A 115,343-nucleotide genomic window follows, 5' to 3' on the forward strand; every position below is an offset into this window, starting at 1 on the left:
TTCGCCGTTCTCGACCATCACTGCAACAACGATTTTCGGGTTGTCGGCCGGGGCGAAGCCGACGAACAAGGCGTGGTCGCGATGACGTTCCTGCACCTTGGTGCGGTCGTATTTCTCGCCCTGCTTGATGGCCACCACCTGGGCCGTACCACTCTTGCCGGCGATCCGGTACTGCGCACCGATGGCGGCCTTGCGCGCCGTACCGCGCGCGCCGTGCATCACTTCCTGCATGCCGTGGTTGACGCGCTCCCAGTTGGCCGGATCGCGCAGCACGATGTTCGGCATCGGGTTTTCATCCACAGGCGCCTTGCCTTCAATGGTTCTGGCCAGATGCGGACGGTTCCACACCCCCTTGTTGGCCACCAGCGCGGTCGCCTGGGCCAGTTGCAACGGCGTTGCCTGCATGTAGCCCTGACCGATCCCGAGGATCAGCGTCTCGCCGGGGAACCACGCTTGCCGGCGCGTGGCGCGCTTCCATTCACGGGAAGGCATCAGGCCGGGAGATTCTTCGAACATGTCCAGCGAGACCTTCTGCCCGATACCGAACTTGTTCATATAGGCAGCGAGCCGATCAATGCCCACCTTGTGCGCCAGATCGTAGAAGTACGTGTCATTTGAACGCATGATCGCCGTGTCCAGATCAACCCAACCGTCGCCGGTGCGGTTCCAGTTGCGGTACTTGTGATCGTAATTGGGCAGTTGGTAATAGCCTGGATCGAATACCCGCGAGCCAGGCGTCACCGCACCGGTATCCAGCCCGGCAATCGCCACCGCAGGCTTGATGGTCGACCCCGGCGGGTAAAGTCCTCGCAGGATGCGGTTGAACAGCGGCCGGTCGATGGAATCGCGCAGCTCGGCATAGGCCTTGAAGCTGATGCCGGTGACAAACAGGTTCGGATCGAAGCTCGGCGCACTGACCATCGCCAGCACTTCACCGGTAGCCGGATCCAGTGCGACGACCGCGCCACGACGACCGCCCAGCGCGGCTTCGGCAGCCTCCTGAAGGTTGATGTCCAGGCTCAGGACGATGTCCTTGCCGGGGATCGGGTCGGTGCGCTTGAGCACACGCAGTACGCGACCACGGGCGTTGGTCTCGACCTCTTCGTAGCCGACCTGACCATGCAGCTCGGGCTCATAAAAGCGCTCGATACCGGTCTTGCCGATGTGGTGCGTGCCGCTGTAATTGATCGGGTCGAGGCTCTTGAGCTCTTTCTCGTTGATCCGTCCCATGTAGCCGACCGAGTGGGCAAAGTGCGGCCCTTGCGGATAATGCCTGACCAGTTGCGCAACCACTTCGACGCCCGGCAGGCGGAACTGGTTGACGGCGATCAGGGCGATCTGCTCTTCGCTCAGCTCGAACAGGATGGGCACCGGCTCGAACGGCCTACGCCCCTGCTTCATGCGCTTTTCGAAGATGATGCGATCGTCAGGGGTGAGCTGCAGGATCTCGACAATGGTGTCGAGCACGCTGGACCACTCGCCTGCGCGTTCACGGGTCATGCTGAGACTGAAACTGGGCCGGTTATCGGCGACCACAACGCCATTGCGGTCGTAGATCAGCCCACGGCTGGGCGGAATCGGCTGAACGTGAACGCGGTTGTTTTCCGAAAGCGTGGAGTGATACTCGTACTGGATGACCTGCAGGTAATACAACCGGGCAATCAGCACGCACACCAGCAACACCACCGCCATGGCACCGAACACGACCCTGCCGCGCACCAGGCGTGCGTCCTTTTCGTGGTCTTTGAGGCGGATCGGTTGAGACATTTAGGCCGTATTCACAGTAAAGACGATGCTACTTGTGATAAGGGTGCCCGGACAGGACCGTCCAGGCGCGATACATCTGCTCGCCGATCAGGATGCGCACCAACGGGTGCGGCAGGGTCAGCGGCGACAGAGACCAGCGTTGTTCACTGCGGGCACAGACTTCAGGTGCCAGCCCCTCGGGGCCGCCGACCATCAGGTTGACCGTGCGTGCATCGAGACGCCAGCGATCGAGTTCGACCGCCAACTGTTCGGTGCTCCACCGTTTGCCATGCACTTCCAGCGTGACAATCCGCTCGCCCGGCTGCACTTTTGCCAGCATCGCCTCGCCTTCCTGACGGATAAAGCGTGCGACGTCGGCGTTTTTGCCTCGGGTATTGAGCGGAATTTCCACCAGTTCCAGCGCAAGCTCGGAGGGCATCCGCTTGGCATACTCGTGCCAACCTTCTTCCACCCACTTGGGCATGCGCGAACCCACAGCGATCAGACGCAGACGCACATCAAAGCCTTATTCGTTGCCTGGTGTGTGGTGCGCAGCGCTGGCAGCACGGCTTTGCTCTGCACCCTGCCACAAGCGCTCAAGGTCGTAGAACTGGCGTGCGGCAGCGGTCATCACGTGGACGATCACATCACCAAGGTCCAGCAGGACCCAGTCGCTGTCACCCTTGCCTTCTTCGCTCAGGGACTTCAGGCCGGCAGCCTTGACCTTGTCACGGACGTTATCGACCAGTGCGTTCAACTGACGGTTGGACGTACCGGTGCAGATCAGCATGTAGTCGGCGATGCTGGTCTTGTCGCGCACGTCGATGGTCAGGATGTCGGCACCCTTGACCTCTTCAAGGGCTGCAATCGCAACATTGATGACTTCTTCACTGCTCATTTTTTGCTTTGTCATATAAAACTCATTCAGCTCGTATGTGTGGGACCGTCCAGACGCTTGTCGATCAAAGCAGTTTCAGGACGACCCATCAGTGTTCGGCGCGCGGTAAAGTCCGCGTGCATCGATATAGGCCAGTACCGCGTCTGGCACCAGAAAACGTACCGACTTACCGCTGGCCAGCAGTTGACGGATCTGGGTGGCAGACACCGATAAAGGCGTCTGCCAGACGAATGTAATCTGTCCACCCGGCCCTTTCAGGGCCTTGGGATCGCTGACTGCGCGGGCCGCCAGCAGATTGCGCATGGCATCCGGCGACTCGCTGTCCGCATCCGGGCGTTGCAGCACCACGATATGGCAGTGCTCCAGCAGTTCTTCCCATCTGTGCCAGGTCGGCAGCCCGCAAAAGGCATCCCAACCGAGCAACAGGAACAACTGGTCCTGAGGCGCCAGTTCGGCGCGCATCGATTCCAGTGTGTCGAGGGTGTACGACGGTTTGTCACGCTTCAGTTCACGGTCATCCACCGTCAGGGGCGACACACCCGCAACGGCGCTTTGAACCATCGCCAGACGATCCTCTGCGGTGACGCTCGGCATGTCACGATGCGGAGGCCTGGCGCTGGGCGTCAGGCGCAACTCATCGAGTTCCAGCAATTCGGCCACTTCGAGCGCACCGCGCAAATGACCGATATGAACCGGGTCGAACGTGCCCCCAAGCATGCCGATACGTCTGGGCAGCGCGGTCATGGGGCTATTCAAGTCAGGCTTGTCCGCGCAATTGGCCGTCACCGATCACGATGTACTTCTCGCAGGTCAGACCTTCAAGACCGACAGGACCGCGGGCGTGCAGCTTATCAGTAGAAATGCCGATCTCGGCACCCAGGCCGTATTCGAACCCGTCAGCGAAGCAGGTCGGCGCGTTGACCATGACCGAACTGGAATCGACCTCGGCCATGAATCGGCGCACCTGACTCTGGTGGTCCGAGACGATGGCGTCGCTGTGATGCGAGCCGTAGTGGTTGATGTGCTCGATGGCTTCATCCAGACCGGAGACGACGCGAATCGACAGAATCGCCGCCAGGTACTCGGTGTGCCAGTCGTCCTCGGTGGCCGGGATCACGTCGATCAAGTCACGGGTACGCTCGCAACCGCGCAACTCGACGCCCTTCTCGCGAAACTGCGCGGCCATCGACGGCAGAAAGTCGGCGGCAATGGTCTGATCGACCAGCAGGGTTTCCATCGCGCCGCAGATCCCGTAACGGTAGGTCTTGGCGTTGAAGGCGATCTTCTGCGCCTTGGCCAGATCGGCGTGGGCGCTGACATACACATGGCAGATGCCATCCAGATGCTTGATGACCGGCACACGCGCGTCGCGACTGACGCGTTCGATCAAACCCTTGCCGCCGCGCGGTACGATGACGTCCACGTACTCGGGCATGGTGATCAGCGCGCCAACCGCCGCACGGTCGGTGGTTTCGACCACCTGCACGACAGCAGCGGGCAGCCCGGCCTCGGCCAGACCGCGTTCGATGCAGGCCGCGATGGCGCGATTGGAATGAATGGCTTCGGAACCACCGCGAAGGATGGTTGCGTTTCCGGACTTCAGACACAGACTGGCAGCATCGATGGTCACGTTCGGACGTGACTCGTAGATGATTCCGACAACACCCAGCGGCACGCGCATCTTGCCGACCTGAATACCCGAAGGCCGATAGCTCATGTCGCGGATCGCACCGACCGGGTCTGCAAGCGCTGCAACCTGACGCAAGCCGATGATCATGCTGTCGATCCGGGCGGGGGTCAGCGCCAGACGCTCGAGCATGGCCGGCTCGAGCCCGTTCGCCTGACCATTGGCCAGGTCCAGCGCATTGGCGGCAGAAAGCTCGGCGCGGGCTTCGTCCAGAGCGGCGGCAGTGGCCTGCAGGGCGCGGTTCTTCTGCGCAGTGCTGGCACGACCGATCACTCGCGAAGCTTCGCGGGCGGCGCGACCCAGGCGGGTCATGTAGTCAAGAACGGACTCAGTCATTGGTCTCAGAGGTCTTGGCAAAGAGGAAAGCGGCTGATTATAGCTGTCGTGCCGTCCGAACGACAGCGCAGACAGGCGGATGGTCGATATCAGTGCGCAGATTTTTCGCCACAGCGACGGGTGTTACCGGCGGCAATGCGCAGACAGGCATCACGCACGGGCCTAACGACATGTCATGCGTCGGTCACGTTCAGAAACAACAAAGTGCCTAATCCAGACACATTCAGCTGCAATTAAAGTTGCGCTTGTTATCATCGGGCTCTTTCCCAATGTACCCGTCTGATTATGCCCACAGCCCTACCCGACCACTTCTTTCACCGCGATGCCCAGTTGCTGGCGCGCGATCTGCTGGGCAAGGTCATCCGTCACAAGGCAGGCGATCTGTGGCTGGCCGCGCGGATCATCGAAACCGAGGCTTACTACTGCGCCGAAAAGGGCAGTCATGCCTCGCTGGGCTATACCGAGAAACGCAAGGCGCTGTTTCTCGACGGCGGCCACATCTATATGTACTACGCGCGCGGCGGAGATTCGTTGAATTTCAGCGCCGAAGGGCCGGGCAATGCCGTACTGATCAAGTCGGCATTTCCCTGGACCGACGCGACCAGCGACGAAAACGCGTTGGCGCAGATGCAGTTGAACAACCCCGACGCCAGCGGTGCGATGCGCCCGGCGCAACGACTGTGCGCTGGCCAGACGCTGCTGTGCAAGGCGCTCGGCCTGAAAGTCCCAGTGTGGGACGCCAAGCGCTTCGACCCGCAGAGGTTACTGGTCGAGGACGTCGGTCAGACACCCGAACGCGTTATCCAGACCACCCGACTGGGCATTCCTGCCGGTCGCGATGAGCACCTGATGTATCGCTTCGTGGATGCCGGTTACGCCCGTTTCTGTACACGGAACCCTCTCAGACGCGGTCAGGTCGAAGGCCGCGACTACCTATTTCTCGATCAAGGAAACTGACCGATGGGCGATCTGCTCAATGGAATGACCGGCTGGCTGACCGCAAATCCTTCCTGGGTAGCTGTCGCAATCTTTTTGGTGGCCTTCACTGAATGCGTCGCGATCGTCGGGATCGTCGTGCCGGGCACGGTCATAATGTTTGCCATCGCCGCCTTGGCGGGCAGCGGCATACTGCCGTTGAGCGAAGTGCTATTACTGGGTTTTCTCGGCGGGCTGCTGGGTGACGCGGTGTCGTACTTCATAGGCCGGCGCTTTCATCAGAATATCCGTCAGTTGCCCGGCTTGCGCACGCACCCGGAGTGGATGGAAGGTGCGGAAAAATACTTCCACCGTTACGGCATCGCCAGTTTGCTGGTCGGACGTTTCATCGGTCCGTTGCGCCCGATGCTGCCGATGATCGCCGGTATGTGCGACATGCCGCTGCCGCGCTTCGTGGCGGTCAGCGTGCTGGCGGCGGCCGGCTGGTCGATTGCCTACCTGATGCCGGGCTGGGCAGCCGGCGCGGCCATTCGCCTGCCACTGCCGGAAGGCTTCTGGCCCGAGGCGGCCGTGGTCGGCGGCAGCCTGGCCGTGCTGTTCGGGTTGAGCATCCAGAGCAGTATTCGCCAGAAACGCTACGCAACCCGACTGATCTCCGCGCTCAGCCTGGTGCTGGTCGCGGCGCTGTTCTTCGGCTTTCCCTTGCTGGCCGACTTCGACAACGGCCTGATGACGCTCATCCAGGAACACCGCAGCGAAGCCACGCAGCACATCGTGGTCTTCGTCACCAGCATCGGCGATTTCAGGGCGCAGTTGCTGGCCGCCAGCCTGCTGATCATCGTGCTGGCGGTTGCCAGGCAATGGCGCCACGCAGCCTTTGCCCTGACCGCCACACTGGGCACCGCGATCGCCAACGGCGTCCTGAAAACGTTTTTCGCCCGCGCTCGCCCGGAGGTGCTGTTAGAGCCGCTGACGACGTACAGCATGCCCAGCGGCCACAGCTCGGCAGCCTTTGCGCTGTTCATGACCCTGGCAGTGCTGGCCGGACGCGGCCAACCCGTGCGCCTGCGCCTGACCTGGATGCTGGTCGCCGGTATTCCGGCCCTGGCAATCGCGCTGTCGAGGGTTTATCTGGGCGTGCACTGGCCCACCGACATTCTCGCGGGCATGCTTCTGGCGTTCTGCGTCTGTGCCGCCAGCCTGGCGTTCATCCAACGCAAGGACTCCCTGCCGGCCATGTCGGTGCGCGTCTGGTGGCTCGTTGTGCCAGCCATGACCGCACTGCTGGGTATCTTCGCCGTTCGTGCCCTGTCGCATGGGGTGCTGCGTTACCAGTATTGATCGACAGCACTGATCGCGCCCGCCCATGACGGGTGCGACACTTCTCAAATCTGGCACCTTGCCAGTGCTCTTTCGGGGCGTTGACTACACTCTCCAGTGACAGATGAGTGTGCAACGGCGTGATCGAAGGAGTGTTGATGTCTCCACTGGATGGTTATACGGCGATGCCCTCCCGGCAGCGCGGCGCAATCGGCCTGATGGCCGCGCTGACCATGGGCCTGGCGTTGCTGTGCACGCTGACCGTTATCGACAGCGGCAGGCTGTATCTGGAAAAGCGCTCGTTGCAGCGGGTTGCGGACATTGCCGCACTGGAAGCGGCGGGCCGTAGAGGAACGTGCAGCGGCACAGCGGCCACGGCGCCCGATTTCGCCAATCAGAGCGCCACTCGCAACGGTTTCACCCCCAATACCGATGGCCGCACCCTGGTGACTCGTTGCGGAACACTCACGGTGGACGTCGCGGGACCGCGCGTATTTGTCGCTGATTCGACGCAGGCGCTGGCTATCCAGGTGGTCGCGGCTCATCCGGTGCCGCGCAGCATTGCAGCCGGTATTGGCGCACTGTTCGAAAAAACGCCCTCCCCACCCAACGTCACGATCAGCGCCACCGCGGTTGCCGCCAGTGCCGCGCCGCTGGCGGCACTGACCATTCGCAGTGCGGCAGTCACCGTGGACAGCACCGGTGCCGCCCTCCTCAACCCGGTGGTCGGCAGCCTGTTGGGGGGCTCGTTGAACCTGAGTGTTGCCAACTGGCAAGGCATCGCCGACACCAACCTGAGCCTGCTGAGCTACCTGAACAGGCTGAAAACCGACCTCAGCCTGACGGCCGTGGGCTACAACGATGTACTCAACACCTCGGTATCGGTCAGTCAGTTGCTGCAGAGCGCAATCAATATCATCAGTCCGAACGCCACGCTGGGCGGTGCCGCCGCCATTCAGGGCCTGCAAGCCTTGAAGCTGGCCGCGGGAACGACCACCGTGCTGCTGGGGGATCTACTGTCGGTGCAGAGCGGCACGGACCTCGCCGCGCTGAATACCAATCTGCGGTTGATGGATCTGGTTCAGGGCCTCGCGCAACTGGCCAACGAAAAGACCGGTGTTCTGACCGCGACCCAGATCAATGTCGCCGGGCTGGCGCAGGTCACCACACGCATTCAGGTGATCGAGCCGCCTCAGTTGTCGGCCATCGGCGACCCGAGCAAAATCGACCCGCTCAACCCTCGAAACGGTGCAAACCGGATTTACGTGCGTACGGCACAAATGCGCGCGCTGGTGTCGATCAACCTGCCGGTGCTCGGCACGATAACCTCGCTGGCCAATACCGCAGGTTCGGTGATCGGCAGCCTCACGCCGATCCTCAACAGCGCATTGGGCCTGAATATTGCCGGGCTGGGGACCTCGGCCACCTGCGCGCTGGGACTGAACAGTTGCATGGTGACCGACTTCAAGTTTCTGACAGACAGCTCGTCAAACTCGGGCCCGAGAATCGACATGAGCCTGTCAATGGCCAGCGCCGACAGCTACGTCACCGGTTTTACCTGCACCAGCAACGCCAGCAAAACCCTCAACGTCAAGACCGACGCAGCGCTGCTCAGTGCCAAGATCGGCTGGATCGACAGTGCATCGGCCTTCCCCGCCAGCACTGATCCGGCGGCAATCACCGCACTGCCTCTGCCTGTCATCGATATCGGCACCAAAACCTGCCAGAAGATCGCTGGGCTGCTGGGCAATTGCACCGCCCGCACGCCTTTCGGGGGTGGCGGCATCGGCCTGACCTTCGACAATGTCAGCCAGTCGGCACTGGGCAGCTCGACGGTGACCAGTACGACGTTCAGCTCGCCCAACCTGCCGGAGATCAACAGCGCCCCGTATTACCTGACAGGCGTTGCGCACACCAAGCCGAGCACCTTGCTCAACGGCACGGCGTCAAGCGTCAAAGTGAATGTGTATAAACCGGCGACCAGCAATGTGCTGGGCAACGTCATCACCGGCGCGGCCACCACGCTGAGCAGCCTGACCCTGGCGCTGGACGCGATTGTCGATGACACCCTGACACGCTTGCTGACGTCGGTTGTCGACCCCCTGTTCGAACCGCTGGGCGTGAGCATGGGGGCTACCGACGTCGGCACCAACCTGAGTTGCAACCTGGGTCAGGCGACACTGGTCATTTAGCTGCCGGTCTGATCGGCGTTGAAGATCGGCAGCTCGATCTGGAATCGAGCACCCTCGCCGACGTTGGCGACGCTGAGCTGGCCGCCCATCTGGTCAACGATGCCATAACTGACGGACAAGCCCAGACCGGTGCCGACCCCCACCGGTTTGGTGGTGAAAAACGGCTCGAAAATGCGCTCCAGCAACCGCGGGTCAATGCCCCCGCCATTGTCCTGAACCGCCAGGCGGATGATGTTTTCATCGCGTTCTGCCTCGACGCTGATCCACGGCTGGAAATCGCGGTCCTTTTCCCGACGCGACAACAAGGCATCACGGGCATTGACCATCAGGTTGATCAACACCTGCTCAAGTTGATCGACATGGCCACGAACCTGCACCGCGTCGATCATCGCGCCGACCCGTAACTGCACGGCCTTGCCTTTCATGCCTTCAGCCAGCATCGAGATCGTGCCTTCCACCGCCTGGGCCGGATCGAACAACTGCTCCTCTACCTCAGAGCGGCGACCGAATACCCGCATATGATCGACCACCCGGGCGGCACGCTGCACCTGGGTGTCGATGCGATTGAGTTTTTCGGTGAGGTATTCGATGTCCACATCACCCCGGCCCAGACGCTTGAGAACGTTGACCACGGCCATGCGCATGACGTTGAGCGGCTGATTGATCTCGTGGGCCAGACCGGTGGACATCTCGCCAAGCGTTGCCATCTTCGCGCTCTGATTCAACTGCATGCGCGAGCGACGGACATCGGTGTTGTCACGGCCTACCGCCTGCACTTCGACCAGTTTGCCGTGTTCATCGAATACTCCCCGGTCGGCCCATATCCACCAGGCATACTCGCGTCCCGGCAGCTCGATGCAGATTTCTTCGGTACTCACCGGCGCCTCCGGAGTCAATTGACCGATACGCCGGATGAACGCCTCGCGCTGCTCGGCCGACAGCCAGTCGCCCAGGTTGATCCCGGTCAGTTGCTCGGGTGTGCACTCCATATAATTGGCCAGCGGCCGGTTGCCGAAACTCAACACCAGATCCGGCGTGTAGCGGCAGATCATGGCCGGCGAATCCTCGACCAGAATGCGGTAACGCTCCTCGCTGCGTCGTATATGCTCGGCGGCCAGGGTGGCCTCGGTCACGTCCAGCCACAGCCCCACCGCCTCCACCGGCATGCCAAGGTCGTCACGCAGCAATCGCGCCTCGTCCAGCAGCCAGTGGTATTGACCGTTCCGGTTGCGCAATCTGAACCGGCGACTGACGAATCCTTCGCGCAGCAGTTGGCGGTTACGCTCGAACCAGATGTCGTGATCTTCGGGATGGATGTATCCCGCCAGTTGCCCATCGACGCAATCGGCCAGCGTCCAGCCCAGCAAAGGCGTGAGGCTGTCGCTGAAAAAGGTTGGCTCCAGATTGCCGCGATCGTAACGCTGCACGTAAATCACCGCTGGCGAACTGGCAATCAGGTTATCCAGCCGGGCATGGGCGGCAGCGGCCTCGGTTTCCTGACTCTTGATATCGCTGACATCCAGCATGAACCCCAGCACACGCTGAACCTGCCCTCGGATCAACGCCTGCCCCTGGATACGAAACCAGAGGGTTTCCTGGGCGGGATCGCTTTGCGCCAGACGCACACAGAGCAACAGCGGTGTGCCCTTGTCGCGTAACTGCGCGAGGCGACTGGACAGTTCCTGTCGATCGGCGGGATGAATCAGCGCCAGCCAGTCCTGACGCGACAGGCTCTCGACCTGGTCGCCCAGACGCAGACTGCGAGCCAACTGCGGCGCCAGCAAAACCTCGTCACGATCAGGCACCAACTCCCACCATCCGGTGCCCAGCAGGTCCTGAAGCACTGCCAGGCGTTCGACATGGTGACGGTTGGTCTGCTCGGACAGGCGAAAAAGCACCGGCCCGGCCAAGGCCGAGCACAGGTTCAGCCACTCTCGCTCACCAAGGTCCGGAGCCTGCTGCTGCGCGTTATAAAATCCGAACATCAGCCAGGCCTTGGCAACGTTATCGCGACTGTGGGGGATCAGAAAACCGTCAGCGTTGCCGAAAGCACTTTGCAGCGCCCCCTGATCGACACCGCCGTCAAACCTCAGCTGTCGCGTAGCGTCGGCGTTGAATCGATCCAGCGCGGAGCCCAACCGCTGCCCGACCTGCCACAACTCGGGCGCCGTATGGGCGCTGTACTGACAATACACGCGCCAGCCAACACCGCCGACCTCGGGCAACACCAGCGCTACACAGGGGATGCGCCACAGCTGCGCGAGTTCCTCCAGTTGCTCGCTCACCACCGCAGTCAGGCGGTCGACGCTGCACCCTCGCACACGCTCGGCCATTTGCCCGGCGAACCGCAGGCACTGCTGACGGCTGCGTGCGGCACTGGCCTCCTCCATCAGGTCGCTGATATCCAGCAATTGCAAGAGCCAGCCCTTGCCATGCGCCTGCACCCAGCCTCGGGCGTGCAAGGTGTGTGCGTCGGCACTCTTGAAGTCCAGGTCGAGCATGTGCCCCAGCCAGTCACGCGGCACGCCTTCGATGACCAGCGCGCTATTGGGTAACAGCAGACTCATCAATCGCTGGGCAGCCGGCAGTGGCGCAGCCATGTCCAGGCGGGCAAGCAAGTGCGGGCTGATGCTTTGGATGCGGCCCTCGTCATCCAGCAGCAGATAGAGGTCCGCACCGATCGGACCGGGCTCGCTCGATACGGGCAAGGGCTGCGGCACTTGTGTTGCTTCACCACGGCCCAGCCAACGGCTCAAACGATTCTTTTCAAGGGACAAGTTGCAGACTCGCTTGTGCAGTCAGGTTGCTCGGCAAGCGCGGGACCTCCCCGATACCAGGGAGGGTCAGCAAGGGCAGAACCTGAGCCAGTCGGGCCTTGGGGTACTGGATGGTCACTGTCAGAATGCCTGCGCTGTAAGTCACGCTGGTGTAGCTGACATTGAAGCCCAGCGCTGGAGGTATCCACGACAACTGGTTCATGACCACACTCTGGGCCTGACTCTTCAACACCTCGTTATAGCCAGTAACTGTCGGACTGAGGGCAACACTTCTGCGCACCGCTTCACTGGCGGCGGCATTGAATGACTGGACCATGAGCAACGGCAGGCTATAACTCACCATGCCGTAGAACACGGCAAAGAAGATAACGAACACCGCAGAGAATTCAATAGCAGCAGCCCCGTGTTGACGGCGGGGCAAGGTATGTTGCGGAACTGTTTTCATATCGACGTCTACCCTGACATGTACTGCATCAACACAGCATAGATTCTTTCCCGATAACAGGATGTCTTCGGCGTGATGAAATTATTTTTCCTACTGATATGGTTTGCAATTTGCGCCGAACAGGATGCGCGTTGCAAGCAGATTTCCAACGGGCTGACACTCGGCGCAGCAGCGCTGGCTATTATCTACCTGGCTTTGACCGGTATGACCTGGCTCGGCTCGCCTGCGCTGGAGGCCTTGCTGGCCGTGACCCTGGCATGGGCGCTGACATTGCCAGGCTATGCCCTCGGCAAGTTGGGCGCCGCAGACGTCAAACTGATGACGGCATTGGCGCTGGCCTCAAACAGTGCTTACCTGCTGTGTACGTTTATTGGCGCCGGCCTCACCATGGCAGCCTGGCTTATCGTCGGAAAGAGTAGCTGGCCTCATACGCAGCAATGGGTTGCGCAACGCTACCGGTATATGAACCCCGGCACGCCAGATAAATATCCTTTTTCACCTTTTTTATTCGCAGGTTTACTCCTGAGCACAGCACTGCTCCATTAGTCGAATAACGGCACGGGAATATTTTAATGCTATGTACATAGTCAGGAAGTACGACTACGGTTAAGTCATGGCTATGGCGTACTGTCAGCAATACCCGCACCGATTGAATGACGCCGAATCATGGTTTGCTGAATGGATCGGGGCGCCGTCGAAGGCCCCCCAATAGCATGGAGTCGCCTGTGGATAATTACCCGCTCACGAAAGTTCTGGTGGTCGATGACCAGCCCCTTATCGTTGAGGAGCTCTGCGAGTTTCTGGAGAGCAGCGGCTATGAGTGTGTGCGTTGCTATTCAAGCCTGGAAGCCATCGAGCGTTTCAGTGCTGACGGCACCATCGGCATCGTACTCTGCGATCTGGAAATGCCCGGCATGAACGGGATCGAGATGGTCGAAGCGATGAAGATGACCGGCGGCAAGACGCATCTGTTCGAGGCCATCATGCTGACCGGCGAGGCCGAGAAAAAAGACGTCATCAAGGCGCTTCGGGCCGGCATCGCTGATTACTACCAGAAGCCGGTCGATCTGGAAGAGTTGCTCGAAGGTGTGCAGTTGCAGGTCCAGGCGCTGAACGAGCGGCAGAAAAACCGTCAGCAGCTGGGCCTGCTCAACGAAAAGCTTCAGTTTTTGGCCGCGTCCATTGATGATCTTTATCAGAACCTGGACAGCGTCCAGAACAGGCCTCAGCCCGAACGAAAAGCGCGTGACGGTGTGGCGCGTGAGGTGCAGATGCCGGTGGCTCTGGCCAAGCTGTCACCTCGCCAGCTTGACGTAGCGCGCCTGGTCAGCACCGGACTGACCAATTATCAGATCGCCTGCGAACTGGGGATTACTGAAAACACGGTGAAACTCTATGTGTCGCAAGTGCTGCGCCTGACGCACATGCATAACCGCACGCAGCTGGCATTGGCATTTTCACCGGGCAAATCGGCGGAGCGGCAAAGACTGATCGAAAGCCAGGGCTGAATGGAACTCAGGCTTCGATCTCGCTCAGCACGACGTGAAAAGGCACATCGACCAGCACCGAATACACTTGATTGCGGCCTGCGTGCTTGGCGCAGTACAACGCCGCATCGGCCTGGGACGCAAGGCTCAGGCTGTCGTCATTGGCACCGAGCGAAACCACCCCGGCGCTGAAGGTGCAGAACAGGTCGACGGGCTGCGCCGGGTAATGGATCTCGGCAAAGCGCTGGCGGATGTCATCCAGCACCCTATGAGCGCTTTGAATGTCGGTGTCCGGCATGACAATGGCAAATTCCTCACCGCCGTAACGACCGATGAAGTCGGTTTTGCGCAGGCGTTGCTTGAGAAACAGCGCAAGGCTCTTGATGACACGATCCCCCATCGGGTGACCGTGGCTGTCATTGACCCTCTTGAAGTGGTCGATATCAAGCATGGCAAAGCACAGCGGCTTGCCTTCACGTCGCGAACGAAAGCAGCAATCTTCCAGCAGTTGCAAAATGTGCGTGTGATTGTAAAGCCCGGTCAGGCTGTCGCGGACCATGCGCGCCTTGAGGTTGCGGGCCCTCGCGGCACGGTTGCGCACAGTGGTGATGAGATGACGGGGTTTGATCGGCTTGGTCAGGAAGTCGTCGCCGCCTTCGCTCATGGCATCGAGCTGCTTGTCCTGATCGTCTTCAGCCGACAGATAAATGATCGGCACACTGACGTAACGGTCGTTATGGCGAATGACCTTGGCCAGCTCCGTGCCGGTACACCCCGGCATGTACATGTCGAGGATGATCAGGTCCGGCTGAAACTCGGCCAGCTCGGACATTGCCTGAATCGGGTCGAGCAACACCCGCGTAACGATTCCGGCAGCGTTCAGAACACGCTCGGTGTGCAGCGCCTGCGCGCGGGAATCGTCGATGATCAGCACTTTATAGGGCTCGTATTGAGCCACGCAGGTCAGGACTTCAATTTTTTCCAGCAGACTCGACGCTTCCAGCGCGCCGGTCAGAAACTCCTCGCCACCGGCCCTGACTGCGGCCAGGCGGGTGGGCGTATCGGTTTCATTGAGGCTGAAAAACAACAGCGGAAGTTTCTGCTCCAGCCCTTCCTGAGCCTGGGAGGCCAGTTCGAGCCCCTTGCCGGGCCCGCTGAAATCGACATCCATGACAATCGCCGCCGGATGCCGCTGGGCCATCGCCCGCTGAAACTCGCCGACATTGTGCAGCGACAGCGCCGCCAGCCCGAAAAACTCCAGCTGCTTGGCCAGACGCTCGGCCCGCTCGTGATCATGAAGCACCACATAGACGGGCTTGCGCAACGGTGGCAGCGTCGTTTGCTCAAAACGGTCGCCGTGTCGCAGCCCGGTTCGGGAAAGGCGTTGCATCAGACGATTGAGATCGGTGATGACCCGGCTGTTGAGGCGACCGCGATTGGCTTCCACCGCATCGAGCGCCTGGCTGATCTCCTGCGCCAGCGCGCTATGTTCGGCCTGCTCGAAGCGTTCGGCAAAGCGCGAAAGACGCAGCGTGGACTCCTTGAGCTCGGCCATATCGCCAATCGACCACTCGGCCTTCTGCAGACGTTGCCACGTCTCCAGAATCTGGCGCGCCTGGTGAATGACCCTCTGGGCAAAGTGGTGCTTCAGGCGGTCTCGGCTAGGGTCTTCGGGGTCGGTCATATTCAGACTACTGTGGTTTTGCTGAGCGATACGGCTGATGGCGCTATGCTAGCACCTCCGTTACAACAGAACAGTGTCGCAAGTCACTTATTTGACAACAGTTTGATGGCGCATAGCCATTATGCAAAATCAATCGGTGCATAGACTGCGCCTATCAACGTTACAGTTCAAATCTCAAGATAATGTCTGCCAGCCGCACCTTGAGGTAAGGTTGCGGTCGAACGCCTCGTGAAGCATTCAACTCAAGATCGAAAGGACCCTACCATGCTGGATTGGAAGAACCGCGCAGGCAGCGCGGGTGCGCGCACCGCAGACACTTCATCGACCAAACGCCGCGGTTACCTGGGTAACCTGTTCTATAGTCGCGCGCTGGGCGCCCTGATCTTGATCTACCTGCTGGTGGCACTGGCAGTCGGCTGGTACTGGAGCAAGGAACCTGCGCTGTTCCCGGTACAGCAAAACGCCCAGGCTGCCGCCGAGCGTGAAGGCAAACAGATGGTCATCGGTTACACGACGGTTGAAACGCTCAAGACCGTGGCGGGCACGTTGCTTAACAAGCCCGGTGGCTACCTGTCCAACGACCGCATGCCACCGGGCCTGTGGCTGGACAACATCCCGAGCTGGGAATACGGCGTGCTGGTTCAGGTGCGTGACCTGAGCCGTGCGCTGCGCAAGGACTTCGCGCGTTCCCAGTCGCAATCGGCTGAAGATGGCGACCTGGCGCGTGCCGAGCCGTTGTTCAACTTCAATAATCGCAGCTGGGTCCTGCCTTCCAGCGAATCGCAGTACGCCGAGGGGATCAACTCCCTGAGCCGCTACCAGGCACGTCTGTCCGATCCGAACCAGAAAGGCGCGCTGTTCTATGCCCGCGCCGACAACCTGAACAACTGGCTGGGCGATGTCGGCACCCGTCTGGGCTCGCTGTCGCAGCGCCTGTCGGCCAGCGTTGGCAGGGTCAAACTCAACAGCACGCTGAAAACCGAAGCTGCTGTTTCGGTCAAGCCCGGTGAAGTACCGCAGGTCGATGAGGAAATCGTCGAAACGCCATGGCTGGAAATCGACAACGTGTTCTACGAAGCACGTGGTCAGGCCTGGGCGCTCTCGCACCTGCTGCGCGCCATCGAGGTTGATTTTGCCGACGTACTGGCGAAAAAGAACGCGACGGTCAGCGTGCGCCAGATCATTCGTGAACTGGAGGCCTCGCAAGAGCCAATGTGGAGCCCGATGATTCTCAACGGCAGCCCGTTCGGCGTGTTCGCCAACCACTCGCTGGTCATGGCCAACTACATTTCGCGTGCTAACGCCGCAGTCATTGACCTGCGCCAGCTGCTGAATCAAGGCTGATGTCCATACCTGCCAACGAGGCCGCGCATCGCGCCGCCTCGGATGCCGAGCAGATCGCCTGGGTCGACGAACAGGATCGGCTGCTCGGTTCACTGGTCCGCGCCGACCTGCGTGAACGCGGGCTGATTGGACGCGGCACTTATATCCTGCTGTTCAACAGTCTGGGTGAGCTGTGTGTGCACCGACGCACGCTGAGCAAGGCGATCTATCCCGGCTACTGGGATGTAGCCGCAGGCGGAATGGTCCAGGCGGATGAAAGCTATGCGGAGTCTGCTGCGCGCGAGCTGGAAGAAGAACTGGGGGTCAGTGGCGTGCCGCTGCAGGCCCACGAACAGTTTTTCTTCGATCAGCCGGGCAACCGGCTCTGGTGTGCAGTGTTTTCAGCCGTGTGGGACGGCCCTTTGAAACTGCAACCTGAAGAGGTGCTGGAAGCGCGCTTCATGCCCGTCGTCGAAGTTCTGCAACAGGCTGAGCACAATCCCTGGTGCCCCGACTCCCTGGCGGCGCTGAAACGCTACCTGAAACAGATAGAGAACGAGCAGTAAGCGAGTGTTCAGAAATTGGCGCATTCAGCCCCTTAGCAACCGGCCGGTTTGCCGTTACACTGCGCGACCTTTTCAAACTGAACCGGCCCTGCCGTTTCAGTAGCGCTGCCCCTGCCAGAGTGGGGCTTCGCGGTCGATGGCTCATACGAGCCCGACCCATCTTCAGTCCTCAACAAGAGGATTTTTGCGTGGCTAAAAAAGCCGCTTCTCTCGCTGCCCTCGGTGGCCTGGTATTTTCAACCGACGCAGGGCGCCACTGCCCCGATTGTCGTCAACCCGTTGCCGAGTGCACCTGCAAACAGACGGCCATCCCCGAAGGTGACGGCATTGCCCGTGTACGTCGTGAAAGCAAGGGCCGTGGCGGCAAGACGGTTACCACCATCAGCGGCGTCCCGCTGGCCGAAGAGCCGCTCAAAGAGCTGGCCAAGGCCCTCAAGCAGCGCTGCGGCACAGGCGGATCGCTCAAGGAAGGCGTGATCGAGATTCAAGGCGATCACGTCGAACTGCTGTTGGCCGAGCTGATCAAAAAAGGCTTCAAGGCTAAAAAGTCCGGCGGCTGAACCCGCGAATCAAATCGTCATTTCCACTCATTACAATGCGCGCAGCTGGCTACTGGCTGGCGCTACGACTTCTTTATAGGGGACTTCGATGTCCGTACGACGCACACGCAAAGACGATGGCAGCCAATGGACCGTTGCGGACAGCCGCAGCGTTTATGGCATTCGCCATTGGGGCGCGGGTTATTTTGCAATCAACGAAGCGGGGCGCGTTGAAGTCCGTCCCAACGGGCCGGACAGCTCGCCCATCGACCTTTACGAACAGGTCGACAACCTGCGCAAGAGCGGCCTCTCGCTGCCTTTGCTGGTGCGTTTCCCGGACATCCTGCAAGACCGCGTGCGTCAGCTGACCGGCGCGTTCGACAGCAACATTGCGCGCCTGGAATACCAGAGCAAATACACCGCGCTGTACCCGATCAAGGTCAACCAGCAGGAAGCGGTGGTGGAAAACATCATCGCCACGCAGAACGTCTCCATCGGCCTGGAAGCGGGCTCCAAGCCTGAACTGATGGCTGTGCTGGCACTGGCGCCGAAAGGCGGCACCATCGTCTGCAACGGTTACAAGGACCGTGAGTTCATCCGTCTGGCGCTGATGGGCCAGAAGCTGGGCCACAACGTGTTCATCGTCATCGAGAAAGAATCCGAAGTCGAACTGGTGATCGAAGAAGCCGCCGAGCTGAAGGTCGCCCCCCAGGTCGGCCTGCGTGTGCGTCTGTCTTCCCTGGCATCGAGCAAATGGGCGGATACCGGTGGCGAAAAATCCAAGTTCGGCCTGTCGGCAGCGCAATTGCTGTCGGTGGTCGAGCGTTTCCGCATGGCCGGCCTGGATCAGGGCATCCGCCTGCTGCACTTCCACATGGGCTCGCAGATCGCCAACCTGGCCGACTATCAGCATGGTTTCAAGGAAGCGATCCGTTACTACGGCGAACTGCGCAAGCTCGGCCTGCCGGTGGACTACATCGATGTCGGTGGTGGTCTGGGTGTCGATTACGACGGTACGCACTCGCGCAACGCCAGCTCGATCAACTATGACATGGACGACTACGCAGGCGTCGTGGTCGGCATGCTCAAGGAATTCTGCGACGCGCAAAGCCTGCCGCACCCGCATATTTTCTCGGAAAGCGGCCGCTCGCTGACCGCCCACCACGCCATGCTGGTGGTTCAGGTGACCGACGTCGAAAAACACAACGACGAAGTCCCGGAAATCGCCGACAAGGCCAGCCTGCCGGAAACCGTGCAATGGCTGGTCGACCTGCTGGGTCCGACCGACATCGAGATGGTCACCGAAACCTACTGGCGCGCCACGCACTACATGAGCGACATCGCGGCCCAGTACGCCGACGGCAAGATCAGCCTGTCGGAAAAGGCACTGGGCGAGCAATGCTACTTCGCCGTCTGCCGCCGTCTGTACAACTCGCTGAAAGCCCGTCAACGCTCCCATCGTCAGGTGCTGGACGAGCTCAACGACAAGCTGGCCGACAAGTACATCTGCAACTTCTCGGTGTTCCAGAGCCTGCCGGACACCTGGGCCATTGGCCAGGTACTGCCGATTCTGCCCCTGCACCGCCTGAACGAAGAGCCGGTGCGCCGCGCCGTGCTTCAGGACCTGACCTGCGATTCGGACGGCAAGATCAAGCAGTACGTCGATGAGCAGAGCATCGAGACCAGCATGCCGGTGCATTCGCTGAATGAAGGCGAAGACTATCTGCTGGGTATCTTCCTGGTGGGTGCCTACCAGGAAATTCTCGGCGACATGCACAACCTGTTCGGTGATACCGACTCGGTGAACATCTACCAGAACCCGGACGGCAGCGTTTACCACGCCGGCATCGAAACCCACGACACCATCGAAGACATGCTGCGCTACGTGCACCTGTCGCCGGAAGAACTGATGACCCATTACCGGGACAAGGTCGCCAGCGCCAAGATCACCCCACGCGAGCGCACCTACTTCCTCGATGCCTTGCGCCTGGGGCTGACCCGCTCGTCCTACCTGTCGTCCTGATCCTTGCGCGGAGCCAGATCTGACTGCTTATCATGCCAATGCTCCGCATTGGCATGCAGAGGCGTGCGTAACCATCGCCGCCCATGCTCCGCGCTCATACAGCCCACCCACTCGACGTAATCCCCCACCGACACCTGCTGTAGGCAACGTCCTGTTCTACCTGCAGACCTCTACCCTGCCCGGCTTCTGCGCGAGAATCCGCGGTCGCATTCCCGGTAGAGAAACCCTCCATGCCCGACCCCGCCAGCGCGCCGTTCTTTCATCTGGAGATTGCAAGCCTGCAGCGCCGTTTCACCGTCGTATCGTTCAGCGCAACCGAAGCGATCAGCCAGCCGTATACCATTGAGCTGGAAATCCTCGGCGACGGTTTCGATCTGGACCTCACCAGGCTGATGTACCAGCCTGCCTGGCTGAGCTGCGGTGGCGAGCAGGGTTTTCCGGGGCAGAGTTTTCAAGGGCAGGGCTTTCACGGTCAGATCCACGGCGCGACACGCAAGCATTACCACCCCGGCCCGGCCTGCTACACGCTGCTGATGGGGCCTCGACTGGCCTGCCTCGGGCTGCGCCACCACTCGCGTATCTTTCAACACATGACTGCCACGCGGATCATTGCCCAGGTGCTGGAAGAACATGGTTTGAGGAACACCTTCCGCTTTGACCTGCAGACAGAATGCATCGAGCGCGAAAGCTGCGTGCAGTACCAGGAATCCGACCTGCAACTGGTCCAGCGGCTGTGTGCAGAAGAAGGCATTCACTACCATTTCGTCCACTCACGTCGCCGCCACCAGTTGGTATTTGGCACCATCCCTTGGGAAGCCGGGTTCACAGCACCTGCCCCGGCACCGCGTCCCTGCATTGCGCCTCTGCAGCGTGGCTGGATCATCGGTCGCGACGGCGAACCGGCAAGGACCGATGCGTCAGGCCGGTTGCACGTGCGCCTCGAATGGGACTGGCAACACCCGGAAGGCCCCCATGCTGGCTGCTGGCTGCATCTGGCTGCGGGGCTGGATGTCGAATGTCGGGGTGGGATGTCGGTGATAGTGAGCTTTTGCGCAGACGATAAACGCCCGCCGCAGATCAGTGGCTGCCTGTCAGCGCTGGCAGATGACGGCTGCCACAGGCGTGATCAAGCACCCGCCGATAACGTTGAGATGCACCTTGACTGGCAGGCGATCACCGGGCCAGACCGACGACTGCAACTGGCGAACGGGACCCGCATAGAACTGGCTGAAGGCAGCACACTGATCGTCGACGCCGGGCCGAGCAAGGTACAGATCGACGACAGCGGTCTCACGCTGAGCAGCCCGCGCATCAGCTTCGCCAACAAAGCGGATGGCAAATCGAGTGATCCACACGCCATTGAATGACGTAGCAGCAACTGTGCGGCACTGGGATGAAGCGTGATGGTCTCAGGCATATCCGACTCACCTTCCAGAGCCCCTCCGCCATGATCCGAGTGATTTTCCTGACACTGATGACCGGTGCCGTACTGGCAGCCTTGTCCGGTTGCTCGCCTTTGAAGCTGCTCAATACGTTGAACCCCAGCGGGCCTGTCGATCATGTCTACAACCTGGCGTACGGGCCGGATCCACGCAATACGCTGGATATCTACACGCCCAAGGCGAAACCGGCCAAGGCACCGGTCGTGGTGTTTTTCTATGGTGGCAGCTGGAACAGCGGCTCGAAGGCCGATTACGCGTTCGTCGGCGAAGCGCTGGCTGCGCGAGGCATGGTGGTGGTTATCGCCGACTACAGGCTGTATCCACAGGTACGTTACCCCAGCTTTCTGGAAGACTCGGCCAAGGCGCTGGCCTGGGCGCACAAACATGCGAACACCTACGGTGGCGACCCGAGCCGCCTGTACGTGATGGGCCACAGCGCGGGTGCCTACAACGCCGCAATGCTCGCGCTTGACCCGCGCTGGCTGGCTCGTGAAGGCTTGTCCCCCTCCATCCTCAGCGGCTGGATCGGACTGGCCGGGCCTTACGACTTCCTGCCCATCGAGAACCCGGACGTGAAGCCGGTGTTCTTCTTCCCGAATTCACCGCCAGACTCGCAACCCATCAACCACGTCACGTCCAGCGCGCCACCGGCATTGCTGATGGCCTCGAACACCGACTCGCTGGTCAACCCAAAGCGCAACACCGGCGGCCTGGCCAGGTCGCTGCGTGAAGCCGGCGTGCCGGTGCGAGACTTGTATTTCTCGCGCACCAATCACGGCACGCTGGTCGGCGCATTTGCCAGATTGCTGAGCGGTCTGGCCCCTGTGATCGATGAGGTGGACATGTTCGTCAGCCACACCCCGCAAATGGCGTCGGACAAGAACGGAACCGGGCAGAAGGCTCAGTGAACGAACCAGCCGTCGCTGCGCGTCAGCCGCCAGGCAATGAACCCAAGGCTCAGGCCGCGCAGCAGGGTAAAGGCCAGGAACGTCAGCCATAGGGCGTGGTTGCCGTGGCTGGCAGCCAGATAAGCCAACGGCGCGATGCCCGCTGCGCTGAACAGCATCGCGTTGCGCATTTCCCGCGCACGGGTAGCACCGATGAACAGGCCGTCCAGCAGGTAGCTCCAGACGGCCAGCAACGGCATCAGTGCCAGATACGGCAGATACGTCATCGCGGTGGCGCGTACTTCCGGGATATCGGTCTGCAGGCTGACGAAGCCATGCCCAGCCACCAGAAAGAACAGCGCAAACACCATGCTGGAAATCAATGACCAGCCTCCCGCAACCACCAGGGAGCGTCGCAACGTATCCCGGTCCCGCGCGCCGATGGCATGGCCACACAGCGCTTCTACCGCATGCGCCAGCCCATCCAGGGCATGGGCAGTCAACAGCAGGCCGTTGAGCAACAAGGCATTGGCAGCAACCGTCGCATCCCCCAAACGAGCGCCCTGCACGGTGATCAGGAACATCACCGATTGCAGCGCGAGTGTGCGCAAAAAGATGTCCCGGTTGACCGCCAGCAGGGGCCGCCAGTTACTCCATAGCCGCAAGGCCGACCAGACGATCCGGCCCGGCCAGGCGCGCAAGGTGTTACGTGCCAGCAGCAGACCGAGCACCACGCCAGTCCACTCCGCGAGTACCGACGCACGCGCCGAACCGATCACGCCCCAGTCCAGCCCGATGACGAACCACAGATTGAGAACGATGTTGACCGCATTGGTCAGCAACAGAATGGCCAGTGGCGCCCGCGCGTTCTGCGCGCCAAGAAACCAGCCGACCAGCGCATAACTGGCCAGCGCCGCAGGCAGGCCGAACAGTCGGGTGTGGAAGAAATCCAGTGTCATTTGCTGCAAATCGGCAGACGGCTGCATCATCGTCAGCGCCAGATGGCTGAAAGGCAAGGCGATCACACCCAGCAATACCGCCAGCCCGACGGCCAGCAGCAACCCCTGCAACAGAATGCGGCGCAACGCTGCGCTATCACTGCGCCCTGCCGCCTGTGCGGCAAAACCGGTGGTGCCCATGCGCAGAAAGCCCATCGCCCAGGCGAGAAAGGTATACAGCGTAGAGCCCACCGCCACAGCGCCCAGCTGATGGGCGTGGGGCAAATGACCGATCACCGCGCTGTCGACCAGCGCCACCAGCGGCACGGAAATATTCGACAGAATCATCGGCGTCGCAAGCGCCCAGACACGACGATGGGTTGAGCGATGACGCCAGTCAGTGAACAACGTAGACATGAGAACTCCCGGCAAGGCGGGCATTGTAGCCAGATCAAACGCAGGGTGTCCCAGCGTTTCGATACGTCCGGAAACGGCACTCATGCCTCGAAAGCGGCAGCGTTATCATTCAGCACGCTCCACTGTAGCGTGAGGAACGATAGTCAACTGTCTAACTTTTTGGGGTCAGTCCACAGCGTGTGAATGCATTTCGTGACGCTCTGCGTCACCCGCTGCATGCCAACGCGCAATGGCACGATAGTCAGTCCGCTCGATATGTGACCTTACTGGTCAATCTGACAGTAATACTTGTCATCACGACTGTTATATAGTCGCATCCTCTCTACCGTTGCCGATGAGTGCCCCCATGTTAAACAAAGGATTGTTTCTGGCTTGCGCGCTTGCGCTGTTGAGCGCCTGTGATTCTTCTTCCACGGATAAACCCGCGCCCGCCACGGCCCCCACGACCCAGGCAACGGTCAACGACAAAAAGCCCAAACCCGCAGTCGACCTAGCCGCGCTGAGCAAGCGCTACGCAGGCCGCGAACTGACGGTCATCGACGTGTCGGAAATCCAGGTCGACGGCGCAAGCACCCTGTCGGTGAGCTTCTCGGTCCCGCTCGACCCCGAACAGAAATTCGACGAAAAACTTCACCTGGTGGACAGCAAGAACGGCAAGGTCGACGGTGCCTGGGAACTGTCGGATAACCTCATGGAATTGCGCCTGCGCCACCTGGAGCCGCAGCGCAAACTGGTCCTGACCGTCGATGCCGGTCTGCTGGCCGTCAACAAGGCCAAACTTGCCGCCGAATACATCAGCCGCCTGGAAACCCGCGACTTGCAGCCCTCGGTCGGTTTCGCCAGCCGTGGCAGCCTGTTGCCGACCCGTCTGGCCGAGGGCCTGCCGGTGATCGCGCTGAACGTCGACAAGGTGGATGTCGAGTTCTTCCGCATCAAACCCGACTCGATGCCGAATTTCCTCGCCCAGTGGGACGGCGCGTCGAGCCTGTCCAGCTACAGCTCCGAAGAACTGCTGCCCATGGCCGAACTGGTCTACAGCGGCCGCTTCGACCTCAAGCCCGCGCGCAACACCCGTGAAACCCTGCTGCTGCCGATTGCCGGTATCAAGCCCCTGCAACAGCCAGGTGTTTATCTGGCGGTGATGCGCGCCTCGGGCACCTACAGCTACTCGCAGCCGGCCACCCTGTTGACGCTCAGTGACATCGGCCTGTCGGTGCACCGTTACAGCAACCGTCTGGACGTCTTCACTCAAGCGCTCGAGGGTGGCAAGGCGCTGAGTGATATCAGCGTCGATGTGTATGACGACAACGGCAAGGTCGTCGCCCAGGGCAAGACCGACAGCGACGGCCACGCGCAACTGCCATTGCCGGCCAAGGCTGCCGTGGTACTGGCGCACAAGGACGAACAGACCAGCATGCTGCGCCTCAACAGCTCGGCACTGGACCTGGCCGAGTTCGATATCTCCGGCCCGCAGGCTCACCCGCTGCAGTTCTTCATCTTCGGCCCGCGCGACCTGTATCGCCCCGGCGAAACCGTGCTGCTCAACGGCCTGCTGCGCGACAGCGACGGCAACACCGTCAAGCCGCAGCCCATCACCGTCGAAGTGCGCCGTCCCGATGATCAGGTCAGCCGCAAATTTGTCTGGGAAGCCGACAGCAACGGTTTCTACCAGTATCAATTGCCGCTTGCCGACGAAGCGCCCACCGGACGCTGGCAACTGATGTTCAACCTGGGTGACGGCAAACCGCAGCTCTACGAGTTCAAGGTCGAGGACTTCCTGCCCGAGCGTCTGGCGCTGGAACTCAAGGGCAGCGACACGCCGGTGGCGCCTGCTGACAACCCGCAATTCGATATCACTGGCCGCTACCTGTACGGCGCCCCCGCTTCGGGCAATACGCTGACCGGTCAGGTCTATGTCCGCCCGCTGCGCGAGGCGGTGCCGAAGCTGCCGGGTTATCAGTTCGGCTCGATCACCGAGGAAGACCTCAAGCATGATCTGGAGCTTGAGCCCGTCACCCTCGATGCCGAAGGTCATTCGACGCTCGCCGTGCAAAGCGAGTGGGCGCAGGCCAAATCGCCGCTGCAACTGATTCTGCAAGCCAGCCTGCAAGAGTCTGGCGGGCGGCCGATCACCCGTCGTCTGGTGCAGCCGATCTGGCCTGCCGAACACCTGCCCGGCGTGCGTGCACTGTTCGGCAGCAGCACGGGTGGTGATGACTACGACAACGAGGCCAAGGGCGAAGCGCAGACCAACGGCGACGGCCCGGCCGATTTTGAAATAGTCATGGCCGACGCGGCGGGCAACAAGCTGGGCGCTGACAACGTGAAAGTCCGGCTGATCCGCGAGCGTCGCGATTACTACTGGAACTACTCGGCCGACGACGGCTGGAGTTACCACTTCAACGAGAAATTCCTCAACCTCAACGAAGAAACCGTCAGCATCACCAAGGACGCCACCGCCAAGGTCAGCTTCCCGGTCGAATGGGGTCCTTACCGTGTCGAGGTGGAAGACCCGTCCACCGGAATGGTCAGCAGCCTGCGCTTCTGGGCCGGTTATCGCTGGCAGGACAACACTGACGGCGGCGCGGTCAGACCGGATCAGGTCAAGCTGGCGCTGGACAAACCGGCCTACAACGATGGCGACACCGCGAAAGTCACTGTCACCCCGCCGGCTGCGGGCAAGGGTTATCTGTTGGTCGAGTCCAGCGAAGGTCCGCTGTGGTGGCAGGAAATCGACGTGCCTGCCGAAGGCAAATCGTATGACATCCCGCTGGACAAAAAATGGGCACGCCACGACCTGTACGTCACCGCTCTGGTGATACGTCCCGGTGAACGCAAGGCCAATGTCACACCCAAGCGCGCCGTGGGTGTGCTGCACCTGCCGCTGGACCGGGCGCAGCGCAAGCTGGCGCTGACGGTCACCGCGCCGGAGAAAATGCGCCCCAGACAACCCCTGACCCTCAAGGTCGCCGCCAAAAATGCTGACGGCAGCGTCCCCAAACAAGTCCACGTGCTGGTATCGGCGGTGGACGTCGGCATCCTCAACATCACCAGCTACGCGACGCCCGATCCGTTTGCCAGCCTGTTTGGCCGCAAGCAGTACGGAGCCGACCAACTGGACATCTACGGTCAGCTGATCGAAGCCGGTCAGGGGCGCCTGGCAAGCATGGCGTTCGGTGGCGATGCACTGGCGAAGGGCGGCAAACGTCCGGACACCAGCGTCACCATCGTGGCGTTGCAAAGTGCGCCGGTGACGCTCAATGACGCCGGTGAAGGTGAAGTCAGCGTCGATATCCCGGACTTCAACGGCGAGCTGCGCGTAATGGCTCAAGCCTGGACCGACGACCGCTACGGTATGGCCGAGGCGAAAACCGTGGTTGCCGCGCCGATCATCGCCGAACTGTCGACGCCGCGCTTTCTTGCCGGTGGCGACCAGACCAGCGTGGCGCTGGACGTCTCCAACCTGTCGGGCAAGGCACAGAAGCTGGACGTGAAAATCAGCGCTGAGGGCCAGTTGAGCATTCCGGGCGGCGACCAGAGCAAGCCCCTGCAGCTCAAGGAAGGCCAGCGCGTCACCCTGAAGGTTCCGGTGCTGGCGCAAGGCGGCCTGGGTCAGGGCAAGATCAAGGTGCTGGTCGAAGGTCTGGACCTGCCGGGCGAAAACCTGCCGGCCTTCACACGCGAATGGACCGTCGGCGTACGCCCGGCCTACCCGGCAATGCTCAAGCATTATCGCGCCACGCTCAATGATCAGCCCTGGAGCCTGCCGGAGGGCGCGCTGGAAGCGTTCGAACCGGCCGGTCGTGAGGCGCTGCTGTCGTTGTCGAGCCGTCCGCCCTTGAACCTCGGCGAACAGATTCGCGCATTGAAAGCCTACCCCTACGGCTGCCTGGAACAGACCGCCAGCGGTCTGTACCCGTCGCTGTATGCCGATGCCACAACCCTCAAACGCCTGGGCCTGACCGGCGAAACGGATGCCGAACGCAAGCGCAAGGTCGAGATCGGCATCGAGCGGCTGCTGGGCATGCAACGTTACAACGGCAGTTTTGGCCTGTGGGGCTCGGACAGCGACGAGGAATACTGGCTGACGGCGTATGTCACAGACTTCCTGCTGCGCGCCCGCGATCAGGGCTTTGCCGTGCCGCCGGATGCGCTGAAGAAAGCCAGTGAACGCCTGCTGCGTTATCTGCAGGATGCCGGCCAGATTCAGGTCAATTACAGCCAGAACGCCGAACATACGCGCTTCGCCGTGCAAGCCTATGCCGGGCTGGTGCTGTCGCGCAGTCAGCAGGCACCGCTCGCCGCCTTGCGCAGCCTGTTCGACCGCCGCAGTGACGCCCGCTCCGGCCTGCCATTGGTGCAAGTGGCAGTCGCGCTGGAGAAGATGGGCGACAAACCCCGCGCCGACCAGGCCCTGATGGCGGGTCTGGCCGCCAGCCGCAAGAATGAATGGCTGGCCGACTACGGCAGTTCGCTGCGTGATCAGGCGTTGATACTGGCATTGCTGGAAGAAAACGACCTCGCCAAAGACAAGCGTGATGAGCGCCTATTCGCCTTGGCGGATGAGGTGGCGGCCAATCGTTACCTGTCGACCCAGGAAAGCAATTCACTGTTCATGGCTGGCCGTAACCTGCTGGGCAAACCGGAAAAAGACTGGACCGCCAGCATTGTCAGCGGCACTCAAAACCGCGAACTGAGCAACCGGCAGCCGGGCCTCAAGCTGGACGGTTCGCTGCTGGCCTCGCCGCTTTCGGTGCACAACCAGAGCGTCGAAGCGCTTTACCAGCAACTGACCGTCTCCGGTTATCCCACCCAGGCGCCTGTAGCGGGTGGCGAAAACCTGAGCATTCGCCGCGAGTACCTGAACCTGAGCGGCGCACCGCTGAACATCGGCGCCTTGAAAACCGGGCAACTGGTGCTGGTGCACTTGGAAATCGGTGCCAAACAGCGCGTCCCGGATGCGCTGGTGGTGGACCTGCTGCCTGCAGGCCTGGAGCTGGAAAACCAGAACCTGGCGCAAAGCGCGGCAAGCCTGGAAGACGCCAGCGAGGAGGTGAAAACCATCCGCGAATCGATGGAAAACGCCGGGATCAAGCATCAGGAATATCGTGGCGACCGCTACGTGGCAGCCCTGGACATCGACGGCAGCAGCACTGTGCACCTGCTCTATCTGGCGCGAGCCGTCACCCCGGGCACCTACCGCATACCGCCGCCGCAGGTCGAATCCATGTACCGCCCGAACTGGCAAGCCCTGGGCGAAGCGCCAGCGCAGATGGTGGTGAAGGGAAAATGATCGCCAATTGATTGGAATGCATGACAGTGGAAGCAAGCTTGCTCACAAAGGGGCCGACGCACCACATATCCAGTAGGAGCGACCGGGGCGGCGATCCGCATTGTTCGCGAAAGGACCGGTACAGGCTTCGGAAACAGCGTGCCCGAACCATCGTCTTCGCGAGCAAGCGAAGCGTCGCCCGGCTCGCTCCCACAAAGGCCTCACTGCATCGACAGCAATGGTGGTTCTTCGGTGTATCTACGTGGGAGCGAGCTTGCTCGCGAAGGCGTCGCCCCGTTCACCCACCATGGCGGCAGGCTAGCCTTCAACGCATCAATGAATGATCCAGCTCAGCAACCAGAGGCCCAACGCCAGCCAGATGATGCCAAGGATGATCGAAGCGCGCATGAAGGCGCGGACCGCCGAGTACAGCAGCATCAGGCCGATGACCAGTGCGATGATGCTGATCAGCGAGGTGTCCATGCCCAGCGTGCGGGACAAGCCATCGACAAAATTTCCCCCAGCATGGGTAAACCCGTTGAACAACCACGCCAGACCGTCGACAAAGAAGCGAATGATCGCGCCGATGGCCTGCCCGAGCCATTCAAAAAAGCCTTCTACCTGCATATGTACGTCCTGATTGGGGTCGTGAAGAAAATGGTCTGTCCGCTTTGGCTGTCGCAATGCGTGTCAGGTTCCGTGGATCATAAAGGCTCTTTGCGTTGAAACCTGAATTTCTTCTGCGCCTGCCGCGAACATTCAAGTGGCTGGCGGGCGCGATCATGCTGCTGATCGCCCTCCTCTGGCTGGCCGACCGACTTTGGCCGCTGCCACTGCCCAGAGACGATCTGGCTCGCGTCGTCCTGGCCGAGGACGGCACGCCACTGTGGCGCTTTGCCGACGCCAATGGCGTGTGGCGCTACCCGGTCAGCAACGAGCAGGTCTCGCCCTACTACCTCGAAGCCCTGCTGACCTACGAAGACCGCTGGTTCTACAGCCATCCCGGGGTTAATCCGCTGGCGCTGTTACGCGCCACCTGGCAAAACCTCAGCGGTGCCCGTGTAGTCTCGGGTGGCAGCACGCTGTCGATGCAAGTGGCGCGGTTGCTCGATCCGCATTCACGCACGCTATCCGGCAAGTTTCGTCAGCTGTGGCGTACGCTGCAGCTTGAGTGGCACCTGTCCAAGGATCAGATCCTCAGTCTGTACCTCAATCGCGCCCCGTTCGGCGGCACACTGCAAGGCGTCGCAGCCGCCAGTTGGGCCTATCTGGGCAAGTCGCCGCAGAACCTGACCCGCGCCGAGGCAGCATTGCTGGCGGTGCTGCCACAGGCGCCAAGCCGCCTGCGTCCTGATCGCCACCCGCAGCGGGCGCAGCAGGCCCGCGACAAGGTGCTGAGGCGCCTGGCAGAGTTTCAGGTGTGGCCGCAAGCAAGCGTGAACGAAGCACTGGAAGAGCCTTTGTGGCTGGCACCGCGACAGGAACCGAGCCTGGCGCCGTTGCTGGCCCGACGCCTGAATCGCCCCAACAGCCCGCCACTGATCCGCACCACGCTGGACGCCTCACTGCAACGGCGCATGGAAGACCTGCTGATGGGCTGGCGCGCACGACTCCCGGAGCGAACGTCGGCAGCGATTCTGGTGGTCGAGGCGGAAAACATGGCCGTGCGCGCGTACGTCGGCTCGGTGGACATCAACGACGCCAAGCGTTTCGGCCATGTGGACATGGTCACTGCCCTGCGTTCGCCGGGCTCGACGCTCAAGCCGTTCCTGTACGGCATGGCCATGGACGCCGGGCTGATCCACTCCGAATCCCTGATGCAAGATGTACCGCGGCGCTATGGCGACTATCGACCAGGCAACTTTTCGAGCGGTTTCGGCGGGCCGGTGGCGGCCAGTTCGGCGCTGTCGATGTCGCTCAACCTGCCTGCCGTGCAATTGCTCGAGGTCTACGGGCCGAAGCGCTTCGCCGCCGAACTGCGCAATGGCGGCGTCCCCCTGACCCTGCCGCCGCTGGCCGAGCCGAGTCTGGCACTGATTCTTGGCGGCGCAGGCAGTCGGCTAGAGGACTTGGTGACAGGCTACAGCGCCTTCGCGCGCGGCGGGCGCAGTGCCGATGTTCGACTGCAACCGCAGGACCGACTGCGTGAACGGCGGATGATGTCACCGGGCGCTGCGTGGATCATTCGACGCATTCTCAGTGGCCAGTCGCGCCCGGACATCGACCCGCGCGCCGAGCTGGTACAGCGCCCGCAACTGGCCTGGAAAACCGGCACCAGCTATGGCTTCCGCGATGCCTGGGCGATTGGCGTCGGGCCGCGTTTCCTGGTCGGTGTCTGGATCGGTCGGCCGGATGGCACACCGGTGCCAGGGCAGTTCGGGCTGGCTTCGGCGGCGCCGCTGATGCTTCAGGTGCACGATGTGCTGGTCAATCGCGACAGTCAGCGCGGGATCGCCGCACCGGTGCAACCCGTGCCGCAGAACGTCGGTGTGGCCGCCATCTGCTGGCCGCTGGGTCAACCGATGAGCAAAAGCGACCCCAATTGCCGTCGCCAACGTTTCGCCTGGACGCTTGACGGCACCACGCCGCCCACCCTGCAAGCGGCCGACCAACCGCTCGGGCTGGGTTTGCAGGAACGTGTCTGGGTCAATGCCAAGGGGCTACGCGTCGCGGCCAATTGCCCGGACGCCCGAGCGCAGGACATCGCGCTGTGGCCTGCGCCTCTTGAGCCCTGGCTGCCCAGAGCAGAGCGGCGTGATGCACGCCTGCCGCTCGCTGACCCGGATTGCCCACCGCAGAACCTGAACCTGGCGCCCCCGCTGAGCATTGTCGGCGTGCGCGAAGGCGACAACCTGCGCCTGCCTACCGCCAGTCGTCAGGCTTTACGCCTCACGCTCTCGGCGCTCGGCGGCAGTGGCCATCGCTGGTGGTTTATCGATGGCAAACCTCTGGCAGACACCGACACCCGGCAAGACTTCACCCCCACCCTGAGTAAACCGGGGCGTTATCAGTTAAGCGTGCTGGACGAGAGCGGCCAGACGGCGCGGGTTGAATTCAGCGTGGTGGAGTGAACGCAGACGGGTGTGACGCAGAGCGTCACGAAAGGCGTTCCCACGCTGGAGCGTGAGGAACGCTAGCCCTTTAACTATCGTACCCATGCTCCAGCGTGATCATGCTGCAGGGCGCGATGCCTGTCGTCACTGAACCTGGAAAACCTTCGGCTCGGGAAACAGGTTGTTGAGGGTTTCCAGCAAACGGACGTGATAGATCGGTTTGCGGAACAGGTCGAGCACATGCAGGCGCAGCAAATCGCTGACGTCATCCATGTCGGCATGGCCGGAGGTGACGATAACGGGCAAATGCTGGCGTGAGGTGTGATCGCGCAGGTGGCGAATCAGCTGAATGCCGCTTTCCTCGGGCATACGCAGGTCAGTGATTACCAGCGCGATATCCGGATGAATGGTCAACTGGTGCAGGGCCATCTTGACGGAAGACGCCGTGAAACAGCAGAACCCCTCACCTTCGAGCAGTTCTGCCAATTCCTCGTTTGCGTCCTCTTCGTCATCAACCAGAAGCAGTTGTTGGCGGATGGGGTGGACAGCCATGTGGTTATCTCAACAGGGTGAACTCATAGCGCAATCATAGACTACCCCGCCGCAGGTGTGGAGGCCCCAGGCGTTGTACCCGTCGTGGTACCCGTCAAGGCAGTCTGAATTTTTGTGAAAATCGCCCCCACACTTGTGCTGATCGTTGGAACAAAAGCAATCAACGCCACGGCAACCATCGCCGCTACCAAAGCGTATTCAATACCTGACGCCGCTTCACGATCCCTCAAAAAACAACTGATCCGGGTATAGGCGCCTACATAAATCTTGGTCAGGAACATCTCATTTCTCCTTGCGCCTCCGAGACGCGAACATGCATGACACATGCGAAACTGTGTGCACCTCCAGCATTGTCTGCAATCCATAAACCTACAATCGCAACAAAGCATTAACCGGAAAGTTATAACCCCTGCACATGCCCCAAAACAAAGGCTTCAAACGGAGTCTCGTCAGCAAAAAACCCTTACACACCAAAGCATAATGGCGCTTTTGAATGAATGAGCTAATGTCACTAAAAGCCGTTATGCCGTTCACCGTTGCTTGGTTTAAAAGTTGATGCACCGGTTCGAGAATGTCCTGCGATGACAAAGGGAAACTTGCCATGAGCAGTCGTGTCACCATGGTGCTCGCTGTAGTGTTTTTGCTGGGTGCGTTAATCGCTGGGTATCTGGGAATTATTGTCGGCAGACCAACCGAAGTGTCTGTTGATGCCCCACAATCGGCACCACCTGTAACCACCGAACAAACCACCCCGCCCGCTCCGACTCCGCCCGTCGAGGATGCTGTGCGTCACAACGTTGTGGTGCTGGCACGGGATGTTCCTGCCTACACCGCAATCACGGCCGATGACCTGACCATCGAGCGCCTCAAGGTCGCGCCACCCGGGAGCTTTGAAGCCATCGACAAGATTGTCGGGCGCAGCAGCTGGCGCACGCTGACCGCCGGGAGCTGGCTCACCGAGAGCAGCTTCGACACAGGCGGCACCCTGGCGCGGATGATTCGGCCACATGAGCGGGCCCTGGCGTTGCAGGTCGATGAAGTGACGGGCGCCTCCGGACAACTCAGCCCCGGCGACTACGTGGATGTACTGCTTTACCTGCCTGAGGACGTGAGCAATCCGAATCGGTCGAGCCAGGTTGTGGTACCTGCCCTGCGCATTCTCGGCGTTGGCGCGCTGCTCGGTCCGGACCGCAACGGCAAGCCGGTGCAGGACATCAATGCTGACGAACGCCTCAAACAGGAGCAGCAGCGGATCAACGCGCGAACCGTCACGGTCGCGGTGCCGCAAGCCTTGGTGGCGCGCCTGATGCTGGCGTCGCAAAGCGGTGTGCTGCGTCTGGCCGTGCGCAGCGCCGACGAGGGCAACCTGCAGGATTACTGGGCAAACGACGCCGGCGGCCCAGAGGCTGCCGAGCGACTCGATTCAGCCAACCGCCAACTGGTCAGCTTCAGACAGCTGAGCCTAGGGCCGGCCAGCGCGCCAACAGCAGGCGCAACCCCGCGTACGTCTCCCGCTGTCGAGGTCATACGCGGTAACCAGATCACGCAACAAACTCCCTGATTGAGCAAGGATTGCATTTGATGAGCTGTTGTTCCGTGCCAGTTATAAAACCCAGTTTGCTGGCGTTAGTCATCGCAGCACTGTGCGCGCCAGGCGCGTGGGCCGCTTCGGGCAGTTGTGCCGGCCTAGCCGCGATGCCGGCGGCCGTGGAAATCGACCAAGGCATTCAACAGGAGGTCCGCTCTGCGGTACCCATCACCCGCATCGCCGTGGGTGATCCGAAAATCGCCGATGTGCATGTCAACGGCACCGACGGTTTTCTGTTGACTGGCGTCGCGCAGGGGACGACCAGCCTGATGGTCTGGACGGCCTGCGCAAGTGCGCCGCGCCAGAGCATGGTCTTCGTGCGTGGCCGGGCGACGACAGCCATGGTCGAAAGTGTCACTGCGCCGTCTGCCGATGCGCAGTTACCCAGTCAGGTGCAGACCGACATTCGCTTTATCGAAGTCAGCCGCACCAAGCTCAAGGAAGCCAGTACCTCGATCTTCGGCAAGGGCTCGAACAACTTTCTGTTCGGCGCGCCCGGCACAGTGCCGGGTGTCAACGTCACGCCCGGCACCGTCAGCGGTACAAGGCCAAACATTCCGCTGAACAACAGCAATTTCAATATCGTCTGGGGCGGTGGCAGCAGCAAGGTGCTGGGCATGATCAACGCCATGGAAAACAGCGGCTACGCCTACACCCTGGCACGCCCCAGCCTGGTCGCCCTCAACGGGCAAAGCGCGAGCTTTCTGGCCGGCGGCGAATTCCCGGTGCCGGTGCCCAATGGTGAAGGCAACGGCATCTCCATCGAGTACAAGGAGTTCGGTGTGCGCCTGACCCTGACCCCGACTGTCGTCGGCCGGGACCGGATTCTGCTGAAGGTCGCGCCGGAAGTCAGCGAACTGGATTTCTCGGCCGGTATCACCATCGCCGGGACCACTGTGCCGGCACTCAACATCCGCCGTACCGACACCAGCATTGCGCTTGCCGACGGGGAGAGTTTCGTGGTCAGCGGCCTGATCAGTTCCAGCAACAGCGGCTCGGTGGACAAGTTTCCCGGCCTCGGCGACATCCCGATTCTCGGTGCATTTTTCCGCAGCTCGCAAATCCAGCGCGACGAGCGCGAACTGCTGATGATCGTCACCCCGCATCTGGTCCAGCCACTGGCCGCCAACGCCCGCCTGCCGTCACTGCCAGGCGAGGGGCTGCGCACCTATGACCCGAGCTTCCCGCGTCTGTATTTTCTGGAAAACGGCGATTTCGACCGCCGCGACGGATTATCCAAATGAGCCAGAGCCTGAGCCAGACCTTCCTGGCAATCACCCGTAACAATACCGACCTGGAGTGGCTGCAAAGTGCTCTGGGTTCGCTGGGTCAGGTGGTCAGTGCCGGTACGGGCAGCCTCGACGACCTCCTGGCGCTGGTGGACGTGACGTTTGCCAGCGTGGTGTTCGTCGGGCTCGACCGTGAGCATTTGATGACTCAGAGCGCCCTGATCGAAAGTGCGCTGGAAGCCAAGCCGATGCTGGCCATCGTTGCGCTCGGCGATGGCATGGACAACCAGTTGGTGCTTAACGCCATGCGCGCCGGGGCCAGGGACTTCGTTGCCTACGGGTCCCGCTCCAGTGAGGTCGCCGGCCTGGTCAGACGTCTGAGCAAGCGCCTTCCCGCTGTGACGCCCAACCCGAACATGAGCGGCCTGTCGGTGCTGTACGGTGTGCAAAGCGATGACGACGGGGCCTTGATCGCGACGCACCTGGCGATGGTCGTGCACAAGACCGGCCAGCGCACGCTGCTGCTGGACCTCGGCCTGCCACGCGGCGACAGCCTGTTGATGCTCGGTCTTGAATCGACCTTCAGCTTCGGTGACGCCCTGCGCCATTTGCGCAGGCTCGATGCAACGCTGATCGACAGCGCCTTCACCACCAGCGAAAGCGGCCTGCGCATTCTGGCCTACAGCGAAGCCGACGATCATCTGGAACAGTCCAGCGCCGCCGAGCTTTATATGCTGCTCAGCGCACTGCGCCAGCATTTTCAGCATGTGGTCGTGAACCTGGTGGGGCAGCCGGACAGCGAGGCCTTGCGCTCGCTGGTCAGCCATTGCGATCAGTTGCTGTGGTACACCGACCAGAGCGTGCTGGGCTGTCGACGCAACCTGACGGTGCTCAACAACTGGCGCGAAAAAGGCATGAAAATGCAGCACGCCAGCCTGCTGGTCGATCGCTATCAGCGCTCGGTTGCACCCAATTCCGAAACCGTGAGCAAAACCTTCGGCCTGCCGGTGCTGGCGGTACTGCCGCTTGCCCCGGAGCTGCGCCTCAACGCCAAGAATCAGGGCGTGACGCTGTTCGAACTGGCCTCACGCGACGCTCTGTGCTCCGGGCTGCGGCGGCTTGGCGAGCATTTGGCACGGCATGCCGAGGCACGCGAGAAACCCGATCAGGGCTGGCTCGCTCGACTGTGGGGGAACCGGTAATGGCGGAGAAACTGTTTGGCGTCTCATCGCGCACGCAAGGCAAGCCTGACGAGGGGCAAGGCCTGAAACTGGTGCTGCACCGTTACATCATCGATGGCATGGAGGAAAGCGGCAAAAGTCTGCTCGAAGGCTCAAGGCCAGCCTTGGCGCAATTCGTCATCGACAAGGTGGCCGAATACGTCGCACGGCTGCGGCTGGCCATCTCGCGTTACGAAATGGAGCGCCTGGCTGAAGAGCTGGTCGATGAACTGACCGGCTTCGGCCCGCTGGAAGTGCTGCTGCGCGACACTTCGGTGACGGAAATTCTGGTCAACGGGCCAGGCAAGGTATTTGTCGAGCGCGATGGCGTGCTGCACCACACCGACCTGCGCTTTATCGATTCGCACCATGTCGAGCGCGTGATGCAGCGCATCCTGGCACCACTCGGGCGCCGCCTGGACGAATCCTCACCGATGGTCGATGCGCGTCTGCCCGATGGCAGCCGGGTCAACGCGATCATTCCGCCCATCGCGCTGGACGGCCCGTGTCTGTCGATCCGGAAGTTTCGCAAGGACATGCTCAAGAGCGCTGACCTGGTGGCCATGCAGACCATCGATCAGTCGATTTTCGAATTCTTCCAGGAGGCCGTCGGCAAACGCTGCAACATTCTGGTCAGCGGCGGCACCGGCACGGGCAAGACCACCATGCTCAATGTGCTGAGCCAGTTGATCGACAGCAATCAGCGCTTGGTCACCATAGAGGACGTCGCCGAGTTGCAGCTCAGTCACCCGCATGTGGTGCGCCTGGAAACCCGCCCGCCCAACGCCGAAGGGCATGGCGAGGTGCGCGCCAGCGACCTGATCCGCAACTCGCTGCGGATGCGCCCGGACCGCATCATCCTCGGCGAGATCCGCGGTGTCGAAGTGCTGGACGTGTTGACGGCGATGAACACCGGCCACGACGGTTCGATGAGTACCGTGCACGCCAACAATGCACAGGATGCCCTGCTGCGCCTGGAAACGCTGGTGGGCCTGACCGGGCGGCTGATCCCGGAAAAGACCCTGCGCCAGATGGTCTGCGCGGCACTGGATGTGATTATCCAACTGACGCGTCTGCCTGACGGGCGCCGCTGTGTCAGTGAAGTGGTGGAAGTGGTCGGCATACGCGATGACATCTATGTCACCAATACCCTGTTCCGCGTTGATCGTCGCACCGGGGTCGGCTTCATGCGCGAAGCGGCCCACGCTGCCGGCGACAAGCTGCGGCCTGGCTACTGACATGACCAGGGAGTCGGCATGAGTGCGTCACTGGTACTGGGCCTGATCTCCGTGATGCTGCTGATGGCGTCCATTCGCATGTTCTATCTGGCGCTCAACCAGGGTGCCAGTGAGCGGGTCAGGCAGCGGCTGATGGCCGGGCAAGTGCAACCTGTGGTCGAAAAGACCGGCTGGACCTACCTGGATCGGGCCTTTTTGCGCGCTGGGCTGGGACAGCCGACCAAGCGCGCGGGCCTGGCCTTGACGCTGTATGCGCTGCTGATACTGATCGGCTACGCAATGGCGGGGGGCGTCGGCGCGATCAGCGTCATGCTGGCGGTGCCTTTGACACTGCGCCTGTTCGTTTCATGGCGCTATGAGGTGCGCGTGCGCCGCATGATCCAGCAACTGCCGCAATTGCTCGACCATACCGTGCGCAGCCTCAAGTCCGGCAGAACCCTGGCCGACGCGGTACTGCACGGCATCGATGCCACGGACCAGCCGCTCAAGGACGGCATGAGCCGGATCGAGCGTAACGTACAGCTGGGCGTCAGCCTGCCGGATGCGGCGAGGGATTTTGCCGAACTGTATGAGCGCGACGAGTTTCACCTGTTCGCCATCGGCTTGCGGGTCAATCACCGTTATGGCGGCAATGCCAGCGAACTGATGGAAAACCTGATCAAGCTGATTCGCGATCGGGAACAGGCCGGTCGTCAATTGCGCGCCATGACCGGCGAAACCCGCATGACTGCGTTGGTGCTGGCCCTGCTGCCGATCACCATGGCCGGTTACTTTCTGGCGGTGAACCCCAGTTATCTGCTGCATATGTGGGACGACGACAGCGGCAAGATCATGCTGAGCATGGCCTTCGCGCTGCAGGTCACGGGCTGCGTGGTGCTGTGGCGCATGTTGAGGAGCATTTGAGATGGAACTGGTATTCGCTGCCATGATGCTTGCCGCTGCAGCATTTCTGCTGTTGTCCGGCGTAGCCCGTCAACGCCGCAATGAACGTCTGGTGGCCAGGCGCTTGAGGGGCCAGGTGATCCGCGAAAGCCGCATCGGCAGCCTGTTGCGCTTGCTCGGCGATACCCGCATAGGCCAACGCAGCATCAGCCTGGATTCGGAAACCCAGATACTGCTCAACCGCATCGGCTGGCGGCGCGCCAGCAAACGTTCGTTGTTCGCGGCCTGCCAGGTCGGCGTTCCGGTCGGCCTGATGGTCATGGTCATCCTCGGCCAACTGCTGTTTTTCAAAGGCGTCCAGCAACCGCTCATCGCGCCGATCTTTGCCTTGGGAGTCGGTTATCTGCTGCCCAAGCGGATTCTGGCGGCCGCAGCTCGGCGCCGTCAGAAACAAGTGGTGGTGGAAATCTCTACCTTTATCCCGCTGCTGCGCATCCTGTTCGAGTCCGGTATGGCGGTCGAGCAGGCCCTTCGGGTGCTCAGCAACGAAGGCAAGGACCTGTTGCCGGTGCTGTCCGAGGAAATCCGCGTAGTGCTGGTGCGCGTCGACTCCGGCCTGGAGCTGGGCGAGGAACTGAGAAAAACCGCTGCCCTGCTGGCTGTCGACGAGTTGAGCGACACCTGCGTGATCCTCAATCAACTGATTCATCAGGGCGGCGGCGCGTTGAAGTCTCTGCTCATGCTCAAGCAACTGATCGACGACCGACGCCTGACCCGTCTGCAGGAATACATTTCCAAACTCTCGGCAAAGATGTCGGTGGTCATGATGGTGTTTCTGTTCCCCGCCCTGCTGATTGTTCTGGCCGGGCCAGGCTTCATGGCAATAAGCCGCGCACTGGGCAGTTGACCCGGTGTTACCCGTGGACGAAAGGACGCATTGCAATGAAACCAGTGATCGTACTACTCGGGCTGTTGTTGCTGGGCGGATGCGCCAGTGATGGTCGCCCCCTCTGGACGCAGGCCACGGCTCAGCCAGGCCAGTGCCCCAAGCTGACCTCGGATCAGGAGTTCTCCCTGAATCTGGCTCAGAACATGGCCGATGAAGGCCGCCTGCATGCCAGCCTTGCCAATCTGGAAAGCCTGCCCGACAGCCTGGGCGAGGTTCGCCTGCGCAAGGCCCGGGTGTTGCGGCTTTTGGGCAGCAACGAGGCCGAGCCTCTGTACCGCAGCCTGCTGGGCACCTGCCGGGCAGCCGAGGGTGAGCATGGCCTAGGGCAACTGGCCGCAGCGCGTGGTGACAACACGCTGGCACAGCAACACCTGCTGATGGCCAGCAAACTGCAACCGACCGATGAAAAGATCCGTAATGACCTGGGCGTCGTCTACCTCAATCAGTTGAAACTGGAACAGGCACGCTTTCAGTTCCTGACGGCCATGGAGCTCAAACAATCGGACTCGCTGGCGGCGGTGAACCTGGCCACGCTGCTGATCTATCAGAATAACTGGACGCAAGCCGCCGAACTGGCGTCGCGGGCCGGGCTGACGCCTGAGCAGGTGACCGATGCCCAGGCGCGTGCCGAGCAATTGCGGAAGCCCCCTGCCGCCCCTCGAGCATCTGCACGGCCCATTGCGAGCCTGACAGGACAAAATGATCGTCAGTCCCAGGAGGTACGACCATGAAGCGCCTCATACTCACCGGATGTGTACTGCTGTTGAGCGCAGGTGATGCCTGGGCAGACAACAATGAAACTGCGGCCTCTGAAACCAGACAGACCGAGACCTGGCTGCAGCTTCAAGCCAGCGGCAAGGCCGCTTCGCCGACGCCGCAGGTCAATACCGCGGCAGAACGTGACCTCAGCCTGCAACGCTGGCTGGACACGTATAAGTACAAGATCCCGGATTTTTACGACCAGGAAGCGGGTGGCAGCTTTTCCTCGGGCAAGAAATAATTCCGGCACGTCGTGGGCCTGCTGACACCCACACTTACAACCTGCCCTCGGCACGCCGCCGGGCACTCCGTTATCATGCGCAGACTTTCGAGATTCGAGACTGCCATGCGCCGTTTGTTATGCCTGCTGTTATTGATCCTGGCCCTACCCGCCTCCGGCGCCGGTCTGCTGGACAGCCGACCTTCATCCACGCTGGGCGGCGGCTCGCTGGATAACAGCAAGGACTTCCTGCCAGTGCGTCAGGCCTTTCAGTTGAGCCTGATCGAAACGACGCAGGAGTCGATCAAGCTGAGGCTGGTCGCCACCGATGGCTACTACCTGTATCGCCACCGCTTTCAGTTCCGCACCGAGCCTGCCGACATCGGCCTTGGCGAAGCGCAACTGCCCAAGGGCGAGCAGAAACACGACGAGTATTTTGGCGATGTCGAGGTCTATCACGGCATTCTCGATATCGACCTGCCACGCAAACCCGGCGAACAGCGCCCCTTCACCCTCGCCGTCACGTACCAGGGCTGCGCCGACAAGGGCTTGTGCTATCCACCTGAAACCGAGCGTTTGAGCATTGGCGACGTAGCCGCCAGCCCGAGCGACCAGGCGTCTGCCAGCGCAGCCACAGCGGCCGCCTGGAGCTGGAAAGAACTGGCGCTGTTTTTTCTCGCAGGCGTAGGCCTGACCTTCACACCGTGTGTACTGCCGATGTTGCCGATTCTGTCCGGCGTGGTGCTGCGCGGCCAGGTTGGCGGGTTGCGCGGGCTGAGCCTGTCTCTGGCTTACGTACTGCCGATGGCGGCGTGCTTTGCCCTGCTGGGCGCGCTGATGGGTGTGTTCGGTGCAGGCCTTAACCTGCAGGCGCGCTTGCAATCGGCCTGGGTACTGGTGCCGTTCTCGGCATTCTTCGTGATCTTCGCCATTGCCATGTTCGGCGCTTTCGAACTGCGCCTGCCGCAGTCCATCAGCTCTCGTCTGGACCGTATCGCCGGCAAGACCCAGGGCGGTTCATTGTGGGGTGCAGCGGTGCTGGGCGTGGTCTCCAGCCTGTTGGTGTCACCTTGCGTATCGGCGCCTCTGGCCGGTGCGCTGTTGTATATCAGCGCCAGCGGCGATGCACTCGGCGGCGCTCTGAAACTGTTCGCGCTGGGCCTGGGCATGGGCGCGCCGCTGTTGCTGATCGCAACCGGTGGTGCCACATGGCTGCCGAAAAGCGGCCCTTGGCTGGTGACGGTTAAAAACGCCATCGGTGTGCTGCTGCTGGGGCTGGCCATCGGTCTGCTGAGCCGCGTACTGCCAGGGCAAGTCACGCTGTTGCTGGTGGGTCTGTTGTCGGCCGGTGTCGCACTGTTTCTCGGCACCCTGGAATTCAATGTCAAAACCACACGGCAGAAACTCGCCCAACTGCTGGGGCTGGCGCTGCTGGTCTATGCGCTGGCGTGCTGGTACGGCGCGCTGTCCGGGCACACCGACCCCATGCGCCCGCTGGGCCGCGAGTACGCCACGGCGAATAACGGAGCGGTAGCTCCGGCCGCCTCACAGTGGCAGACGATCACCACCTCCGCCGAACTGGACCGTGTGATGCACGAAGCCCGGCGCGAGGGCAAACCGCTGGTGCTCGACTGGTATGCCGACTGGTGCATCAGTTGCAAGGTCATCGAACACGAAGTCCTGCCTGACCCGGGTGTGGTCGCCCGCTTGTCGGGTTACAAGCAGGTGCGTTTCGACATGACCGACAGCAACGCAGAGCAACGCGCCCTGCTTGACCGGTACAAGCTGTTTGGCCCGCCAGCGCTGCTTTTCTTCGATAAAAACGGCGAAGAACAGCAAACTGTACGGGTCGTCGGCGAAATCGACGCGGCAGGCCTTATCGAGCGTCTGAACAGCGCCAATGACCAAAACTGATCCCTGAGTCATAAACTTTGCGCGAATATCGCTCATTGTGCTGGCTACTGTTGTTAACTGGACAGTCCACTGCCCTTCCGGCATAGTCGCCGGGCGTAAACCGCTCGCAGACAATAAAAGGAACACGCAATGGCGACTATCCTGGTCCTACACGGGCCCAACCTGAACCTGCTGGGCACTCGGGAACCCGGGGTCTACGGCACTATCACCCTGCCTCAGATCAATCAGGACCTGGAGCAGCGCGCTCGCGATGCCGGTCACCATCTGATGTATCTGCAAAGCAACGCCGAGTACGAACTGATCGACCGCATTCACGCCGCTCGCGGTGAGGGTGTGGATTTTATTTTGATCAATCCGGCTGCTTTTACGCACACCAGCGTTGCAATACGTGACGCGCTGATGGGAGTGAGCATCCCATTCATCGAAGTGCATTTATCGAACGTGCACAAACGCGAACCTTTCCGCCATCACTCCTACTTTTCAGATGTCGCTGTAGGAGTGATCTGCGGCCTTGGCGCCAGCGGTTACCGACTGGCCCTGGAAGCCGCCCTGGAACAACTGGCCGCCAGTGCCAAGCCATGATGAGTCCAGCCTGAAGCTGACCATATGGCTTGAGCCGGCCGACACATTGCCCTTACAGAACCTTGGGAGTTGATTAATGGATATTCGCAAAGTCAAGAAACTGATCGAATTGCTGGAAGAGTCCGGCATCGACGAGCTGGAAATCCGTGAAGGCGAGGAATCCGTACGGATCAGCCGCCACAGCAAGACTCCGGCACAGCCTTACTACGCACCGGCTCCGGTTGCTGCACCTGCAGCCGCTCCGGCTCCGGCAGCAGCACCGGTTGCGGCCGCTGCAGAAGCGCCATCGGCTCCGAAACTGAACGGCTTTGTAGTCAAGTCGCCAATGGTCGGTACGTTCTACCGTACCCCGGCGCCTACTTCGCCTGCATTCGTTGAAGTCGGCCAGACCGTCAAGAAAGGCGACACCATCTGCATCGTCGAAGCGATGAAAATGATGAACCACATCCAGGCAGAAGCCAGCGGTGTGATCGAATCCATCCTGGTAGAAAACGGTCAGCCGGTTGAGTTTGACCAGCCGCTGTTCACAATCGTTTGACCCGGGGAGAGCCTGCGATGTTGGAAAAAGTTCTGATCGCCAACCGCGGCGAAATTGCCTTGCGCATCTTGCGTGCCTGTAAAGAACTGGGCATCAAGACCGTCGCTGTACACTCCACCGCAGATCGCGAGCTGATGCACCTGGGCCTGGCAGACGAAACCGTCTGCATCGGTCCGGCACCGGCCAATCTGTCCTACCTGAACATTCCGGCGATCATTTCGGCTGCCGAAGTGACCGGCGCCACGGCGATCCACCCGGGTTACGGGTTTCTCGCCGAGAACGCCGACTTCGCCGAACAGGTCGAAAAATCGGGCTTCGCTTTCATTGGCCCCAAAGCAGACACCATTCGCCTGATGGGCGACAAGGTTTCCGCCAAGGACGCCATGAAGCTGGCCAATGTGCCGACCGTTCCCGGTTCCGACGGCCCGCTGCCGGAAGACGAGGCAACCGCTCTGCGCATCGGTCGTGAAGTCGGTTACCCAGTGATCATCAAGGCCGCCGGTGGCGGTGGTGGTCGCGGCATGCGTGTGGTTCATCGCGAAGAAGACCTGATCGAAGCTGCGTCCCAGACCCGCGCCGAAGCAGCGGCCTGGTTCAGCAACCCGATGGTCTACCTGGAAAAATACCTGACCAACCCACGTCACGTGGAAGTCCAGGTAATTTCCGACGGTCAGGGCCAGGCCATTCACCTGGGCGATCGCGACTGCTCGCTGCAGCGCCGTCACCAGAAGGTTCTGGAAGAAGCGCCGGCACCGTTCATCGACGAAAAGGCGCGCGAGGATGTCCTGGCCGCCTGCGTCAAGGCGTGTATCGATATCGGCTATCGTGGTGCGGGTACTTTCGAGTTCCTGTACGAAAACGGTCGTTTCTACTTCATCGAAATGAACACCCGTGTTCAGGTGGAGCACCCGGTTTCGGAAATGGTCACCGGCATCGACATCGTCAAGGAGATGCTCAGCATCGCCGCCGGCAACAAACTGTCGTACACCCAGGATGACGTGGTCATCAAGGGTCATGCGCTGGAATGCCGGATCAACGCCGAAGACCCTAAGACCTTCGTGCCAAGCCCTGGTCTGGTCAAGCACTTCCACGCACCGGGCGGCAACGGTGTACGGGTCGATTCGCACCTGTACAGTGGCTACAAGGTACCGTCCAACTATGACTCGCTGATCGGTAAAGTGATCACTTGGGGCGCGACCCGCGAAGAAGCCATGGCACGCATGCGCAATGCCCTGGACGAAATCGTGGTCGACGGGATCAAGACCAACATCCCGCTGCACCGCGACCTGACCCGCGATGAAGGCTTCTGCGAAGGCGGAATCAACATCCACTACCTGGAGCACAAACTGGCCAATCAATAAGCCAGTCTGCTTCACCACGACAAAGCCGCAGTGATGCGGCTTTGTTGTTTGCAGCGCATAGCAGTAAACTTGCCCGCTTCCTGCGGCCGCACCGGCTGTAAAAGCCGCACTTATTTCCAAATCGAAGGTAATCCGCCATGCCTTGGCTGCAAGTCCGTCTCGCCATCAGCCCAGAACAAGCCGAAACCTACGAAGACGCCCTTCTTGAAGTCGGCGCCGTGTCCGTGACCTTCATGGACGCCGAAGACCAGCCGATTTTCGAACCCGAACTCAATACCACGCCGCTGTGGGCGCACACCCACCTGCTCGCACTGTTCGAAGCCGACACCAATGCTGAAATGGCCCTGGCACACCTGAGCCTGCTGACCGGCGAAGAGTTACCCGAGCACAGCGCCGAAGTCATCGAAGATCAGGACTGGGAACGCAGCTGGATGGATAACTTCCAGCCGATGTGTTTCGGCAAGCGCCTGTGGATCGTGCCGAGCTGGCATGCCGCACCACAGCCGGACGCCGTGAACCTGTTGCTCGATCCGGGCCTGGCGTTCGGCACCGGGACCCACCCGACCACCGCGCTGTGCCTCGAGTGGCTGGACGGCCAGGACCTCGAAGGCTGCAACGTGCTGGATTTCGGCTGCGGCTCGGGCATTCTGGCCATCGCCGCACTGCTGCTGGGTGCCGAACAGGCCGTTGGTACCGATATCGACGTGCAGGCACTGGAAGCCTCTCGAGACAATGCCGGACGCAACAATATCGCGGCCGAACGCTTCCCGCTGTACCTGCCCGAGGATCTGCCGCCCCAGAAGGCCGACGTGCTGGTCGCCAACATTCTGGCTGGCCCGCTGGTTTCCCTGGCGCCGCAACTGGCAACCCTGATCAGGACCGGCGGACGCCTGGCACTGTCAGGCATTCTTGCCGAACAGGGTGAGGAAGTCGCGGCAGCCTATGCTGAAAGTTTTGATCTGGACCCGATCGCAAACCGAGATGGCTGGGTACGCATCACGGGTCGCCGCCGTTAATCGCCGCTTCAACCGGACAGCCGCATGACCGACAGTTTCGTCACCCAGTGCCCGCACTGCCAGACCAGTTTCAGAGTCAGTCACGCTCAACTGAGCGTGGCCCGTGGCGTGGTGCGGTGCGGAGCCTGCCTGCAGGTGTTCAACGCAGCGCGGCAGTTGCTCGAGCAGCGCGCCAGCGATGACGCCGAAAAAGAGACCCTGCCCGCCTCGCCGGTGATCGCGGCCCTGCCCGGACCGGAGGCCCTGCCGACGCCGGAGCCGGAGCCGGAAAAGACGCCCGAAGAGGACGATCCCTGGCAGGTCAGCGAGCTGGATCTGGACAATCTCAATCTGGACGAAGAACTGGCCCGCCTCGAACAACGCGAGACCCGCAGGCCTGACACCTTCGCCCGCCCTGTAAGCGATATCGGCAACGACGATGTGAGCCTGACGGCGAAGCGTGACAGTCGGCAGAGCGACGAGGCGGCATGGGTCGATACGCTGCATAACGACGATGTCGAGCAACTGCCCGAGCTGCATGCAGAAGTCATCCCGGACACCGACTCTGTAGACGCTCCGGAGCCGCTGGAGGATGACTCGCGTACCGAGCCGTCGCTGTCACTGGACAAGCATCTGGACGATGACGAGCCCCCGATGCCCGTCATCATCCAGCGCAAAGCTCCGCCTGCCGAAAAAGTCGAGCGCTGGTCTGCGGTGGATGACGATGATGAAGACGACGACCATGAGCCGGAGCCAGAACCGCGGGGCAAGCGCAGTCGCAACGAACCGGCAGTGCGCGACCAGACACTTCTTGACCTGACTGACGACCCTTTGCAACTGGACTGGCAACGGCCCAAACCACGCTGGGGGCGACGCCTGGCCTGGGGTCTGTTGATCGTACTGGCGCTGGCGGGCCTGGCAGGACAATACGTCTGGTACCACTTCGATCAGCTGGCACGCCAGGACCAGTATCGTCCGTGGTTTCAGCAGATTTGCCCGCAGGTCGGCTGCAAGGTGCCGAGCAAGGTCGACATTTCCCAGCTCAAGAGCAGCAACCTGGTCGTGCGCAGCCACCCGGAGTTTCAGGGGGCTCTGGTGGTGGACGCGATCATCTACAACCGCGCCTCGTTTTCCCAGCCGTTTCCCCTGCTGGAACTGCGTTTTTCCGATACCGGCGGTCAGTTGATTGCCAGTCGTCGGTTCAAGCCCAGTGAATACCTGAGCGGCGAAATGGCCGGCAAGGAAGAGATGCCACCCCAGACGCCGATCCATATCGCGCTGGATATCCTTGATCCAGGTGCCAAGGCCGTGAACTACAGCCTGAACTTCCGCTCGCCGGAATGACTCGTCCGGCGCGACAGCGTCGGCCGAGACTGCTTTTTTACACGCTACTTTCACCAAAGAACGCTGCATGATCGCAGAAATTCAGCAACAAAATACCCTCTGACCGGACTCATCGAACTTAGGCAAGAGCTGTTCAGATTTTATCCAATTCAGCCTTTATCCAGTCATCGAGAGCGGGTATCATGCCAACCCTTTTTCAAACTCTCGGTTCGATCTGACGGTGGCGCATGCGGCTGGCGGGATGAGCCGTTGCAGACCGGGTGAAACGGTTTTTTACACGGCCTGCGGATGATTTGGCCTCCACAACAGGTAAGGCTATGTCGGCAGTACGCATCGGCCCATATACAGTGCAAAACGGCTTGATCCTCGCCCCGATGGCGGGCGTCACCGACCAGCCTTTCCGTCAGCTGTGCCGAAGACTCGGTGCCGGCCTGGTGGTGTCGGAGATGGTCACCAGTGACATGAGCCTGTGGAACAGCCGCAAATCGCGTCTGCGCATGATCCACGAAGGTGATCCCGAGCCGCGCTCGGTACAGATCGCCGGTGGTGATCCGCAGATGCTGGCGGACGCAGCACGTGCCAATGTCGAACTGGGCGCCCAGATCATCGACATCAACATGGGTTGCCCGGCCAAGAAAGTCTGTAACAAGGCGGCTGGCTCGGCGCTGTTGAAGGATGAGCAACTGGTCAACGACATCCTGCAGGCCGTCGTGGCTGCAGTCGATGTACCGGTCACGCTGAAGATCCGCACCGGATGGGATCGCGACAACCGAAATGGCCTGACAGTGGCGAAAATCGCCGAGCAGGCAGGCATTCAGGCACTGGCAGTGCACGGGCGAACCCGTGCCGACCTGTACACCGGCGAGGCCGAATACGACACCATTGCCCAGATCAAACAGGCCGTGTCGATACCGGTCTTTGCCAATGGCGACATCGATTCACCGGAAAAGGCCCGGCACGTGCTGAAGGCCACCGGAGCAGACGGATTACTGATTGGCAGGGCCGCACAGGGGCGTCCCTGGATTTTTCGCGAGATAGAACACTTCCTGCGGACCGGAGAGACACTCCCGGCGCCGCAGTCGAGTGAAGTGGAACGCATTCTGCTTGAGCATCTGGCAGCGCTCCACGTTTTCTATGGAGACGTGATGGGCGTGCGCATTGCACGCAAACACGTCAGCTGGTATCTCGCAACCCTGCCGGGCGCCAGAGAGTTTCGCGCCCACTTCAATCGTTTGGAAGATACGGAAGCACAGTGCGCCAACGTCCGGGAGTTCTTCAGCCAAGGCTGCAAGGGCCCGGATAACGAGAATGATAAAGAGGTGGCCGCATGACGATGATGACCGAGACTTTAGTGAGTGGAACAACACCCGTGAGCGACAACGTCAATTTGAAACAGCACCTCAACACGCCGAGCGAAGAGGGTCAGACCCTGCGCGGAAGTGTCGAGAAGGCGCTGCACAATTATTTCGCCCACCTCGAAGGCGCATCCGTCACTGACGTCTACAACCTGGTGTTGTCGGAAGTCGAGGCTCCGCTTCTGGAAAGCGTGATGAACTACGTCAAGGGCAACCAGACGAAGGCCTCCGAGCTGCTGGGACTGAATCGCGGCACGCTGCGCAAGAAACTCAAACAGTACGATCTGCTTTAAAGCATTCAAAACAGAAAAGGCGACCTTGCACCGCGGTCGCTTTTTTTTGCTGACTTCTTTTGCTTTTGATGGAAATCGAGATGACCGACCAGACTACCCGCCTGCCGATCCGCCGCGCCCTGATCAGCGTATCCGACAAGACAGGAATCCTTGAGTTTGCCCGCGAGCTTGAAGCGCTGGGCGTCGAGATTCTTTCCACTGGCGGTACGTTCAAGCTGCTCAAGGACAACGGCGTCGCGGCAGTCGAAGTGGCCGACTACACCGGCTTCGCTGAAATGATGGATGGCCGGGTCAAGACCCTGCACCCCATGATCCATGGCGGGATTCTGGGTCGTCGCGGCATAGACGACGCCATCATGACCGAGCACGGCATCAAGCCGATCGATCTGGTTGCGGTCAATCTGTACCCGTTTGAAGCCACTGTCTCCAAACCAGGCTGCGACCTGCCGACCGCCATCGAAAACATCGACATTGGCGGCCCGACCATGGTCCGTTCCGCAGCGAAGAACCACAAGGACGTCGCCATCGTGGTCAATGCCAGCGATTACGGCCAGGTTCTGGAAAGCCTCAAGGCCGGTGGCCTGACCTACGCCCAGCGCTTCGACCTGATGCTCAAGGCGTTCGAGCACACCGCCGCCTACGACGGCATGATCGCCAACTACCTGGGCGGCGTCGACCAGACTGCCGAAACCCTGAGTACCGAAGGCCGCAGCCAGTTCCCGCGCACCTTCAACACCCAGTTCGTCAAGGCTCAGGAAATGCGCTACGGCGAGAACCCGCACCAGAGTGCGGCGTTCTACGTCGAAGCCAAACCTGCCGAGGTCGGCATCGCCACCGCCACCCAGCTGCAAGGCAAGGAGCTGTCGTTCAACAACGTGGCCGATACCGATGCCGCACTGGAATGCGTCAAGAGCTTCGTCAAACCGGCCTGCGTGATCGTCAAGCACGCCAACCCGTGCGGTGTCGCGGTCTGCCCGGACGATGAAGGCGGCATTCGCCAGGCTTACGAACTGGCCTATGCCACCGACTCCGAGTCGGCATTTGGCGGCATCATCGCCTTCAACCGCGAGCTGGACGCTGCAACCGCCAAGGCCATCGTCGAGCGCCAGTTCGTCGAAGTGATCATCGCCCCGAGCGTCAGCGCCGAAGCCCGCGCCATCGTCGCGAGCAAAGCCAACGTTCGCCTGCTGACCAGCGGCCAGTGGAGCGAGCGCCTGCCTGCCTGGGACTACAAACGCGTCAATGGCGGCCTGCTGGTACAGAGCCGTGACATCGGCATGATCACCGAGGCCGACCTCAAGGTCGTCACCCAGCGTGCGCCTACAGAACAGGAAATGCATGACCTGATCTTCGCCTGGAAAGTCGCCAAGTACGTCAAGTCCAACGCCATCGTCTACGCCCGCAACCGCCAGACCGTCGGCGTCGGCGCTGGCCAGATGAGCCGTGTGAACTCGGCGCGTATCGCGGCCATCAAGGCTGAGCATGCCGGGCTGCAGGTTCAGGGCGCCGTGATGGCCTCCGATGCCTTCTTCCCGTTCCGTGACGGCATCGATAACGCGGCCAAGGTCGGCATCACCGCTGTCATCCAGCCAGGCGGCTCGATGCGTGACAACGAAGTGATCGCTGCAGCAGACGAAGCCGGCATCGCGATGGTGTTCACCGGCATGCGTCACTTCCGGCACTAATCAGAAAAACGGCCGCACTGGCGCAGGCGTCTGCTGCGTCATTGCGGCCTCGTACGGCGGGTTGGGTCGCCCCAGGCACACCGCGTACTCCAGAATCAGCGTCATCGAGGTTTTTGAAATGAATGTTTTGATCATTGGCAGCGGCGGTCGTGAACACGCCCTGGCATGGAAAGTCGCTCAGGACCCACGCGTGCAGAAGGTGTTTGTCGCACCGGGCAATGCGGGCACGGCGATCGAGGCCAAATGCGAAAACGTGGCCATCGACGTTCTGGCACTGGAGCAACTGGCGGATTTCGCTGAAAAGAACGTTGCGCTGACCATCGTCGGCCCGGAAGTACCGTTGGTTGCAGGCGTCGTCGACCTGTTCCGCAGCCGAGGCCTGGACTGCTTCGGCCCGACCGCTGGCGCTGCCCAGCTTGAAGGCTCCAAGGCGTTTACCAAGGACTTCCTGGCGCGTCACAAGATTCCTACTGCCGACTACCAGAACTTTACCGAGATCGAGCCTGCCCTGGCCTATCTGCGTGAGAAAGGCGCGCCGATTGTCATCAAGGCCGACGGCCTGGCCGCGGGCAAGGGCGTGATCGTCGCCATGACCCTGGCAGAAGCCGAAGACGCCGTACGTGACATGCTGGCTGGCAACGCCTTTGGCGACGCCGGTTCGCGCGTTGTCATCGAAGAGTTTCTCGATGGCGAAGAGGCCAGCTTCATTGTCATGGTCGACGGCAAGAATGTACTGCCCATGGCCACCAGCCAGGACCATAAGCGCGTCGGCGACGGCGACAGCGGGCCGAACACCGGCGGGATGGGTGCCTACTCCCCTGCCCCGGTGGTCACCGCCGAGGTTCATCAACGTGTCATGGACCTGGTTATCTGGCCGACCGTCAGGGGTATGGCCGATGAAGGTAACGTTTACACCGGCTTCCTCTATGCTGGTTTGATGATCGATAAAGCAGGTAACCCGAAAGTCATCGAGTTCAACTGCCGCTTCGGCGACCCGGAGACCCAGCCGGTCATGCTGCGCCTGCAATCGAGCCTGGTACTGCTGGTCGAGGCTGCGCTGGCGCAAGCGCTGGACAAGATCGAAGCACAGTGGGACCCACGCCCCAGCCTGGGTATCGTGCTGGCCGCAGGCGGTTATCCTGGCGACTACGCCAAAGGCGCGGTCATCGAGGGTCTGGACGCAGCGGCACAGCTCGAAGGCAAGATATTCCATGCAGGCACGGCCTTGCAGGATGAGCGTGTCGTGACCAGCGGTGGTCGTGTACTGTGTGCCACAGCGCTGGGTGACAGCGTCGGCAACGCGCAGGAAAATGCCTATGCGCTGGCCGCAAAAGTCGACTGGCAAGGGTGTTTCTACCGCAAGGACATTGGCTACCGTGCCATTGCCCGCGAGCGTGGCGAAGACCAGGAATAATCGATCGGACCAGCCTCTTCAAGCAGAGGCTGGCCGGTTGCTCCGGTATTCGCGGTTTTACCAGGTATTCACTCACGAAGGGATTTCATTGTGCGCTGGCTCAGGATTGCCATAGCCTCAACCGTCGGACTGCTGACCCTGCTGTTCATGCTTTCGGCGCAGGCCGAGCATGGTGCAGGCTGGTCGACGCTGCTCGACGAAAAGGCCCATCTGACGCTGGATGAAATCCGCTCGGCGCGCTATCAGAATCAATTCAGCCCCACCGAGCTGGAACGGGTCGCTGCAGCGGATCGCGGCAGCGCGGTATGGCTGCATTACCGCCTGCAACCGACCCAGCACGAGCAATTGCTGCGTATCTTCGCCCCGGACCTTTCCAGCGCCGACATGTATGTCATGGACGGCGATCGACAGATTGATCATCTACGCACGGGCAACGACGTGCCGATTGAAGATCAGCGACTGCCATCCAACGATTTCCTGCTGCCGGTTCCGCAAAGCTCGGCCTCGCTGGATATCTACCTGAGACTGGTCTCTGCGCAGAAAATGCGCCCCAGCATCACCCTTGAACCGGCCATCGAAAGCGCCGCCAACGAAACCCAGCCATTGCTGTTCGGACTGCTGTTTGGCGCGCTGTCCATGCTGATCGTGCAGAATCTGACGCGTTACGGACATACCCGGTCGCGCAGCAATCTGTGGCTGGCCGCCTGCGAATCGTTACTCGGGCTTAGTGCGCTGTTGCTCCTCAACCTGCTCCGCCCGATCGACCCGTGGAATATCGCGCAAACCCCGAGCGCACACCTGGCGCTGCTGCTGGCCGCTGTCGCAGGCCTGATCTACACCTACTGTTTCTTCGTCCATCGCAATGCCCGCAAACTCGATCGTCTGTTGCTGGGCAACGCGGTGCTCATGGGGATCGGCGCCTTGCTGGTGCTGTTCGACGAAAAGCTGCCGATCAACTTCCTGACGTTCGGCCTGGTCTCGCTGACGACACTGAGCATTCTGGCGGTGTCGATGTGGCACTGGCAGAAGGGCTATCGCTCGGCGCGCCTGTTTGTCCTCGGAATGATCACCTTCAATATCGGCTACATGGTGGTCCTGCCCGGCCTGCTGTGGCTGAGCCTGGTGCCACCGCAATGGCTGCTGCTGGCGCTGCTCAGCGTGTTCTGCATCAGCGGCCTGCTGATGAGCCTGGCCCTCAGCGAACGTCATCGCAGTATCACCGAAGACCGTTTCAGCATCAGCCGCGATCAGGCGGCCAGCACCGCCGAAATCAACGCCAAAGCCGAGTTTCTGGCCAAGATCAGCCACGAGATTCGCACCCCGATGAACGGCGTGCTGGGCATGACCGAGCTGCTGCTCGGCACCCCGCTGTCGGTCAAACAGCGCGACTATGTGCAGACCATTCACAGTGCCGGTAACGAACTGCTGACGCTGATCAACGAGATTCTCGACATCACCAAGCTCGAGTCAGGACAGATCGAACTGGACGACGTGCAGTTCGACATCGGCGCGCTGGTCGAGGACTGCCTGAATATCTTCCGCGCCAAGGCCGAACAGCAACAGGTCGAGCTGATCAGCCAGATCCAGCCTCAGGTGCCACGTGTCATCAATGGTGACCCGACCCGCCTGCGCCAGACACTGCTGAGCCTGCTGGAAAATGCCCTGAAGAAGACCGACGAAGGTGAGATTCTGCTGGCAGTCGCCCTTGAGTCCTCGAAAAGCGGGAATACACGACTGCGCATTTCGGTTCAGGACAGCGGCGAAACGCTTTCCGACGAAGAACGTGAAGAACTGCTGCACGCCGAACTGCACAGCCGGAATTTCCTGGCCAGCAGCCGGCTCGGCGGTCATCTGGGACTGGTGATCGCTCGTCAGTTGATCGTACTGATGGATGGCGAATTCGGCATTCAGAACAGTGGCGCGCAAGGCAATACGCTGTGGCTGAACCTGCCTCTGGACGCCAAGCTGCTCGAACAGCCGACCATTGATCTGGACAGCCCGCTTAAAGATGCCAGGGTGCTGGTGGTCGATGACAACGACACATGCCGCAAAGTGCTGGTTCAGCAATGCAGTGCCTGGGGCCTGAATGTCAGTGCAGTGGCATCCGGCAAGGAGGCACTGGCCTTGCTCAGGACCAAGGCGCACCTGCGCGACTATTTCGATGTGGTCCTGCTCGATCAGAACATGCCGGGCATGACCGGTATGCAACTGGCCGCCAAGATCAAGGAAGACCCGAGCCTGAATCACGACATCCTGTTGATCATGCTGACCGGCATCAGCAATGCACCCAGCAAGATCATCGCGCGCAACTGCGGAATCAAGCGCATTCTGGCCAAACCGGTGGCGGGCTATACGCTCAAGACCACGCTGGCAGATGAACTGACCCAGTTGAACAAGGGTGTCGTGTCGAACAAGCCCGGCCCGGTCGTGACGCCGCCGGTCAGCGTCCCCGGCGACTTCCGGATTCTGGTGGCCGAAGACAACAGTATCTCGACCAAGGTCATCCGCGGCATGCTCGGCAAGCTCAACCTCAACCCCGATACCGCGAGCAATGGCGAAGAAGCGCTGCGAGCCATGAAAGCGCAGCGTTATGATCTGGTGCTGATGGACTGCGAGATGCCGATACTCGACGGTTTCTCGGCCACCGAGCAATTGCGCGCCTGGGAAGTCGGCAATCAGCGTGTACGCACCCCGGTCGTTGCACTGACCGCGCATATTCTCACCGAGCATAAAGACCGCGCACGCCAGGCCGGCATGGACGGCCACATGGCCAAGCCCATCGAACTGTCGCAGTTGCGCGAACTGGTCGAGCACTGGGTGGCGCACCGTGACAAGGCCCGTGGGCTGACGTCGGACGGCGAGCACTATCGGCAAAACTGACGGCGACGGGAAAGGCCTGTGGCCTGATAGACTGCCGATGCCATCCACCTGCTGCTGTGAGTCGAAGCCATGCTTCACGTGTTGTTCAGCGTCTATCTGAAAATGCTGGTGCTTTACAGCCCGTTTTTCGTTCTTTCCTGCTTCATCAGCCTGACGCGTGGTCACTCGCGCAAGGAACAGCGGCGCCTGGCCTGGAAGGTGGCGCTGGCGACACTGGTTTCCAGCGTCTTGCTGTATCTGTTCGGGCGCGTGATTTTCGATGTCTTCGGCATCACGGTGGATGCATTCAGGATTGGTGCCGGCAGTGTGCTGTTCATCTCGGCACTGGGCATGGCCCAGGGCAAGTCGGCGGTCCAGACCGACAATATCCAGCAGGATGTGACCATCGTTCCTCTGACCATCCCACTTACCGTCGGCCCCGGTACGATCGGTGCGCTGCTGGTCATGGGCGTCAGTCAGCCCCACTGGGACGACAAACTCACCGCCATTCTGAGTATTGCGCTGGCCAGTCTGACCGTTGGCGTCGTGCTTTACCTCTCCAACCGTATCGAACGCATCCTCGGCGATCAGGGTTTGCAGATTGTCAGCCGTTTGATGGGACTGTTCGTCTGTGCACTGGCCGCGCAAATCATTTTCACCGGCATCAGGGGCTACCTGCTGCCCTGACAGGACTCAGATACTTGCAGCCCGCACCATGCCTTGCGCCCTGCCGTCCAGATAACGCATCACCGCGTCACGATGAGCGGCATACACCTTGCTGTCAAAGATGTAACTGCCGCCCTTGAAGTGAAACAGCAGTCTTCGCCTTCCTGGCGCATGGTCGTCCACACTCAGGTGCAGACTGCAAAGCAACAGGAGCATCCGGCCAGGTTCATACTTTTCGCAGGGTACGATCTGAAAACTGCCCAGACGTCCCTGGTCGAAGCCGCGCTGAAAGTACGACTCTGCTGCCTGGCCTACCCCCATTGCAGCAACCGCACGCTGCACCATGTCGCCAAGACGCTTACGATCCGCAGGATGACTGACCTTGAACGTGGCCTGCAATAAATCGTCGACACTGCTCACCACCAGCGAGTCCCCAAGGACCACGCCCTTTTGCTGTATACCGCGCGCCTTGAGGCGGCTGCGGTAGTAATACATCCAGGTCCCCCACTGGGTTTTGAAATCAAACTGCCTGCCCGCGAACAACTGGGCGTCCAGAAGAACGTTCTGAACATCCGTGCGCTCTTCGTTCGAAAGCCCGGGCAAAAACGCGACCATACTGGCGATAGTGCCCAGATAGGCCGCGTTACCTGTGTCTGCATTCATTTGCGTTACTCCCTTCCATGGGCTTATCCAGGTTGCTAAAGACTGATGATTTCGGCTGCAGCACGATCAGCCAGGGCGTCCTGCACCGTCTGGCGAAAAGGCTCGAAACTCTGGCGACTGAAGCGGAACGCAGTACTGACGGCATGCACCTGCATCTCGCCGCCCAATATCTGCCAGAAATAACGCGCGGGCCGCAGCGCCAGGGTGGTCATCTGCAGGCTGCACAGAAGGATCGACACCTCGTCCTTATTGCGCATTGCACAGGGCATGAGCTGAAAGCTTTCTGAGCGCCCGGACGTAAACCAGCTGCTGAAAAAACTCGTCGCATGATCACTGCTCAATAGCCTGTCGAGCGAACTGCGGTAGAGTTGGCGAAGCTCGCCAGCGTTATCGACCACGGATAGCTGCAGTTTTCCAATGTCACTGAAACTGTGGATTTTCAATCGGGCATCGTTGATCCCGGCGCTCCGCGAACCGCCTGTGGCGGCAATCGAGCGCTGGTAAGCATCCAGCCATGCACGCCAGTTCACTCTGGAAGAATGGCGATCATCTGCGACCAGTCGGGCATGGTGCAGACAATCCATTATGTCCTGGCGCAAATCAGGTTCGACATTGCGGGCGAAGGACAGCACGCTGGCACCCGTCAGTAGAGTTTCATCCGGATCAGACATCGGGACTGCCCCCGAGCGGCATGATCAGGCACGCACGCTTGCTCGACAGCGCGGTGTCGATGCCATCGCGAAACTGCGAATAGACCTGTTCAAACAGTTGCATTGCATGGACAGTCACAGCGATGTTGCCGTAGACACTCTTCGACTCGATGACCTCGAAAAGAAACCCGGATGACAACGGCTGACGTGTGGTGAATTGAAGCTGCACCAGCTTGAGCTTCTGTCGGGTGTCGACGAAAGCCAGTTGCAGAACTACGCTGACCTGCAATTTTCCCGAGTGATTCAAACCGCTCTGTACCGTCTGACTGCGCAACAGATGAAGCGCTTCGCTCGCGACGGACTGGCTGCCTGCCCTGCGCATGAACGCCTCCGCACGCAGGAGCGTCTCGGCTGACACCCACGGTACAAGCGCACGCACCATGCAACTCCACACTGTTTCAGCGGAGTCTTCAGGCAAAGGCTGGCTGATATGTTCGCTGGCGCTCGGCAGCCAGCCGAAACGCTGCGCAGCGGTGAGACGGGTTTCATTCCATTTTTCGGGTTCGGCAAACTTCGAGTGTTGTTTCGATGCGGCCAGCTGCACGTACAGCATCGAGTCCAGCACATCATTTTTCAGGGCGACCCGCTGCGGCTCGGGGAAAAACATCAAACAGCCCGCATTGACGACTACGGCATCCAATTCCTGCTTCATGGGAGAATTCCTTTTATCCCGAAAGCGGAGGCAGTCCGCGCCTCCGCCAACACTCCGATCAGATTTCGTACTCTGCAATCGCATTACTGACATTGTCGCCAAGCCGTTGCTCGATCAGCTTGCGATAGCGCGCATACAGGTCCGTGTTGAGCAACAGGTTGTGCTCGCCCTTCCAGGTCTGGACACTGGTGCCCTGCCATTCCCAGAACAGCACATTGGTGACGTCACTGTCGGCCTGAAAGCTGACTGCCGCCATGGCCAGACTGACGATGCTGTCCCCGGATTCGATACAGGAGGCGATACGGAAGCTACCGCCACGGTGTGCCTTGGTCTGGCTCTCGAACAGGCGCAGGGGTTCTTTCCTGGCCTGCAGCGCGGCGACGGCATCTGCAGCCACTTTGAGCATCAGCAGCGATGCAGGCCCGGGTAACGCGGCAGCTGCAATGGCCGAACCGAGGATCTCCAGACCGACTTCGTCCATGGTGAAACGCTGCTGGGTGGCACGGTAGCGCGCATAGTTCCAATGGGTGGAGAGCCAGCCCACCTTGGAAAGCACTTCGTTGAATTTGTCATACCACTGATCGCCCTGGGTTTCAGAGCTGAACGCCTTGTTGGCCACAAGGGTGGCGAACAGAAAGGAATTCATCACGTCCTGCTTGCTCTGCGCCGACATACCGTTGGGAAATGCCAGCACACTGCCTGCAACCACCGCACCTTCATGGCCGGACTGTGCGTCAGTGACGTCACCTGCCTGAGGCAATCCGGGGATTGCGGGGGCCGCGAATGCGCCCAACGAAGCTGGGCATTCAGCCAGCTCGCAGGCGGCAATGTAATCGAGGTTGTCAGTGCTGTTCATGGTTTTGTCCTGTGTCATTTCATTAGTCCTTTAACTCATGCGTCCTGATGGACTGAATCGAGACTAACGAAATAAATCAGGCGGTTTTTTCGGAGCTTTCCGTTGCCCTCTGGTGGCTTTCGGGCACTTGGCTGCCGAACTCGATACGCAGAGCCAGATTCGACCCGCCATCTGCCTCCCGGCGTACCGCAGGTGAGCGAAGATTCCGGGGAGGCTTCTGGAATCGGACTACCGACGACGACGATTGAAGAGAGCCGATTCGCTCAAGCCTGTGGGCCGAAACAAAGGCTCACAGGCTTGAAGTGACATCGCCACTTCAGCACTTTCCCACGATAAACGGCAGCAGGTATGACACGCGTGTGCGCTCAACCTGTAGGCTTGTTGCCATACCAACGCGGCGTGTAGACCCAGTTGCCGCCTGCGTGGCGCGTAAAGGTGCACGTCAGGGAAGAGCCGATCAACACCATGGTGCGCATGTCCACCTGCTCCGGTGTCAATTCGCCCAGCGTGATAACCCTCAATGTCTGCCCGGGACGGCCGATGTCGCGGCCCAGCGTCACGGGGGTTGCAGGGATGCGATGCTGGCGGACAATCTCCAGCGCACGCCCCAGTTGCCAGGGTCGGGAGCGAGATATCGGGTTGTAGAATGCCAGCGCCAGATCGGCCTGACAGGCGAGGTCCAGACGCTTTTCGATGATGTCCCAGGGCTTGAGGTTGTCGGACAGCGACAGCACGCAGAAATCATGTCCCAGCGGCGCACCAGCCTGAGCGGCGGTTGCCAGAGAAGCCGAGACACCCGGCAGAATCTCCAGCTCGACCGCATGCCAGTGAGGATTATCCGACTCATGCAACGCCTCAAGCACCGCTGAAGCCATGGCGAACACTCCCGGATCACCGGACGACACCACAACCACCGAACGGCCTTGAGCAGCCAGCTCGAAGGCATGCCGGGCACGCTGCATTTCTTCGCGATTGTCAGTGCAGTGCAGTACCTGATCGGCACGAAACGGCCCTGCCATGCGCACGTAGGTTTCATAGCCCAGCACATCATTGGCACGTGCCAGTTCGGCCTTGACCGCAGGCACCATCAGGTCTGCTGCGCCAGGGCCCAGACCAATGACTGCAACGCGGCCACGCCCGCGGCCGATGCTCTGCACCTCCAGCGGTTGCGCCGCGACAGCAATCGCGGTGTGGGCGTCGACGCAAAGCGGTGGCAACAGCTGCGGCACAGCCTTCATGGCCATCTCGCTGGCCGCAGCGGCGCTGACGAATCGCACCGCAACGTCCAGCTCGGCGGCAGCCTTGTGCAGGTGCGGATTGGCCATCTGCTCCTCGGCAGCCAACAGGCACGCCAAGGACTGCCCGGCAATACGTACCTCGCGCAGGGCCGAGCGCACGTGCTCAGCCAGTTCGTCACTGAGGTCAGTCACCGCCACCAGCACGTTACGTGGGTAGATCAGCAATTCATGGGGTGACGGCTCGCGCAGGGTACTGCCAACATGAATGGCCAGCGCGGCCTGTGGGTCTTCGGGCAGTTGCGCCTGGGCCAGCCAAGGGGCTTCGCCCTCGATGCGTACAGGTTCGCCGGACAGCAGGTCGGAAACGAAACGCTTGCCCAGCTCCAGATCGCCCAGCGCATAGCCGCTTGGCGGGTTGAGCAGACAGGTGCCGAAACGCAGCTCGCCGCTGGTGGTGATCGCTGGCGCAACGCCAAGCCCGCTGGCGATGCTGCGCGCCAGGACATTCACCCCGCCAAGGCCGCCAAGCAGCGGCACTACGGCGCTGCCGTCTTCGGCCACGGCGAGCACTGGCGGTTCGGCGCCCTTCTCCAGCAGCACGGCGGCCAGGGTGCGAATAACGATACCGGCTGCGCAAAGGGCGATGATCGGTGTGTTCTGTTGATACAGCTGGCGCAGCGTCGCGCCGAACTCGCTGTAAGTGCGGTCGGCCCCCTGCACGCGCTCGGCCAGGCCATGAATCAGCGCATCGGGGAACAGCTGTTGAATGCGCCGCGCGGTGGCAAGGCTGCCATTGCCGAGAATGACGATGGCCGGGGTCATGGAGGTCATCAGCCTTGCCACCTGTCGCCAGGGACGATAATCAGCGAAAAATACGGCGAAGACATCGGGTCGACCTGGTCCAGCGGGACGATTTTCTGGTTGCTCATCGTGGCGCGCTCAACATACAGCGCACGCCCGGCCATCCCCAGTTCGGTCAGCACCTCGCGAACCTTGTGGAAATTGCGCCCCAGTTTCATGATCACCGCCGCGTCGGCGTCGGTCAGCTTGCGTTTCAGGTCGTCGTGGGACAGCACACCGGACAGCACTGACAGGCTCTGGTTGCGATACACCAGCGGCGCGCCCAGCACCGAAGCGCCACCGAGCATCGAGCACACACCCGGGATCACTTCGGCCTCGTAGCGCTCGGCCAGACGATCGTGCAGGTACATGTAGGAGCCATAGAAAAACGGATCGCCTTCGCAGATCACCGCCACGTCACGTCCGGCGTCCAGGTGCGCGGCAATATGCCGGCTGGATTCGTCGTAGAAGTCGCTGATGAGCTTTTCGTAGGACAGTGTCGGCGGCAATGCCTCAGTGGTCACCGGGTAGACCAGCGGCATCAGGGTCTGAACGTCCTGCAGATGCGCTTCGATGATGCCGAATGCGTTGCCCTTTTTGCCCTTGGCCACGAAATACGCCACCACCGGCGACTCGCGCAGCAGACGCAGGGCTTTGACAGTGATCAGCTCCGGGTCGCCGGGACCTACGCCCAGGCCAATCAATCGACCGCGTGCCTGCATCATTCGATCTCCGTGGCCAGTGCGTTGACTGCGGCCACGGCCATAGCGCTGCCGCCACGGCGGCCCTGCATGATCACGAACGGCACACCGCGGCTATCGGCGGCAAGCATCGCCTTGGACTCGGCGGCGCCGACAAAGCCGACCGGAAAGCCGAGAATCAGTGCAGGCTTCGGCGCACCGGCATCGAGCATTTCCAACAGATAGAACAGCGCGGTCGGCGCGTTGCCGATGACCACCACGCTGCCTTCCAGGTGCGGACGCCACAGCTCAAGCGCCACCGCAGAACGCGTATTGCCCAGCTCCAGGGCCATTTCCCGCACGCCTTCATCATGCAAGGTGCAGATAATCGGATTATTGGCGGGCAGACGGGTGCGAGTGATGCCTTCGGAGACCATGCGCGCATCGCACAGGATCGGCGCTCCGGCGGCCAGAGCGTTGCGCCCGGCAGTACCGGCACCCGGCGAGAAGCGCAGGTCTTCGATGACTTCGACCATCCCACAGGCATGGATCACGCGCACGGCGAGTTTTTCCAAGTCGGCAGGGATCGTGTCAAGACGCGCTTCGGCGCGAATGATCGAGAAAGAGTTGCGATATATCTCCTGACCATCGCGGATGTAATCAATCATGCATATTGCTCCGTGAGCCGGCGTTCAACTGCGCGCCGACTGCTTCAATAGTAAGGTTGCGCGCGCGCAGCACGCCGAAACCGGCATGCGCTGCATCGCGAAAATAAAGATCGTAACGGCCCGGCGCGACAGCCAGCAAGGTTACTGGCGCTACGTGAGCGGCGGCGCAGGAACGCGTGCAGCCGCTCACGTGCACAGCCTGGCCGGTAGCCAGCCCGGCAGCCAGTTGCAGGGCGTCGGACTTGGTATCGGCCAGCCCCTTGGCGCACCCGGCAGAACCGGTACAGGCGAGCATCTGCGCCAGTGGTTGCTCGGCCGCCCCGACGAATCCCGATGCCTGCAACGCGTCCAGCACCGCCGCGGCGCGCTCGACCGGCACGTTCGGCAACAACAGGCTTTGCCAGGGCGTCAGGCGCAGCGTGCCGTCGCCCTGATCCGCCGCCAGTTGCGCCACGCTGGAAAGCATCGCCGCATCGAGACGCCCCAACGGTACTGCAGCGCCCACCGCCACCTGATTCGGCTGGGCCTGTGGATAAACACCAATGTGGCGAATGCCTTGAATGGCCGGACGCTGCCAATCGGTGATCGCCTTATCGGTCCGCACTGTGCAGCCGGACCGGGTCGACAGCTCGCGCAGCATATCGTCGGTCGAAACCTCGGCCAGCAGGTGTCGCATCCGGGTGTGCTCGGGACGGGCAAGGTCGAGAAACAGCTCCAGCAGTGCGACAACCAGCGTCTTCCCCTCGGCCACAGGGACAGCGGCCAGCGGTCGGTCATGGGCCGGGCAGCCGGCCAGCCCGAACGCCAGCAACACTTCGCCATCGACTTTCAGCGCCGACAGCCACACGTCATGCGGGTGTTCGAGCATGACCAGCGTTTCACCAGCGTCCAGCGACAAGGCAAACTTGGGGGACAGCTCATGAAAACGCGGATGATGTTCCAGCGCGTCGAGAATCTGCGCCGCCAGCGGCCGGGCATCGAAGAGCATCTGCGGGTCCAGCCCGGCCGTCGGGCTGAGCATCAGGTTGCGCACATCGTCGCTGGCCGGGTTGGCGGGGCCGAGCCCTGCCGCCATCAAGGCGCCGATCAACCCGTCGTGATTGGCACCAATGCCGCGAATCTGCAAATTGGCGCGGTTGGTGGCTTCGATAACACCCTGTGCATACGTGCTCGCGGCCTCGGCAACGGCCATGGCCTGCGCACGGGTGATCACCCCGCCCGCCAGCTTGATCCGGCAGATCCCGCCGTCCAGTGCCGGGACGATACGCAGCAACCCCGGGCAGGCCGAGGGGCGTAGCGTTGCAGAGGATGTGCGAGCGGACTGCTGCTCGTTCAATGGGTCACCCGATGTGAACTGGCTGGAAACGGACGTTGATTAGAGCACTTGTACCCCGTCGGGCGCGGTATTATGCCTGCTTTGTCCGCAGGCATGAAAAGGCGCTCTGTCGGAAGTTCGGATTGAGGTAGGTACATGTCACCGTGGCTGACAGTCGTGGGAATCGGAGAAGACGGTTACAAAGGGCTCGGCAAGAACGCCAGACACGCTCTGCTGCACGCTGATCAGGTGTTCGGCGGCCCGCGTCAGCTGGCGTTGCTGCCGCCGTGCATTCGCGCCGAACGACGTGCGTGGCCGAGTCCTTTCTCGTTGAACCCGGTGCTCGAGCAGCGGGGTGCCGAGATCTGCGTGCTGGCCAGTGGCGACCCGATGATGTTCGGCGTCGGCGCCAGTCTTGCACGCGTGGTCAGCATTGACGAAATGCGCATTCTGCCCGCGCCCTCCTCTTACTCTCTGGCCGCCGCCCGCCTCGGCTGGCCGCTGCAGGACGTCGTCACCCTGTCGGTGGTTGCCCGGCCGGCGGCCGCGCTGAACGCACACGTCCACCATGGCATGCGTCTGCTGGTGTTGAGTAACGACGGCAGCAGCCCCGCCCTGATTGCCGGTTTGTTGCGCGAACGCGGCTTTGGGCCAAGCCGCATGACCGTCCTGGAGCATCTGGGTGGCGAAGCCGAGCGGCGCGTCGAAGGACTGGCCAGCGAGTGGGGCAACCCCGAGATCGCCGCGCTGAACCTGGTTGCCATCGACTGTCGTGCCGACGCCAGCGCCATCCGTCTGAGCCCCATTTCAGGTTTGCCGGACAGCGCGTTCGAACATGACGGCCAGCTTACCAAGCGCGACGTGCGCGCCATCACCCTCGCCCGCCTTGCACCGCTGCCGGGCGAACTGTTGTGGGATGTCGGCGCGGGTTGCGGCTCCATCGGCATCGAATGGATGCGCGCGCACCCGACCTGCAGGGCGATGGCTATCGAAGCCGATGAAGGCCGCCAGCAACTGATCGAATTCAACCGCGACGCACTCGGCGTGCCCGGCCTGCAATTGGTGCGGGGCAGCGCGCCCCAGGCCCTGAGCGGTCTGGAACGCCCTGATGCGATCTTCATCGGCGGTGGCGTGACGCGTGTCGGCGTGCTGGAAACCTGCTGGGAACAACTGCGTCCGGGCGGCCGACTGGTTGCCAATGCGGTCACCCTGCAAAGCGAAACGGCCTTGATGGCCTGGCGCGAACGGCATGGCGGCGAACTGACCCGTATCCACGTCGCCCATGCACAACCCCTTGGCGAATTCGACACGTGGCGTCAGGCGTTGCCGATCACCCTGCTGGACGTAGTCAAACCCTGATGCGCGAAGAAACCGCCGAACAGCCTGCGCCACTGCGCAGTGGCCTGACCACTGGCAGCTGTGCGACCGCAACCAGCCTCGCAGCGGCGCGGCTGTTGCTCTGCGGGCAGATCAGCGATGCGGTGGACATCGTTCTGCCCAAGGGTAAACAGGTACAGATGCGCCTGGAATTCTGCCGGCTTGTGGATGACTTCGCGGAAGCTGCAACGCTCAAGGATGCAGGCGACGATCCGGATGTCACCCACGGCGCCCTGGTATTTGCCCGCGTCAGGTTACAGGCGGCAGCAGGCGTGCGCTTCGTGGCGGGTGCAGGCGTCGGCACCGTGACCCGCCCCGGGCTGGTGCTGGCAGTCGGTGAGCCGGCCATCAACCCGGTGCCCCGGCGCATGATGACCGAGCATCTGCTTCGGCTGGCCGAAGAACAAGGCTACAGCGGCGGATTCGAAGTCACGATCGGCGTCGAGGGCGGCGAGGCGCTGGCGCTCAAGACCATGAACCCGCGCCTGGGCATTCTCGGCGGACTGTCGATTCTCGGCACCAGCGGGATTGTCCGGCCGTTCTCCTGCGCGGCCTATATCGCCTCGATCCATCAGGGCATCGACGTCGCCACCACCAACGGCTATCGGCATATCGCCGCCTGCACCGGCAATGCCAGCGAAGACACCATGCGCCGCGTCTATAAAATCCCCGATATCGCCCTGATCGAGATGGGCGACTTTGTCGGTGCGGTGCTCAAGCACTTGCGCAAGGTGCCTGTGGATAAGTTGAGCGTGTGCGGAGGCTTCGGCAAGATCAGCAAGCTGGCCGCCGGCCATATGGACCTGCACAGCCGCCATTCCAGCATCGACCTGCCGCAACTGGCGCACTGGGCTGCGCAGGTCGGCGCGGATGCAGGCCTGCAACAACGGATCCTTGAAGCCAACACCAGTCAGCAAGCGCTGGCGATGAGCGCTGCGGCAGGTGTGCCACTGGGTGACGAAGTGTGTCGCCACGCGCTGAGTTTCGCGCGCAGCATCGTGCCTGCGAGCGTTCAGGTGGAGGTTTTCGCCATTGACCGTCAGGGCGGACTGGTGGGTCAGGCTGGCGTTGATTTACAGAGAGAAGCGACATGAAACGCATCCTGCTGCTGGGCGGCATTACCGAGGCCTTGGCGATTGCGCGGAAGCTCGGGCCTGAGCACATCTACAGCCTCGCGGGCGTGGGCCGGGTGCCGTCTGACCTGGCCTGCCAATTGAAGGTCGGCGGTTATGGCGGCGCCGAGGGGATGGCGCAGTACATGGGCGAACAGGGCGTCGACTTGCTGCTGGACGCCACCCACCCGTACGCCGCACAGATCAGCCACAACGCAGCGCGAGCGGCCAGGCTGGCCGGCATTCCCTGCTGGGCCTTGCGCCGCACCGCGTGGCAGGCAGGTCCAGAGGACGACTGGCGCGAAGTGGCTGACTGGTCAGAACTGGCCAATGCCCTGCTCCCGTTCAAGCGCCCGTTGTTCACGCTGGGTCGCGAGCCCTTGCAGCACCTGAACGAAATCCCGCCGCACCAGTTCTGGACACTCCGGGCACTGGACGACTACCCCGGCAACCAACACTGCGAAGTGATCGGCGCACGCGGCCCGTTCATGCTGGAAGACGAGCGCCAGTTGTTCGAACAACGCCGCATCGACGTACTGATCAGCAAAAACAGCGGCAGCAGCTCCACCGAACCCAAGCTCGACATCGCCCGCGAACGCGGCCTGCCCGTCCTGATCCTCAAACGCCCGCAGTTGCCTGACGCTGATAGGCTGTTCTGGGGTGTGGATGCAGTGCTGGAGGCGTTGGGCCTGGATTGATGAGCCGTCTTTAGTCCTCACTGAATGGACCTGTAGGGAGCTTGCTCACGAAGAGGTCGGGGGAGCCGCTGGAAATCTGTGATCCGTTAATACGCCTTCGCGAGCAAGCTCGCTCCCACAGGATAAGTGATGCTGCAGAACACACCTCGGTCCCGTGGGAGTGAGCTTGCTCACGAAGAGGCCGGTGCAGCCGCTGGAAATCTCTGATCCGTTAATACGCCTTCGCGAGCAAGCTCGCTCCCACAGGATCAGTGATGCTGCAGAACACACCCCGGCCCCGTGGGAGTGAGCTTGCTCACGAAGAGGCCGGTGCAGCCGCTGAAAATCTGTGATCCGTTAATACGCCTTCGCGAGCAAGCTCGCTCCCACTAGATCAGCGATGCTGCAGAACACACCTCGGACCCGTGGGAGTGAGCTTGCTCACGAAGAGGTCGGGGCAGCCGCTGGAAATCTGTTGATCTGTTAATACGCCTTCGCGAGCAAGCTCGCTCCCACTAGATCAGCGATGCTGCAGAACACACCCCGGCCCCGTGGGAGTGAGCTTGCTCACGAAGAGGCCGGTGCAGCCGCTGAAAATCTATTGATCTGTTAATACGCCTTCGCGAGCAAGCTCGCTCCCACTAGATCAGCGATGCTGCAGAACACACCCCGGCCCCGTGGGAGTGAGCTTGCTCAAGAAGAGGTCGGGGCAGCCGCTGGAAATCTGTGATCCGTTAATACGCCTTCGCGAGCAAGCTCGCTCCCACTAGATCAGCGATGCTGCAGAACACACCTCGGACCCGTGGGAGTGAGCTTGCTCACGAAGAGGTCGGGGCAGCCGCTGGAAATCTGTGATCCGTTAATACGCCTTCGCGAGCAAGCTCGCTCCCACAGGATCAGTGATGCTGCAGAACACACCTCGGACCCGTGGGAGTGAGCTTGCTCACGAAGAGGCCGGTGCAGCCGCTGAAAATCTGTTGATCTGTTAACACGCCTTCGCGAGCAAGCTCGCTCCCACAGGATCAGCGATGCTGCAGAACACACCTCGGACCCGTGGGAGTGAGCTTGCTCACGAAGAGGTCGGGGGAGCCGCTGGAAATCTGTGATCCGTTAATACGCCTTCGCGAGCAAGCTCGCTCCCACAGGATCAGCGATGCTGCAGAACACACCTCGGACCCGTGGGAGTGAGCTTGCTCACGAAGAGGCCGGTGCAGCCGCTGGAAATATGTGATCCGTTACTACGCCTTCGCGAGCAAGCTCGCTCCCACTAGATCAGTGATGCTGCAGAACACACCTCGGACCCGCGGGAGTGAGCTTGCTCACGAAGAGGTCGGGGCAGCCGCTGGAAATCTGTGATCCGTTAATACGCCTTCGTGAGTAAGCTCGCTCCCACAGGATCAGCGATGCTGCAGAACACACCTCGGACCCGTGGGAGTGAGCTTGCTCACGAAGAGGCCGGTGCAGCCGCTGGAAATCTGTGATCCGTTAATACGCCTTCGCGAGCAAGCTCGCTCCCACAGGATCAGCGATGCTGCAGAACACACCTCGGCCCCGTGGGAGTGAGCTTGCTCACGAAGAGGCCGGTTTTTCACAACCAGATTGCGTCCCATAGGGGATAATCGCGCACGCTTTTGACCAGGTTGGCTCGAACCGGATTGGCCACAATATAACGGGCAAAACCCAAAAGGCTTTCTTCAGTGCGGATGCTGACGTCGTGGAATCCGCTTTGCCAAAAAGGTCCACTGCAGCCTCTGGCTCTGTTTATGGCGATCGCGCTTTTCGATTTCACGCGCTGCACAACTCTGGATAATGAATGACTATTCAACTGCAGCAGCCAGTGAATATGGTCGGGCATTACCACCCAGGCTAATGAATCAGCCAGTTGCTGCTCCTGAACGTGTCGAAGTTCATCAACCAGCAGACGGCCCATGCGCCAATCGGAAAAGACAGGATTTCTCTGGAATGTTTTTGCGGTGACCAAATACATTTGGCCTGCACTGGAGCATCGCCCCAAACGCAAACGATGTGACTGTGCCCTTTCATACATCCCGATCCCCTTATGACTGCATGCCGGGGAACGACTTTACGAAACAGGCTCACTCAGCGGCGCTCAAAGGTTTACCCAGGTGTTTCGGATTTCCATTTAAGCTACCTTTCACCCCTTCATCGAATCCTGCGGAGCCCCCCATGCTCAAAAAAGCACTGCTGCTGGCCGCACTGCTGCTGCCAGCCAGCCTCGTCCACGCCCATGAGTACAAGGCAGGGCCGTTGCTGATTGGCCATCCGTGGTCAATGGAGCTACCGCCCAACGCACCGACGGTGGCAGCGTATTTCACTATCGAGAACAAGGGTGACAGCGCCGACCGTTTGATTAGCGTCGACACACCCATCGCCGGGCAGGCGCAGTTGCATGAGCATGTACATGTCGACGGGCTGATGAAGATGCAGCACGTTCAGGCGGTCGACATACCGGCTGGCGCGAAGGTGGCTTTCGCCCCCATGGCCTGGCACGTGATGCTGCTGGACATCAAGGACCGCTCGAAGCTGGTGGTCGGCCAACGCTTCCCGATGACCCTGCATTTTGAAAAGGCGGGGGATGTCGAGGTGCAGGTCGTGGTACAAAAACAGGCTTCGGAACACCAGCACTGAGTAACTCCCAACGAGCAGGGCCGGGAGCTGAATGCCTTCATCGATCCTATCGCGGTGGTATCCCTGACACCCAGGACCGATGCTGGTTGTCCGGGCGCTTGATCGAATAGTGCTTTCGCGCTTTGCCAAAACAGCGACAACAGCTTAGATTGCTCTCTGCGGGGCCTGAAACCATTGAGTGGCGTTGTGATGAATTCCTCCTCATACCCGGTTTCAGGCCCCGTCCTTACCTCAATCTCGCGCGTTTCCGAGACTTCCTACCTATCAGAGAGCCGATGCTGCAGTCCTCTCACTGCGCTGGCCGATACCCGCGTGCCTTTAACCCTGACTATATGAAATGAACCGCCCGGCCAACACCTCGAGCGGATCATCCATCACGCAGACGAATCGGCACCATGACCTTACCGCTCACCGCATCAACCCAGGCTCTAAACGCCTCGCTTGCCAGCGATACCTATCCACCCGACTTCAGCAAGACGACCCAAGAACTGGCCCGTACCCTGCTGCATCCCCTCAAACCCGAGCTGGATGTCGAGACGACCTGGCTGACTTACCGTGACAACGAGGTCGGATTCGACCACGGGAGCAACATACACAGGGTTCCACTGATCCCTGGCCTGATCGAATACTTCACCGGCTATTTGCAATGGATCGACAATGATGTAGTCGCTCTCCACCCGCCTCTCGACACGCCTTCTCCAACGCCTGACACACAGCAGCCTGACGTCAAGCCACCTGCCATTCAGCCGCTGGGGCGGGCAGCGACTGTAACGTTCTTCACCCAGGTCAGCGAGCAACTTGAGCAGTGCTACACACGAAATCTTGCAGACTACTGGAGCACTGCGACGCTTGATGGCGAAACCCGGAGCAGCCAGTTTGTCGCAGAGCAGATCGAGTGCCTGACATCCGAATGTGCGGTGCTGATCGCCCTGGGAAAGATGACGACCGGGCACTACAGCCTGCTTTCGGCCACCCTTGGGCCCTGTGCCACAGATGCGACCGCGGGTCTCGCAGACTTGCAGCCGCACAGTGTTTACAGCCTGTCGGCACAAGACGGCGACGGCCCCTCGCTGTCGCTTTACGGTGCGTTTGCCATTGCCCGGCGTCTTCGTGATGCGCCGGTCCAGCCAGACCTGGAAGAGCGGGAAGAGCGGGAAGAGCGGGAAGATGTACTTCTGTTTACGCCCCATGACGGGCTGGAAGCATTTGCCTCATTGCAACAGTTGAACCACGCGCTTGTTCAGCGAGTGACTGAACCCGAGTACCGAGGACGTTTGGGCGACAGCGTCACCGCCGGGGAGGCAAGCCCCACCAAACCCACCCCTGTCTTGCAATGGCAATACACCCTGATGGACGGCAATTTTCTCAGCCTGCTGCTTGCCCGGCAGGTTGTCGCGCAGCAGTCGGTCTTCGCTCAGGCTGTACAGCTGGCCCGCGCTCAGAAGATGGACGCGGTCTGTTTCGAGCAAACGATAGCGAGTTTGCTGAAACCCAGGATTTACTTCGACAACCACTGGCGACTCGACGGATTCGACAGCGATCTGGTGCAAAGCCGAATGCCCGATTGGTGGAAAACCATGACGCTGACGCAGCGTCATGCATGGCATCGCCAGGCAAAGCGGTTTGGCGAATTGGTGGTGAACATGCGCAAAGCCAGCAAGGAGCACTTCGGCCAGGCGGAAAATGACAGCCACACCTACCCGACGCGCTATATCGACAAGCAACTGGCTCAACTGCTGAACCGGCTATCCATCACGGCAACAGCGCAACAGATCAATATTTCACTGACCTACAGGACGGGCATCGAAGTGCTCGATATTCCCGGCGCGCCTGTATTGCCAGAAATCAACACCGAGAACGTTTCACTCAGGCAACTGGCACATACCCAAGCCCTGCACACCAAGGCCAAGGATGCCGTGCTTCTACGCGCTGTCGACGCCGAAGGCGTCTACCTTGCGCACTTGGACAGGCAGGCCGTAACAGAGCTGATTACCACGCTGGAAGATCCCCAATACCTCAGTAATTACCTTGACCTGCACCTGAAAACCTCGGCGTATGCACAGCAGCTCAAGCGGTCAGAAAAAGCCATGTTGCGAGCTCAGATGAAGATGGCGCTGCTGGAGATCGAACAACAGGCTTTTGCACCCACCGGCCGCGAGTGGATCAAGGCTGTGCTGGATTCGCCAGGACTCCAAGGACGTCGAACCATCAACAAGCAAGCCATTGAAGTCCGTTTTTTCAGCGTCAACCAACTCAAGATGACCAACGTGATGCTGATTGCTCCAGCCGGAAAATTCGAGAAGGGGCCACTGGTGCTGTGCACGCTGGATGCTGCCGACGGTGTCGTTTTCCGCTGGTTCAACAGCATGTATCACCTGACCACCAGCTTTCTGGAAGAGGCACCCTTCCAGCAGTATCTGATTCAGCAAATACCGGTTTCCAGGCGTCTTGAGACGCTGCATGCCATGCAGTACGAAAAGGAAGCGAAGCATTGGCGTCCACCCGAAGTATTTACCCAACTGACGCTGCTACCGATCCCGTCAAGGCTGCTGCGCCCCGTCGTGTTTGTCAGCCAGAGCAAAGACATTTACGAGGAAAATCACGAGACCAAGATCAACCTTCTGATCAACGAAGCCAAACGGCAGATGAGTCTGACCACCGGTACAGGGCAATCGGGTCTGGGCTTCGATCTGATCGCGAGCATTGCGATTCTGTTACTGCCTGGCGCGATCATGATGCCTGTCGCGCTGGGCGCTGGCCTTTACAAAACCTGGAGCGCTTTTTCGAAAATCGATGAAAACGACCTGGAAGGCGCCGCCGAGGAGTTTCTGAGCGCCCTCAGCTATCTTGCCATTGCCTTGGTCGGCCACTTGGCGCTGGCCTTGAAGCCGGCAGGAAGCGCCGCAAAAATGGTGAGACGTCCGCACCTCGTACGCAGAGTCGGTCGTGATGGTCAGGCGCAGATCGGCTACCTCCTTTCGCACTCAAAGGCGCCGCGTTTCGCAGGCTCGAAACTGATCGCTGCCATGGACCCCAAAAGCTTCGTCGCCATTGAGGTAGAGGGCCAGACCTGCTTCATAAGCCGGCGGGCTAACGTGTTCGGCCACTCGCGCCTTTATCGGGTAAACCCGATGGATGCCACACAACTGGTGCACGGGCAGGAGTTTGCTCTTCGCAGCACGACCGGCGTCTGGAAAATCGTGGGCAAACAGATACCGCGCATGAGTCAATCGGCAATCCGCAGTGCCGAGGCGCGGCTGACCAGCCTGACAACTCTCTGGCCGGCGTCTCTGGAGGAAGCAAGTAGCATCGAACGCCTGAAGTTCGAGACCGACTACCTGACGCTGGCCCATACATCCAACGCAGAAAAATTTTCCGAAATAACCACCTACGTGGAAGGCGGTTCAACGGAGATCAACCCGCTGCTGCGAAGCGGCGTGCGCAATGCCACCACGCGCAGGTTTCTGCGTCAGTTCCATAAGCTCAAGGCGTGGGAAGGCACTGCATTTCGCGCCACCTATGTGTCCAGCGACGGGGTGGCATGCCTTGAGCGCGAAGTGGGTGCAGTGTTTACCGACAATGGCGTGCAGTCTGCATCGATGTCGCGAGCCAACGCCTCCAGATGGAGCCAGGACGGGTTCGTGAATCGCAACGCCAATGCCGAAAACCACCCGGTGTTCTTCATCTTTGCACCGGCTGTGCCCAAGAAGAACATGTTCACCGGCTTTCTTGGTGATCACGTGGCCATTGCGCCGGGGACATACGTGCAACTGGGTGCGACCAAGCGGGTCAACGGACAGCTGTTTGCCTGGTTCGATGCGCCCGAACAACTGGTTGATCAGACCTACGATCTCTATACCGGGGAACAGGAACTCTGGGTCTGAAACCCGCACGCGGCTGATCCGGGAAGCCGGTCGTTACTGGCCGGCGCTCCTGCAAAGCAGCCTTGCACCATTGCAGAGCCCGGAGCGCACGCGGGACAAGGCCGGGTTCCACCTTGGTGCACATCTTCCCCGAACCGCGACACATTCGTTCCATTTTGCGACGTTTCTGCATTGGCCCAGACCTTGCTAAAGCCTGAAAGAGCAAAAAATGCACCGCCGCCAAACCTCAAAACAATGTACTAAGGGAGCCAGTCAATGAAGCGTCGCAGCCTGATCAAAGCCTTTACCCTGTCCGCATCCATCGCCGCCATGGGGCTGACCTGGACCGTTCAGGCAGCCGAGACCATCAAGGTCGGCATTCTGCATTCGTTGTCCGGCACCATGGCCATCTCCGAGACATCGCTCAAGGACATGGCCTTGATGACCATCGACGAGATCAACGCCAAAGGCGGCGTCAACGGCAAGATGCTGGAGCCGGTCGTCGTCGACCCGGCGTCCAACTGGCCGCTGTTCGCGGAAAAAGGCCGTCAGTTGCTGACCCAGGATAAAGTAGCCGTGGTATTCGGCTGCTGGACATCGGTGTCGCGCAAATCGGTGCTGCCGGTCTTCGAAGAACTCAACGGGCTGCTGTTCTACCCGGTGCAGTACGAAGGCGAAGAGATGTCGCCCAATGTTTTCTACACCGGTGCTGCGCCTAACCAGCAGGCCATCCCTGCCGTCGAATATGTCATGAGTGAAGATGGCGGCTCGGCCAAGCGCTTCTTCCTGCTTGGCACCGACTACGTCTACCCGCGCACCACCAACAAGATTCTGCGCGCCTTCCTGCATTCCAAAGGCGTGAAAGATACCGATATCGAAGAGGTCTACACCCCGTTCGGTCACTCCGATTATCAAACCATCGTGGCCAACATCAAGAAGTTCTCCGCCGGTGGCAAGACGGCCGTTATCTCCACCGTCAACGGCGACTCCAACGTGCCGTTTTACAAGGAACTGGCCAACCAGGGCCTGAACGCTACCGACGTGCCGGTTGTGGCCTTCTCGGTGGGCGAAGAAGAACTGCGCGGCATCGACACCAAGCCACTGGTAGGCCATCTGGCCGCCTGGAACTACTTCCAGTCGGTGGAAAACCCGGTCAACAAGAAGTTCGTGGCTGACTGGAAGGCCTACGCCAAAAAGAAAAACCTGCCAGGCGCTGACAAGGCCGTGACCAACGACCCGATGGAAGCCACGTATGTCGGCATTCACATGTGGGCGCAGGCGGTCGAGAAAGCCAAATCCACCGACGTGGACAAGGTCCGTGAAGCCATGGCCGGACAAACGTTCGCCGCGCCGTCGGGCTTTACTCTGACCATGGACAAGACCAACCATCACTTGCACAAGCCAGTGATGATCGGCGAAATCCAGGACGACGGTCAGTTCAACGTTGTGTGGCAGACCAAAGAGCCGATCCGCGCCCAGCCTTGGAGCCCGTACATCCCTGGCAACGACAAGAAGCCGGACGCCCCGGCGAAGAGCAACTGACCCCCTATCAACACAGCCCGATCGTTCCCACGCTCCAGCGTGGGAACGCAGTTCTGGACGCTCCGCGTCCGATCCTGAGCGCGCGGCTCGGTGCATGGTTGACGCAGAGCGTCACGAAAGGCATTCCCACGCAGAGCGTGAGGAACGAGCAGCGTCAGGGCGAACAGCCACGACTGTCTAGTGGAACGCCATAACAGACCAAGGCCATATTGATATGCCTTCTTATTTCTACCGTTTGATCCTCGCCATCAGCCTGCTGCTGCCTTTGGCTGCCCAGGCCGGTGATGCCAGTGACTTTGTCGCAGCCAGTTCTTCGCAACAGGCAGAGCTGCTGGAGGCCTGGGCCGCCAAGCCTGTGCCGGAACGCGTCGAGCTGCTTGAAGCCTTGCGCGATGGCCGTGTAGGTGCTGACAGCAGCAAGCGCGCCTGGATCGAAAACAACGATCAATACGTGGCCGTCGATGCACAGGCTCCTGCCGCCGCCGATGCTCCAACGCCTGACGAACCGCGTAAATTGCGCTTGAACAACCGGCTGCGTGGCCTGGTTGAAACGGCGCTGGCCAGCCATCAGTTGCTGGCAGCCGACACACAACTGCGCATGGCCGCGGCCCTGCAATTGCAAAAAAGCGCGCGCCCTGCACAACTCGAGTTGCTGACCGAACGCGTGGCCAGCGAATCCGACTCAAGCGTCAAAAGCGCGCTGACCCTGGCGCTGGCCAACCTGCAAATGGTCGATTCCAGCCCGACAGTACGTCTGGCTGCCGTGCGGCTGCTGGGCGAAACCGGTGATCCGCTGGCGCGTACCCGTCTTGAATCATTGCTGGCACCCGGCGTGGAAACCGACGCTTCGGTACGCGTGGCGGCTGAAACCAGCCTGGCGCAGGTCAAGCGCAAGCTGATGATCGGTGAAATCCTCGGTCAGGCGTTCAGCGGCATGTCGCTGGGCTCGATCCTGTTGCTGGCGGCGCTGGGTCTGGCGATCACCTTCGGCCTGCTGGGTGTGATCAACATGGCCCATGGCGAGATGCTGATGCTGGGAGCCTACTCCACCTACGTTGTGCAACTGATGCTGCAGCGCTATGCACCGGGGGCCATCGAGTACTACCCGCTGATCGCGCTGCCAGTGGCGTTCTTTGTCACCGCCGCGATCGGCATGGCTCTGGAACGTACGGTCATTCGTCACCTGTATGGCCGCCCGCTGGAAACGCTGCTTGCAACTTGGGGCATCAGTCTGATGCTGATTCAGGCCGTGCGTCTTGCCTTCGGCGCGCAGAACGTTGAAGTCGCCAACCCGCAATGGCTGTCGGGTGGCATCCAGGTGCTGCCTAATCTGGTGCTGCCTTACAACCGCATCGTGATCATCGCCTTCGCGCTGTTCGTGGTGGTACTGACCTGGCTGCTGCTGAACAAGACCCGCTTGGGCCTGAACGTGCGCGCCGTCACCCAGAACCGCAACATGGCCGCCTGCTGTGGCGTACCGACCGGGCGCATCGACATGATGGCCTTCGGTCTGGGCTCAGGTATCGCTGGTCTGGGGGGTGTTGCCCTGAGCCAGATCGGCAACGTGGGCCCTGATCTTGGGCAAAGCTACATCATCGATTCGTTCCTGGTGGTCGTGCTCGGTGGCGTCGGGCAACTGGCCGGCAGCGTGATGGCGGCCTTCGGGCTGGGCATCGCCAACAAGATTCTAGAACCGCAAATCGGCGCCGTATTGGGCAAGATCCTGATTCTGGCGCTGATCATTCTGTTTATCCAGAAACGTCCGCAAGGCCTCTTCGCACTGAAAGGACGGGTGATCGACTGATGAGCCAGCCATTGATAGTAACTGCCGCGCAAAAAGTCGGGCCAAGAGGCACGCTGACTGCAGGCTGCGTAATACTGGCGGTGCTGCTGGCACTGCCGCTGCTGTCGTTGCTGCCTGCCGATAACGGCTTTCAGGTCTCGGCCTACACCCTGACCCTGGTGGGCAAGATCCTCTGCTACGCCATTGTCGCGCTGGCGCTGGATCTGGTCTGGGGCTATGCCGGGCTATTGTCGCTGGGCCACGGCCTGTTCTTCGCCCTGGGCGGCTATGCCATGGGCATGTACCTGATGCGCCAGGCCGCTGGCGATGGTCTGCCGGCCTTCATGACATTTTTGTCGTGGACCGAGCTGCCGTGGTACTGGGCGGGCACCGACCATTTCCTCTGGGCGTTGTGCCTGGTGGTATTGGCACCGGGACTGCTGGCGCTGGTATTCGGCTTCTTCGCCTTCCGCTCGCGGATCAAGGGCGTGTACTTTTCGATCATGACCCAGGCGCTGACCTTCGCCGGCATGCTGCTGTTCTTTCGCAACGAGACCGGCTTTGGCGGCAACAACGGCTTCACCAACTTCCGCAGCATTCTGGGCTTCAGCATCAGTTCACAAGGGACCAGAGCCGCGCTGTTTCTGGCCACGGTCGCATTGCTGGTGGCCAGTCTGTACATCGGCTGGCGCCTGGCGCAGAGCAAGTTCGGCCGCGTGCTGACGGCACTGCGCGATGCGGAAAACCGCCTGATGTTCTGCGGTTACGATCCGCGCGGCTTCAAACTGTTCGTCTGGGTCCTGAGCGCTGTGCTGTGCGGTCTGGCTGGCGCTTTGTATGTGCCGCAGGTCGGCATTATCAACCCCAGCGAAATGTCGCCGACCAACTCCATTGAAGCCGCTGTCTGGGTTGCCCTGGGTGGCCGCGGCACGCTGATCGGCCCGCTGCTGGGCGCAGGTCTGGTGAACGGCATGAAGAGCTGGTTCACCATGGCCTTCCCGGAATACTGGCTGTTCTTTCTTGGCGCGCTGTTCATCATCGTCACGCTGTATCTGCCCAAGGGCGTGATCGGCATGCTGAAGAAAAGGAGCGAGCAATGAAAACCACTCCGACCCCGTCTTTCATGCTGGAACCGATCCTGGCGCCAAACTCCGATGCCGGCACCAGCCGCGACGCAGTGGGGCTCGGCAAAAGCGCCGGCAAAGGCCTCAACACTCGCCACGGTACGATCCTGACGCTGGAAGACATCAGCGTCAGCTTCGACGGCTTCAAGGCCCTGAACGATCTGAATCTGTACATCGGCGTAGGCGAACTGCGCTGCATCATCGGCCCCAACGGCGCGGGCAAGACCACGCTGATGGACGTCATCACCGGCAAGACCCGGCCCAGCCACGGCAAGGCATGGTTCGGTGAAACGCTGGACCTGACGCAGATGACCGAAGTGCAGATTGCCCAGGCCGGCATCGGCCGCAAGTTCCAGAAACCCACAGTATTCGAGGCCTTGAGCGTGTTCGAAAACCTTGAGCTGGCGCAGAAGACCGACAAATCGGTGTGGGCCAGTTTGCGTGCGCGGTTGAGCGGCGAACAACAGGACCGGATCGGTGAGGTGCTGGAAACGATCCGCCTGACCAGCTCGATGCAGCGCCCTGCAGGCTTGCTGTCCCACGGCCAGAAGCAGTTTCTGGAGATTGGCATGCTGCTGGTGCAGGACCCGCAATTACTCCTGCTCGACGAGCCGGTGGCGGGCATGACCGATGCCGAAACCGAATTTACCGCCGAGCTGTTCAAGAGCCTCGCCGGCAAGCACTCGCTGATGGTGGTTGAGCACGACATGGGTTTCGTCGGCTCGATTGCCGACCATGTCACCGTGCTGCACCAGGGCAGCGTACTGGCTGAAGGCTCGCTGAACGACGTACAGGCCGATGAACGCGTGATCGAAGTGTATTTGGGACGCTGACGCAACGAACCGATCGTTCCGGCGCGCTGCGCGGGAATACCTGTCCAGACGCCCCGCGTCGCAACACTGCGATTACGCTGCAATAGACGAGAACACCCACCATGCTCCAGGTCGAAAAGCTTCATCAGTATTACGGCGGCAGCCACATTCTTCGCGGTCTGTCGTTCGATGTGAAGGTCGGTGAAGTCACCTGCCTGCTGGGCCGCAACGGCGTGGGCAAGACCACGCTCTTGCGCGTGCTGATGGGCCTGCTGCCATCGAAGGAAGGTTCGGTGCAATGGGAAGGCAAGACCATCACCCAGTTCAAGACGCATCAACGGGTACATGCCGGGATCGCTTACGTACCGCAGGGCCGGGAAATATTCGGTCGGCTGACGGTCGAGGAAAATCTGCTCATGGGCCTGTCCCGTTTTCCGGGCTCCGAGGCCAAGGAAGTGCCGGCCTTCATCTACGAGTTGTTCCCGGTGCTGCTGCAAATGAAGCACCGCCGCGGCGGCGATCTGTCCGGTGGTCAGCAGCAGCAACTGGCAATAGGCCGGGCATTGGCGAGCCGTCCACGCCTGCTGATTCTCGACGAGCCCACCGAAGGTATTCAGCCCTCGGTGATCAAGGAAATCGGCGCCGTCATCAAAAAGCTCGCCGAGCGTGGCGACATGGCGATTCTGCTGGTCGAGCAGTTCTACGACTTCGCCGCGGAGCTGGCCGATCAGTACCTGGTGATGTCGCGGGGCGAGATCGTCCAGCAGGGCCGTGGCGAAAACATGGAGACCGACGGCGTTCGTGGTCTGGTCACTATTTGATGCGCCAATCCGTTATCGTGCAGCATTCGACAAGCCAATGAAGACACCATGAACCTGCCTGCCAACACCGCCCTCTTCACCCCCAGCTGGCACGCCGAACTGGAATTGGGTTACGGCCGTTTCGATGACAGCACACGCCCGACGCAGCGGCGCCACAAAGGACCGCTGCGGGTGCAAAAGCATCTGTACGCCGAAGGCCCGGAGGTGTGCCAGCACATCATCGTTCATCCACCAGGCGGTATCGCCGGGGGTGACCGGCTGGATATCTCGGCCACCGTGGGGGCCAATGCCTGGGCACAGTTGACCAGCCCCGGCGCGGCCAAATGGTATCGCGCCGCCAGCCCGGCCTTTCAGCAACTGGAACTGCACGTCCAGCCTGGTGCGACGCTGGAATGGCTGCCGCAGGAAACCATCGTCTTCAGCAATGCCCAGGCAGAGCTGAGCACTCGGATAGAGCTGCACGGTGATGCGAAGCTGTTTTACTGGGATGTAGTGGCGCTGGGCCGCCCGGCCAGTGGCGAGCGGTTCGAGCACGGGCATTTTCAGTCGCATCTGGATATACGTCGCGACGGCACATTGCTCTGGCATGAGCGACAACGCATTATCGGTGGCGACGGGCTGCTGGACTCGCCCATCGGCCTGGACGGCAGAACGGTGTTCGCCACCCTGCTGATGACCGGCGAAGTAAGCAGCGAGCTGCTCGAGGCCTGCCGTTCGCTGTCGATGCCCAACCCGGTACGCGGCGACCTGACTCAATTGCCCGGTCTGCTGGTCGCTCGCTGTCTGGCAGACGAAGCATTGCACGCGCGGGCCTGGCTGATACAAATCTGGAAATACCTGCGCCCTGCCCTGCTGGGACGCGAGGCGGTAACGCCAAGAATCTGGAACACCTGATTGATGACTGGACGCTCTGCATTCCAGGCTACACCCTCGGCGCTGATGCACTCAGCGTGGTACATAAGTCCTGAAAAGCCCGAAAATCGGGGCTTTTAGCGCTTCTGCCCGCAGGGCGTGGGAGCGAACTTGTTCGCGAAGACCATGTTTTAGGCGCTGCATTTTCGGCGACTACACCGGCCCCTTCGCGAACAAGTTCGCTCCCACGGCCTTCGGCCAGAACCCAAAACAGACTTATACATAACAATGAGGGCTCAAGCCTGGGAACGATCAACCACCGAATTTGAACAAACGGAAGCCCCATGGACCTGACACCACGCGAAAAAGACAAGCTGCTGATCTTCACCGCCGGACTGGTCGCCGAACGGCGTCTGGCACGCGGTGTGAAGCTCAATTACCCGGAAGCCATGGCCTACATCTCTGCGGCACTGCTCGAAGGTGCGCGTGACGGACAGACCGTCGCTGAGCTCATGCACTACGGCACGACCCTGCTGAGCCGCGATCAGGTCATGGAAGGTATCGCGGAAATGATCCCGGAGATTCAGGTGGAAGCCACCTTTCCGGACGGCACCAAACTCGTCACCGTGCATCAGCCGATTGCCTGAAGGAGTGATCATGCAGGACGTGATTCGCGATGCCCTGCCGGACGATCTGCCGGGCATTCTGGAGATCTACAACGACGCAGTGCTCAATACCACGGCTATCTGGAACGAGCAGCCGGTTGATCTGGCCAACCGCCAGGCCTGGTACGCCGCTCGCCAGAGTCAGGGTTATCCGATTCTGGTGGCCACCGACACCGCAGGCGAAGTGCTCGGCTATTCGTCGTTTGGCGACTGGCGGCCGTTCGAAGGCTTTCGCCATACGGTCGAGCATTCGGTTTACGTGCGCGCTGACCAGCGTGGCAAACGCTTGGGCCCGCGTCTGATGGCCGCCTTGATCGAGCGCGCCCGTGCCTGTGACAAGCACATGATGGTCGCGGCGATCGAAAGTGGTAACGCTGCGTCCATCGCCCTGCATGATCGCCTGGGTTTCAAGACCACCGGACAAATGCCTCAGGTCGGCACCAAATTCGGCCGCTGGCTGGACCTGACCTTCATGCAGCTCGACCTGTCGCCCGGTGCTCAGCCACCGGCTTCGCAAGCCCCCTCCGCCCTTTAGAGAGCACGCCATGAATCCAGCACAGCTGCGCCGCGTCACCGCCGAAAGCTTCGCGCATTACCGCCAGGGTCTGGCGCAATTGTTGTTCGATACGGTTCATGATGGCGCGTCGGTCGGTTTCATGGCCGACCTCGACATGGCGCAGGCCTACGGCTGGTGCGACGGGCTCAGAGCCGATGTCGCCGCTGGCTCTCTGCTGCTGTGGGTGGTGGTCGAGAACGAGAACGTCCTGGCCAGTGCACAACTGTCGCTGTGCCAGAAGCCCAACGGCCTGAACCGCGCCGAAGTACAGAAACTGATGGTGCTGCCTGCGGCGCGCGGGCGTGGCCTGGGCAGGCAATTGATGGAGGCCGTTGAACAGGCGGCCGTGAAACACAAACGTGGGCTGTTGCACCTGGACACCGAAGCAGGCTCGGCGGCTGAAGCCTTCTACAGCGCGCTGGCCTACCACCGTGTCGGTGAGCTGCCGGATTATTGCGCCACACCGGACGGGCGCCTGCATCCCACCGCCATTTATTTCAAAACCTTGGGGCAACCGACATGATCCCTGGTCAATACCAGATCCAGCCCGGCGACATCGAACTCAACGCCGGACGCCGCACCCTCAGCCTGACCGTCGCCAACAGCGGCGACCGGCCGATTCAGGTGGGCTCGCATTTCCACTTTTTCGAAACCAACGACGCACTGACCTTCGACCGCGCCGCCAGCCGGGGCATGCGCCTGAACATTCCGGCCGGCACCGCGGTGCGCTTCGAGCCGGGCCAGTCCCGCGAAGTCGAGCTGGTGGACCTGGCCGGCTTGCGCAAGGTTTACGGGTTTGCCGGTCGGGTGATGGGCGATCTGGATTGAAGGCTTTTTGAATACCGTTCCTACGCTCCGCGTTCATCGTTACACACAAGTCTGCTTTTGATTCTGGCCGAAGGCCGTAGGAGCGAACTTGTTCGCGAAAAGGCCGGTACAGCCTCCAGAAACAGGGCGTTCGGACTAACGTCTTCGTGAGCAATGCGGATCGCCGCACCGGTCACACAGGCATCCAATCGGGACGTGTGTATGACGATGGGCACTCGGCACGAGGATCAAAAGCTTTGACGACTAACGACTTGCAGCTCGCCGCTGGTCGCTTTGAAAAACTTACAGTTTGCGGCCTGCAGCTTGCCGCTCTGAATCCGAGGTACGAAAGATGAAGATAAGCCGACAAGCCTACGCAGACATGTTCGGCCCCACCGTCGGCGACAAGGTTCGCCTGGCCGACACCGAGCTGTGGATCGAGGTCGAGAAGGACTTCACCACCTACGGCGAAGAAGTGAAGTTCGGCGGTGGCAAGGTCATTCGTGACGGCATGGGCCAAGGCCAGTTGCTGGCCGCTGACGTAGTCGACACGCTGATCACCAATGCCCTGATCATCGATCACTGGGGCATCGTCAAGGCCGACGTCGGCATCAAGAACGGGCGTATCGCGGCCATTGGCAAGGCGGGCAACCCGGACATCCAGCCGGACGTGACCATCGCGGTCGGCGCCGCCACCGAAGTCATTGCCGGCGAAGGCATGATCCTTACCGCGGGTGGCGTCGACACGCACATCCACTTCATCTGCCCGCAGCAGATCGAAGAGGCGCTGATGAGCGGCGTGACGACCATGATCGGCGGCGGCACCGGCCCGGCCACGGGCACCAATGCCACCACTGTCACGCCCGGCCCGTGGCACATGGCGCGCATGCTCCAGGCCTCGGACTCGTTCCCGATGAACATCGGCTTCACCGGCAAGGGCAACGTCAGCCTGCCCGGCCCGCTGATCGAGCAGGTCAAGGCGGGGGCCATCGGTCTGAAGTTGCACGAGGACTGGGGCACCACACCTGCGGCCATCGACAACTGCCTGAGCGTGGCCGACGAATACGACGTGCAGGTCGCGATCCACACCGACACCCTCAACGAGTCAGGTTTTGTCGAGACCACCCTGGCCGCGTTCAAGAACCGCACGATTCACACCTATCACACCGAAGGTGCCGGTGGCGGTCACGCGCCGGACATCATCAAGGCCTGTGGTTCGCCGAACGTGCTGCCGAGCTCGACCAACCCGACGCGTCCGTTCACCCGCAACACCATCGACGAGCACCTGGACATGCTCATGGTCTGCCATCACCTGGACCCGAGCATCGCCGAAGACGTGGCTTTCGCGGAAAGCCGCATCCGCCGCGAGACCATCGCTGCCGAAGATATCCTTCACGACCTGGGCGCCTTTTCGATGCTCAGTTCCGACAGCCAGGCCATGGGTCGGGTTGGCGAAGTGATCATGCGCACCTGGCAAACCGCCGACAAGATGAAGAAACAGCGTGGCCCACTGCCGCAGGATGGTCCGGGCAACGACAACTTCCGCGCCAAGCGTTACATCGCCAAATACACCATCAACCCGGCGATCACTCATGGCATCAGTCATGAAGTAGGCTCTATCGAAGTTGGCAAGTGGGCCGACCTGGTGCTGTGGCGTCCGGCATTCTTCGGCGTCAAACCGACCCTGATCCTCAAGGGTGGTGCCATCGCCGCCAGCTTGATGGGCGACGCCAACGCTTCGATCCCGACCCCGCAACCGGTTCATTACCGCCCGATGTTCGCCAGCTACGGCAGCTCATTGCACGCCACCAGCCTGACGTTCATCAGCCAGGCAGCGTTCGATGCCGGTGTACCAGAGTCACTGGGCCTGAAGAAGCAGATCGGTGTCGTCAAAGGCTGCCGCACCGTGCAGAAGAAAGACCTGATCCACAACGATTACCTGCCGGACATCGAAGTCGACCCGCAGACCTATCAGGTCAAGGCCGACGGGGTGTTGCTGTGGTGCGAGCCCGCGGATGTGCTGCCGATGGCGCAGCGGTACTTTCTGTTTTGAACCCAAAAAAGGGCCTCCCCTTCGGACGGCCCTTTGATGTTACCGACTTGGCCTGGTATTCGGTTACCTCGGGTAGAAATTTCGACCAGGACCGGCTTCGCCTTGCTGGCTTCAAGAGCTTCCTGTTGAAAGATCGCATCTGTAACCGTAATGACGCTCATGTCATGGCCCTCCGTTCGTATAGTCCCCGGAGAGAACATAGGACGAAGCGAATAGGACGTCTACTGACAGAAATGACAGCAAACGCCCTGTTTGTCGTGTCATGCAAAGGAGGTAATATGCGCCCATTCTTTCGTCACGCATCTCCAAAGGTAACCGGCCATGCGCCTTTCCGAATTCATCGTTATTCATGTGGATCGCATCGTCGATGAATGGGAAGACTTCGCCAGAACCCTGAAACCGGCGGCAGAAACGATGAGCAAAGCCGAGCTGCGGGATCATGCCAGGTCGATCCTGCTCGCCGCTGCGCGGGACATGAATACCGCGCAGAGCAAAAGCGAGGAGATTGCCAAGGCCAGAGGCGAAGAGTTGAACAAGACGCCAAGCCTGGACGAAGCAGCCAGCAGCCATGGCGAGTTGCGTCATGAGGTCGGCTTTGATCTGGTGCAGATGACGTCGGAATTTCGCCATCTGCGCGCCAGCGTCATCCGCCTCTGGGTAGAAAGCCTGGCAACGCCGCAACTGGCCGATTTTCAGAACGTGATTCGTTTCAACGAAGCCATCGACGAGGCGCTTGCCGAATCCACCGCTGCCTATGCGGAACGGGTCGGCCGCTCACGGGATATATTTCTTGCCATTCTGGGTCACGATCTGCGCGCGCCGCTGCAGGCCGTCAGCATGTCGACGGAATTGCTGGCACGCAAGATAGCGCTGGACGAAAAGACCCAGTCCTATGTTTCGCGTATCCAGACCAGCACCCGCCATATGGGCTCGATGGTCAGCGATCTGCTGGAATTCGTGCGCAGTCGCTTGGGCGCCGGGCTACCGGTTGAACGCAAATACATGGATTTGGCCAGTGCTTGCCGTGAAGCCATCGAGGAAGCCTGCGCCGGGCGACCGGACTCTGTTCCGGTACTGAACATCGAAGGCAACACCAAGGGTCACTGGGACGCCGGACGGATCAGCCAGATGTTACAGAATCTGATCGGCAACGCCCTGCAGCACGGTGCGGCCAGTCACGAGATAACGGTCAGTGTTACGGGTGCCGAGAAAGCGGTGATATTGGTGGTACACAACGAAGGCAAGCCGATTGCCGAAGACGCTATCGGGACGATCTTCGATCCGCTGGTGCGCAGCACCGAGGAAAACAGCGAAACACGCGGTACATCGACCAGCCTGGGTCTTGGCCTGTTCATCGTCAAGGAAGTGGTCAACGCCCACGGTGGCAGCATCACTGTGACCTCGACCATTGGTGAGGGCACGACCTTCAATGTGGTGCTGCCGAAAAACTGAGCGAGGCTGATTGCCTGCTGATGCGGGTGGCGCATCAGCCCATTCAGAAAAGACAGAATCGCAAGACCGCTATGCTCAACCCTTCCACTGCGCGCGGGGATCGAACGACGAACTGTCTGCCAGTTTCTGCCAGAGCGCCCGGGTAGCCTCGTCGGTGTGCTTGGGCACGACGACTTTCAACTGCGCGTAAAGATCACCGCGTTCGCCACTCTTGTTCATCAAGCCATTACCCTTGATCCGCAGACGCTGCCCGTTCTGACTGTCCGGGCGGATGGTCAGGTTGATCCTGCTGGTCAGCGTCGGCACAGCGACCTTGGTACCCAGCACGGCTTCCCAGGGGGCCAGTGGGACGGTGATGACCAGATCATGGCCCTCGACCTCGAACAGCGGGTGAGGGGCCAGGCGAATGATCAGGTACAGGTCGCCATTGGCACCACCGCCCACGCCCGGCGCGCCCTGCCCCTTCAGGCGAATACGCTCGCCATCGACCACGCCCGCGGGAATCTTCACGTTCAGGGTCTTGGTGATATCGCTCATGCGCTGCCCGTTGGGGCTGTGCTGCGGCACCTTGAAGCTGACCTGCTTGGATTCCCCCGACAGGGTCTCTTCGAGGAATACCGCCAGTTCCATCTCCACGTCCTGCCCGGTACGCCCAGGGTTGCGGGTACGCCCGCCCTGCTGTGGCCGGCCACCGAAAATGGAGCTGAAAAACTCCGAGAAGTCTGCCGTTTCCTCGAACCCGCCTGCCCCGGCGCCGGCACGGCTTTGCCAGCCCGGCGGGGTCTGGAACGGGCGGCCCTGACGACCGTATTTGCGCAGCTCGTCATACTCGGCGCGCTTTTCCGGGCTGCTGAGTACCTCATACGCTTCGGAGGCTTCCTTGAACTTGTCTTCGGCGCCTGCCTCCTTGCTGACGTCCGGGTGATACTTGCGCGCGAGTTTGCGATAGGCGGTCTTGATCGCCTTGTCGTCCGCAGTCGGCTCCACGGCAAGTATCTTGTAGTAGTCTTTGAAATCCATGTAACGATCACCCATCCGAATTATCCGGCAAAGCCAGATACGCTGGCGTCACGTGCCCAGCTCCCTCTGTCACGAGGCATCTGGATTACCTAACGTCGAAAAATATACAGATAGACCAGCTGCCTTTGTCGGCAGGTCGATAGCTCGACAACATAATGTCCGACAACAGGGTCTACCGAGAATCCCTTCAAGATTGGGGGTAACGGGCCTCAGTTCAAGCCTTGGTCGCAAATACAGCCAGGTAAATATAAGCGACGTGTCGCGCTACGCAATTTGCCCGCGCTGGCATAAACTGCGCGGCCGTTTTTTGACTGGAACGTAAAAGACATGAATGACCAATCCCCGGCCCGTGCCTGCGGTATCGATTTCGGCACGTCCAACTCCACTGTCGGCTGGCAACGACCCGGCATGGAATCGTTGATCGCGCTGGAGGACGACAAGATTACCCTGCCTTCGGTGGTGTTCTTCAATATGGAAGAACGCCGCCCGGTGTATGGCCGCCTGGCGCTTCACGAGTATCTGGAGGGCTACGAAGGCCGCCTGATGCGCTCGCTCAAGAGCCTGCTGGGCTCGAAGCTGATCAAGCATGACACCAGCGTGCTGGGCACGGCGATGCCGTTCAAGGATTTGCTGGCACTGTTTATCGGCGAGCTGAAAAAGCGCGCGGAGCAAACGGCTGGCCGCGAATTCGAGCAGGTCGTGCTGGGCCGTCCGGTGCATTTTGTCGATGACGACGCCCAGGCCGATCAGGAAGCCGAAGACACGCTGGCTGAAGTGGCGCGCAAGATCGGTTTCAAGGACGTATCTTTCCAGTTCGAGCCCATCGCTGCGGCCTTCGATTACGAGTCCACCATCCAGGACGAAGAGCTGGTGCTGATTGTCGACATCGGCGGCGGTACGTCAGACTTTTCGCTGGTACGTCTGTCGCCCGAGCGACGCCGGCACGATGATCGCCAGCAGGACATCCTTGCCACCGGTGGCATACACATCGGCGGGACCGACTTCGACAAGCAGTTGAGCCTGCAAGGCGTGATGCCGCTGTTCGGTTATGGCAGCCGCATGAAAAGCGGTGCGTACATGCCGACCAGCCACCACATGAACCTGGCGACCTGGCACACCATCAACGCGGTGTACTCGCAAAAATCGCAACTGGCCCTGGGCAGCATGCGCTACGACATCGAAGACACCGGTGGCATCGATCGCCTGTTCAAGCTGATCGAACAACGCGCCGGGCACTGGCTGGCCATGGAAGTGGAAGAAACCAAGATCCAGCTGACCCACGCCGACAGCCGCCATCTGCTTATGGATCGCGTGGAAGCCGGACTGAGCGTGGACCTGAGCCGGGTGATGTTCGAAGCAGCGATCGACGCCCAGCTCGAGCGGGTGCGCAACAGCGTGACGAACTTGCTGAACGATGCGGGCGTGAGTGTCGAACAGGTCAGCACGGTGTTCTTCACCGGCGGTTCAAGCGGCATCCCTGCCCTGCGCAACAGCGTCTCGGACATGCTGCCCAACGCGCGCCACGTTGAAGGCAACATCTTCGGCAGCATCGGTAGCGGCCTGGCCATCGAAGCGAAGAAGCGTTACGGCTAGTCATGCGCCTATCGTGGGAATGCCCTTCGTGATGCTCCGCGTCACAGATCGCTGATCTTGTGGGAGCGAACTTGCTCGCGAAGGCGGATTACCTGACCAATGGGCTTCCAGCGGCTGCACCGGCCTCTTCGTGAGCAAGCTCACTCCTGTAGGGCCGGGGTGTTTTCAAGCCATGTGAATCACTCCCACGGGCGGGCGTGTTTCGAGCCATGTGGATGTTCTGCGGCACTGCAGACGCAGAGCGTCCAGAACTGCATGCCAACGCGGTGAAGTGACAGGCGTTGTTTCGGACGGCTACATGCGCAAGCGCCCTAGACCAACCCTTCCTTCTGCAACTCGCTCTTCAGATACGCATAGTAAATCGGCCCTGCAACCACGCCCGGCAGGCCGAATGCGGCTTCGAACAGCAGCATCGCCAGCAGCAACTCCCACGACTTGGCGTTGATCTGTCCGCCCACGATGCGCGCATTGAGGAAATACTCGACCTTGTGGATCACGATCAGATAGCCCAGCGCAGCCAGCGCGACCCAGATCGAGATGGACATGCCGACGATGAAGATCAACGTGTTGGACATCAGGTTACCCACCACCGGCAACAGGCCGAGCAGGAAGGTCATGATGATCAGGGTCTTGGTCAGCGGCAGGTGAATTCCGCACAGCGGCAATACGATGGCCAGGAACACCGACGTGAACGCCGTGTTGAGCAGGGAAATCTTGATCTGGGCAAAAACAATGTTGCGAAACGCCCGGCTGACCAGGTACAGGCGATCGAACAGAGCAGCCGCCAGCGGCTTGCGCGCATGCACGTCGGAGATACGCTGCAAGGCAATGATCGCGCCCAGTACCATGCCGATCAGCATGGTGACGAACATGTGCGCCGCCCCCTTGCCGATCAACTGCAATTCGCCCACGTGCTTCTGCAGCCATTGCCCGAGCGAAACCTGAAACTCCGCTGCGCTGGCAGGCAGGTAGGCGTCGATGAACGGAGGCAGCTGACCACGAGCGCGGTCGACCAGGGTCATGAACTTGTCGAGCGAGGCGCCCGGATTTTCGGCTTCGTGCAGCACAAAACTGATGGCGCCGGCAAAAATCAGCGTCAGCAGGCTGACCACGAGCGTGCCGAGCAACGCTACGGCCAGCCAGCGAGCACGTTCGCCGGAGATCAGCCGTTGCAGTTTGGGGGTCAACATGTTGACCAGCTCGAAAACCAACAGTCCGGCCAACAGACTGGGCAACAACTTGAATGGCAACACCAATAACAGACCGCCAAATACAAGAATCCAGCTGGCTATTAACACCTGACGCGCAGAAAACGTTGGCATAGACCCTCAACGGGCAACACAAGGAAGGTGGGCAGTCTGCCAGCCTTCTCAGTCCAGAACCAGTGATCAGAAAGCCGGAAAAAACACGCCGCAATGATCTGCCCGATGATCGGCTCGAGAACGGCGCGAAAGTGCAGTGTTTACTGCACCCGCGCCTCTTGCCTGCCGCAAAGATGCCGACTGAAAAATTATTTCTTCTTGAGACAATCGCTCATGAAACTCTTGCGCGCGTCTCCCTTGAGCGCCTGAGTGCTGGCAGTCGCGTTGCAGGTTTTCATCTTCTCCTGCTGGGTCGCCGCTGGCGGCGGTGCCGCTTTAAGGCAAGTGCTCATGAACGTCTTGCGCTCATCGCCCTTCAGCGACTTCGCGCTGGCGTCGGCATTGCAGGTGGTCATTTTGTTCTGCTGCGCGGTCGCAGCGAAACCCTGGGCAGATAACATCAAGCCAACGAGCAATACAGGAATACCGAGCTTGTTCATCGATCCACTCTCCAGATCCACTGCACCGGGCGGCACAGACTGAGATTCAGTGTAGTCAGCGTCTGCGCTCTGTGACGGAGCACCCAACATCGCCGCTGGCATTCTCGACAAACAGGCGGATAATTACGCCTCGCTCTAACGATGATCCACTCATGCAATACGCTTTTCCGCTGATTACCATCCTTATCTGGGCGATCAACACAGCCGTCACCAAGGCGTCTGCCGGGGTGATCTTTCCGGCTGAAATTGGCTTTTATCGCTGGGCGCTGGCTGGCTTGCTGTTCACACCGTTCATGCTCGGGCCTGTGTGGGCGAACCGAGCGGCGATCAAACCGGTACTCGGCAAGATTTTCATTCTGGCCGTGCTCGGCACAGCGCTGTATCAAAGCCTGGCGTATTTCGCGGCCAGCCTGACAACCGCCACCAACATGGGGATCATTCAGTCGATGGTGCCGATGATGGCGCTGGGGCTGTCGATAGCCTGCCTCGGCACTCGTCTGACCTCGGGTGCGCTGCTGGGGGCGGTGCTGTCATTCGCGGGAGTGGTGGTCGTGGTCTCGGCGGGCAATCCGGCCGGCCTGATTGAGCAGGGGGTCAATCGGGGCGATGCGATGGTGCTGGTGGCCGCCGCATCGTATGCGGTCTACAGCACGCTGCTGAAGAAGTGGCAGTTGCGTTTGCCGCCCCTGCAGTTGCTTTACGTACAGATCCTGCTGGCGATTATCGTTTTGCTGCCGCCGTTCATGCTGTCGGAGAAAACCGGTCTGAATGCGAACAACATACCGATGGTGCTGTACGCAGCGATTCCAACCTCGATGCTCGCACCATGGTTGTGGATGACCTCGATCATGCGCCTGGGCCCCAGCCGCACAACACTGTTCTTCAACCTGATGCCCATCGCCACGGCCTTGATTGCCGCGGCGACACTGGGCGAGCAGCTGGCGCTCTATCACCTGTTCGGCGGAGCGCTGACCCTCTGCGGCGTCATCCTCGCGGAACGCTGGACGACGCCGCTGCGATCCAGGGCGGACTAGGCAGTCGCGCTGCCTTCGCTGCCCTCCAGGCTGTGAATCGACACATCGGTGATGCCGGCGGCAAGCGGCAGCCCGGCTTCACCCATTGGCAGCTCGTCCAGTTCTACGTGATGCTTGAGCGCCAGTTCGTGCACCACTTCGATGATGGGCACATCCAGATTCTCGATAATGTCTACGTGGTGCTCGCCGAGCAGGGTGTACTCGATCTCATACAGTTCTTTATCGCTCATCGCATCTTCCTGGCCGTCACTGAGGAGCGGCTGATTAACGAACTACGGTCCGACAACCGATGACCGAGCCCAAGGCTGAGCAAAACGCTCAACCATGCCATCAGATTGACCTCGGCCTTTCGGGAACGTGCGAGGAATATTCAAAGCGCTTCTCATGCCCGATTGTCATGGCGTTCAGGGGGGGTCAGCAACGGCATCGGGGTGGATGCGAGGTACTGCCTCATCGCCATCTTTTTTTCGAACTCTTGAGCCCCTCTTCTGCTCCAAGGCATACCGGGCCAAAACCGGCTCTGACATGTGGAGCAATAACGATGTACAAAAAACTCTTCGCGGCGACCTTTGTATTGGCGACGATGGCTGGCTGCAGCAACACAACCGTGCAGAACCCGGTGGACTACGTCACTTATCGCAACGAGCCGCTGGTCAAGCAGGTCGAGAACGGCATGACGCGCCAGCAGGTCCTGACTATCGGCGGTGAGCCGTCGAGCACTATCGAGCGTAAGGTCAACCCAGGCACTTGCAACAACTACGTCATGAACAAGGACGGCCACAAACAGGTCTACCACGTCAGCTTCAACAGCGACGGCCGTGTGACCAACAAAGGTTTCATGACGTGCGAACAACGCGAGAAGAACGAAAAAGCGATGTAATCAAAACGCAGGCACAAACAAAAAGCCCGAGGCATGAATGCCTCGGGCTTTTTGTTGAATGCGTTTTTAGAAAACCAGCTTGAACAGGGCGATAACCACGACCAGGCCGATCAGAAAGATGATGCCAACGGTGCTTCCCAGGAACTTGAGCATTGTGTATCTCCACGATTTATTTGGGTCTCAAGGTTGGGACCGCGGGGCTCGGCACTCGTTTCTTATATTTTTACATTCAGACACAGCCGTCCGTATCTGTGAAAATCCGATAAAACTTTTTGCCCCCTTCGCTACTCACAATCTTTGCTGATCCTGCCGGGCCACCCACAGAGCGAGACAGCAAAACCTGATGAGTCCTGGAGATAAATGATGAATTCTGCACCGCAATCACAGCTTTCCGATGTAAATACTCTGCGCCAGCGCGCACGCCAGAACGTTGAGGATGGTGCTGTGACTCAAGGCTACAGCGCTGACCGCGAAACGGTCCTGCGCCTGCTCAATGAATCGCTGGCTACCGAGCTGGTCTGTGTGCTGCGCTACAAGCGCCACTACTACATGGCGTCAGGCCTGAAAGCGAGCGTCGCGGCAGCCGAGTTTCTGGAACACGCAGAGCAGGAAGCGCAGCACGCCGACAAACTGGCCGAGCGTATCGTGCAACTGGGCGGCGAGCCGGAGTTCAACCCGGACACCCTGTCGAAGAACTCCCACGCGCAGTACGTGGCGGGTAACACACTGAAGGAAATGGTTTACGAAGATCTGGTTGCCGAGCGCATCGCCGTCGACAGCTATCGCGAAATCATTCAATACCTCGGCGACAGCGACCCGACTACCCGCCGCATCTTCGAAGAGATCCTTGCTCAGGAAGAAGAGCACGCTGATGACATGGCGGATATTCTCGAAGACCTGTAACTCGCGACAGCAAATGAAAAGCCAGGACCTGTGTCCTGGCTTTTTTGTGGGGAAGTATTTTCTCAGGCCAGCGACGTAAACATGGTTCCTCACGCTCCAGCGTGGGAATGCATTTCTGGACGCTCTGGGTCCGGCCAAGTGCGCGCCAACGCGGAGCGCTGGCACGAGAGGTGGAGCGTTACTTCACCGTCTTAGGCGCCTTGCCGGTGCGCATCTGCTCCAGCAGCGGGCCACACTGATTGGGCTCGCTGTCGCCAGTGGCGACCAGCGCCAGCAGACCTGCAGCAGGGCCTACGGTTGCGCCGAGCAGGACCATGCCGGCTCCGCGCAGCAACAGCGGACCGGACTGTACGCCCGCGTTGGGCTTGGCGAACGGGCCGTTGACATACAACGGCGAGCGCAGCGAGAACACGCGGAAGCCCTTGGACTCAGGGTTGATCTGCAGGTCCAGTTGCTCGGTCTTCAGGTTCGCAGTGCCGTTGATGTAGATGATGGCGTTCTCGGTATCGAAAACAAACAGCCGACTGGTCGCCAGCCCGTCCTTGATGCCGAAGTCCGAGGCCGCGCAATTGATTTTTACGTCCTTGTCGCCGAACAGCTTGCCAACGACGTAGTTGCCCACGTTAAGCCCGGCAATTTCCATCAGGCCACGACTGATCGCACCGTCGTTCACCAGCATCTTCATTTCGCCGTTGGCAGTCCCCAGCAAGGCTGCAACCGAGTTGCCACGGCCACTGATATCGGCATCGCCGTTCAGCTCACCGAAGCTGGTTTTCATCGGTTCGAAGGTCGGGAACAGTTGCTTGAGCTTGAAATTGCGCGCCGACAGCCTGGCCCTGCCCTGCATCGGTTTGTTTTGCCCGTTGAGGCGAATGTCCGCGTCCAGCTTGCCACCTGCCACCCCAAAACGCAGCGGCTCGAGGCTCAACTGACCATCGTTGAGAACCAGATGGGTATAGAGGTCAGTGAATGGCAGGTCCGGACTCTGCACGATGCGCTTGCCGGTGAACTCCACGTCGGCATCCATTGCCCGCCAGCGATCAGTCTGAAACTCCTCGACGGGCAGTACCTTGCCCGAAGGCTGCTTGCTCTCGCCACCGCGCTTTTTCTGCGCGGCATTGGAGTCCGCACCGATCAGTGGCGCGAGGTCACTGAACAGCAGTTGATTGGAGACCAGCACACCACTCAGCTTAGGCCGGGGCTGGCTGGCGACGAAGCCCAGGTCGCCGTGGATATCGCTGTTGCCGATCTTGCCGTTGAAGCCTTCGTAACGGAAGTTGGCGCCGGCCGGGTCGTGCAGTTTGGCGATCAGGCGGCCATCGGTGGAGTACGCCGGAGAATCCGGCAGGGTCACACCCGTCAGCGGGTACAGATTGCTCAGGCTCGCGCCGGAAAGCTTGAGGCGCAGGTCCAGCGCGCCCAGGTTCTGTGGATCGGTCAGGGTCCCGGCGATCACCGCATGGGTGTCACCGACCTTCACGTCAGCCTGTACCGGAAACGGTTGATTGGCATCCTTGAGAGCGAGCAGGCCGCCGACCTTGCCGGTGCCGCTCAGCTTCTGACCGTGGTACTGGCCGGTGACCGCCAGACCGAATGCGTAATCCTGCGGTACTGCGCCCTTGTCCTGGGCCTTTTTCGCTTCCTTGCTGCCGACGATTTCACTGAACGGGATCGGCTTGCCGAGCAGGTCGATCACCACGTCCAGGTTGGCGTTGAGCTTCTGGTCGTTGAAGCTCACCAGTCCCTTGTCGAACTTGATCGCGCCGATGTCCATCACCCACTTGGAGGGCTCGGCGTTCGGGTCGGATTTGGGCAGATCGAACACCCAGTTGGCACGACCATCGGCCAGACGCTCGAGTTTAGCCTCGGGTCCGGTCAGATCGATACGCGGGATAACCACTTGCTGCGCCAGCAGCGGCAGCAGCGAGAGACGAAATTCGACGTGCTTGAGGGTCACCATCTGCGGGGTCTTCGACCACTCAGGGTTACCCAGACTCAGGTCGTCAGCAACAAAGTGCGGCGACGGCACCCAGGCACGCCAGCCACCGAGTTCGGGCTCACGCGTCCAGCGCACATCCAGATCACCATTGATGGCGAACGGACGATGCAGCGCTTCGCTGACTTTCGCATTGAGGGTGGGTTTGATGCGATTCCAGTCGAAAGTGACGATCACAATGACCAATATAGCCAGCACCACCAACAACGTAGCACCTGTCCAGGCGAAAATCTTGCGGCTGCGCGTCATGCGTCACTCTCCAGAAAACAGCGCCCCGACCCTGGCGCGCTGAATACGACATGAATGTTCGACTGACAAACGCGCCGAGGGTTTGATTTGAATACGAAAATGCATCGAAGGCCAGCACTCATGCACTATTACTGGTCAAGGAGCCTGACTGAAAACCCTTTCGACGCAGGTAAAGCGCATTTGCTAAAGTGCAACCCAGCCTAATCCAAGAATCGTTTGAGCCATGCTGCCCCGCGCCGAACAGAAACAACAGACCCGAAGAGCCCTGCTCGATGCTGCCCACCAATTGATGGAGAGCGGGCGCGGCTTCGGCAGCCTGAGCCTGCGGGAAGTGGCGCGCACGGCAGGCATCGTACCAACCGGGTTCTACCGGCACTTTGAAGACATGGACCAGTTGGGGCTGGCGCTGGTCAGCGAGGTCGGCCAGACCTTTCGCGAGACCATCAGGCTGGTGCGCCACAACGAATTCGCCATGGGCGGGCTGATTCGTGCCTCGGTGAAGATATTCCTCGAACGTGTGGCGGCCAACCGGTCGCAGTTCCTGTTTCTGGCGCGCGAACAATACGGCGGCTCCTTGAAGGTGCGTCAGGCGCTTGGCGCATTGCGCGAAGGCATCAGCGCCGACCTCACAGCCGACCTGGCAAAGATGCCCAAATGGCAGCACCTGAATGCCGATGCCCTGTCGATTATCGCCGACCTGGTGGTCAAAAGCGTGTTCGCGATGCTGCCGGAGCTGATCGACCCGCCGCCCGCCTCGCTCGCCCCGCACCTGACACCTCAGGCGAAGATCACTCAGCAACTGCGCTTCATCTTCATTGGCGCACGGCACTGGCGTGGTCTGGGCAGTCACGATTGAGCGGCGACACGCTCTACCTGGGGCTGAGATGTGAACCGTCTCACTATTAACTTCACTTCCAGCAATCCAAGGTGCACCAAATTAAAGCGCTATCATGATTACGCACCAAAATAGATCTTTAGTGATCTTGCCGATGCTTGGATCACCTGCCTCTGTCAGCCATTTCCCCGCAAGCTGCACTGTTGGCAAGCCCCTTGCTCTGATTTGAAGCATCGCAATTGGCTGGAAGCTATCTGATGCTGGTGATTCACGACCGAATCGAACCTCAGGCCGAATGGGCCGCCGAGCTGCATTTGAATTTCGAGGCACGCAGCAAAAGTCGACTGCGCTGCTTCAGTGCGGAAAACGAAGACGTCGGCCTCTTTCTGCAACGCGGTCAGTCGCCGCTGCGCGATGGCGAGTTTCTTCAGGCCCAGGACGGCCGCGTGGTGCGTGTCTGCGCACGTCCCGAAAAACTCATGCACGTCACGTGCAGCAGTACTTTCGAACTGACCCGCGCGGCCTATCACCTTGGCAATCGCCACGTGGCCCTGCAAGTCGGCGACGGCTGGCTGCGCCTGCTCGACGATTACGTGCTCAAGGCGATGCTCGACCAACTGGGCGCCACTGTCGAAACCATCGAAGCGCCGTTCCAGCCGGAACATGGCGCCTACGGCGGTGGGCATCATCATTCGCGCGCGGGCGAGGAGGATTTCAACTATCCGCCGCGCATGCACCAGTTCGGCGTGCGCAAGTGAACAGCGCCTGGGCGCTATTGCGCCTGGCCAGTCCGCAGCTGCCTATCGGTGGCTACAGCTATTCGCAAGGGCTGGAAATGGCCGTGGAGCAATCCATTGTGGTGGACCCGCCGACCGCGGGCCGCTGGATCGGCGATCAACTGCTGCTCAATCTCGCGCGCTTCGAGGCCCCGCTGCTGCTGGCTCATTGCGAGGCGGCGGCAGCCGGTGACTGGGGCCAGTTGCTGCAAGTCAGCGAGCAGCATCGCGCCAGCCGCGAGACCCGCGAGCTGCATCTGGAAAGCCGGCAGATGGGCTACTCCCTGCAACAGTTGCTCAATGGCCTGCCTGAACTGGATCGTGAAGCACGCCAGTTTCTGCAGCAGACTGCCGAGCCGCACCTGGCCCTTGGCTGGGCGCTGGCCGCACGCGCCTGGCAGATCAGCCCGCAGGATGCGCTGGCCGCCTGGCTATGGAGCTGGCTTGAAAACCAGCTGGCCGTGCTGATGAAAACCCTGCCGCTGGGCCAGCAAGCCGCCCAGCGCCTGACCAGCGAGCTGTTGCCGTTATTGCAGCAGGCGCAGGTCAGTGCCAGCACACAAGATCCCTGCCATGCCGGCAGCGCAGCCTTTGGCCTGTCCCTGGCGAGCATGGCGCACGAACGTCAATACAGCCGGTTATTCCGGTCCTGATCATTCCTTATGGAGAACTCAATGAACAGCCAACCTCTGCGCGTCGGAATCGGTGGCCCGGTCGGATCCGGCAAGACGGCGCTGACCCTGGCGCTGTGCCTGGCATTGCGCGACCGCTATAACCTGGCCGTGGTGACCAACGATATCTATACCCGCGAAGACGCTGACTTTCTGGTGCGCAACGAGGCACTGGCCCCTGAGCGCATCATCGGCGTTGAAACAGGCGGCTGCCCACACACCGCGATTCGCGAGGACGCTTCGATCAACCTGGAAGCAGTCGACCAGCTCAATCGCCGCTTCGAAGGCCTGGACCTGATCATCGTCGAATCCGGTGGCGATAACCTTTCCGCGACCTTCAGCCCGGAGCTTTCCGACCTGACCATCTACGTGATCGACGTGTCGGCCGGCGACAAGCTGCCGCGCAAGGGCGGTCCGGGCATCTGCAAGTCCGACCTGCTGGTGATCAACAAGATCGACCTCGCCCCTTTGGTAGGCGCGTCACTTGAAATGATGGACAGCGACACGCGCAGGATGCGTGGCGAAAAGCCGTTCGTGTTCAGCAATCAGAAAACCGGCCAAGGTCTGGAACAGATCATTGCCTTCATTGAGCGCCAGGGCCTGCTGACTGCCGCCGCCTGAATTCACAACCAAAAGGAACCCGTCGATGAACTACAAAAAAGCCCTTGGCGCCCTGGCGCTGTTGCTGGTCCCGACTCTGGCGCTGGCTCACCCCGGTCATGGCGATAATGGCCTGATCGCAGGTATCAGCCACCCGATTGGCGGGCTGGATCATTTGCTGGCCATGCTGGCCGTCGGCTTGTGGGCTGCGCAGCAACAAGGTTCGGCACGCTGGGCGCTGCCGTGCACCTTCGTTGGCACCATGCTGATTGGCGGCATGCTGGGCTTTGAAGGTTTGAACCTGCCGGCGCTGGAAAGCGGCATTGCCGCCTCGGTACTGGCTCTGGGCCTGGCCGTGGCATTGGCAGTGCGTCCGCCGCTGGCGCTAGCGGTAGCCGCAACAGCCCTGTTCGCCTTGTTCCACGGCGTAGCGCATGGCCTTGAACTGCCGGAAATGTCCAGCCCATGGGCGTACGCAGCAGGTTTCGTTGCTGCAACTGCGGCCTTGCATGCGCTGGGTTATGCGGTGGTTCGCGTGTTGCCTCAGGCGGCGGCCCCCCTGGTGCGTATCGCCGGTGCAGCCTCTGCGGCAGCGGGTGTCTGGTTACTCGCAGCCTGATGGCGTTTCGCGCTGATCGTGTCCGCTTCAGCCGGGGGGGGACGATCAGCGCGAAAGCGCGGGAATTCGGTACAGGTAAAGCAGCACTGCGCTGGCAAACGCCAGCAGGCAGACCGGCAAGGGATGCAGACCGAACAGCACCGCGATGGCCGCGATCCAGGCGGGCAAACCGGCGGCCAGGAACGCCAGGCGGCGGATGGCAGCGAGTTTGAGCCATGCTGCCGGCTCCTCGGGTGTATCGAGTGCAGCCTGGGTGACCGCCAACGCGCGCTTGTAGGCGCCGAAGGGTTTCAGGCTGACGAACATCGAGCCTATCCCGGCGATGAACAGCGGGATCGCCAACACCGGAATGAGCGGTTCGCTGGCACCAAAAAATACACAGACCACCAGCAATGGCGCCAGGGTCAGACCCAGTTGACGCCACCATTGCATCTCCAGCTTTTGACGAACCTCGCTGCGTGTCACGCGGGGCCGACCTCGCTTTGATGTTCGTTGCCCATCATGTGCCCCAGCTTGCCCGCCTTGGTCGCCAGATAAAGACGGTTATGCGGGTTTTGTCCGGTGTGCAGAGGCACGCGCTCGGCGACCCTGATGCCCATGTCGGTCAAGGCTTTGACCTTGCGCGGGTTGTTGGTCATCAGCCGCAACGATTGCACGCCCAGATGCTGAAGCATCGGCAGGCAGATCGCGTAGTCACGCTGATCGGCAGCAAAGCCCAGGCGCTCGTTGGCCTCAACCGTATCGGCGCCGCCATCCTGCAGCTCGTAGGCGCGGATCTTGTTCATCAGACCGATACCGCGCCCTTCTTGACGCAGGTACAGCAGTACACCACGCCCTTCGGTGGCGATGGCGCGCAGGGCAGCCTCCAGTTGAGAACCGCAATCGCAACGCTGACTGAACAGGGCATCGCCCGTCAGGCATTCGGAATGTACGCGACCCAGAACCGGCTCACCGTCCGCCACATCGCCCAGACTCAGGACGACATGTTCACGGCCGGTTGCCGACTCGATAAAGCCGTGCATGGCAAATTCTGCAAAGGGAGTAGGCAGTTTGGAAGCGGCGACAAAGACGACGGGCACCGTGTGCTCCTGATCAGTGTGAAGACTGGAAATTCGCAAGATTTGCATTGTAACAGCAGGTTCCTGCGGACGCTCAGGGTGAATTCTCGGGCATTTAGATCATAAAGTTCGATAGATAGAAGCGCTCGTCCGCTCACTGCTCAGCGCCAAAATGCTGGTAGCCGCGCGTGTCGGGCGTGACGTCTTGCCCTGTGTCGTCGACAAGCACGACGCCTTGACCCTGCTCTACCCGGCCAATGACATGCACCGGCCAGCCTTCTTTCAGCAACGCCGACAGGTGTTCGGAAGGCAGCGTGAAGGCCAGGATGTAATCGTCGCCACCGCTGAGCGCGGCCTGTCGGGCAGAGGGCAGATCGAACAAGGTCAGCAACTGGTCGGACATCGGCAGCCGGTCACGCTCGATCACCAGACGCACAGCCGAAGCGCGGGCGATGTGTCCGCAGTCGGCCAGCAGCCCGTCGGAGATGTCCAGCGCGGACGTCGCCCTGCCCCGCAAGGCCTGCCCCAGCGCCAGTTGCGGTTGAGGCGACCAGTAGCGGGCCAGCAATGCTTCGGCGATCGAGGGCTCGGCGCTGCGCTGCTTCAATACCAGCGGCAATGCACCTGCACCATCACCCAACGTGCCGCCGACACACAGCAGGTCACCCGCCTGGGCACCCGCGCGGGTCAGGGCTGATCCGGCCGGCACGGCACCGAACACCGTCAGCGTCAGGCTCAAGGGACCGCGCGTGGTATCACCACCGATCAGACGCAGCGAACAGCCTTGCGCCATCTGGTTCAAGCCGCGAGCGAAGGTCTGCAGCCAGTCGGCATCGACCTGCGGCAGGGTCAGGGCAAGGGTGAACGCGACAGGCCGGGCACCCATGGCCGCCAGGTCACTGGCAGACACCGCCAGCGCACGCTGACCGAGCACAAAGGGGTCGCAGACATCAGGAAAATGTACCCCGGCAACCAGGGTATCGGTCGAGATCGCCAACTGCTCGCCGGGCGCCAACGCCAGCAGCGCGCAGTCGTCGCCGATCCCCAGGGCAACTTCCTCGCCCGCCTGCGCACAGGGCGCGGCGGCGAAGTAATTGCGGATCAGCTCGAACTCTCCCATGAAGGTCAGGCGCGAATCAGCGCTTGTGGGCCTTCACTTCGACTTCACGCAGGCGCGGCGCCAGCTTGTCCAGCACGCCATTGACGAACTTGTGGCCGTCAGTGGAGCCGTAGACTTTCGCCAGCTCGATGCCCTCGTTGATCACTACGCGATAAGGCACGTCGATACGTTTGAGCAGTTCGAACGTCGACAGACGCAATACCGCCAGTTCAATCGGGTCCAGCTCTTCGATGGTCAGATCAAGACAAGGCGAAAGAGCAGCATCGATCTCGGTCTGGTTGGTCGCTACGCCGTGCAGCAGCTCACGGAAGTAGGGGCCGTCAACGTTGCTGAAGTCGTTATCGACCCGAAACTGTGCTTCGATTTCGTTCAGCGCGTGGCCAGCCATGTGCCGTTGGTACAGGGCCTGAGTCGCCATCTGACGCGCTTCGCGACGCTTGGCGCTTTTACCCTTGGCGGCTTCCGGCGATTTGGCGTCGCGCGGGTTGAACTGGTCGGTATCGTCGGAAATCACTTGGCCTCCAGCTGCGACAGCAGACTGACCATTTCGATGGCGGACAGAGCGGCTTCAGCGCCCTTGTTGCCGGCCTTGGTGCCGGAACGCTCGATGGCCTGTTCGATGGAGTCGACGGTCAATACGCCGAAAGCGACCGGCACGCCGAATTCCATGGACACCTGGGACAAGCCCTTGACGCACTCGCCTGCCACGTATTCGAAGTGTGGAGTACCGCCACGGATCACTGCACCCAGTGCGACGATGGCCGCGAACTCGCTGCGTTGGGCAACTTTCTGCACAACCAGTGGAATCTCGAACGCACCCGGCGCACGGATGATGGTGATGTCGCTTTCGCTCACGCCATGGCGTACCAGCGCATCAACGGCACCGCTAACCAGGCTTTCCACGACGAAGCTGTTGAAACGGCCAACTACCAAGGCATAGCGGCCCTGGGGGGCGATGAAGGTACCTTCGATGGTCTTCAAGGTCATTCGGTGAGTCTCGTATTAAAGAGCAAGCCCGCCTTGGGGCGGACTTTGAGGGATATTAGGCCACGAATCATGCCTGTCAGGCCAAGACCTGCGAAAAAACCATCTTTCACACGCCCCGACCTGCCGGTATTTATTCGGAGGGCACGTATTCTACAACTTCCAGATCGAAACCGGATATCGCATTGAACTTCATCGGCGAACTCATCAGGCGCATTTTGCGCACGCCGAGGTCACGAAGGATCTGCGAACCAGCGCCGACCGTGCTGTAAGTGGTCGGTGTCTTGATGGGTTGCTGACCGGCGGTTTCGCGAATATGAGCCAGCAAGACATCGCCATCCAGCGGGTGACCGAGCAGCAGCACCACACCGCTGCCCGCCTCGTTAACCGCGCGCATGGCGGCGCGCAGGCTCCAGCGGCCGGGCTGGCTGACCATCAGCAGGTCACGCAGCGGGTCCATGTTGTGCACGCGAACCAGCGTGGGCTCTTCGGCGCAGATGGTGCCCAGGGTCAGCGCCAGATGCACGTCGCCCTCGACCGAATCGCGGTAGGTCACCAGGTTGAAACTGCCCAGTTCGCTGTCCATCGGCTGCTCGGCAATCCGCTGAACGGTACGTTCGTGGATCATCCGGTAGTGAATAAGGTCGGCGATGGTGCCGATCTTGATGTCATGTTGCAGGGCAAATGCTTCGAGTTCGGCACGTCGCGACATGGTGCCGTCATCGTTCATGACTTCGCAGATCAGGCCCGTCGGCTCGAAACCGGCCATGCGCGCCAGGTCGCAGGCCGCCTCGGTATGACCGGCACGCGCCAGGGTGCCGCCAGCCTGGGCCATGAGCGGGAAAATATGCCCAGGGCTGACGATGTCTTCAGCTTTCGCGTCCTTGGCAGCGGCAGCCTGCACAGTACGTGCGCGGTCGGCTGCCGAGATGCCGGTGGTCACGCCTTCGGCAGCTTCGATGGAAACGGTGAACTTGGTGCCGAAACCCGAACCGTTGCGCGCTGCCATCAGCGGCAGCTTGAGGGTTTCGCAGCGCTCGCGAGTCATCGGCATACAGATCAGACCACGGGCGAAACGCGCCATGAAGTTGATGTGCTCGGGCTTCACGCATTCGGCGGCCATGATCAGGTCGCCTTCGTTTTCGCGGTCTTCGTCATCCATGAGGATGACCATCTTGCCCTGGCGAATGTCTTCGACCAGTTCTTCGATACTGTTGAGCGCCACGCGGCACCCCCTTCAATCAATTCAGGATTTGAGGTAGCCGTTCTCGGCCAGGAAGCTTTCGGTGATCGTGCCGTGGCCCGGCTCGGCGGCCTTGTCACCCAGCAGCAGGCGCTCCAGATAACGCGCCAGCAGGTCGACCTCCAGGTTGACCTTACGGCCGGGCTGGTAGTCGGCCATGATCGTTTCGCTCCAGGTATGAGGCACGATGGTCAGTTCGAACTCGGCGCCGTTGACCGAATTGACGGTCAGGCTGGTGCCGTCGACCGTAATCGAGCCTTTGTGGGCGATGTATTTGGCCAGTTCACGTGGCGCACGCACCGTAAACTGAATGGCGCGGGCGTTGTCCGCACGGGCGACGATTTCGCCCACGCCGTCGACATGACCGCTGACCAGATGGCCGCCCAGACGCGTAGTCGGGGTCAGGGCCTTTTCCAGGTTGACCCGGCTGCCGCTCTTGAGGTCGACAAAGGCGGTGACGGTCAGGGTTTCCCGGCTGACATCAGCCCAGAAGCCATCACCGGGCAATTCGACGGCGGTCAGGCATACGCCATTCACGGCAATGCTGTCGCCGAGTTTGACGTCGGTCAGGTCAAGCTTGCCGGTTTCCACATAAACGCGGACGTCGCCGCCTTTCGGAGTCAGGGCGCGGATGCTGCCAATGGATTCGATAATGCCGGTAAACATGGGTCCTCCGGGAGAACAAGGGCTGCGCGCTAGGCGAAAGCCGGGAATTATACGCCGGGTGTGCGCACAGGGAGAGCGATGACTCGCCAGTCATTACCGACAGCACGCATTTCCACAATGTTCAGCTCAAGTGCCTCGCTCATCTGCGCCAGGGGCAGATCGAGCAGCGGGCGGGCCGATGAGCCGAGAAACTTGCCGGCGATGAAGAGCTGAAATTCGTCGACCAGCCCGAGACGCGCAAAAGCCCCCGCCAGTCGCGGACCGGCCTCGACCAATACTTCATTGACGCCACGCGCGGCGAGTTCGCCCATCAACCTGCGCAGGTCCACATGACCGGCGCTGTCGGCCAGAGCGAGCATTTCGTGGCCCTCTTCCTGGTAGCGACCTCGCGCCGACGCAGCGGCACACGTCACGACCAGCGCACTGCCTGCCTGGAAGAACGGTGCATCAAGCGGCACACGCAAACGGCCGTCGATCAACACGCGCAACGGCGGGCGTGCAGCGGCCAGTGAGGTCAGTTCGGCATCGAGCCCCAATTCATCAGGGCGTACGGTGAGACGAGCCTTGTCGGCCAGCACCGTATCGGCGCCGCTCAGCACCACACTCGACTGCGCACGCAGACGCTGCACGGCAGAGCGCGCCTCGGGACCGGTGATCCACTGGCTTTCACCGCTGGCCATCGCCGTGCGGCCATCCAGGCTCATGGCCATCTTGACCCGCACGTACGGCAGGCCGGTTTCCATGCGCTTGAGAAAGCCTTTGTTCAGCGCTCGCGCTTCGCTTTCCAGCACACCACATTGAACGCCGATACCGGCATTCATGAGGCGCAACAGGCCACGGCCGGAGACTTCGGGGTTGGGGTCCTGCATCGCAGCGACAACCCGCGTCACTCCGGCTTCGATCAGTGCATCGGCACAGGGCGGTGTGCGCCCCTGGTGACTGCACGGTTCGAGGGTGACGTAAGCGGTCGCGCCTCTGGCCAGCTCGCCAGCCTGGCGCAAGGCATGCACTTCGGCATGCGGCTCACCGGCCCGTACATGCCAGCCTTCGCCAACGATCCGGCCTTCACGCACGATCACGCAGCCGACTCGCGGGTTGGGATGCGTGGAGTACAGCCCCTTGCGCGCCAGCTCGAGTGCTCGCGCCATGTAATGAACGTCGAGAGCCGCCTGTTCAGTCAGCAATGCATTTATTCCTTGCCCGGCTCGCGGGCCAGACGGTCGATTTCTTCACGGAATTCGTTGAGGTCCTGAAAGCGGCGGTACACGGAAGCGAAACGGATGTAGGCCACTTCGTCGAGCTTCTGCAGCTCGGTCATGACCAGCTCACCCACCACCAGCGATTTGACTTCGCGTTCGCCGGTCGCGCGCAGCTTGTGTTTGATGTGAACCAGGGCCGCTTCAAGGCGTTCGACACTCACCGGACGCTTTTCGAGCGCGCGCTGCATACCGGCGCGCAGTTTTTCTTCATCGAAAGGCTGGCGGCTGCCGTCCTGTTTGATCAGACGCGGCAAGACCAGTTCGGCAGTTTCGAACGTAGTGAAGCGCTCGCCGCAGGCCAGGCACTCGCGTCGGCGGCGTACTTGCTCGCCTTCGGCGACGAGGCGGGAGTCGATGACTTTGGTGTCATTGGCACCGCAGAAGGGACAGTGCATGGTGGCTGGCAACGAAAGAATGGGGAGCGCCATGTTAGCGCATCCTGCCGGCAAGACAAGGCTGAGGGTTTACGGTATATAGACGCGCATTAAAGCGGTGTGAAATTGTCCGGGCTCGGTAATACTGCACGCTTGGCGTCACCCAGCCTTTCGAATTTTGCCTTGTGGAGCTCTTGATGACGTTACGCCCCGCTTTTCTACTCTGCTTCATCGGCTTGCTGGCCGCGTGCAGCAGCAATGACGCGCCGAAACCCGTTGCGCCGCCACCGGTCGCACCGTCGATCAAGCTGCCCGCCGGTCCAGGGCCGTTGCAGCCGTACCAGCGAGAAATCAGCGGGCAGTTGCTGGGCGTACCGGCCGGCGCCGAGGTCGAGCTGGCGATGCTGGTCATCGACGAACGCGGACGTCCGCAGAAGCTGCTGACCAACACCCTGCTCAAGGGTAACGGTCAATCATTGCCGTTCCAGCTGCGCTTCAACCCGGAAGCCTTTCCGGTCGGCGGACGCGTCGAGTTGCGTGGCCGTGCCAGTCAGTCCGGGCAGTTGATTCTGCATCTGCCGTCGATGCGCATCGATCAGCCGGTGACTCAGGCCCTGGGGCAGTTGCAGTTCGTCAAGGCGCCATGATCGCTCCGCAACATCTGCAACACGCGCTGAGCGAACTGCTTGGCGACGCCCGGCTGGCAATTACTTCGCTGCCGGGCACAGATCTGAAGCTGTGGCTGATCGACGATGCCAACATGGACCGCGCCTTCAGCCCGGATGAAACGCGGCGCATTCTGGAAGATCCACCGTACTGGTGCTTTTGCTGGGCCAGCGGCCTGGCTCTGGCACGCTTTCTGGCTGAAAACCCGCACTGGGTGGCCGGCAAGCGGGTACTGGATTTCGGTGCGGGCTCGGGTGTGGCAGGCATTGCCGCGCTCAAGGCAGGGGCGCTTGAGGTAGTGGCCTGTGATCTCGACCCACTGGCGCTCGCTGCCTGCCGGGCCAATGCCGAACTCAATCAGGTGCCATTGAGCTACTCGACGGATTTCTTTGCCGAGGCGGACCGCTTCGATCTGATTCTGGTCGCCGACGTGCTCTACGACCGCGCCAACCTGCCGCTGCTGGATCATTTTCTCTCCCGAGGCCGCGTGGCACTGGTGGCCGATTCCCGCGTGCGCGACTTCAGGCACACTGCCTACCAGCGTCTGACGATGCTGCATGCGCACACCCTGCCGGACCTGGCCGAACCGCACGAGTTTCGCGACGTGAGCCTCTATCACGCGGCGCGGTGAGCGTTCAGCCAGACGGTCTCTGCAGGAGCGAACTTGTTCGCGAAGACGGTCGTTCAAACGATAAATCCCTTGGAGCTCTCCACCCCTTTCACGAACAAGCGAGGCGTCGCCCGGCTCGCTCCCGCGGCCTTCGGCCAGCATCAGGAGCAATGAGTGCGGGAACGATCATGTCCAATAGACGACGCCGCTTTCAGCATTGTCCTGCGGGCTTTATAGTTGGCAGCATTCAGATTCTTCGAGACGTGCAATGAGCCAGGAAACTGCTTACATTTTCGACGCAACCGCCGCGAACTTCGATCAACTGGTGATCGACAAGTCCTTCGACCAGCCCGTGCTCGTCGATTTCTGGGCCGAGTGGTGTGCGCCCTGCAAGGTCTTGATGCCCCTGCTGCAACAAATCGCCGAGAGTTATCAGGGCGAGTTGCTGCTGGCCAAGGTCAATTGCGACATCGAGCAGGACATCGTGGCGCGCTTCGGCATTCGCAGCCTGCCTACCGTGGTGCTGTTCAAGGACGGCCAGCCGGTGGATGGCTTTGCCGGTGCACAGCCCGAGTCGGAAATCCGCAAGATCCTCGAACAACACGTAGTCATGCCGCCACCGCCAGCCGCCGACCCGCTCAAGCAGGCACAGACGCTGTTTGCGGAAAGTCGTTTCGCCGAAGCCGAAGCACAGCTCAAGGTGCTGTTGGGCGAAGACAACACCAATGGCGCCGCGCTGATTCTGTATGCGCGCTGCCTGGCCGAACGGGGCGAACTGAGCGAAGCCAAGGCCGTGCTGGATGCGGTCACCGGTGATGCACACAAGGCAGAACTGGCAGGTGCCAAGGCCCAGCTGACGTTCCTCGCGCAAGCCGCGACCCTGCCGGACGCCGCCGAACTGAAAAGCCGTCTTGCACAAAACCCTCAAGACGATGAAGCGGCACTGCAACTGGCGATTCAGCAGTTGTCGCGTCAACAGTACGAAGCTGCGCTCGAGGGCCTGCTCAAGCTGTTCATCCGCAATCGCAATTACGCCGAGGGCCTGCCGCACAAGACGCTGCTGCAAGTATTCGACCTGCTGGGCAACGACCATCCGCTGGTCACGGCGTACCGTCGCAAGCTGTTTGCCGCGCTGTACTAATGTACAAAGCAACAGGCACCGCTCGGGTGCCTGTTGTTGCCGAGCACAGTCAGGTCATGTCGCTTCGACCCAACTGTACAGCGGCGCATCTCCGCCGCTCTCGACTTTCACGTTCGCCGAGTGGCGCAAGCGCACCAGTAGATGCTTGCCCGCTGCGGTGCTGCCCGCCAACCCTTCCAGTTGCCCCAACAGATCCGGCCCACTCATCTGCCCGGCCTTGTACAGCAATTCCTGAGCGACTTGCCAGAGCCTGTCGTCCTGATTGAGCGGCTTGTTCTCGGCCACGGCGGCGGGTACCTCCGGGGCGGTTGCCTTGAGCTGCGCGCCCAGTTGCGCCCAGTCCCCGTCGTCCAGTTCAAGGGTCAAATCCACCGGCCATTGGCCTACGGTTCCACGAATACGCAACATGATGTGCACCTGCTGACAGTCAGGCGTACATGCTCCCACAGGCTGGCGCGCATTCCCATGATCAACCGTAACCCCACTGGTTGAGGACCGGTTCCTTGCCGTTCATGAAATTGCCAAGCGCCCGCACGTCGTAGACGTTTTCCCAGTACTCGATAATTCGGCCATCGCGAAACCGCCACAGGCCGCAAAACGGCATGATGATTTTCCTTCCCCCGCAGCTGGCGCGCATCTCGCCCAGCACCGAGCCGAAGTGATCGTTGGCGACGATATCGTGGACATCCATGTACAGGGTCTGATGCGTCCGCCTGATCAGATTGATCTGGTGGGAAAGTACTGCCTCCCTGCCGATGGCTATGGACAACCCACCGCCAGCGCCTTGATCCGCCTTGTGCAGCACGATGTCAGCGTCGGCGAATTCGGTGATACGTTCCATATCCTTGTACACAGCACGCAGGACTTCCCTGTTCGAATGGAGCTTGTTCATGAGTATCTTCCCTGATGTCGCACTCGGCCCAGGTCGAGCGCAGGCCCTGGCTGGGATGAAAACCTTCCTGCGCATCCGGCGCAGGTGTAGCGATTTTCATCTTCCAGAGTAGGACTTGATGACGCTAAGTGTGAGACTACTTAGGCATAAGCCCCTGACCGGGTATTCCCGATAAGACCGTCAATAGCGCTTTGCTGAAGCCCGGTCTTCCGGCGCCTGGATAAAAACACGTCCACGCAGGTCGCCACTTGTTATAAGATCACATAACAGTTTTTCCGATTATTGTTCTGGAGCCCGCTATGCGCCGTCTGCTACTCGCCCTGCCTTTCGCCCTGTTACCACTCGTTGCTGCGCACGCTGCCGAAGAACACGACCACGATCATGGCGATGAACATGGCAGCCTGGGTGCACACGAGCACGGCGTAGGACGCCTGGATGTGGTGCTGGAAGGCAAGACGCTGGAGTTCGAATTTGACAGCCCGGCCATGAACATCGTCGGTTTCGAGCACGTTGCGACCTCGGATGAAGACAAGGCCAAAGTCGCCAAGGCCCGCGAGTTGCTGCTCAAGCCCAACGCCTTGTTCAGCATTGCCGATGCCGCCAATTGCTCGGCCACTTCGGTGAAGCTGGAAAGCCCGCTGTTTGGCGACAAGGATGACGATCACGATGAACACGCCAAGGACGGCGAAGCCGATCATCATGAGCACAGCGAAATTCACGGTCACTACAAGTTCGTCTGTGACGCACCGGCCATTCTGAAGAAGCTCGACCTGTCGCAAATCTTCATAACCTTTCCCGACACCAAGAAGCTTCAGGTACAACTGATTTCGCCAGGTGGCCAGTCAGGCGCAGAAGTGATCGCAGCCAACCCGACGCTGAAATTCTGATCGCACCCTGCGGTACAACGACCGGGCCTGGCCCGGTCTTTTAATTTCCAACCGAGCGTGAGTCAGCCCATGACCCAAGCACTGATCGAACTGTCGGACCTGCGCTTCAACTGGCCCGGCCATCCGCAACTGCTGGACATCCCCGAATTCCGTCTGCAAAGCGGCGAAACCCTGTTCCTCAAAGGCCCCAGCGGTAGCGGCAAAACCACATTGCTGGGCCTGCTGGGCGGTGTGCAAAAGCCGGTCAGCGGCAGCATTCGCCTGTTGAACCAGGAACTGTCGGCCCTCTCTTCGGCCGCGCGTGACCGCTTTCGCGTCGATCACACCGGCTACATCTTCCAGCAGTTCAACCTGCTGCCGTTTTTATCGGTGCGGGAAAACATCGAACTGCCCTGCCACTTTTCCAGCGTGCGTACCGAACGTGCCAGACAACGCCACGGCAGCGTCGAGAAAGCCACCACCACCCTGCTCGCCCACCTGGGTCTGAAAGACCCGGCGATGCTGGCACGCCGCGCCGACTCGCTGTCCATCGGCCAACAGCAGCGTGTTGCCGCCGCCCGAGCGCTGATCGGTCAACCGGAGCTGGTGATTGCCGACGAACCTACGTCTGCGCTGGACGCAGACTCGCGCGAGGCGTTCATTCGCCTGTTGTTCGCCGAGTGCCGCGAGGCCGGGGCCAGCCTGCTGTTCGTCAGTCATGACCAGAGCCTGGCACCGCTGTTTGATCGCAATCTGTCGCTGAGCGACCTGAATCGCGCCGCCGTCGCCGTGGAGATTTGAGATGTATCTGTTTCGTCTGGCCATGGCCAGCCTGGCCAATCGCCGTTTCACCGCGTTCCTCACTGCCTTCGCCATTGCCCTGTCGGTTTGCCTGTTACTGGCCGTCGAGCGGGTACGCACCGAAGCGCGCTCCAGCTTCGCCAGCACCATCAGCGGCACCGATCTGATCGTCGGTGCGCGCTCCGGCTCGATCAACCTGTTGCTGTACTCGGTGTTCCGCATCGGCAATGCCACCAACAACATTCGCTGGGACAGCTTCGAGCACTTCGCCAACAGCAAGCAGGTCAAGTGGGCGATCCCGGTTTCGCTGGGCGACTCCCATCGTGGCTACCGGGTGATGGGCACCAGTGAAGCGTATTTCGAGCATTATCAGTTCGGCCGCCAACAGCACCTGGAGATGGCCGAAGGACGCGAGTTCAAGACCGATCCCTTTGAAGTGGTGCTGGGTTCGGAGGTCGCCAAGGCGCTGCATTACAAGCTGGGCGACAAGCTGGTCCTGGCGCACGGTGTCGCCGCGATCAGTCTGGTCAAGCATGACGACAAACCGTTCACCGTGGTCGGCATCCTCAAGCCGACCGGTACGCCGGTGGACCGCACGCTGCATATCAGTCTGGGCGGCATGGAGGCCATTCATATCGACTGGCACAACGGCGCCCCGGCACGCGGCAACGAGCGCATCTCAGCCGATCAGGCGCGCAATATGGACCTGACGCCGACTGCGATCACTGCCTTCATGCTGGGCTTGAACAGCAAGATTTCCACCTTCAGCCTGCAACGCGAGATCAACGAATACCGTGGTGAGCCGATGCTGGCGATTCTGCCCGGCGTGGCCCTGCAGGAGCTGTGGAGCCTGATGGGCACTGCGGAAAAGGCGCTGTTCGTGATTTCGCTGTTCGTGGTACTGACCGGGCTGATCGGCATGCTGACCGCAATTCTTACCAGCCTCAATGAACGGCGCCGGGAAATGGCCATCCTGCGCTCGGTCGGCGCGCGTCCCTGGCATATCGCAAGTCTGCTTATACTCGAAGCCTTCGCCCTGGCGCTGGCGGGTGTCATCAGTGGCCTTGCGCTGCTCTATATCGGCATCTTCGTGGCCCGCGACTACGTGCTCGACAACTACGGTCTGTACCTGTCGTCTATGCCACCTGGCCAATATGAATGGACATTACTCGGTGCCATTCTCGGCTGCGCGCTGTTGATGGGAACCGTGCCAGCCTGGCGAGCCTACAGGCAGTCACTGGCCGATGGACTGTCGATTCGTTTATGAGGACCTTCATGATGCGGCGCATGCTACTCACTCTGCTGTTCTCGGTTACCACTCAAGTGTGGGCCGCCGAGCCGCGTGAGCTGACCTGGAATGACATGATTCCACCCGATGCACCTGTGGTGAAGCCGGTAACGACTCCGCTTCACGATATGTCCAAGCTGTCCGATGCACTGGCCATGGAGGCAGCGCCTGCGGCTCACCAACTGGCGCCGCATGCGCCGGTGGTCAAGGCACTGGACGGCAAACTGGTGCGTTTACCGGGCTACATCGTGCCGCTCGAGGTCAGTGAGGAAGGCCGGGTGACGGAGTTTTTGCTGGTGCCGTATTTCGGCGCCTGCATCCATGTGCCGCCGCCACCGGCGAACCAGATCGTGCATGTCACGAGCGAGCTGGGTGTGAAGGTCGATGAGCTGTATCAGCCGTACTGGATCGAAGGACCGATGCAGGCCAAGTCGTCTTCCAGCGAACTGGCAGAAGCGGGTTATCAGATGCAGGCAGACAAGATTCTTGTCTACGAGTTGCCGGATTCATAAGGATCACGAGGTTCCCAGCGATTTCATTGAGCTGAGTCAAAGTCGCCGCTCGACAGCGCTTTAACATTACGCCCATAAATTTTGACTGATCTCTGGAGCCTCCATGCACAAGCATCTGCTACGCGCGTCCCTTGTCGCGCTTGCCCTCACCGCCCCGGTCGCGGCACACGCCTACGAGCCTGGCGACTTCATCGTTCGCGCCGGTGTCGCGCACGTTCAGCCCAATGAAGACAGCGGCGAAGTGCGCCTCGACGGCACCAAGGTTTCCGGCACCAAAGCGACTGTCGACGGCGAAAACCAGCTGGGCCTGACCTTCGCCTACATGCTGACCCAGCACGTCGGCATCGAGCTGCTGGCCGCCACACCGTTCAGCCACACTGTGTCGGTCAAAGGCCTCGGGCCTGGCCTGGATGGCAAGCTGGCCGATATCAAACAACTGCCGCCGACGCTGTCGTTGCAATACTACCCGATGGAACCGTCGTCGAAATTCCAGCCGTACGCTGGCGTGGGCATCAACTACACCACGTTCTTCGATACCGACCTGACCGGCAACCGCAAGGATCAGGGCTTCAGCAACCTCAAGCTCAAGGACTCGGTCGGTCTGGCCGCACAGCTGGGCATGGATTACATGATCACCGACAACGTACTGCTCAACGCCTCGGTCTGGTACGTCGACATCGATACCAAAGCAACCGTGGACGGCCCGTCAGCCCTGGCCGTCGGCAAGACCAAGGTCGACGTGGACATCGACCCGTGGGTGTACATGGTGGGTGTGGGTTACAAGTTCTGACCTGAACGTCTTAAGCGCCACAAGCACAAAGGCGCCCTTATTGGGTGCCTTTGTTTTTTGCGGGAGCTGCTGACGCTCGTGCCAGTGCACAACGCTTATCGGTTCTCAACAGTTCGCGGATGAGCAGAGCATCTTTCGATCCGCTCTTCCCCCAAGTGGTGAAGCTGTATCAAAGAAACTCAAGCCCTGTTCAAGTTGCCTCTTCGCACCTCGAGAAACTGCCTTGAGGAGGTAAAATGGCCAGACTCTTGAACGTCTTTTCGGGCCGAAGCTTATTATGCCTGCCCGACAGTATCCTCAATTCTGAATACGCCATCACCGACATAGGTGATCGCCAGCGGCTTATCATCGTCAATTCCCTCTGGCAATTTCAGGTCGTAATTAGCCGTCAGGAACTGCTCCGGAATCATCGGCTCAACTATGCCCGAGGAACGAAGAAAGGTGCTGATGCCGTACACCAGCACACCTACGGAAGCGATAGGACCTGGGTAAAGTTGAAGAAACTGAAGAAACGTTAGCCCGGTCAGATAGTCGATACGAACAGTGTCAGGGCCAAATATGATAAAAGCGCCCCCAACTACAAACAGCAGCAACCCAATAAGACTCAAGAGGAGTGACGTCAAAATGACCGGTGCGCTATCGGTTTCCTTTTCAGTAGAAAGATAAGCCAAATATGCTTCAATAAAGCCCGGTACTGCGATCTCTCCCGGCACTTGGTGCACGTTGACCTCGCCGAGATTTTCTACCTCTAGTTCATCTTCGTCTTGCATGCCATGCGTCCTTCATAAGAATGACGATGGATACTAGAAGCCATTGAAATTGCTGAACACCTTAAAATCATCAATTACAAAAAATGCAGAATGCTCCTACATATTCGGAAGCTAAATCCTGCGCAACCAGCCAATAGATCTCACACCAGCGTTGGGCCGCAGGCAATTGGTAGCTGACACCATTTGCCGAAACAGGCAGTAAAACCCGTGCAGACGGTGCATCGGTGTAACCGAGGCCGCATATTCCAAAGCCTCAGTCCATCGCAGTCGTCATAGCCTTCCATGCTCTGGTGCATAAGCACCTTCTTCAGGGCTGATTGAGGCACGGATAACGACAAGCACTTAGCGCGGGACTCACTGTCCCATCAACAACTCAAGCCCACGCACCAGTGGCGTTGGCTCGTCGATGGTGAAGTGCTCCAGCAAGCGCTGGTTGCTCGCGCGGGAATGCTTGATGTCGCCCGAGCGCGGTGCCTGATAGCTGACTTCCGGCTGTTTGCCGACCACTTGCGAGAGTGCCGACAGCAACTCATTGAGCGACGTGGTCTTGTTCAGACCGACGTTGATCGCGCCTTCGATGGCGCTGTCTCGTGACAGAGCCTGCAGCAGCAGCTTGAGCAGATCGCCCACGTAGTAGAAATCCCGCGTCTGCTCACCATCGCCAAACACACTGATCGGCAGGCCTTTGCGGATACGCTCGGCAAAGATGCTGATCACGCCGGAGTACGGCGACGATGGGTCCTGGCGTGGCCCGAAAATGTTGAAGAAGCGGAAGATCACCGGTTCCAGGCCATGCTGGCGACGGTAGAAATCCAGGTAGTGCTCGCTGGCCAGCTTGTCCGAGGCGTAAGGGGTCAGCGGTGCCTTGGTGGTGTCCTCGGTGATCGCTTCGCCCTCACCGTTATTGCCGTACACCGCCGCGCTGGAAGCAAAGATCACCCGTTTGATGCCCGCTTCGCGCATGGCTTCGCAGACATTCAACGTGCCGATGAAGTTGCTCTGGTGGGTGCGCACCGGGTCGTCTACCGACGCCTGAACCGAGGCCACTGCCGCCAGGTGCACGACGGCCTTGCAACCCTGCGCCGCGCGCTTGACCAGGTCGGCATCGGCCACGTCCCCTTCGATCAGTTCGACCTGCGGGTTATCGAGCGGCAAATTGCTGCGCTTGCCTGCCGAGAGGTTGTCGAGGATACGCACGGCCTGCCCACTGGCAAGCAATGCGTCGGTCAGGTGCGAGCCAATAAAACCCGCACCTCCAGTGATCAGAACAGGAGCGTCAGACATGTCGATAATACCGATCCAGCAGGCTTGGCAGACCGGCCCGCCAGGCGCGGGGCTTGATGCCGAAAGTGTGGAGAATTTTCTTGCAGGCCAAGACCGCGTGCTGCGGTTCTTCGCCTGCATCGGGGCGCGCGGCGTGGGCCTGCGCAGTGGGCGATTCGATAGCCAGCGCGTGCAGCAGACGCGCTTCGGTGAGCACTGCCTGCCCCAGCGCCAGCGGCGTAGTCGCCTCGTGTCCGGCGTAGTGGTAGGTGCCCCACAGCGGCGCTTCGCAATCGAGTTGCTTGATGACCGAAATGATCACCCGCGCCGCATCGTCGACCGGCGTCGGGTTGCCGCGACGATCGTCGGCGAGCAGCAGCTCTCCGGGTTCTTTCGCACGCGAGAGAAAGCGGCCCAGCACACCATCGGTGCTGTCATCCAGCAGCCAGCCGAAACGCACCAGCACATGTTGCGGGCAGGTCGCACGAACACTTTGCTCGATACGCCACAGGGCCTGACCGCGCAGGCCCAGAGGTACAGGCTCGTCTTTTTCGCTGTAGGCCGTCGCGCGGGAACCATCGAACACACGATAGCTGGACGGCTGAACCAGCGTGATGTTGTGGTGCTGACAGAGTTCGGCAAGACGCTCGACAGAGCGCTCCTGATGAGTCAGGCGCGCTTCACT

107 protein-coding genes (2 of these 107 running past the window's edge) are annotated in these 115,343 nt (G+C 60.8%); 67 read left to right on the plus strand and 40 right to left on the minus strand.

Annotated elements, in window-relative coordinates; genetic code table 11:
• The 5 genes in view from mrdA to BLR16_RS08125 are tightly spaced (at most 60 nt apart) and all read right to left on the minus strand, a layout consistent with a single transcriptional unit that may run on beyond the window.
• A protein-coding gene (gene mrdA / locus BLR16_RS08105) for a penicillin-binding protein 2 (RefSeq protein ID WP_074805258.1) crosses the window boundary here: on the minus strand, positions 1-1,767 show its 5' portion. 129 nt of this gene lie to the left of the window's left edge; 1,767 of the gene's 1,896 nt are visible here — the first part of the coding sequence; it begins with the start codon at positions 1,765-1,767; the stop codon falls past the left edge of the window.
• Between the two features lie 28 nt (positions 1,768-1,795).
• Complete coding sequence (gene rlmH / locus BLR16_RS08110; protein ID WP_074805262.1) at positions 1,796-2,263, minus strand: 23S rRNA (pseudouridine(1915)-N(3))-methyltransferase RlmH; 468 nt, start codon at positions 2,261-2,263, stop codon at positions 1,796-1,798.
• A 9-nt stretch (positions 2,264-2,272) separates the two neighbouring features.
• Positions 2,273-2,659: a ribosome silencing factor gene (gene rsfS, locus BLR16_RS08115; RefSeq protein ID WP_002555337.1), complete on the minus strand. Its 387-nt coding sequence runs from the start codon at positions 2,657-2,659 to the stop codon at positions 2,273-2,275.
• A 60-nt stretch (positions 2,660-2,719) separates the two neighbouring features.
• Positions 2,720-3,379 carry a nicotinate-nucleotide adenylyltransferase gene (nadD, locus tag BLR16_RS08120; protein ID WP_161437891.1) on the minus strand — a complete coding sequence of 220 codons (660 nt, stop codon included), beginning with the start codon at positions 3,377-3,379 and terminating at the stop codon, positions 2,720-2,722.
• Between the two features lie 22 nt (positions 3,380-3,401).
• Entirely contained in the window at positions 3,402-4,667 is a 1,266-nt protein-coding gene (locus BLR16_RS08125) for a glutamate-5-semialdehyde dehydrogenase (protein WP_074805268.1), read from the minus strand.
• A 285-nt stretch (positions 4,668-4,952) separates the two neighbouring features.
• On the opposite strand from BLR16_RS08125, the gene BLR16_RS08130 reads away from it, so the two are divergent.
• The 3 genes from BLR16_RS08130 (at position 4,953) to BLR16_RS08140 (ending at position 9,115) form a co-directional block, all read left to right on the plus strand.
• On the plus strand, positions 4,953-5,624 hold the full coding sequence (locus BLR16_RS08130) for a DNA-3-methyladenine glycosylase (protein WP_044309545.1): 672 nt from the start codon (positions 4,953-4,955) through the stop codon (positions 5,622-5,624).
• 3 nt (positions 5,625-5,627) lie between these two features.
• Positions 5,628-6,944 carry a bifunctional DedA family/phosphatase PAP2 family protein gene (locus tag BLR16_RS08135; RefSeq protein WP_003368808.1) on the plus strand — a complete coding sequence of 439 codons (1,317 nt, stop codon included), beginning with the start codon at positions 5,628-5,630 and terminating at the stop codon, positions 6,942-6,944.
• 137 nt (positions 6,945-7,081) lie between these two features.
• Positions 7,082-9,115 (plus strand): TadG family pilus assembly protein, encoded by a 2,034-nt coding sequence (locus tag BLR16_RS08140; protein WP_074805271.1) that lies wholly within the window; start codon positions 7,082-7,084, stop codon positions 9,113-9,115.
• Here the strand turns inward: BLR16_RS08140 and BLR16_RS08145 are convergent.
• Together BLR16_RS08145 and BLR16_RS08150 are read right to left on the minus strand one after the other, a co-directional pair.
• Positions 9,112-11,892 carry a PAS domain-containing sensor histidine kinase gene (locus BLR16_RS08145; RefSeq protein ID WP_058398069.1) on the minus strand — a complete coding sequence of 927 codons (2,781 nt, stop codon included), beginning with the start codon at positions 11,890-11,892 and terminating at the stop codon, positions 9,112-9,114. The two genes, BLR16_RS08140 and BLR16_RS08145, sit on opposite strands and share 4 nt — an antisense overlap.
• Positions 11,882-12,337 (minus strand): TadE/TadG family type IV pilus assembly protein, encoded by a 456-nt coding sequence (locus BLR16_RS08150; RefSeq protein WP_003431704.1) that lies wholly within the window; start codon positions 12,335-12,337, stop codon positions 11,882-11,884. The genes BLR16_RS08145 and BLR16_RS08150 overlap by 11 nt, the downstream gene beginning before the upstream one ends.
• Before the next feature lie 75 nt (positions 12,338-12,412).
• Between BLR16_RS08150 and BLR16_RS08155 the strand changes: the two genes are divergently transcribed.
• Together BLR16_RS08155 and BLR16_RS08160 are read left to right on the plus strand one after the other, a co-directional pair.
• A complete protein-coding gene (locus BLR16_RS08155; RefSeq protein WP_003368812.1) occupies positions 12,413-12,883 on the plus strand; it encodes an A24 family peptidase in 471 nt (156 codons plus the stop codon).
• A 167-nt stretch (positions 12,884-13,050) separates the two neighbouring features.
• The gene (locus BLR16_RS08160) at positions 13,051-13,845 is read left to right on the plus strand and encodes a response regulator transcription factor (protein ID WP_058417078.1); all 795 of its coding nucleotides are present in this window, start codon (positions 13,051-13,053) and stop codon (positions 13,843-13,845) included.
• A gap of 7 nt (positions 13,846-13,852) precedes the next feature.
• Here the strand turns inward: BLR16_RS08160 and BLR16_RS08165 are convergent, their stop codons facing one another.
• Positions 13,853-15,508 carry a response regulator gene (locus BLR16_RS08165; protein WP_044309551.1) on the minus strand — a complete coding sequence of 552 codons (1,656 nt, stop codon included), beginning with the start codon at positions 15,506-15,508 and terminating at the stop codon, positions 13,853-13,855.
• Between the two features lie 264 nt (positions 15,509-15,772).
• On the opposite strand from BLR16_RS08165, the gene BLR16_RS08170 reads away from it, so the two are divergent.
• From BLR16_RS08170 to BLR16_RS08195, 6 genes are all read left to right on the plus strand, one after another.
• Entirely contained in the window at positions 15,773-16,852 is a 1,080-nt protein-coding gene (locus BLR16_RS08170; RefSeq protein ID WP_003431710.1) for a DUF2333 family protein, read from the plus strand.
• Positions 16,852-17,397, plus strand: coding sequence for an NUDIX hydrolase (locus tag BLR16_RS08175; RefSeq protein WP_003368817.1), 546 nt, complete (start codon positions 16,852-16,854; stop codon positions 17,395-17,397). The genes BLR16_RS08170 and BLR16_RS08175 overlap by 1 nt, the downstream gene beginning before the upstream one ends.
• A 188-nt stretch (positions 17,398-17,585) precedes the next feature.
• A complete protein-coding gene (locus BLR16_RS08180; protein ID WP_003313912.1) occupies positions 17,586-17,957 on the plus strand; it encodes a translation initiation factor Sui1 in 372 nt (123 codons plus the stop codon).
• Between the two features lie 88 nt (positions 17,958-18,045).
• Positions 18,046-19,959, plus strand: a complete 1,914-nt coding sequence (gene speA / locus BLR16_RS08185) for an arginine decarboxylase (protein ID WP_003431712.1) — start codon at positions 18,046-18,048, stop codon at positions 19,957-19,959.
• A gap of 230 nt (positions 19,960-20,189) precedes the next feature.
• Entirely contained in the window at positions 20,190-21,326 is a 1,137-nt protein-coding gene (locus tag BLR16_RS08190; protein WP_074805274.1) for a contractile injection system protein, VgrG/Pvc8 family, read from the plus strand.
• A gap of 80 nt (positions 21,327-21,406) precedes the next feature.
• Complete coding sequence (locus BLR16_RS08195) at positions 21,407-22,309, plus strand: alpha/beta hydrolase (RefSeq protein ID WP_054081955.1); 903 nt, start codon at positions 21,407-21,409, stop codon at positions 22,307-22,309.
• Here BLR16_RS08195 and BLR16_RS08200 read toward each other — a convergent pair.
• The gene (locus tag BLR16_RS08200; protein ID WP_054081954.1) at positions 22,303-23,643 is read right to left on the minus strand and encodes an MATE family efflux transporter; all 1,341 of its coding nucleotides are present in this window, start codon (positions 23,641-23,643) and stop codon (positions 22,303-22,305) included. The two genes, BLR16_RS08195 and BLR16_RS08200, sit on opposite strands and share 7 nt — an antisense overlap.
• A gap of 346 nt (positions 23,644-23,989) precedes the next feature.
• Here BLR16_RS08200 and BLR16_RS08205 point away from each other — a divergent pair, with 346 nt between their 5' ends.
• Positions 23,990-28,936: an alpha-2-macroglobulin family protein gene (locus BLR16_RS08205; RefSeq protein WP_092194202.1), complete on the plus strand. Its 4,947-nt coding sequence runs from the start codon at positions 23,990-23,992 to the stop codon at positions 28,934-28,936.
• A 312-nt stretch (positions 28,937-29,248) separates the two neighbouring features.
• Here the strand turns inward: BLR16_RS08205 and BLR16_RS08210 are convergent, their stop codons facing one another.
• Positions 29,249-29,542, minus strand: a complete 294-nt coding sequence (locus tag BLR16_RS08210) for a hypothetical protein (RefSeq protein ID WP_003307908.1) — start codon at positions 29,540-29,542, stop codon at positions 29,249-29,251.
• Positions 29,543-29,637: 95 nt separating this feature from the next.
• Here BLR16_RS08210 and pbpC point away from each other — a divergent pair, with 95 nt between their 5' ends.
• Positions 29,638-31,986, plus strand: a complete 2,349-nt coding sequence (gene pbpC, locus BLR16_RS08215; protein ID WP_074805280.1) for a peptidoglycan glycosyltransferase PbpC — start codon at positions 29,638-29,640, stop codon at positions 31,984-31,986.
• A gap of 126 nt (positions 31,987-32,112) precedes the next feature.
• On the opposite strand, the gene BLR16_RS08220 is transcribed toward pbpC, so the two are convergent.
• Both BLR16_RS08220 and BLR16_RS08225 read right to left on the minus strand, forming a co-directional pair.
• The gene (locus BLR16_RS08220; RefSeq protein ID WP_003368825.1) at positions 32,113-32,520 is read right to left on the minus strand and encodes a response regulator; all 408 of its coding nucleotides are present in this window, start codon (positions 32,518-32,520) and stop codon (positions 32,113-32,115) included.
• A gap of 41 nt (positions 32,521-32,561) precedes the next feature.
• Positions 32,562-32,801, minus strand: coding sequence for a Flp family type IVb pilin (locus BLR16_RS08225; RefSeq protein ID WP_065350625.1), 240 nt, complete (start codon positions 32,799-32,801; stop codon positions 32,562-32,564).
• 320 nt (positions 32,802-33,121) lie between these two features.
• Between BLR16_RS08225 and cpaB the strand changes: the two genes are divergently transcribed.
• From cpaB to BLR16_RS08325, 20 genes are all read left to right on the plus strand, one after another.
• Positions 33,122-34,081 (plus strand): Flp pilus assembly protein CpaB, encoded by a 960-nt coding sequence (cpaB, locus tag BLR16_RS08230; RefSeq protein ID WP_074805283.1) that lies wholly within the window; start codon positions 33,122-33,124, stop codon positions 34,079-34,081.
• A 20-nt stretch (positions 34,082-34,101) separates the two neighbouring features.
• Positions 34,102-35,352, plus strand: a complete 1,251-nt coding sequence (locus BLR16_RS08235) for a type II and III secretion system protein family protein (RefSeq protein ID WP_003368828.1) — start codon at positions 34,102-34,104, stop codon at positions 35,350-35,352.
• Positions 35,349-36,539, plus strand: coding sequence for a CpaE/TadZ family protein (locus BLR16_RS08240; RefSeq protein ID WP_003368829.1), 1,191 nt, complete (start codon positions 35,349-35,351; stop codon positions 36,537-36,539). Before BLR16_RS08235 ends, BLR16_RS08240 begins: the two co-directional genes overlap by 4 nt.
• Positions 36,539-37,795 (plus strand): TadA family conjugal transfer-associated ATPase, encoded by a 1,257-nt coding sequence (locus tag BLR16_RS08245; RefSeq protein WP_003368830.1) that lies wholly within the window; start codon positions 36,539-36,541, stop codon positions 37,793-37,795. Before BLR16_RS08240 ends, BLR16_RS08245 begins: the two co-directional genes overlap by 1 nt.
• Positions 37,796-37,813: 18 nt before the next feature.
• Positions 37,814-38,698, plus strand: coding sequence for a type II secretion system F family protein (locus tag BLR16_RS08250; RefSeq protein ID WP_044309561.1), 885 nt, complete (start codon positions 37,814-37,816; stop codon positions 38,696-38,698).
• Position 38,699: 1 nt separating this feature from the next.
• Positions 38,700-39,584: a type II secretion system F family protein gene (locus BLR16_RS08255; protein ID WP_003431722.1), complete on the plus strand. Its 885-nt coding sequence runs from the start codon at positions 38,700-38,702 to the stop codon at positions 39,582-39,584.
• Positions 39,585-39,619: 35 nt separating this feature from the next.
• Positions 39,620-40,357, plus strand: a complete 738-nt coding sequence (locus BLR16_RS08260) for a tetratricopeptide repeat protein (RefSeq protein ID WP_072366316.1) — start codon at positions 39,620-39,622, stop codon at positions 40,355-40,357.
• Positions 40,354-40,626 (plus strand): DUF3613 domain-containing protein, encoded by a 273-nt coding sequence (locus BLR16_RS08265; protein ID WP_044309564.1) that lies wholly within the window; start codon positions 40,354-40,356, stop codon positions 40,624-40,626. Before BLR16_RS08260 ends, BLR16_RS08265 begins: the two co-directional genes overlap by 4 nt.
• Positions 40,627-40,731: 105 nt before the next feature.
• A complete protein-coding gene (locus BLR16_RS08270; protein WP_256332946.1) occupies positions 40,732-42,519 on the plus strand; it encodes a protein-disulfide reductase DsbD in 1,788 nt (595 codons plus the stop codon).
• Between the two features lie 129 nt (positions 42,520-42,648).
• Positions 42,649-43,101 (plus strand): type II 3-dehydroquinate dehydratase, encoded by a 453-nt coding sequence (gene aroQ / locus BLR16_RS08275; protein ID WP_002555369.1) that lies wholly within the window; start codon positions 42,649-42,651, stop codon positions 43,099-43,101.
• A 76-nt stretch (positions 43,102-43,177) separates the two neighbouring features.
• On the plus strand, positions 43,178-43,639 hold the full coding sequence (accB, locus tag BLR16_RS08280) for an acetyl-CoA carboxylase biotin carboxyl carrier protein (protein ID WP_003368836.1): 462 nt from the start codon (positions 43,178-43,180) through the stop codon (positions 43,637-43,639).
• Positions 43,640-43,656: 17 nt separating this feature from the next.
• Positions 43,657-45,000 (plus strand): acetyl-CoA carboxylase biotin carboxylase subunit, encoded by a 1,344-nt coding sequence (gene accC / locus BLR16_RS08285; RefSeq protein ID WP_003368837.1) that lies wholly within the window; start codon positions 43,657-43,659, stop codon positions 44,998-45,000.
• A 137-nt stretch (positions 45,001-45,137) separates the two neighbouring features.
• A complete protein-coding gene (gene prmA, locus BLR16_RS08290; RefSeq protein WP_046718951.1) occupies positions 45,138-46,016 on the plus strand; it encodes a 50S ribosomal protein L11 methyltransferase in 879 nt (292 codons plus the stop codon).
• A gap of 24 nt (positions 46,017-46,040) precedes the next feature.
• The gene (locus BLR16_RS08295; RefSeq protein WP_074805285.1) at positions 46,041-47,339 is read left to right on the plus strand and encodes a DUF3426 domain-containing protein; all 1,299 of its coding nucleotides are present in this window, start codon (positions 46,041-46,043) and stop codon (positions 47,337-47,339) included.
• Between the two features lie 317 nt (positions 47,340-47,656).
• On the plus strand, positions 47,657-48,670 hold the full coding sequence (dusB, locus tag BLR16_RS08300; protein WP_003368840.1) for a tRNA dihydrouridine synthase DusB: 1,014 nt from the start codon (positions 47,657-47,659) through the stop codon (positions 48,668-48,670).
• Positions 48,667-48,987 carry a DNA-binding transcriptional regulator Fis gene (gene fis, locus BLR16_RS08305; protein ID WP_002555375.1) on the plus strand — a complete coding sequence of 107 codons (321 nt, stop codon included), beginning with the start codon at positions 48,667-48,669 and terminating at the stop codon, positions 48,985-48,987. The genes dusB and fis overlap by 4 nt, the downstream gene beginning before the upstream one ends.
• Before the next feature lie 80 nt (positions 48,988-49,067).
• Entirely contained in the window at positions 49,068-50,672 is a 1,605-nt protein-coding gene (gene purH, locus BLR16_RS08310) for a bifunctional phosphoribosylaminoimidazolecarboxamide formyltransferase/IMP cyclohydrolase (RefSeq protein WP_003368841.1), read from the plus strand.
• A 118-nt stretch (positions 50,673-50,790) separates the two neighbouring features.
• Entirely contained in the window at positions 50,791-52,086 is a 1,296-nt protein-coding gene (gene purD / locus BLR16_RS08315) for a phosphoribosylamine--glycine ligase (RefSeq protein ID WP_003431732.1), read from the plus strand.
• A 90-nt stretch (positions 52,087-52,176) separates the two neighbouring features.
• Positions 52,177-54,966 carry a hybrid sensor histidine kinase/response regulator RetS gene (gene retS / locus BLR16_RS08320; protein ID WP_074805288.1) on the plus strand — a complete coding sequence of 930 codons (2,790 nt, stop codon included), beginning with the start codon at positions 52,177-52,179 and terminating at the stop codon, positions 54,964-54,966.
• Between the two features lie 69 nt (positions 54,967-55,035).
• Positions 55,036-55,632 carry a MarC family protein gene (locus BLR16_RS08325; protein WP_003313945.1) on the plus strand — a complete coding sequence of 199 codons (597 nt, stop codon included), beginning with the start codon at positions 55,036-55,038 and terminating at the stop codon, positions 55,630-55,632.
• A 6-nt stretch (positions 55,633-55,638) separates the two neighbouring features.
• Here BLR16_RS08325 and BLR16_RS08330 read toward each other — a convergent pair whose 3' ends face one another.
• The 8 genes from BLR16_RS08330 to cobG form a co-directional block, all read right to left on the minus strand.
• Positions 55,639-56,274, minus strand: a complete 636-nt coding sequence (locus tag BLR16_RS08330; RefSeq protein ID WP_046718949.1) for a hypothetical protein — start codon at positions 56,272-56,274, stop codon at positions 55,639-55,641.
• A 35-nt stretch (positions 56,275-56,309) separates the two neighbouring features.
• The gene (locus BLR16_RS08335; RefSeq protein WP_072366308.1) at positions 56,310-56,945 is read right to left on the minus strand and encodes a hypothetical protein; all 636 of its coding nucleotides are present in this window, start codon (positions 56,943-56,945) and stop codon (positions 56,310-56,312) included.
• A complete protein-coding gene (locus BLR16_RS08340; RefSeq protein WP_024662968.1) occupies positions 56,938-57,636 on the minus strand; it encodes a hypothetical protein in 699 nt (232 codons plus the stop codon). Before BLR16_RS08340 ends, BLR16_RS08335 begins: the two co-directional genes overlap by 8 nt.
• Positions 57,637-57,694: 58 nt before the next feature.
• Complete coding sequence (locus BLR16_RS08345) at positions 57,695-58,510, minus strand: hypothetical protein (RefSeq protein ID WP_024662969.1); 816 nt, start codon at positions 58,508-58,510, stop codon at positions 57,695-57,697.
• A gap of 347 nt (positions 58,511-58,857) precedes the next feature.
• A complete protein-coding gene (cobJ, locus tag BLR16_RS08350) occupies positions 58,858-60,561 on the minus strand; it encodes a precorrin-3B C(17)-methyltransferase (protein ID WP_054081941.1) in 1,704 nt (567 codons plus the stop codon).
• Positions 60,561-61,295, minus strand: a complete 735-nt coding sequence (locus tag BLR16_RS08355; RefSeq protein ID WP_371123757.1) for a precorrin-2 C(20)-methyltransferase — start codon at positions 61,293-61,295, stop codon at positions 60,561-60,563. Before BLR16_RS08355 ends, cobJ begins: the two co-directional genes overlap by 1 nt.
• On the minus strand, positions 61,292-61,918 hold the full coding sequence (locus tag BLR16_RS08360) for a precorrin-8X methylmutase (RefSeq protein WP_003368856.1): 627 nt from the start codon (positions 61,916-61,918) through the stop codon (positions 61,292-61,294). The genes BLR16_RS08355 and BLR16_RS08360 overlap by 4 nt, the downstream gene beginning before the upstream one ends.
• Positions 61,911-63,254, minus strand: coding sequence for a precorrin-3B synthase (gene cobG, locus BLR16_RS08365; protein ID WP_074805292.1), 1,344 nt, complete (start codon positions 63,252-63,254; stop codon positions 61,911-61,913). The genes BLR16_RS08360 and cobG overlap by 8 nt, the downstream gene beginning before the upstream one ends.
• A 135-nt stretch (positions 63,255-63,389) precedes the next feature.
• Between cobG and BLR16_RS08370 the strand changes: the two genes are divergently transcribed.
• Genes BLR16_RS08370 through BLR16_RS08380 form a run of 3 tightly spaced genes read left to right on the plus strand, consistent with a single transcriptional unit; the run spans position 63,390 to position 66,420 of the window.
• Positions 63,390-64,592 (plus strand): bifunctional cobalt-precorrin-7 (C(5))-methyltransferase/cobalt-precorrin-6B (C(15))-methyltransferase, encoded by a 1,203-nt coding sequence (locus BLR16_RS08370; protein WP_003431745.1) that lies wholly within the window; start codon positions 63,390-63,392, stop codon positions 64,590-64,592.
• Positions 64,592-65,704, plus strand: a complete 1,113-nt coding sequence (locus BLR16_RS08375; RefSeq protein ID WP_044309575.1) for a cobalt-precorrin-5B (C(1))-methyltransferase — start codon at positions 64,592-64,594, stop codon at positions 65,702-65,704. The genes BLR16_RS08370 and BLR16_RS08375 overlap by 1 nt, the downstream gene beginning before the upstream one ends.
• Complete coding sequence (locus BLR16_RS08380) at positions 65,701-66,420, plus strand: cobalt-precorrin-6A reductase (protein WP_003368866.1); 720 nt, start codon at positions 65,701-65,703, stop codon at positions 66,418-66,420. Before BLR16_RS08375 ends, BLR16_RS08380 begins: the two co-directional genes overlap by 4 nt.
• Positions 66,421-67,987: 1,567 nt before the next feature.
• Here the strand turns inward: BLR16_RS08380 and BLR16_RS08385 are convergent.
• Positions 67,988-68,446, minus strand: a complete 459-nt coding sequence (locus tag BLR16_RS08385; protein WP_003431749.1) for an REP-associated tyrosine transposase — start codon at positions 68,444-68,446, stop codon at positions 67,988-67,990.
• Between the two features lie 140 nt (positions 68,447-68,586).
• Between BLR16_RS08385 and BLR16_RS08390 the strand changes: the two genes are divergently transcribed.
• The 14 genes from BLR16_RS08390 (at position 68,587) to BLR16_RS08455 (ending at position 85,378) form a co-directional block, all read left to right on the plus strand.
• Positions 68,587-69,048, plus strand: coding sequence for a copper chaperone PCu(A)C (locus tag BLR16_RS08390; protein WP_003368869.1), 462 nt, complete (start codon positions 68,587-68,589; stop codon positions 69,046-69,048).
• A 395-nt stretch (positions 69,049-69,443) separates the two neighbouring features.
• Positions 69,444-72,932: a dermonecrotic toxin domain-containing protein gene (locus BLR16_RS08395; RefSeq protein ID WP_092194204.1), complete on the plus strand. Its 3,489-nt coding sequence runs from the start codon at positions 69,444-69,446 to the stop codon at positions 72,930-72,932.
• A 255-nt stretch (positions 72,933-73,187) separates the two neighbouring features.
• Complete coding sequence (urtA, locus tag BLR16_RS08400; RefSeq protein WP_058397068.1) at positions 73,188-74,453, plus strand: urea ABC transporter substrate-binding protein; 1,266 nt, start codon at positions 73,188-73,190, stop codon at positions 74,451-74,453.
• 214 nt (positions 74,454-74,667) lie between these two features.
• Entirely contained in the window at positions 74,668-76,257 is a 1,590-nt protein-coding gene (urtB, locus tag BLR16_RS08405; protein ID WP_058397067.1) for an urea ABC transporter permease subunit UrtB, read from the plus strand.
• Positions 76,257-77,336 carry an urea ABC transporter permease subunit UrtC gene (urtC, locus tag BLR16_RS08410; RefSeq protein ID WP_074805298.1) on the plus strand — a complete coding sequence of 360 codons (1,080 nt, stop codon included), beginning with the start codon at positions 76,257-76,259 and terminating at the stop codon, positions 77,334-77,336. Before urtB ends, urtC begins: the two co-directional genes overlap by 1 nt.
• The gene (gene urtD, locus BLR16_RS08415) at positions 77,333-78,193 is read left to right on the plus strand and encodes an urea ABC transporter ATP-binding protein UrtD (protein WP_003368877.1); all 861 of its coding nucleotides are present in this window, start codon (positions 77,333-77,335) and stop codon (positions 78,191-78,193) included. Before urtC ends, urtD begins: the two co-directional genes overlap by 4 nt.
• Positions 78,194-78,294: 101 nt before the next feature.
• Entirely contained in the window at positions 78,295-78,993 is a 699-nt protein-coding gene (urtE, locus tag BLR16_RS08420; protein ID WP_003368879.1) for an urea ABC transporter ATP-binding subunit UrtE, read from the plus strand.
• A gap of 48 nt (positions 78,994-79,041) precedes the next feature.
• Entirely contained in the window at positions 79,042-79,887 is an 846-nt protein-coding gene (locus BLR16_RS08425; RefSeq protein ID WP_058397065.1) for an urease accessory protein UreD, read from the plus strand.
• A gap of 302 nt (positions 79,888-80,189) precedes the next feature.
• Positions 80,190-80,492, plus strand: a complete 303-nt coding sequence (gene ureA, locus BLR16_RS08430) for an urease subunit gamma (protein ID WP_003317023.1) — start codon at positions 80,190-80,192, stop codon at positions 80,490-80,492.
• Positions 80,493-80,502: 10 nt separating this feature from the next.
• Positions 80,503-81,045, plus strand: coding sequence for a GNAT family N-acetyltransferase (locus BLR16_RS08435; protein ID WP_003368884.1), 543 nt, complete (start codon positions 80,503-80,505; stop codon positions 81,043-81,045).
• 10 nt (positions 81,046-81,055) lie between these two features.
• Positions 81,056-81,589: a GNAT family N-acetyltransferase gene (locus BLR16_RS08440; RefSeq protein ID WP_003431756.1), complete on the plus strand. Its 534-nt coding sequence runs from the start codon at positions 81,056-81,058 to the stop codon at positions 81,587-81,589.
• Complete coding sequence (locus BLR16_RS08445) at positions 81,586-81,894, plus strand: urease subunit beta (protein WP_002555403.1); 309 nt, start codon at positions 81,586-81,588, stop codon at positions 81,892-81,894. The genes BLR16_RS08440 and BLR16_RS08445 overlap by 4 nt, the downstream gene beginning before the upstream one ends.
• A 331-nt stretch (positions 81,895-82,225) precedes the next feature.
• On the plus strand, positions 82,226-83,926 hold the full coding sequence (ureC, locus tag BLR16_RS08450) for an urease subunit alpha (RefSeq protein ID WP_003368889.1): 1,701 nt from the start codon (positions 82,226-82,228) through the stop codon (positions 83,924-83,926).
• A 321-nt stretch (positions 83,927-84,247) separates the two neighbouring features.
• On the plus strand, positions 84,248-85,378 hold the full coding sequence (locus BLR16_RS08455) for a sensor histidine kinase (RefSeq protein WP_074805302.1): 1,131 nt from the start codon (positions 84,248-84,250) through the stop codon (positions 85,376-85,378).
• A gap of 75 nt (positions 85,379-85,453) precedes the next feature.
• Here the strand turns inward: BLR16_RS08455 and cbpA are convergent, their stop codons facing one another.
• The gene (gene cbpA, locus BLR16_RS08460) at positions 85,454-86,398 is read right to left on the minus strand and encodes a curved DNA-binding protein (RefSeq protein ID WP_003368891.1); all 945 of its coding nucleotides are present in this window, start codon (positions 86,396-86,398) and stop codon (positions 85,454-85,456) included.
• A gap of 327 nt (positions 86,399-86,725) precedes the next feature.
• Between cbpA and BLR16_RS08465 the strand changes: the two genes are divergently transcribed.
• A complete protein-coding gene (locus BLR16_RS08465; RefSeq protein ID WP_060708315.1) occupies positions 86,726-87,991 on the plus strand; it encodes an Hsp70 family protein in 1,266 nt (421 codons plus the stop codon).
• Between the two features lie 311 nt (positions 87,992-88,302).
• Here BLR16_RS08465 and BLR16_RS08470 read toward each other — a convergent pair whose 3' ends face one another.
• Together BLR16_RS08470 and BLR16_RS08475 are read right to left on the minus strand one after the other, a co-directional pair.
• A complete protein-coding gene (locus tag BLR16_RS08470) occupies positions 88,303-89,313 on the minus strand; it encodes an AI-2E family transporter (RefSeq protein ID WP_003368896.1) in 1,011 nt (336 codons plus the stop codon).
• A 188-nt stretch (positions 89,314-89,501) separates the two neighbouring features.
• A complete protein-coding gene (locus BLR16_RS08475; protein ID WP_003368898.1) occupies positions 89,502-89,792 on the minus strand; it encodes a PsiF family protein in 291 nt (96 codons plus the stop codon).
• 152 nt (positions 89,793-89,944) lie between these two features.
• On the opposite strand from BLR16_RS08475, the gene BLR16_RS08480 reads away from it, so the two are divergent.
• Entirely contained in the window at positions 89,945-90,826 is an 882-nt protein-coding gene (locus tag BLR16_RS08480; protein ID WP_054081936.1) for a DMT family transporter, read from the plus strand.
• Here the strand turns inward: BLR16_RS08480 and BLR16_RS08485 are convergent.
• Positions 90,823-91,056 carry a hypothetical protein gene (locus BLR16_RS08485; protein WP_003368905.1) on the minus strand — a complete coding sequence of 78 codons (234 nt, stop codon included), beginning with the start codon at positions 91,054-91,056 and terminating at the stop codon, positions 90,823-90,825. The genes BLR16_RS08480 and BLR16_RS08485 overlap by 4 nt on opposite strands.
• Positions 91,057-91,367: 311 nt before the next feature.
• Here BLR16_RS08485 and osmE point away from each other — a divergent pair, with 311 nt between their 5' ends.
• A complete protein-coding gene (gene osmE / locus BLR16_RS08495) occupies positions 91,368-91,706 on the plus strand; it encodes an osmotically-inducible lipoprotein OsmE (RefSeq protein ID WP_003431761.1) in 339 nt (112 codons plus the stop codon).
• Positions 91,707-92,069: 363 nt separating this feature from the next.
• A complete protein-coding gene (locus BLR16_RS08505; protein ID WP_003431762.1) occupies positions 92,070-92,609 on the plus strand; it encodes a ferritin-like domain-containing protein in 540 nt (179 codons plus the stop codon).
• A gap of 178 nt (positions 92,610-92,787) precedes the next feature.
• On the opposite strand, the gene BLR16_RS08510 is transcribed toward BLR16_RS08505, so the two are convergent.
• On the minus strand, positions 92,788-94,854 hold the full coding sequence (locus BLR16_RS08510; protein ID WP_003368911.1) for an AsmA family protein: 2,067 nt from the start codon (positions 94,852-94,854) through the stop codon (positions 92,788-92,790).
• 223 nt (positions 94,855-95,077) lie between these two features.
• Here BLR16_RS08510 and BLR16_RS08515 point away from each other — a divergent pair, with 223 nt between their 5' ends.
• From BLR16_RS08515 to BLR16_RS08535, 5 genes are all read left to right on the plus strand, one after another.
• Positions 95,078-95,710 (plus strand): TetR family transcriptional regulator, encoded by a 633-nt coding sequence (locus BLR16_RS08515; RefSeq protein WP_002555418.1) that lies wholly within the window; start codon positions 95,078-95,080, stop codon positions 95,708-95,710.
• Between the two features lie 236 nt (positions 95,711-95,946).
• Positions 95,947-96,447, plus strand: coding sequence for an urease accessory protein UreE (ureE, locus tag BLR16_RS08520; protein ID WP_003431764.1), 501 nt, complete (start codon positions 95,947-95,949; stop codon positions 96,445-96,447).
• Entirely contained in the window at positions 96,444-97,118 is a 675-nt protein-coding gene (locus BLR16_RS08525) for an urease accessory protein UreF (protein ID WP_003431765.1), read from the plus strand. Before ureE ends, BLR16_RS08525 begins: the two co-directional genes overlap by 4 nt.
• 21 nt (positions 97,119-97,139) lie before the next feature.
• Positions 97,140-97,757, plus strand: coding sequence for an urease accessory protein UreG (ureG, locus tag BLR16_RS08530; RefSeq protein ID WP_003368915.1), 618 nt, complete (start codon positions 97,140-97,142; stop codon positions 97,755-97,757).
• A gap of 25 nt (positions 97,758-97,782) precedes the next feature.
• A complete protein-coding gene (locus BLR16_RS08535; RefSeq protein ID WP_003368916.1) occupies positions 97,783-98,355 on the plus strand; it encodes a HupE/UreJ family protein in 573 nt (190 codons plus the stop codon).
• A gap of 45 nt (positions 98,356-98,400) precedes the next feature.
• On the opposite strand, the gene BLR16_RS08540 is transcribed toward BLR16_RS08535, so the two are convergent.
• The 9 genes from BLR16_RS08540 to nrdR form a co-directional block, all read right to left on the minus strand.
• Positions 98,401-98,820, minus strand: a complete 420-nt coding sequence (locus tag BLR16_RS08540; protein WP_003368918.1) for a hypothetical protein — start codon at positions 98,818-98,820, stop codon at positions 98,401-98,403.
• The gene (gene ribA, locus BLR16_RS08545; protein ID WP_003368920.1) at positions 98,817-99,434 is read right to left on the minus strand and encodes a GTP cyclohydrolase II; all 618 of its coding nucleotides are present in this window, start codon (positions 99,432-99,434) and stop codon (positions 98,817-98,819) included. The genes BLR16_RS08540 and ribA overlap by 4 nt, the downstream gene beginning before the upstream one ends.
• A gap of 133 nt (positions 99,435-99,567) precedes the next feature.
• A complete protein-coding gene (gene thiL / locus BLR16_RS08550) occupies positions 99,568-100,533 on the minus strand; it encodes a thiamine-phosphate kinase (RefSeq protein ID WP_003431767.1) in 966 nt (321 codons plus the stop codon).
• A gap of 16 nt (positions 100,534-100,549) precedes the next feature.
• Positions 100,550-101,047, minus strand: coding sequence for a transcription antitermination factor NusB (gene nusB / locus BLR16_RS08555; protein ID WP_003368925.1), 498 nt, complete (start codon positions 101,045-101,047; stop codon positions 100,550-100,552).
• Entirely contained in the window at positions 101,044-101,520 is a 477-nt protein-coding gene (gene ribE, locus BLR16_RS08560; RefSeq protein WP_002555427.1) for a 6,7-dimethyl-8-ribityllumazine synthase, read from the minus strand. The genes nusB and ribE overlap by 4 nt, the downstream gene beginning before the upstream one ends.
• Before the next feature lie 130 nt (positions 101,521-101,650).
• On the minus strand, positions 101,651-102,742 hold the full coding sequence (ribBA, locus tag BLR16_RS08565; protein ID WP_003368927.1) for a bifunctional 3,4-dihydroxy-2-butanone-4-phosphate synthase/GTP cyclohydrolase II: 1,092 nt from the start codon (positions 102,740-102,742) through the stop codon (positions 101,651-101,653).
• Between the two features lie 21 nt (positions 102,743-102,763).
• Entirely contained in the window at positions 102,764-103,426 is a 663-nt protein-coding gene (locus tag BLR16_RS08570; RefSeq protein ID WP_003317049.1) for a riboflavin synthase, read from the minus strand.
• 47 nt (positions 103,427-103,473) lie between these two features.
• Positions 103,474-104,574 (minus strand): bifunctional diaminohydroxyphosphoribosylaminopyrimidine deaminase/5-amino-6-(5-phosphoribosylamino)uracil reductase RibD, encoded by a 1,101-nt coding sequence (gene ribD / locus BLR16_RS08575; protein WP_161428966.1) that lies wholly within the window; start codon positions 104,572-104,574, stop codon positions 103,474-103,476.
• A 41-nt stretch (positions 104,575-104,615) separates the two neighbouring features.
• Entirely contained in the window at positions 104,616-105,080 is a 465-nt protein-coding gene (gene nrdR, locus BLR16_RS08580) for a transcriptional regulator NrdR (protein ID WP_003317051.1), read from the minus strand.
• A 176-nt stretch (positions 105,081-105,256) separates the two neighbouring features.
• Between nrdR and BLR16_RS08585 the strand changes: the two genes are divergently transcribed.
• From BLR16_RS08585 to trxA, 3 genes are all read left to right on the plus strand, one after another.
• Positions 105,257-105,706 (plus strand): hypothetical protein, encoded by a 450-nt coding sequence (locus BLR16_RS08585; protein WP_003368930.1) that lies wholly within the window; start codon positions 105,257-105,259, stop codon positions 105,704-105,706.
• Positions 105,703-106,356 carry a class I SAM-dependent methyltransferase gene (locus tag BLR16_RS08590; protein ID WP_072366289.1) on the plus strand — a complete coding sequence of 218 codons (654 nt, stop codon included), beginning with the start codon at positions 105,703-105,705 and terminating at the stop codon, positions 106,354-106,356. Before BLR16_RS08585 ends, BLR16_RS08590 begins: the two co-directional genes overlap by 4 nt.
• Positions 106,357-106,603: 247 nt before the next feature.
• A complete protein-coding gene (trxA, locus tag BLR16_RS08595) occupies positions 106,604-107,476 on the plus strand; it encodes a thioredoxin (RefSeq protein WP_003368936.1) in 873 nt (290 codons plus the stop codon).
• 54 nt (positions 107,477-107,530) lie between these two features.
• Here the strand turns inward: trxA and BLR16_RS08600 are convergent, their stop codons facing one another.
• Positions 107,531-107,884: a hypothetical protein gene (locus BLR16_RS08600; RefSeq protein WP_003368939.1), complete on the minus strand. Its 354-nt coding sequence runs from the start codon at positions 107,882-107,884 to the stop codon at positions 107,531-107,533.
• 61 nt (positions 107,885-107,945) lie between these two features.
• On the minus strand, positions 107,946-108,368 hold the full coding sequence (locus BLR16_RS08605) for a nuclear transport factor 2 family protein (RefSeq protein WP_003368940.1): 423 nt from the start codon (positions 108,366-108,368) through the stop codon (positions 107,946-107,948).
• A 299-nt stretch (positions 108,369-108,667) separates the two neighbouring features.
• Here BLR16_RS08605 and BLR16_RS08610 point away from each other — a divergent pair, with 299 nt between their 5' ends.
• The 5 genes from BLR16_RS08610 (at position 108,668) to BLR16_RS08630 (ending at position 112,625) form a co-directional block, all read left to right on the plus strand.
• Positions 108,668-109,255: a DUF2796 domain-containing protein gene (locus tag BLR16_RS08610; protein WP_003368941.1), complete on the plus strand. Its 588-nt coding sequence runs from the start codon at positions 108,668-108,670 to the stop codon at positions 109,253-109,255.
• Positions 109,256-109,324: 69 nt separating this feature from the next.
• Positions 109,325-110,035 (plus strand): ABC transporter ATP-binding protein, encoded by a 711-nt coding sequence (locus tag BLR16_RS08615; RefSeq protein ID WP_074805311.1) that lies wholly within the window; start codon positions 109,325-109,327, stop codon positions 110,033-110,035.
• 1 nt (position 110,036) lies between these two features.
• Positions 110,037-111,302, plus strand: a complete 1,266-nt coding sequence (locus BLR16_RS08620; protein WP_003368946.1) for an ABC transporter permease — start codon at positions 110,037-110,039, stop codon at positions 111,300-111,302.
• A gap of 8 nt (positions 111,303-111,310) precedes the next feature.
• Positions 111,311-111,835, plus strand: coding sequence for a DUF3299 domain-containing protein (locus BLR16_RS08625; protein ID WP_003431776.1), 525 nt, complete (start codon positions 111,311-111,313; stop codon positions 111,833-111,835).
• A 103-nt stretch (positions 111,836-111,938) separates the two neighbouring features.
• Positions 111,939-112,625: an OmpW/AlkL family protein gene (locus BLR16_RS08630; protein WP_003368950.1), complete on the plus strand. Its 687-nt coding sequence runs from the start codon at positions 111,939-111,941 to the stop codon at positions 112,623-112,625.
• A gap of 275 nt (positions 112,626-112,900) precedes the next feature.
• Here BLR16_RS08630 and BLR16_RS08635 read toward each other — a convergent pair whose 3' ends face one another.
• From BLR16_RS08635 to BLR16_RS08645, 3 genes are all read right to left on the minus strand, one after another.
• Positions 112,901-113,395: a hypothetical protein gene (locus BLR16_RS08635; protein WP_074805313.1), complete on the minus strand. Its 495-nt coding sequence runs from the start codon at positions 113,393-113,395 to the stop codon at positions 112,901-112,903.
• A gap of 354 nt (positions 113,396-113,749) precedes the next feature.
• A complete protein-coding gene (locus BLR16_RS08640; protein ID WP_003368953.1) occupies positions 113,750-114,679 on the minus strand; it encodes an NAD-dependent epimerase/dehydratase family protein in 930 nt (309 codons plus the stop codon).
• Positions 114,672-115,343: the 3' portion of a sugar nucleotide-binding protein gene (locus BLR16_RS08645; RefSeq protein ID WP_003431778.1), read on the minus strand. Its footprint extends 213 nt past the window's final position; 672 of the gene's 885 nt are visible here — the last part of the coding sequence; its start codon lies off the right edge, out of view; its stop codon occupies positions 114,672-114,674. The genes BLR16_RS08640 and BLR16_RS08645 overlap by 8 nt, the downstream gene beginning before the upstream one ends.

The organism is Pseudomonas sp. BS3767 (genome assembly GCF_900099665.1).
Classification (GTDB): Bacteria; Pseudomonadota; Gammaproteobacteria; order Pseudomonadales; family Pseudomonadaceae; genus Aquipseudomonas; species Aquipseudomonas cerasi.

Excerpts from the sequence above, each read along its gene's own strand:
- rsfS (WP_002555337.1), bottom strand. The coding sequence starts at position 2,659 with ATGACAAAGCAAAAAATGAGCAGTGAAGAAGTCATCAATGTTGCGATT.
- BLR16_RS08125 (WP_074805268.1), bottom strand. The coding sequence starts at position 4,667 with ATGACTGAGTCCGTTCTTGACTACATGACCCGCCTGGGTCGCGCCGCC.
- BLR16_RS08130 (WP_044309545.1), top strand. The coding sequence starts at position 4,953 with ATGCCCACAGCCCTACCCGACCACTTCTTTCACCGCGATGCCCAGTTG.
- BLR16_RS08135 (WP_003368808.1), top strand. The coding sequence starts at position 5,628 with ATGGGCGATCTGCTCAATGGAATGACCGGCTGGCTGACCGCAAATCCT.
- BLR16_RS08140 (WP_074805271.1), top strand. The coding sequence starts at position 7,082 with ATGTCTCCACTGGATGGTTATACGGCGATGCCCTCCCGGCAGCGCGGC.
- BLR16_RS08150 (WP_003431704.1), bottom strand. The coding sequence starts at position 12,337 with ATGAAAACAGTTCCGCAACATACCTTGCCCCGCCGTCAACACGGGGCT.
- BLR16_RS08155 (WP_003368812.1), top strand. The coding sequence starts at position 12,413 with ATGAAATTATTTTTCCTACTGATATGGTTTGCAATTTGCGCCGAACAG.
- BLR16_RS08160 (WP_058417078.1), top strand. The coding sequence starts at position 13,051 with ATGGAGTCGCCTGTGGATAATTACCCGCTCACGAAAGTTCTGGTGGTC.
- BLR16_RS08165 (WP_044309551.1), bottom strand. The coding sequence starts at position 15,508 with ATGACCGACCCCGAAGACCCTAGCCGAGACCGCCTGAAGCACCACTTT.
- BLR16_RS08170 (WP_003431710.1), top strand. The coding sequence starts at position 15,773 with ATGCTGGATTGGAAGAACCGCGCAGGCAGCGCGGGTGCGCGCACCGCA.
- BLR16_RS08175 (WP_003368817.1), top strand. The coding sequence starts at position 16,852 with ATGTCCATACCTGCCAACGAGGCCGCGCATCGCGCCGCCTCGGATGCC.
- speA (WP_003431712.1), top strand. The coding sequence starts at position 18,046 with ATGTCCGTACGACGCACACGCAAAGACGATGGCAGCCAATGGACCGTT.
- BLR16_RS08190 (WP_074805274.1), top strand. The coding sequence starts at position 20,190 with ATGCCCGACCCCGCCAGCGCGCCGTTCTTTCATCTGGAGATTGCAAGC.
- BLR16_RS08195 (WP_054081955.1), top strand. The coding sequence starts at position 21,407 with ATGATCCGAGTGATTTTCCTGACACTGATGACCGGTGCCGTACTGGCA.
- BLR16_RS08200 (WP_054081954.1), bottom strand. The coding sequence starts at position 23,643 with ATGTCTACGTTGTTCACTGACTGGCGTCATCGCTCAACCCATCGTCGT.
- BLR16_RS08205 (WP_092194202.1), top strand. The coding sequence starts at position 23,990 with ATGTTAAACAAAGGATTGTTTCTGGCTTGCGCGCTTGCGCTGTTGAGC.
- BLR16_RS08210 (WP_003307908.1), bottom strand. The coding sequence starts at position 29,542 with ATGCAGGTAGAAGGCTTTTTTGAATGGCTCGGGCAGGCCATCGGCGCG.
- BLR16_RS08220 (WP_003368825.1), bottom strand. The coding sequence starts at position 32,520 with ATGGCTGTCCACCCCATCCGCCAACAACTGCTTCTGGTTGATGACGAA.
- BLR16_RS08225 (WP_065350625.1), bottom strand. The coding sequence starts at position 32,801 with ATGTTCCTGACCAAGATTTATGTAGGCGCCTATACCCGGATCAGTTGT.
- cpaB (WP_074805283.1), top strand. The coding sequence starts at position 33,122 with ATGAGCAGTCGTGTCACCATGGTGCTCGCTGTAGTGTTTTTGCTGGGT.
- BLR16_RS08235 (WP_003368828.1), top strand. The coding sequence starts at position 34,102 with ATGAGCTGTTGTTCCGTGCCAGTTATAAAACCCAGTTTGCTGGCGTTA.
- BLR16_RS08240 (WP_003368829.1), top strand. The coding sequence starts at position 35,349 with ATGAGCCAGAGCCTGAGCCAGACCTTCCTGGCAATCACCCGTAACAAT.
- BLR16_RS08245 (WP_003368830.1), top strand. The coding sequence starts at position 36,539 with ATGGCGGAGAAACTGTTTGGCGTCTCATCGCGCACGCAAGGCAAGCCT.
- BLR16_RS08250 (WP_044309561.1), top strand. The coding sequence starts at position 37,814 with ATGAGTGCGTCACTGGTACTGGGCCTGATCTCCGTGATGCTGCTGATG.
- BLR16_RS08255 (WP_003431722.1), top strand. The coding sequence starts at position 38,700 with ATGGAACTGGTATTCGCTGCCATGATGCTTGCCGCTGCAGCATTTCTG.
- BLR16_RS08260 (WP_072366316.1), top strand. The coding sequence starts at position 39,620 with ATGAAACCAGTGATCGTACTACTCGGGCTGTTGTTGCTGGGCGGATGC.
- BLR16_RS08265 (WP_044309564.1), top strand. The coding sequence starts at position 40,354 with ATGAAGCGCCTCATACTCACCGGATGTGTACTGCTGTTGAGCGCAGGT.
- BLR16_RS08270 (WP_256332946.1), top strand. The coding sequence starts at position 40,732 with ATGCGCCGTTTGTTATGCCTGCTGTTATTGATCCTGGCCCTACCCGCC.
- aroQ (WP_002555369.1), top strand. The coding sequence starts at position 42,649 with ATGGCGACTATCCTGGTCCTACACGGGCCCAACCTGAACCTGCTGGGC.
- accB (WP_003368836.1), top strand. The coding sequence starts at position 43,178 with ATGGATATTCGCAAAGTCAAGAAACTGATCGAATTGCTGGAAGAGTCC.
- accC (WP_003368837.1), top strand. The coding sequence starts at position 43,657 with ATGTTGGAAAAAGTTCTGATCGCCAACCGCGGCGAAATTGCCTTGCGC.
- prmA (WP_046718951.1), top strand. The coding sequence starts at position 45,138 with ATGCCTTGGCTGCAAGTCCGTCTCGCCATCAGCCCAGAACAAGCCGAA.
- BLR16_RS08295 (WP_074805285.1), top strand. The coding sequence starts at position 46,041 with ATGACCGACAGTTTCGTCACCCAGTGCCCGCACTGCCAGACCAGTTTC.
- dusB (WP_003368840.1), top strand. The coding sequence starts at position 47,657 with ATGTCGGCAGTACGCATCGGCCCATATACAGTGCAAAACGGCTTGATC.
- fis (WP_002555375.1), top strand. The coding sequence starts at position 48,667 with ATGACGATGATGACCGAGACTTTAGTGAGTGGAACAACACCCGTGAGC.
- purH (WP_003368841.1), top strand. The coding sequence starts at position 49,068 with ATGACCGACCAGACTACCCGCCTGCCGATCCGCCGCGCCCTGATCAGC.
- purD (WP_003431732.1), top strand. The coding sequence starts at position 50,791 with ATGAATGTTTTGATCATTGGCAGCGGCGGTCGTGAACACGCCCTGGCA.
- BLR16_RS08325 (WP_003313945.1), top strand. The coding sequence starts at position 55,036 with ATGCTTCACGTGTTGTTCAGCGTCTATCTGAAAATGCTGGTGCTTTAC.
- BLR16_RS08330 (WP_046718949.1), bottom strand. The coding sequence starts at position 56,274 with ATGAATGCAGACACAGGTAACGCGGCCTATCTGGGCACTATCGCCAGT.
- BLR16_RS08335 (WP_072366308.1), bottom strand. The coding sequence starts at position 56,945 with ATGTCTGATCCGGATGAAACTCTACTGACGGGTGCCAGCGTGCTGTCC.
- BLR16_RS08340 (WP_024662968.1), bottom strand. The coding sequence starts at position 57,636 with ATGAAGCAGGAATTGGATGCCGTAGTCGTCAATGCGGGCTGTTTGATG.
- BLR16_RS08345 (WP_024662969.1), bottom strand. The coding sequence starts at position 58,510 with ATGACACAGGACAAAACCATGAACAGCACTGACAACCTCGATTACATT.
- cobJ (WP_054081941.1), bottom strand. The coding sequence starts at position 60,561 with ATGACCTCCATGACCCCGGCCATCGTCATTCTCGGCAATGGCAGCCTT.
- BLR16_RS08355 (WP_371123757.1), bottom strand. The coding sequence starts at position 61,295 with ATGATGCAGGCACGCGGTCGATTGATTGGCCTGGGCGTAGGTCCCGGC.
- BLR16_RS08360 (WP_003368856.1), bottom strand. The coding sequence starts at position 61,918 with ATGATTGATTACATCCGCGATGGTCAGGAGATATATCGCAACTCTTTC.
- BLR16_RS08370 (WP_003431745.1), top strand. The coding sequence starts at position 63,390 with ATGTCACCGTGGCTGACAGTCGTGGGAATCGGAGAAGACGGTTACAAA.
- BLR16_RS08375 (WP_044309575.1), top strand. The coding sequence starts at position 64,592 with ATGCGCGAAGAAACCGCCGAACAGCCTGCGCCACTGCGCAGTGGCCTG.
- BLR16_RS08380 (WP_003368866.1), top strand. The coding sequence starts at position 65,701 with ATGAAACGCATCCTGCTGCTGGGCGGCATTACCGAGGCCTTGGCGATT.
- BLR16_RS08385 (WP_003431749.1), bottom strand. The coding sequence starts at position 68,446 with ATGTATGAAAGGGCACAGTCACATCGTTTGCGTTTGGGGCGATGCTCC.
- BLR16_RS08390 (WP_003368869.1), top strand. The coding sequence starts at position 68,587 with ATGCTCAAAAAAGCACTGCTGCTGGCCGCACTGCTGCTGCCAGCCAGC.
- BLR16_RS08395 (WP_092194204.1), top strand. The coding sequence starts at position 69,444 with ATGACCTTACCGCTCACCGCATCAACCCAGGCTCTAAACGCCTCGCTT.
- urtA (WP_058397068.1), top strand. The coding sequence starts at position 73,188 with ATGAAGCGTCGCAGCCTGATCAAAGCCTTTACCCTGTCCGCATCCATC.
- urtB (WP_058397067.1), top strand. The coding sequence starts at position 74,668 with ATGCCTTCTTATTTCTACCGTTTGATCCTCGCCATCAGCCTGCTGCTG.
- urtC (WP_074805298.1), top strand. The coding sequence starts at position 76,257 with ATGAGCCAGCCATTGATAGTAACTGCCGCGCAAAAAGTCGGGCCAAGA.
- urtD (WP_003368877.1), top strand. The coding sequence starts at position 77,333 with ATGAAAACCACTCCGACCCCGTCTTTCATGCTGGAACCGATCCTGGCG.
- urtE (WP_003368879.1), top strand. The coding sequence starts at position 78,295 with ATGCTCCAGGTCGAAAAGCTTCATCAGTATTACGGCGGCAGCCACATT.
- BLR16_RS08425 (WP_058397065.1), top strand. The coding sequence starts at position 79,042 with ATGAACCTGCCTGCCAACACCGCCCTCTTCACCCCCAGCTGGCACGCC.
- ureA (WP_003317023.1), top strand. The coding sequence starts at position 80,190 with ATGGACCTGACACCACGCGAAAAAGACAAGCTGCTGATCTTCACCGCC.
- BLR16_RS08435 (WP_003368884.1), top strand. The coding sequence starts at position 80,503 with ATGCAGGACGTGATTCGCGATGCCCTGCCGGACGATCTGCCGGGCATT.
- BLR16_RS08440 (WP_003431756.1), top strand. The coding sequence starts at position 81,056 with ATGAATCCAGCACAGCTGCGCCGCGTCACCGCCGAAAGCTTCGCGCAT.
- BLR16_RS08445 (WP_002555403.1), top strand. The coding sequence starts at position 81,586 with ATGATCCCTGGTCAATACCAGATCCAGCCCGGCGACATCGAACTCAAC.
- ureC (WP_003368889.1), top strand. The coding sequence starts at position 82,226 with ATGAAGATAAGCCGACAAGCCTACGCAGACATGTTCGGCCCCACCGTC.
- BLR16_RS08455 (WP_074805302.1), top strand. The coding sequence starts at position 84,248 with ATGCGCCTTTCCGAATTCATCGTTATTCATGTGGATCGCATCGTCGAT.
- cbpA (WP_003368891.1), bottom strand. The coding sequence starts at position 86,398 with ATGGATTTCAAAGACTACTACAAGATACTTGCCGTGGAGCCGACTGCG.
- BLR16_RS08465 (WP_060708315.1), top strand. The coding sequence starts at position 86,726 with ATGAATGACCAATCCCCGGCCCGTGCCTGCGGTATCGATTTCGGCACG.
- BLR16_RS08470 (WP_003368896.1), bottom strand. The coding sequence starts at position 89,313 with ATGCCAACGTTTTCTGCGCGTCAGGTGTTAATAGCCAGCTGGATTCTT.
- BLR16_RS08475 (WP_003368898.1), bottom strand. The coding sequence starts at position 89,792 with ATGAACAAGCTCGGTATTCCTGTATTGCTCGTTGGCTTGATGTTATCT.
- BLR16_RS08480 (WP_054081936.1), top strand. The coding sequence starts at position 89,945 with ATGCAATACGCTTTTCCGCTGATTACCATCCTTATCTGGGCGATCAAC.
- BLR16_RS08485 (WP_003368905.1), bottom strand. The coding sequence starts at position 91,056 with ATGAGCGATAAAGAACTGTATGAGATCGAGTACACCCTGCTCGGCGAG.
- osmE (WP_003431761.1), top strand. The coding sequence starts at position 91,368 with ATGTACAAAAAACTCTTCGCGGCGACCTTTGTATTGGCGACGATGGCT.
- BLR16_RS08505 (WP_003431762.1), top strand. The coding sequence starts at position 92,070 with ATGAATTCTGCACCGCAATCACAGCTTTCCGATGTAAATACTCTGCGC.
- BLR16_RS08510 (WP_003368911.1), bottom strand. The coding sequence starts at position 94,854 with ATGACGCGCAGCCGCAAGATTTTCGCCTGGACAGGTGCTACGTTGTTG.
- BLR16_RS08515 (WP_002555418.1), top strand. The coding sequence starts at position 95,078 with ATGCTGCCCCGCGCCGAACAGAAACAACAGACCCGAAGAGCCCTGCTC.
- ureE (WP_003431764.1), top strand. The coding sequence starts at position 95,947 with ATGCTGGTGATTCACGACCGAATCGAACCTCAGGCCGAATGGGCCGCC.
- ureG (WP_003368915.1), top strand. The coding sequence starts at position 97,140 with ATGAACAGCCAACCTCTGCGCGTCGGAATCGGTGGCCCGGTCGGATCC.
- BLR16_RS08535 (WP_003368916.1), top strand. The coding sequence starts at position 97,783 with ATGAACTACAAAAAAGCCCTTGGCGCCCTGGCGCTGTTGCTGGTCCCG.
- thiL (WP_003431767.1), bottom strand. The coding sequence starts at position 100,533 with ATGGGAGAGTTCGAGCTGATCCGCAATTACTTCGCCGCCGCGCCCTGT.
- ribE (WP_002555427.1), bottom strand. The coding sequence starts at position 101,520 with ATGACCTTGAAGACCATCGAAGGTACCTTCATCGCCCCCCAGGGCCGC.
- BLR16_RS08570 (WP_003317049.1), bottom strand. The coding sequence starts at position 103,426 with ATGTTTACCGGCATTATCGAATCCATTGGCAGCATCCGCGCCCTGACT.
- ribD (WP_161428966.1), bottom strand. The coding sequence starts at position 104,574 with ATGGCGCGAGCACTCGAGCTGGCGCGCAAGGGGCTGTACTCCACGCAT.
- nrdR (WP_003317051.1), bottom strand. The coding sequence starts at position 105,080 with ATGCACTGTCCCTTCTGCGGTGCCAATGACACCAAAGTCATCGACTCC.
- BLR16_RS08585 (WP_003368930.1), top strand. The coding sequence starts at position 105,257 with ATGACGTTACGCCCCGCTTTTCTACTCTGCTTCATCGGCTTGCTGGCC.
- BLR16_RS08590 (WP_072366289.1), top strand. The coding sequence starts at position 105,703 with ATGATCGCTCCGCAACATCTGCAACACGCGCTGAGCGAACTGCTTGGC.
- trxA (WP_003368936.1), top strand. The coding sequence starts at position 106,604 with ATGAGCCAGGAAACTGCTTACATTTTCGACGCAACCGCCGCGAACTTC.
- BLR16_RS08600 (WP_003368939.1), bottom strand. The coding sequence starts at position 107,884 with ATGTTGCGTATTCGTGGAACCGTAGGCCAATGGCCGGTGGATTTGACC.
- BLR16_RS08605 (WP_003368940.1), bottom strand. The coding sequence starts at position 108,368 with ATGAACAAGCTCCATTCGAACAGGGAAGTCCTGCGTGCTGTGTACAAG.
- BLR16_RS08610 (WP_003368941.1), top strand. The coding sequence starts at position 108,668 with ATGCGCCGTCTGCTACTCGCCCTGCCTTTCGCCCTGTTACCACTCGTT.
- BLR16_RS08615 (WP_074805311.1), top strand. The coding sequence starts at position 109,325 with ATGACCCAAGCACTGATCGAACTGTCGGACCTGCGCTTCAACTGGCCC.
- BLR16_RS08620 (WP_003368946.1), top strand. The coding sequence starts at position 110,037 with ATGTATCTGTTTCGTCTGGCCATGGCCAGCCTGGCCAATCGCCGTTTC.
- BLR16_RS08625 (WP_003431776.1), top strand. The coding sequence starts at position 111,311 with ATGATGCGGCGCATGCTACTCACTCTGCTGTTCTCGGTTACCACTCAA.
- BLR16_RS08630 (WP_003368950.1), top strand. The coding sequence starts at position 111,939 with ATGCACAAGCATCTGCTACGCGCGTCCCTTGTCGCGCTTGCCCTCACC.
- BLR16_RS08635 (WP_074805313.1), bottom strand. The coding sequence starts at position 113,395 with ATGCAAGACGAAGATGAACTAGAGGTAGAAAATCTCGGCGAGGTCAAC.
- BLR16_RS08640 (WP_003368953.1), bottom strand. The coding sequence starts at position 114,679 with ATGTCTGACGCTCCTGTTCTGATCACTGGAGGTGCGGGTTTTATTGGC.